The organism is Paenibacillus tritici (assembly GCF_013204885.1).
Lineage (GTDB): Bacteria > Bacillota > Bacilli > Paenibacillales > Paenibacillaceae > Paenibacillus_AQ > Paenibacillus_AQ tritici.
On the sequence record NZ_JABMKX010000019.1, the window covers coordinates 1 to 115,343 of the forward strand.

Below are 115,343 nucleotides of genomic sequence, written 5' to 3' on the forward strand. Positions count from 1 at the left end.
TGTAGTGTTGACGACTACAGCATCTTTTAGAATGGATGCGACGGATGCCACCCACTTATTTTCATTCCTGGGGGTGACAAGGCCTCTGTCTTGTCATGCCTGTTTTTCGATTACATTTGGCTTACGTGGCGTACCAGTCCAATTGTGTTCGGTTTTCCGTTAAAATTTGCTAAATAGATGAACAGACGACGTTCTGTTTTTAGCCGCGCTGCTCATTTTCATGCTGGGGTTGTGCCTTGAAAGACATGTTTGTTTTCGCATACAGTCGACCCGCTACCGCCACCCCAGGCCGTTGTACTCGGTTTTTCGCATACACTTGAAACTTGTACTTCGCTTCCGGTGTCCAAAGAAAATAAAATATTAAACTGGATTGGTTGGTTTGACGCTGTTTCAGAGTTTGAAAAAAATCAGGTATTGAAAAATAAGTTTTAGACTGCCGCCGCTTTGTTGAACTAAAGTTCCCGTTAGTTCAATAAACAGTTCATCAAAAATTATCACTTCACTCGTTCGGAAATATTTTTACTTATTTCTTCAGGATTTTCAACACCAATGATCAACTTTGATATTTTGAACTTACCAACCTTAAAGCTATTCAAATCTAAATGAAGAGTTTCAAGCTCATTTTCAAAAAAATGCAGTTGATAACCACCATTTGATCTAAATAACCCATTTCTCATTCCTCCTAATAAAGCACCATATAGTTTAAAAGCATTTGGTATCGGTCTACCTGTTGTTATTCCTGCGATTGAAGAGTATGGAATTTGCAACCCTTTATCTAATTTTAAAAAGGGTGAGTTTCCAAATTCGATATTTACGTAGGTTTCCATTAGTTGAATTTTACGTTCCATATTTTGATTCCCCCATTTTCAAATAATCCATTTATTTCATAACCCATAATTACATATAATACCACAAACATATCTTTTCTTCATAAAGGTCTTGAGTGGTCGATGCCTTCTCATGACCGAGCATTCCTTGAATGAAGTCTAAGGGAGCACCATTATCAAGGAGTTGGCATGCATATGTATGTCGAAAGCGATGCGGGTACACAATCGTAGGTATAGCCATTCGTTTTGTTGGCGTTCCCAGTTAACTCAATGATTCATGTCAGCATTTAAATATCGAAATCCCAATTCATTTATCCGATAAAGGGTCGCTTTCCCCGACCAGCAGCTTCAAATTCTTGTCGATCTCACCGTCAATCGCCGATCCCCAACCGTCAGGAATTTGCGGTTTATTAATGAGGTGGAGCATGGTGGATATGTCGGCAAGCTTGGACAGTGCGTACCACTTCTCGGGTAAAGGCTCTCTCGCCTTACGGTTATAGCCTTCCTCGAAGGCGGCAATGGTGTCTGCGCCGATATAGCGCTCGACTTGCGTCCTTGTCCTGAAGAATTTGCCTATGTCATAAAAGACAGGCGCCGCGAAACAGTACTCGTAGTCGATGAAACAAGGCTCCAATGAAGGCGTGACCATAATATTGGAGAAAATGAAATCGCCATGCGAGAACACATGCTTATCTGCAATCCTCTCTACCAATGCGGTGTGATCCGCCAGGAATTGTATACACTTCTCTTTGGTTGAAGGTTGAATGTGGGTTCCTGCAAGACCGTTTAGCAAGGTGTAATATTGGCTATCGAAGGATTCAAGCTGTTCCGCGATCTGCAAATGCTCGTTTAACAGCGCCATATGCGAATATTCGGTTTGATGCAGCAGGGCAAGCGAGTTTCCGATCCGATGCACAACATGGTCGGGACACCCCTCATTCTCGGCAATAAAGTCTCCTAGTGTCGAGCCTTCAATAAACACCATGATCAAGTACGAAAGAGGAATTATTTGCTTACTATCATCGAAGAAGAAAATCTCAGGGGTGCGAATTTTTGCTTTTGCATACTGATAGGCTGCCGCCTCAATCCCGCTGTGGTCGTTGTTAGCGGGATAAATCCTTAACACATACTTACTACCGCTGTCTGTCCGTAAGGCATAATTGCTGGTGCTCATACCTTTCGTCAAGGGCGAGACTTGGGTAATGCTTGCCTTGGGGTCGAAAGCGGCGAACAGCCTTCTGACCATGTCTCCGTTAACCGCTTGAAAATCAAACAGTCTAGCCGAGTCTTTCACCGTAGTCCGCCTCCTACTTCTGTCTGTATTGAACTTTCGTTTCCCGTTAATTGAATGATCCACGTACTAAACTGATCTGAAAATACCCTTATTTTTTAGTGCATTTTATAATAAATGCAGCAGGTATGAATGCTGCCTTTTGATGTGTATACCATACTGCAGAATCTCCCGACTTTATTTCCTCTGTGAGGACAACATCTTCAATCACCTTTTCAATTTGAAATCCAGACTGAATTAGCTCATTTATATATGTACTGAGTTTTAGTTGATTCATCATAGCTGGCAAGTCCCATGGTTCACACTGTTGAGGGCCTTCCTCATGATAAGATTTTTTAATTACAAACTGCTCGCCTTCCTGTTTAATTCGATTATGTAACGGGTGCTCCCAGCTAAAAATAAAGGTCCCACCAGGTTTCAGGTAGCTGAATACTTGCTGTAATGTCATTGGCAAATCAACGGTCCAACCAATGGCGTAGATGGAATACACGATATCAAAATACTCACTCGGAATACCAGGGTTCTTTTCCATTGGTCCTTGGAAAAGATTCAATTTTGATTTATGAGCCGAAAGCAAATCCCTCGCAGTCTCGATCTGAGTGTCGGATAAGTCAATTCCCCAAAGCTCTGAGGCTCCACGTGAGGCCATGAAATTTAAAGAGTGGCCACTTCCGCAACCAATTTCTAAGACTATTCTATCCTCTACCTCACCAAATAAGTTTAATTCGTTTTCTGTCGGCAAGAATGGACCATAAACTGGAAGTGTAGTCCTTCCAAAAAATCGGGGAGCTACTTCGTCCCAAGTTTTCTTATTCGATAAAATATAGTCTTCCTTTATGGATTCCAGCATATAATTCCATCCTCCCAAGGTTAAATCTCACAACCGTCTTATATTCGATGTGTTTTTTGAATTATCCTGCCTGTTAGACTAACCAACGGGCACCAGTTGCCAGACCCAATCAGGGGCACTCCTGCTCCTCCTGACTCGCCTTCCGCCACGCCCAGCACAAAAAAGGGCAACCCACACCGTAAGTAACGATGCGTGTTGCCCGCCCTGTAATAACACTATAGTATAACCCCGTCCCGCTTAAGCTGCTCCTGCAGCTTCGGGATGTCGAGCGCCTGCGGCTTCACCCCTGCGGCCGTTGCGAGCGCTGCCGCCGTCCCGGCTGCCTGGCCTGTGGCCATACAGCTTGGCGTGAGCCGGGTCGTGGCCAGTGCCTCATGCGAGGTCGAAATGCATCGGCCTGCGGCCAGCAGATTGGACACATTGGCGGATAGCAGACAGCCGTACGGAATGTCATAAGCGCCGTCTCCAGCGATGAAAGAGGCCGTTACTCCCTTGCCGGACGGATCATGAATGTCGATCGGGTAGCCGCTGCGGGCAATGACATCACTGAACTTCCGGCCTTCTACGACATCTTCTTTGGTCAGCAGGTAATATCCTTTAATCCGCCGCGATTCGCGGATGCCGATCTGTGGTGCAACCGCTGAAATAGAGGCCCGTTCAAAGCCCGGAACGTCGCGCTTCAGAAACTCAGCCATTAGCAGCACCTGCTTGCGGCCCTCCTGTTCCGCCAAGGTCAGATCCTCCGCACTCGTTGCATCCAGCCCTTGTACGCGGGTACAGTTGATTAACACTTCGTCATCGGCCGGACCGGTAAAAAACAATACCTGGTCACGGTTAATCGGCACCTCTGCCCGCTTCCATTGCGAGTAGAATCCACTTACCCCGGTGAGCGGCAGGTCTGGCAGCTCGGCGATTGGTGTTTTGCTGTAGAACTCTTCGGGATGGCTGATCATATAAGCTTTGACCTTGTTCAAATCGACACCGCGCATTCTGAACTTCATCGTCATCGGCTGGGAGCGGCTGTCCCCCTCCCGTCCCTGTAACGTTTCGGCCCCGGACAGCTTAGCTACGTCAGCATCTCCGCTGCAATCCACGAAGATGCGCCCCCTTACAGGCGTACGCCCGGATTTGTTGGTCACCACCACATGTCCAATCCCGCCGTCCTGTGTCATCACCTCATCCACGAAGCTGTGCAGAAGCAGTCTCACGCCAGCTTCGCGCAGCATATCCGTGGCCACCACTTGATAGATCTCAGGATGGTAAGGCGTCAGCGTATGCACGAAGCCGACCGTATCCCGCAGATGGCCCGGCGAACCGCCGTTTGCCTGCAGCCGGTCTACGATTTCCTGGGCGATGCCTTTGATGACCTGTTCCCCGCGGTCGGTGTGAAAGGTCATCCACGGATAGACCATAGCAGCAGTGGACATCCCGCCCACGAATCCGTAACGTTCAATGAGCACGGTCTGCGCTCCCAGCCGTCCGGCGGCGATGGCTGCCGCGATACCCGCAGGGCCGCCCCCCACGACAACGACATCTGCTTCAATTGCAGGATTCATATCATCCACTCCTTTTCAGTGTGTGCTATTCCTTCAGACCCGTCATGGCAACACCCTCGATGAACCGCTTCTGAGCCAGGAAGAAGACGATCAGCAGCGGGACGGTTGCCATTACGGTGGCACTCATTAAATAATGCCAGGAAGTGCCCACTTCATCTGTAAACAACGATAATCCAAGCGGTAAGGTCATTAGTTCGCGAGTATTGATGAAAATAAGCGGGTCAAAGAATTCATTCCAGATGGTCACGAACGTGAAGATCGTCAGTGTCGCCATGCCGGGACGGGCAATCGGCAGCATTATTTTCCAGTAAATGCGGAACCGGTTGCAGCCGTCGATCATCGCCGCCTCCTCAAGCTCCGTGGGTATGGTGATGAAGAATTGCCGCATCACGAAGATGCCGAACACGCCGCCTGCGCCAAAGATTGGCAACAAAATAAGCGGCAGATGCGTGTCAATCCAGCCCAGGTCGCGCATGGACAGGAACATGGGGATCGCCGTCACTTCATGCGGGATCATCATGGCGCTGAGCAGCACCAGAAACACGGCATTTCTTCCTGTAAAGGGAATTTTGGCAAACGCATAACCGGCCAGTGAAGCGAAAAATACGGTTCCCGCCACCACGACAAACGAGATATAGACGCTGTTGAAATAGAAGCGGTGAAACGGGATCAGCGTAAATACATCCACATAATTCTGAAACCGGAAGACCGGCGGAATCAGCTGCGGCGGATAGGTGAAAATATCCTGCGGCTGCTTGAAGGAGGTGGACAGCATCCACAGGAACGGAACAAGCATAATCAGCGATACCACCGTTAACGCGGCATACACTCCGGCCACAGACAGTTTTTTGCTGGCGCTAGGCATCGGTTTCATTGAATACCCACCTCTTTCGCAGCTGCCACTGCAGCAGAGTCAAGATCAATACGACAAAGAACAACACAAATGCCAGCGCCGAAGCGTAGCCCATCTGGAACAGCTTAAACGCTTTTTCCCAAATGTAATAGACGAGTACCTTGGTGCTGTTATTCGGCCCGCCCTGGGTCATGACATAAATCTGGCCGAACACCTTCAGCGAGCCGATCACGGTCATCACAACGGTCAGAAATACGGTGGGTGTAATCATAGGCAGAGTAACGTTGAAGAAGGTTTTGGTCTTGCCTGCGCCGTCCAGTTCAGCCGCTTCGTACAGGGAACGCGATACCTGCTGGATGGCAGCGATGAACAACACCATATTGAGACCAACGTTCTTCAGTACGCTCGTCACGATGACAGCCGGCATCGCCAGCTTCTCGTCATACAGCCAGGCGGCCCCTTTAATGTTGAACATCATCAATAGCTGATTGATCAGCCCGGAATCGGTTGCGAACATGTACTTCCATACGATGGACCATACAATCAGCGAAGTCATAACGGGAACGAAGATAGCTGTACGGAAGATGCCGATTCCTTTCAAGCTTTTGGATAACAGCAGCGCCAGCATCAGAGCCAGCACAATATTAAACGGCACCAGACCCAGCGTGAAAGTAGCCGTATTGCCGAAGACCTTCCAGAACAGCGGATCAACCGCGATCTCCGTATAATTATCCAGACCGACATACCGGTGCTCGCCAAGCAGCGGCCAGTCATGTAAGCTCATGTAGAGCGCTTTCCCCATTGGAAATAACAATAATAACGTGAACCCTAGCAGCATTGGCGATATAAAAAGCCATCCGGTCAGCTGTGCCTCGCGGGCAAGCGGACCTTTCTTTCGTTTATTGACCTTTCTGTTCATGCGCGAATTCACCGCCTCTAGCTCAATCTGTCTATTGCACTCCGAAACGAGCTAACCGCACGCCGCAGCTGTTCCTCTGTTGTGCCCGTCACCACCGCACCAAGCATGATCGCCTTCACTCCAGCGAGTTGCAAGGAAGGTACGTCTCCCTCCACCAGCTTGCGCTGGGAAGGCACCAGTACGGGAAGACCGGAATGGTCGGCCAGATACCGGTATTTCAGCAGGTCTGCGAAGCTGAGACCCGTACCGTATTCGTTGCTAGGTACAATCGAGGCTTCAAGCGCCGTGAACCCGAACCGCTTCCCCTCCTGAACCTGACTGAGATCATAGGTATCATTAATGGCAAAGGTCCGGTCCAATCCGTGATCCCCCAGCATAAAGGACGGCAGATGATGGGCATAGATAGAATAAAAATCGAACCCGAGCGGAGCAAGCCGCATAAACTCTTCTTCCGCCACACCTTCCAGACTGCCGGAGGGCACTACGCCAAATGGGCCGTCAAAGGTAGAGCGGATTTGACTGAAAACGTCTTCATAGCTTTCGAGCGGACCGAAATGAGTTCCGCTGGCCCGGTGACCGACATTAAAATGAACTTTTAAAGCATCGGCGCCTTCCTCAAGCGCCGCCTTCGCCAGTCTCACATCATTGGCCGGAAGACTGACGAACAAGGACAGGCCGTTTTGCTCTAATCTCTGTTTCAATTTACCCATGCATTTCGCTCCTCTTATTTCAAAATAGCGTCGACATCCGTCTGCATCTGCGCCATATTGTCCTTGGCGGACGCCGAGCTGCCGAACAGACGGTCAAAGCCTTGCAGCACAGCATTGTCGATATCCTGCCAGCGGATATGGCCCGGAATGATGCGCGCCTTCGGCATTTCATTGATAACGGCTTGCACAATGTGCTCGGCAGGCGGGTTGTTCGGCTGATTCAGGAACGTATCGGAACTCAGCACCGAGGTACGCGGCGGTACGAAATAAGTGGATGTCGCTTCAATGCCCGACTGGCTGGCGAATAGTTTTAGCAGCTTCTTGGCTTCCTCCGGATGCTTGCTGTCCTTGAACAGAGTATAGCCCGCTTGGCCCAGCATCGGAACACTGCCTGCGGAGCCGGCCGGCATCGGCGCAATGCTCCATTCAAATCCTGTAATTTCACGCGCTTTGGAGACGTAGCTGTAGTTGTCAAAAAACATTCCCAGATTCCCTGCATCGAAGCTGATCTGTTCGCCTGCTTTCGGGTGGGATTCGTCCTTAAACATCATCCGCTCCAGCAGCTCCATCGTTTCGACGCCGTACTGGTCATTCCAGGTGAATGCGGTCAGATCTTCATTAAACGGGCCGCTTCCATAAGACCAGGAGTAAGAGGACAGAATGGCCCAGGTCTTCCAGTCGCGGAAGAAATTCGCGCCGTACACCCGGCCTTGCGCTTCTTTGACAGAAATCGCTTTGGCGGATTCCTCAAATGCCTTCCATGTCCATTTCCCTTGGGAGGCTAACGTACTCGGGTCCGTCAGGCCGGCCTTGTCGAACAGAGTCTTGTTGTAGAACATGACCACCGGCGGTGTTGAGAACGGCAGCCCAAGCAATTGATCCCCATCCCGGAACAAATCAAGTGTGCTCGGAATATAATCGTCCAGGTTAAAGGAAGTATCGTCTTTGAAGGAGGAGACGTCCGCCAGAATGCCATTGGCTTTAAACTGCGGGATCATCCGCTCCGATACCCAGGCGATATCCGGGAGCGCTTTCCCGGCGGCCAGCACCGATATTTTCTGCTGATAATCGGTGAATGGAACCGAATCCATGGTTACCTTAATCCCCGGATTGTCTGCTTCAAATTGGCTAATAAGCTTGTTGTACACATCCATATGCCCTTGATTGCCCCACATCAAAAACTTTAACTCAACCTCTTCCTGCTTCCCGGAACTCCCTGCATTACCGCTTGCTTCTGGCTTGGCGCAACCTGCCGTTAAGCCCAGCAGCAAGGCTGAAAGAAGTACTGCTCCCGCTTTCTTCATGAATATCCCCCTTTGACATGTTAGTTTTGATGACTTTTTAAGTATATAGGAGATGTATTCGGTCTATAAATCACCCAAAATACAGGAAAGGTTCGTTTTATTTATATTTTTATGTTAGATTAAATAACATTTCATTCTTGGATATTAAATTGATTACGGTATTCTCCTGCCGTCATCCCCGTCTGCTGCTTGAACACCAGCATGAAATGCTTCGGGCTTTGATGGCCGGAGAGCCGGGCGACATCATAAATTTTGAGCTGCGTATGGCTGAGCAGCCATTTCGCGCGTTCCATCCGGGAATCTGTCACATAGTCCGAATAATTGCTGCCCAACTCCCCTTTAAACAGCTGGCTCAGATACGTGGCGTTCAGATTGACATGCGAAGCTACCGTCTGCAGACGCAAATCACCGTCAATATGCAGTCTGACATATTCCTTAACATCCCGAATGATCTTGCGTGTATCTCCTCCGGATTCAACCCGAAGCGGGCCTGGTGTCTGTTCCAGGGAAGAAATGCCATGACGCTTATCGAGCAGCAGCCGTGCTCTTTCCAGCACGCTTACAAGCTCATGGCGTTCTACCGGCTTTAACAGGTAATGAAGGACACCGTATTCAATTGCTTTTTGGGCATATTCGAATTCGCCGTACCCGCTCACAATGATGACGAGCAGCCCGGGATACATCGACTTCACCTTCTCGGACAGCATCAGTCCGTCCATTTCCTTCATACGGATATCGGTAATCATCACGTCTGGCAGCTCGGACTTTAAGTACATGAGCGCCTCCCGTCCGCCTGGCATTTCTGCTATTACCTCAAAAAAGGGCGCCGACCGGCTAATCAGCTCGCGCATCCCTTGTCTGATCACGATCTCGTCCTCTACCAGCAGCACCTTATACATCTTCTTCTCCCCCTGATTCCGGAATCGTTATCGTAATGGTCACTGCAAGCCCTTGCCCCGGACTTCCGTCAACCGTGAGGCTCCCGCCTTCCCCGTACAGCAGCTTGATCCGCTGGCCGATGTTGCGGAGCCCCAGACTCTCTTCGTCGCTGCGTCTGAGCGAATCCATGGAGGGGTCTTTCTCAATCTCCCGGTTCAGCGCTGCGAGCTCCTCCTCCTCCAATCCATTCCCGTCGTCGCGGACCGTAATCAACAGCTCATTGTCAAAACGCAGCGCTGAAACCCAGATCGTACCGCCTTCTTCGCGCCCGGCTATACCGTGATAGATAGCATTCTCAACCAATGGCTGAATGGTGAGCTTCGGAATGCGCAAATGCTGAACCTCCTCTTCAATGTCGTTATGAACCTTCAGCTTCCCGCCGTAACGAATCTGCTGGATACGGACATAGGAATCGACGAACGCCATTTCCTCCCCCAGCGATACGAGCCGGCCGGCCTTGTCAATCGTATAGCGCAGCAGCTTGCCCAGTGCGGATACCATATCCGATACCTCATCATTCCGGCGCTGGACAGCCATCATGTTGATCGACTCCAGCGTATTATAGATAAAATGCGGGTTGATCTGACTCTGCAGGGCGGACAGCTCTGCCTCCTTCTCCCGGAGTCCAATGACGAGCACCTCATGAAACAGACGGTTGATTTCATCCATCATCCGGTTGAACCCGCGCCCAAGCTGCCCGAATTCATCTCCCCCCAGCGGACTGACCCGCTTGTTGAAATCACCCCGCTCAACCCTGGACATATTGCTCTTCAACTCCACAAGAGGAAGGGTGATGCGATACGACACCGCATAAGCCAGCAGCAGCACCGTCACGAGACAAAAGAGGGCAAGCCATAACGCAAAAACCATCAATGCGCGCGATTCCTTCAGAATAGCTCCGATGGGGGTCAAGCCGATAACGGATAAGCCCGAATATGGGGAGTGATGGCTGACAAACAAATAATCCGTACCTCCCAGCCTTTTCCGCTCCCCGCCATGCAGCTCCTTGAGCAGACCGGAGCCCATAAGCCCGCCATAAGCCGACTGCCCGTTATCCGGCTTCTGCTCATACAGGAGGCGCTGAGCTCCGTCGATGATCATCAGATTGGTGGACTGTTCAATCTTCAGCTTAGAGAAGGCGGAGCCGAAGGCCCCCTGCTTGACGTCTATTAGCATGTAGCCCAGACGCCTCAGCGTTCTGGGTTCTTTGATAACCCTGGCTACCGAAATATAGAATGAGGGGTCGCTCCCGGCATAATAAGACGGATGATGGGGAGGAAGAATGATCCACTCGCCGTCTGATTGGTCCAAGGCGCTGAACCATTCGTCGCGACTGCCATCCCATGAGGTATTGACGGCCAGCGGTTCCACGTTAGAGAACAGGGTACCGCTGTTGCTGAGCAGATGAATGCCCCGGATTTCCGGACGATCATACGCCTGCGCCGAGGTATATAGCTTCATTTTCTGATAATCGTCGGACAGCGCCCAGGTTCCTGAGCCCATAGGACCATCATATTTGGCCAGAATAGATAACACCTGCTCGTCATACAGAGGCATCAGCGACAGCCGCTCCAAATCCTTAAGCAGCCTGTCCAGGTTGGCGTTGACCTGTCCGGCGATATCAACCGTATATTGCTTTGTCTTGTCGTTCAGGGTGGATGAGAAATGACGGTATGTCACCATCGCCTGCACACTTAACGGGAGCAGGGTCAGCATGGTGAACAGGAGCAGCAGCCTGGTGCGCATTTTACTTCTTCTCAAACGGACGATCAGCCCCCGCAGCATTCTTTTGTCCTCCTTTTGTTATGTAATCTGACACGAACCTCTTTACAGCTTATCGTATATTGTTCCGTCAATGAATTCTATCCTCTTATTTTTGGAAAAGGTATGGATCTACAAAGTCAAATAAACCCCAGACCTGCTGGAGAGCCGGGTTTGGGGTGAACTGTATGAGATGCACTTAAGTTTTGAACTTGAAGCTTTGTCGTCACTGCGGTGAACATTTGGACTTCCGGCCGCTGTTGTCCCCAGATTTCTTGATTTTGAACCGCTGTAAGCGGGTGAAATCCGGTGACAAAGGCGGTCGCTACCGCTCCTCCAGTTCCAAATTTCCCCTCCGCTTCTTTTGCTTTTTGTTTATTTCTTTAGTGCCTCTTATCTAACATAATAATAATTATGTTAACCTTTTTTTAATTATACATTGTATTCCACATCATCACCTGATTACTGACGTACTCTCTTAGCTCCGGAGGTTCCATAATTTCAGCATGAACTAACAAGGGCAGCACCTGCTCACAAGCTGTTGTGTAATCGTACATGTTCACCGTAATGAGTTGACATTCCCCGGCTGATGCTGTGTTCATTACTTCTAATCTCTGCACATACTCCTGATAGCTGGCATGAATGCGGATGACTACAGGGTAGAATTCCCGCGCTCTGCTGGTCTGAATGAAGGTCTGCGCCGCTTGTTCCCAGTATTCCTGTAAGGAGAACGGCTCAGGGACAATGAAAGTCTCCTCCAGTATGGTTACCGCTGTAAAACGCTCACATTTGAACGAACGAATCTCCCCGGCCTGCTCGCAATAGGCAGCCAGATACCACTCGCCCTGCTTCACGATAAGCCCATAAGGCTGAAGCTTCCGCAGCGAACTCTCTCCATTCACTTTGCAGTACTCCACCACAATCTTCCTGCCTCTCCATACCGCCCTGCGTAAAGCCTCAAGATATGGGACCACTGTCTGTGCGCTCCACCACGGGGTATCATCGAACAGGAAACGGCTTTGCGCCGTGCGGATATCTTGCTGGTAAGGAGCGGGCAAGCTTGCTTCCAGCTTCAGGAGCGCATTTTTGAGCAGCAGACTGGTTCCGCCTGATCCGCCTGCCGGTATTCCCATCCCTGTCAAAAAAAGCTGTACCACCTCTTCCCCATGCAGCCGCCGCAGGTTCACTGTATAGCCCTCCATGAGCGAAATCCCGCCGTTAGGCCCGGTTGTAGTCACAAGTGGAATTCCGGATTCAGCCAGGACATCAATATCTCTATAAATGGAGCGGACAGACGTTTCCAGAGCCACGGATAGCTCGTTCGCCTTCATTTTGCCCCGGGATTCAATCAGTAACAGAATAGCAATTAAGCGGTGCAGCCGCATGGTCATTCCCCAACCCTTCTATTCCCTATTTTATTCTTGCCACTCAGTTGTCAACAATTGAACGTTATGATGAATGTATCAAACTTAAGGAGCTGCTGTAAATGAATATTGGCATACTCGGCACAGGCTTTGGGGCTTATCACGCCTCTCTGTTGAAGCAAATGGAGTTTGTGAAGCGAATTGTGGTCTTTGGGAGAAAGGAAGCCAAGCTACTGGAGCTGCAGGAAGAGCTGGGGATTGAGATCACAATGTCTATAGAGGATATTATGTCCGATCCTGGGATCGACGTAGTTGATATCTGTCTGCCGTCTGCGCTGCATAAGACTTACGCTGTGGAGGCGATGCGATGCGGGAAAGATGTATTTTGTGAGACACCGGTTGTTCTGGAGCCGGCCGAAGGTCTGGAGATGCTTAAGGCTGAACAGCAATATGGGCGCAGAATCCTCGTCAATCAGTTCATCCAATTCGATTATGCTTATGAATACCTGGACAAGGTGATTCGGGAGGGTACATACGGCAAACTGCTGCATGTCAGCTTACGCAGGGAAACCGCTCCGGTGTGGGGGGATTTAGGGCTGCGCACTATTGCTGCCAATCTGATGATCCATGACCTGGACTTCATAGCCGGGTTGTTGGATGTTACTGTACCTTCTGCGATTTGGGGGACTTCGGGAGGGAAAGACAGTCAGGCGCTGGTTCACGCTTCTTGGGTTGTCGCAGGGATTGGCGCGCAGCTGATGGTCTCTTCGCAGATGCCCGAAGCCTATCCCTTCACGGTTGGTTATGAGGCTTATTTCGGGCAGGCCAAGCTGGTATTTCACGAGAGCAGTTCGGCGAATGGGGATATTGAAGCCAGCCTCACCGCCTACACTTCTGAGGGCAAGATAGAGATACCGCTAATCCCGAACAATCCCTATGAGAAAAGCCTGCGCCATGTGCTCCACTCGCTACAGAATGGAACTGCATCGACCCTGTCATTGCAGTCTGCACTGAAGTCCGTGGAACTGGCAGCGATGCTTACGGATCAGCTTATAGGAAGCAAGTGAACCCTTGCCTTCCTTTAAAAGGACAGACAATAAATTGAAGGTTAAGCCGGTTTGCTTGCAGCTCCCTTTTTCCTTGGGGTTTCTATCTGGGGAGAGCATGTAGTTTGCTTGCGTATATGGTTGATAAGGTAGGTTGGGGTGAATGGGTTTCTATTATGAATTTTTCATATGTTGATATTTTATAATAGTTGGTGCGGCGGCAGCCTTTCAAACGGCATCCTTCCGTATGCTGCCGCTTTGTACTTGAAGCTATCTAATGTGCAAGCATTGTACAGGCAAATCGTTCAAGCTTATCAAGCGATATGCCGCCTCCAGCCCCATGACCCTTACCCTTCACCATCCGCAGCACCCACTTGTCGAATACCGAGAGTTGATCGGGATCAATTTCATCGCCCATTATCTCCTTGGCAACTGCGTTCTTGTACAATGCTTCCGGATAGGCTTGCTGCAATTCCTGTTCTGCCCTCTCCCCTGTCATGCCTGCGCAAATGAACAATCCCAGGCGTTTGCTTAACAGCTCCTGCTCATATTGGGCAATGAACCTGGCCATTTCTTTGCGTATTCTGCCGTAGTAGATCGCGCTCCCCAGAATCACCGCGTCATAGTCATCCAGCGCCGGCACTGCGGTAACCTTCAGATTCACCACCTCGGTGTCCTCCAGCCTGGATTGCAAGAGGCTTGCAGCTTTCTCTGTGCATCCATATTTGCCGGCATACACAATCAGCATTCTGTCCCTCATCACTCTCTACCTCCGCTCTCCTGCACATTCCTTAATAAAAGGTATAAACAAACGAACACACCCACATTAAACGCAGGGAACACTATCAGTTCAACTGTAGATACATGTACTCCCGCCTTCAGCATCCCAACGATCATCATTGTAATGGAGGTAAGTAGAGCGGCGACTTTGACTATAACTACAGAAGCCAGCAGATTCCCAAAAGGCTGCCTGCGAATAAGCAATATCCCGGTAACCGCCAAGAGCGGAAGCAGAATAGCCAAATCAAGCGCCTGAATCACCAGTGTAGTGTAATGCTCCAAGCCTTCGGGTGCCGTCCCCTGCCTTAACGAATCAACGATCCTGCCCAGCCATAACATCAGGATCATGCAGGTGATAAACAGCAGGAATAACCCAATGCTCCGCGACGGCAAACCTGCCTTGAACAGACCTTCGAGCTTCTCCCGCTCCAGAGACCGCAAGGTCAGAATGAAGGCAAATAAGCTGGCCGAGAACAACATTACATAGATTAGAAACAGGTTATTGTACGTAGCCAGGAAGCAATAAGAGGCATAGGTGTACGTAAAATAGCCTAACGCCCCAGCTAACAGCAGGCGTCCTCTGACTCTCCCGCGGAGGCTCATAACCAGTGCAACGAGCAGCAAGGGGACTCCCGCTGCCAGCGTAACTCCATCCTGGGCTATGGCTTGGGTGGCTACGGAGAAGGAATCGTACTGATAGATTCCGCGGCCATATAATTCAACCTTTTCCCCCCGGATAGAGGTGAACCACCCTGCCCTGCCTTTCTCGTCCGCCCCGTGCCCTGACAGCAATCCGTACCCCGAGGCCACCATGGCAAGGAGAATAATTATAACGGTCAAAATACCAACAGATCGTCTACCCACCATCGGCCGTTCCCCCTTTGGCCCGGCTCCCTGCAATAAGAAGCATGGCCGCGATATGCCGTGTAATCAGTGCCTCCTTCTGCTCCTCCGGCAGATTCTTCTCGACCGTCAGTCTCACGATTAGCCCAAAGGCTGCACTCCAGATAATCTGGGCGGTAAGTTCAATCTCCTCCTCGTGGCAGGCTGCCATCCCGCTGAAGTGACGGAGCGAGCTGCAGAGCATACTGATTGCATTCCGCTCAAGAGCAGCCCCTTTATGCAATACTGCAGTGTGGCTTAGCACAGACGGCGAATCATTCAGCATCACATTCCGGTACTGCGAGCCTTCTGCCGTGGTCAACCGGATAAACTGAGACAGTGACCGGCTGAAGCGGATTTCGGCTGATTCTTCACTCAGCGCCATGTCTAATCCGGCTGTAAGTCCACCCATTAGCTCCTGATACCCCTGCTGAAGAAGCTGCTCTACAATATCCTCCTTTCCTTGAAAATAGTGATAAATGATTCCGGCTGAATACCCCATCCGTTCTGCGATCTTGCGGATAGACAACTTCTCTATCCCCTTCTCGGCCACCAGCTCACCGGCCGTTGCCAGAATCAGATTACGCATCGCTTCGCGCTCCTGCTCTTGTCGTTGTTCCTTGCTCATGCTTGCGGGACACCTCCACATATCCTTATACCTGATAATTGAACAATGTAATGTTTGTTGAACAGTGTTCAATGATGATTATATGCCGTATGACGCTGAAGGAATGTGATTATTTTTACATTTATAGAGCCTGAGAAAAAACCCGTGAACCCGGAGCGCCTCTCAAACTCCTCTCTTTAAGTTGACATAATCATTGTTATGTTAACTTAATCGTGAGAGAAGCTGATTTACTTCTCTCCTAACTTAGCACCATACCGCTTAAAGTTGATCAAAACGGCAGAGAAAAACCCACGTTTTAATAAACCGTGGGTTTTTCTCTGCAATCTGTGAAGAAGTTGATTCTTTTTTATCGGGATGCCCTAATCAATATTGGCGATCTTCCACTCCCCCTGCTTGTTCGGAAGCAAGGAAATCTCGTAGGTCCCGTCCGTAATATAGCCCTCGGAGGTCATAGAGGTATAATTGATATAGAAACCGGCCCGTTTGGCTCCCTCAATAGGAATCCCTACAACGGTCAGCTCATTGAAGCGGTAGACCCTCTTATTATCCAGTAAGAACTGCAAAGCTTCATTAAGCTGCGGTGAATACATAGTTGCTGCGAATTTCTCTTTGTCCTTGGCTGCCCAGGCTGCAATACAGTCCAGCGTTTCCTGGAGCGCTTGCTTGTTGCCCGCACTGCTGCCTACATCAGGAGCCTTTAGGAACACGCCCGGAGTAATTGGCGGTTGTTTCGCCATGTATTCAATACCGCCTAGCATAGATACGAAGAGCGGAAGCAGCTTGTCTTGTTGGTCTCCCTGAATATGAATTTCGGCCCGGTAAGTATCCTTTTTGGCGGTGAAAACAAATGCTTCGACCCTTCGGCTCCCCTCCACCCTGCTCCCGGCGTATTCCTTGTACTTCAGCAGCCGCTGGTCCGTACCCGGTACAAATTCACCCTCGGCAGCTGCCGTTGTGGCCGGATCAAGCTTAAGGAAAGTAACATAGTTCTGTTTGTCCGCTGTCCCCCAGGCGGTTCTCCCGTCCTGTTCAAAACGGATCATCGTCTCCGGCAGGAATAATCCGAGCGGCAATGTCTGATCTGCGGAGTAATCCGCTTGGATATTCACCCCATCCAGCTCATAGCCTCTGCCGCTTCCCGAATACTCCGGTACTTCAGGAAGCAGCGCCACTGATTGGACAGCAGGCGCAGCTGTTGCAGTCGGTGAGGGCGCGACTGTTACAGCTGCTGATACTGTGGCCGTTGCTGACGGCTGTGCGGTACCCTCTGTACCGGCAGAATCCTGATTCGCTGCATTGCTGCAGCCTGCGCTGAGTGCTAAAGCAATAGCCATGCAGCCCATTCCAAATAAGCTTGTATGCTTGGACAATAGAATCACCTCAGTTACCAGACGCTGGAAACTGACAGAAGTTGCGCAGAGCTATTTTTTAACCCTATTAATATTTAATGTGTTGAAGTATTGGCTGGGATTGCCTTGCCGGGCGTTGAACCGCTCTTTGAATTCGCCGCCGGTATACGCCCCGATGACCCGGTGCCAGAAGTCCCGCGCAGGGGTATTCGCCCGAATCTGCGACACCTTCCAAGCACCAGGGAACATATCGAATAACCGGTGGGCTGCCCAGGTTCCTACACCGCTGCGGCGGTATTGCTGCATCACGAAAAATTCCGTCATATAGAACTCGCCCTCCGGGTCACGCAAAAGGCGGTCTATTAAGGCAAATCCGGCGATATTGCCGTTTACCGTGAAGAGATAGGCAAATTTGTTTTTGCCGCTGTTCCAGTACGCCTCCAGTCCAGGATACGAAGGAAACAACCCTTCCCGGTCTACTTGCAGCTCAAGATACCGGGTGAAGTCATACAAATAAAACTGCATCAATCTGCTTATGATCTGCTTCTGCTCTTTAGGAACCAGCTCGATTCCAAGTTCCATCAGGTTCACCTCTAGCTTTTTCGTTACTTCACATCATATAACTTTGTTACATGCGGATCAAGGCTTGTCCTCTTCCCGGCCCGATTCCGGTCGTTCACCTGCCCAAAACATGCTAAAATAGAAGACATCCCTCCCCTTGGGAAACAACAAAGAAGGTGAAGCTCATCAGTATTCAAAAGACGACCGACCGTATAAATCTGGATCAGCGGCTGCCGCAGATGCCCTGGTTTGTTCAGCAGTTCATTGATTATAAGCGTCCGGATCTGTCCCCCTCTACTCTGCTGGAGTATATCCGGGACTATGAATCCTTTTTCGGATGGCTGCGGGGTGAAGGTCTGTCCGTGGCGGCCAGCAATGCTGAGATTACCCTGCTCGATCTGGAGACACTCCATATGGACAGCATTGTCGGCTACCGCCTGTATCTGACTACCCGGGCCGAGAAGGCCAATACGCGTGTTACCGTGTCCCGCAAGCTGTCTGCGCTGCGCTCGCTGTTTCATTATCTGAGCCAGATTGCCGAGGATGAGAATTTCTACCCGCTGCTTAAGCGTAATATTATGGCCAAGGTGGAGATCAAGCGGATTCATAAACCGAAGGATACAGCCGCCAAGCTCAAAGGAAAAATTCTGGAGGACGAGGAGCTGCTGGAGTTCGTGGGCTACATTTACGAAGGGTACGGCAAGGATGTGGAAGCCAATAAACAGGCTGCTTATTCCTGGCAGCTCAACCGTGAACGGGATGCCTGTATTGCCAGTCTGATCCTGAACTCCGGCCTGCGCGTGTCCGAGGTGGTCAATCTCAATGCGGATGATCTGGATGTGAATAATAAGCTGCTGTATGTATTCCGCAAGGGTCATAACGACGAGACCTTCAAGACACCGGTCTATTTCCGGGAGCAGGCCAAAGATGATCTCAGCTTATACTTAAGCCTCCGCCAGACCCGGTACAAGACGCCGAAACGGGAAAAAGCCCTCTTCATCGCCCTTCCGAACGGCAGTACTGAAGGCAAACGGATGACCAAACGGGCGATCCAGGAGATGATCATCAAATACGCCAAACGGTTCGGCAAACCTTATCTTACCGTGCATAAGCTGCGGCACTCCTTTGCCACTGACTATTACCTGCAAAATGATATTTACCGGACGAAGGAGCAGCTGGGGCACGCTTCAACGGAAACCACCGAAATCTATGCCCATCTCACGGATAAAACGATGTCCGAGGCGATTGAGCGCCGTCTGGATAATGAGCTTCCGCAGTAACCTCTAGTCCTGCTTTTTTGACTCATACCTATTCTATTTATGGAGGAATCCCTCTTGTTTGATAATCACTTATATGCTGACCCTATTGATAATCCCGGCCAACCGGAGCTGCAATCGGACTGCCTGAGCTGCTTCGGGCTATGCTGCGCGGCGTTGCCGTTCTCTGTCTCCTCAGACTTCGCGATCGACAAGTCCGCCGGACAGCCCTGCCCTAACCTGCGCGGAGACTTCCTCTGCGGCATCCACACGGAGTTAAGAGAACGCGGATTCCGGGGCTGCACCGTGTATGACTGCTTCGGAGCCGGGCAGAAGGTCTCCAATCTGACCTATGGCGGACGCGATTGGCGCCAGGCACCTGAAACGGCAGGACAGATGTTCGAGGTCTTCCCCGTGATGCGCCAGTTGCATGAACTGCTGTGGTACCTCCGTGAGGCCCTAGCCTTGCCGGGTGCAGATACCCTGCATGATCCACTCATGCAGATGCTGAAGAAGATCCTGGAGCTGACCACACTCAGCCCCGAAGAGCTGCTCCAGCTCAATGTGCCTGTTCACCGCGCTGAGGTTAACGAACTGCTGCTGCTTGCCAGTGAGCTTGCGCGTACTGCTGCCCGCAAGCAGCTAACCCCGCCGCCTGGACGCCAAAAGAGCTACAGCCGTGGAGCGGATCTGATCGGCGCCAAGCTGCGCGGGGCCGATCTCCGCTGCCTCAGCTTGCGGGGCGCGTATCTGATCGCCGCCGATCTCAGCGGCGCCGACCTGCGGTATGCCGATCTGACCGGAGCGGACCTCCGCGACACGAATCTCAGCGGCGCTGATCTGAGCAGCAGCCTGTTCCTCACTCAGGCGCAGCTGCAAGCCGCCAAGGGTAACCCGGCTACCAAGCTGCCGGAATCGCTTAGACCTCCTGACCACTGGCTGCCGGCGGACCGTAATTAATCACTTCGGCTTCGCAGGTCGCACTCCTGCTTTTAATTTCAGATCGTCAACAACCCCGGGTGATTTTACTATCCCGGGGTTATTGCGTGTTCGGACGATTAGTTCAACCCTTACCCAATATTCTCAGCAAACCCTTGTTATTCTGAAGCCAATGTTTTATATTGACATTGTAGCAGGTCAAAAACAAAAGAGGTGAACGGTCAACATGACTCCCCGTACGAAGGAACAAAACGAAGATATCCGTCTGCGGCGTCTGGCGCAAATCCGGAAAGCTGCGGCGGATGTATTTTTGAATAAAGGCCCCTTGCTGGAAATCCGTGATGTGGCTGCTGAGGCCGGGCTCGGCTATGGTACGGTCTATCATTATTACAGCAACAAAGGAGATTTACTTCACGACCTGCTGTGGGACGCGCTGGATCGGGCCGGAGAATGGCTCAAGCCCCCGCCGGATGTCCTGCTGGCGGGGCCGCTCAAAGTCGGCCTTAGCCTAAGTCCCGCCGCTGCGGCTGGCATCCGGCTGTTGCAGCTATGGGCGGAGGATCACGCCATGTATCTGCTATATAAGCAGGCCGGCGAAGGCTTTGCTATGCTGCCTGAAGCGCGCTCAGCTCCGCTCTTGGCCGAATTCCGCCGGGAGGTGCTGACTCCGCTGTCTGCGATGCTGGACCCGAGTCTTGCGGCCGACCGGGCTGCCGTTACCGCGGCAAACGCGGCGGAACCGGTGCATCATACGGAGATGCTGCTTGCCGCCTTAGCCGGCTGTGCCTCGCTCTCGCTCCGCCGCGGACAGTTGTTCGACGAAGCCCGGGATATCGTCCGGGTGCTGAAATTATAGAATCGTTAAGGAGCGGGATAATAACAGATGATTATTCTAAAATCACCCAGGGAAATCGAAGAAATGAAGCAAGCCGGCCAAATCGTTGCGGATTGCTACCGTGAGGTGTCCAAAGTGATTGCACCCGGAATCACCACCCTTGAGATCAATGACTTTGTTGCCAGACATATTACGAAGCTGGGCGGCAGGCAGTTCACCAAAGGCTACAATGGCTTCCCGGCCGAAACCTGTATCTCCATTAATGATGTTGTGGCCCACGGTATTCCTTCAAGCCGGGTCGTTATGGACGGTGACCTCCTGAAGCTTGACATCGTCGCCGAATACGGCGGCTGGTTCGGTGATTCGTGTATGAGCTATGCCGTCGGCAATATTGGGCCGGAGGCGCAAAAATTAATGCAGGTAACGAAGGAATGCCTGGATCTGGGAATCGCCCGGGCCATTCCAGGGGCGAGGCTGGGTGATATCACATCGGCCATTCAACAGCACGCGGAAGCGAACGGTTATTCCGTCGTGCGCGATCTGCTGGCGCACGGCATCGGACGGAGCCTGCACGAGGAACCGAGCTACGTGCATATCGGCACCGCCGGCAAAGGTGTCCGCTTAAAGGAAGGCATGGTATTTACGATTGAACCGATGATCAACGAAGGGACGTACCGCATCACGATAGACGATGATGAATGGACGGCAAGAACTGCCGACGGCAAGCTGTCGGCGCAATATGAGCATACGATCGCAGTCACAGCGGACGGACCGCTGATTTTAACAGCCCAGTAATGTATTCTTCAGAAATGTTTCAGGCAGTAACGTATCAGACAGAATAAGCAAGCTAAGTTATCGCCCTCCAGTTCTCTGTAGTCCAGGGAGCTGGAGGGTTTTCTTTTTACCTTTGTGACCGGGTTTTGTAGTAGCGGGGTTGAATGTTAATGCGTCATCAGTTGGTGTTGCTGGTAGAGTGCTAGAATATTTGAGGTTTGGGTTTGAATGTTTTTCTATTGTGAATTTTTCATATGATGAAATTACATAATTAAATGCGAAAATCTGCAAAATGTTGCATCGAGTGCAATTTGTGGGCAACACTTTCTAAGCCTTTAATAGAAATGTTGCACGAAATGCAAGAATGTCACCATTCAGGTGCGAGAACATAGGAGAATGCTGTCATTACTGCAACAATTACAGGAAAGGGCCGATATCGCAGAAGGAATGTTGCATTTCAGGCAGGAATTCAGGCAGGGATGGTTGTGCAACAATAGATCCCCGGAACGGGCGCCTGAAGCCTAAGCGTGCATTATCTATTATGAATTTTTCACATAGTGAAATTGCATAATTCTGTATCGTATCAATTATTCTGTATCGTGCCAAATTCGTGCTCTCCCAATCTGCATGCTATTCCGCCTGACATCCTATTTCAAATCTGCGTGCTATTCCACCTGAGGCCCTATTTCAGTTAACATGCTATTCCAACTAACGTGCTATTCCATCCCAATGATGTGCTTATCAACTCAGGCTCCCTGCTGTTCACCCTCTGATTTCACCCGGCAGCTTAAGCACTGTTACCTTGTCCCCGGCAGACAGTTGACCGCTGTCCGGCGGAATGATGATCAGGCAGTCGCTGTCTTTGATTGTAACTGTAACGGAAGATTCGTCTACGGCGGCTGGGTAAGCATATAGAACACCTTCACGGATCTCCAGACGGGCCCGGACAAACCGGGTGAAACGGTCTACCCGCTTATATTCTGCACCCAGCCGCGCCGTCCATTCCGGCAAAAAGGGCTGTGCCGCTCCCTGCATCCACCCGATCACAGGCCGGGCAAACAGTTGAAATCCGACGAAGCAAGCACCCGGATTGCCTGACAAGGCCAGCAGGAGGGTTCCGCCGCGTACCGCAGCCGTTGTAACACTGCCCGGACGCATAGCTATTTTGTTGAACAGCATGTCACCGGTCTGCTCACGGACCAAATCCCCCATAATATCATAATCTCCAACGGATACGCCGCCTGTGGTAAGGACTAGATCATAGCTCTCCAGCGCCATCTGCACTCTGCTCCGGGCCAGCTCCAGATCATCCATTATCGCTCCCAGCCTAACCGGTTCTCCGCCCGCCTCACGTATGAGCGCTTCCAGCATGGGGGAGTTGCTGTTGCGGATTTTACCCGGGGCTAAGGGCTCGTCCACCTCCAGCAGCTCGCTGCCGGTTGCGAACACCGCCACCTTCGGTCTGCGGCGAACCGGGACGTCCGGCACCCCCAAGGCTGCCAATACGGCAATGTCGCCGGCGCCGATTAATTTCCCTTCAGGCAATACCGGATCACCTGTACTAAGCTCCAGCCCGCAAGGAGTAATATGCTTCCCCGCCTCCAGCGGCCTGCGGATACCCACATAGGTGACTCCGTCCTCGATCCGGCTCTCTGTTGCCTCCAGCATGATCACCGTGTCTGCACCCCCGGGAACCTGCGCTCCCGTCATAATCCGTGCCGCGGTTCCTCGAGTAATCTCTCTTGACGCTACGGCACCGCAGGGAATCACTTCAACAACTTCAAGCCACACCGTGTTAAGCTCTCCAGCTGCTGAGGTGTCTGCCGCAATAACGGCAAAACCGTCCATACTGGAACGGTCAAACGCCGGAAAAGGATGCGGGGCATAGACCGGCTGAGCCAGATAACGCCCGCTGCTGCAAGTTAACGGAACCTCTTCATGGGTAAGCAGTGCAGCATAGGGCTTCAGCCGGGCCTGCGCCTCGGCAACCTGAAGCGCTGAGCGCTGAAATTTATCATTGATGTATTCCTTGTTATTGTTCTCTGGATTGGTCACTTACACAGTCACTCCTTCTACTTCTGGTGGTTGTTTCCTGGTACTGCTCATTACGCCCTATTCTAGCACGGGACCCGGCAAAGTAAAATGAACTTCAGGTCCATTCATTCCGCTTAACCGCACAGCAAAAAGGATGCACCCGCCTGTTACAGGCAAATGCACCCTTAGTTCAATCCTGCTTCCGTTAACCTCAGGAGGCGCGGATTACTCTTACATCAGCCGAAATAACTGCTTCACCCTCATAGAGCATGAATCGTCCATTCTGCCACTCCACGCGCAGCAGCCGCGAATCATCCGACTGGTATTGCCAGACATGCTGCTCCCCGCCGTTCATATAAGGAGTCTGCCCGGTAACGGCTGCATATCCTTCATACTCTTCCTCCAGATAAAAGGTCCGGTCATCCAGCTCCAGTGTAGCCGGAACCTCGGAAGGACTATCCAGACGCCCGTCGATCGGATGATACAATCGGTATTGCAGCTCCTCGCGCTCTTCGATATACAGATAGGCAATCCGGCTTCCGTCGCGCAGCGTCAGCACGGCGGCATTGCGGCCGCTGGTCTTCGTCCGGCCCGTTACTTCATAGGTTACCAGGGAGACTTCACAGATATCTCCGGGAGACAGGTCCAGCATGCTTTTGGGTGCTGCTGGCGCCTCCGGCTTCGAGAACAGATTACCGATTCTTTTCCAAAGACCCAAAACCATCAATCCTCCTTATCCACGAATAAATGCAGCAATAATCAAAGCTCCCGTCACATGCAACGACCCGGCGAGCAAGCCGTAGCCGACCTTGCCTAGCTGGGTGCCATGATCAAGCTCAAGCTTCCCCCATCTGGCCAATAGCTGCTCCGCTGTCTTCTCCAGCACGAATAACAGGATAAACGATACAACGGAGACTATAAGTGCGGTCCCGAGCCGGTTCGCCGCAGCAATGGATGCCGATAAAATATAGCCTTGAGCCAGCAGCTTCATCACCAGCCGGGTAGTAACGGCCATATTCCCTGCCTTCAGCTCTTCCATATCATTGTAACGGGTAAACAGCGAATCCGCGAGCATCAGCACGCACAGCAGCACTGTGCCGCTAACCGTCCATACTACCATGGACACCAGGGTATCGAAATCCATTGCCATAACCCCCGCCTCTTCATATTTCCTTCCAGATAAGACAAACATAAAGCGAAGGAGAAACTGTTAGCTCCGTCTCCCCTTCGCCTGTGGACAACCGCCTGAAGTCCGGCTTATGCCAATATGTTATTGTTTATCGTATTGCTTCATCAGTGCCGCCAGCTCATCTTCGACCGCCTGGTCTTTGCCCAGCTTCTCGAATTCATCATCCAGCGATTTGTTGCCCGAGCTCATCTCGTTGCTGGCTTCGGCCTGAGCTTCCGCCTGCAGCATTTTGTCTTCCATCCGTTTGAGTCCGGCAGAAGCCGAGTCGGAGCTGAAACCGCTCATCGCTTTGTTGATTTCGGTCTGGGCCTTCGCTGCGTTGTAGCGGGCAACGAGTGTCTCCCGTTTGTTCTTCATCTGGGTAAGCTGTTTGCGCATTTCTTCAAGCTTGCCGCGGAGATTGTCCGCTGAAGCCTTATTCTGATCGAAGCTGGCCTTGTATTCTACAAGCTTGGCCTCTGCCGATTTCTTCTCTTCAAGTGCACGGCGGGCCAGATCGGCATTACCAGCTTGGGCGGCAGCGTGTGCTTGTTGATTGCGCTTGTTCACCAGAGCTTCCTGCTCTTCGTACAATTGTTTGAATTTCTTCTCAATAGCGATCTGGGCAGCTACTGCTTTCTCGGCATCTTCCAGATCCTCTGTCATGTCACGGATGTACTGGTCGGTCATTTTGACCGGATCTTCCGCTTTATCAATAATCGCATTCACATTGGACATCGTCAGGTCGCGCAATCTTTTAAATATAGACATTGGTTCATTCCTCCAAAATAATAGTTAGTTGCTCATTTGTTATCTTTTACGCAGGGAGTTCGATATCGTTTCAAAAATTGTTTAAACTTTCTGCAATAAATATTGATCCACTTTGTCATTCACAATATTTACGACTTCCAGAATGCCCTCTTTGCTCAAATTGTCGTAATGGATGCCCATCACAACCGTTACTGTCCGGTTCAGCGCAGCAGCAGCCTTCAGCGCAATAGCCTCACTGATCGTATGCTCTTTGTGATGAGGGACTGCAGCGGTCATAACCCGGGGCGTGTCTCCGTCCATGTAAGCTGTACTTGCCGCACCGATATGGCGCACACCTCCCGTAATCAGCAGCAGCAGGTCCCGGCCCACCCCGGTTTCGGACAGCACAATATCATCAGGATGCCATTGATCGGATGTCAAGATGGAATTCCCCCTACCCCTTATATTAACCATGGTATGTGAAGATCTCTCATTCAGCGGCAAAATCATTGTTACAGCCGTTCTGTACCGCTATACAATACCCCGGATTTCGTCCAGCGAGGCGATGTTCTCTTCCCTCATAAATTGCTGCAATTCTTCGACCAGCGTACTGCCCGCCCGCAAATTCATGAAGTTGTAGGTGCCAACCTGTACCACCGTCGCTCCAGCCATAATAAATTCGATAATATCGGTTGCCGATGTGATGCCGCCCATCCCGATCACAGGAATGGTTACCCGCTGTGATACCTGATGCACCATGCGCAGAGCCACCGGCTTAACCGCAGGTCCGGACAATCCGGCATAGAGATTATTGAATACACTGCGGCGGCGGCGGACATCAATCTTCATGCCCGAGATCGTGTTGATCAGCGAGACGGCATCCGCCCCCTCTGCTTCGCACATCACTGCCATCTCTGCAATATCCTCGGCATTCGGCGACAGCTTCACAGCCAGCGGCAGACGGGTGGCCGCCCGTACTGCACGGACCACTTCCCGGGCAGCCGGAGTCTTCACGCCAAAAGCGATCCCGCCCTCCTTCACATTCGGACAGGAGATATTCAGCTCGATCATATCCACTGCCGGCTTCCCGCTTAGCAGACGGGCATCGGCATCCCGCTGGATCAGCTCGGCACCAAGCACATAATCAGGCAGGGTATTGCCGCCCAGGTTCACGATACGTGCGGTATCCAGCGTCTCCCAGTAAGGAAGCTCCTTGGCCAGGAAGGCCTCTACTCCGGGATTCTCAAGCCCTACGCTGTTCAGCATGCCTGAAGCGGTCTCGTATACCCGGACTCCAGGATTTCCGGCCTTGGCATGGAGGGTAAGCCCCTTACCCGAGATTCCGCCAAGCAGGGACACATCATATAACTTGCCGTATTCACGGCCGAAGCCAAAGGTACCGGAAGCCATAACAATCGGGTTCTTGAAGGACACCCCGGCAATGGTGGCAGAGGTATTAATCATGGAACAACACCTCCTCAGCCAGGAAGACGGGACCGTCCGTGCAGGCTTTGCGTTGCCCGTCCTTGCAGGATACGCTGCAGACCAGGCAGGCGCCAATTCCGCAGGCCATCCGGTTCTCCAGCGATAAATACACGTTAGGACGCTTGCCCGAAGTCTCTGCGGCAATCCCCTGAAGCTGTGCAGCCTTCAGCATCGGATGCGGGCCACAGACAAAGATATGATCGTATTCAGAGAAATCCACGCTGTCCAGAATCAGGCCGCCTATATCGACAGTCAGCTCGGCAGCCAGGGGACGGAAGGCTTCGGTACGGAAAGGGGCGCGGCTGAAGCCAAGGTAGATATCACTCTGCGGAAGCTTCTGGGCGCAGTAGTACAGCGGAGCAACTCCGATGCCACCGCCCACTAATGCAACCTTGCCTTCTACCTGCGGAAAGCCGGTGCCAAACGGCCCTTCCAGCTCCAGTCGGTCGCCCGGGTTCAGCCCGGCAAAGATCTCCGTGCCTTCTCCCACCACATGATATAAGAATTCAACCCCATTGTCATTCAACTGATGTATGCTAAGCGGTCTGGACAGCAGCGGATAGGCTCCCCATGCCCGCAGCATGTAGAATTGACCCATCTCCCCGCCGTCACCTCCTTCAACAACCAGGTGGTAGACCCCTTCTGCCAGCCGCTCATTACTAATCACCGTCGCCACATTATCAAGCTCCTTCAAATTTAATCTTATTAACCATGCCTTAGAAGGAACTTAAAATCTGTGACATTGTTCACATATACAGCCTTCTATTTCAGTTTCCAGATTCCGCGCTCATAGGGCTTGGGCACCGCTGCGGAATCTACCCCGCCAAGTGCCTCTGCAGCGTGAAGCACCCAGTAAGGATCACTGAGCATACCTCTGCCTACAGCCACCAGCTCAGCCTTTGCTTCAGAGATCACTGCCTGTGCCTCCTCATACGATTCCAGGCGCCCTACAGCGATAACGGGAACCTGCAATCCGCTGCGTATGTATTCGGCAAGCTTCACCTGGTAAGCCGGTCCGGCACCCGGTCCGCCGTTTGACCCTATCGGTCCTTCACCGCCGGAGGATACGTGGAACATATCAACGCCCGCCTCTTTGTAGCGGCGGCAGAATTCAAGCGCATAGCCCTCGTCGTATCCGCCTTCCACATACTCCTTGGCGGAGACCCGCATGATAAGCGGCATCTCAGCCGGCAGCACCTCACGCACCGCCTCCACAACTTGTTCTCCGAACAAGATCGGATCTTGGCCGTACTCATCGCTTCTTACGTTGGAGAGCGGCGAATGGAACTGGTGGATCAGGTATCCGTGGGCTCCGTGCAGTTCGACGGTATCGAATCCGGCTTCTACAGCACGGCGTGCCGCTTCCCGGTAGGCTGTGATCAGCTCCGCTATCTCTTCACGGCTAAGCGCCTTAGGCATCGCGTAACCGGCGCCAAACGGAATCGCTGAAGGTGCCACCGGGGGTGAAGCGTCAACGGCCTTGCGGCCCGCATGTCCGAGCTGGATGGCGATTTTGGCTCCATGGGCATGAACAGCACTTGTCAGCTGCTTGTATGCAGGGATCTGCGCGTCATCCCATATCCCGGTGTCCTGGTTCGTGATCCGGCCATCCGGATGAACCCCGCTCATCTCTACAATAATGAAGCCTGTACCGCCGACTGCCCGGCTGACATAATGCACGAAATGCCAGTCCGTCGGAATACCGTCCTGCTTCTCAACAGCATACTGGCACATGGGCGGCATGACCACCCGGTTCTTCAAAGTCAGTGCCTTCAATTCATAAGGTGCAAACAAATCGGTCATTCTGGTGTTCATCCTCCCCATTTCTATAATCCACTTAAGTATACAACGATTTACGGTGTGATACATCTCTGAATGCGCCATAGTCTGCACGGCATAAATTCGCGGCTCTTGGGACATAACAACCCTTATATTCCAAAATAACGGACTCTTGGCTTGAGGAGGCGTAACCCGATGAAGCTGGTAAAATCCCGCCGCATACTGCTGATTATATTCATCATTGCCCTGGCTCTGCCCTGCCCTTCACCGGCTGCGGAGCTTGCGTCAGCCTCCACCGCACCCGCAGGTTCACCCTTGCCACTGGAGCAGCTCCTGACACCTGCTCAGCCCAATACCTCTATGGAAGAAGAACCGGCGGTCCCTGCCGGATCAGGAGCCTCCCGCTCTTCGGCACAGCGGCGTAAAAAAAACAAAGGCCTGTCCCTCAGCCAATTGGTGCGCAAATATCCTGAGACTCTCAAGACCCAGGGTCCCCGGCGCAAAATCATCGCCCTGACCTTCGATGATGTGCCTGATCCGCGCTATACGCCGCAGCTTCTGAATGTCCTTCATAAATATAAGGTCAAAGCTACTTTTTTTGTGGTCGGCAGCCGTGCGGAGAAGCATCCCGCTCTGGTAGCCCGGATGATCCGCGAAGGCCATGCCGTCGGCAATCACTCCTATAATCATCCCGAGTTCAGTAAAGTGAGCATGAATGAATTCCGCACTCAGATTATCCGGACCGAGAATATCATTCAGCTGCTAGCCGGATACAAGCCCAAGCTGATCCGCCCGCCTTACGGTGATATCAGTGAACCCCAGCTGAAATGGGCCAAGTCCCACGGCTATAAGCTGGTGAACTGGAATGTGGACTCCCTCGACTGGAGAGGCTTGTCCAAGGCCCAGGTGAAGAACAATATCCTCTCCCGGGCCGGCAGGGGGGCAATTATCCTCCAGCACGGGGGCGGGGGCAGAGGCAGCAATCTCCAGGGCTCGCTGCAGGCGCTGCCGGAGATTATCAGCAGCCTCCGCAAACGCGGGTACAGCTTCGTGACGGTCCCCCAGATGCTACAGGTCAGCAAGAGCAAATGACTGCCGCCTGAGCAGGTTCTCATTCAAAAAAAGGAAACAAAACCGGCGGAACAGCCTGGTTTTGTTTCCTTTTAATTAGTGGGATATACGCTTCCCATGGTGCAGCTTAGGATTATCCGTTTATTGAATAATATATAAATGTACATACTGATAGCCGAAGTCGGCTACAAAGCTCTGACTTCCCGGAATAAAGATATCAATCCGGTTGCCCTTGATCGCACTCCCCATATCGGTTGCGGTAGCCACGAAGGCTTCCTTCGGAAGGCCCGGATGAGTATAACCGGTTACCAGTACCTTCGTGCCCAGCGGAATCACGCTCGGGTCAACGGCAATGGTTCCAAGCTTAAGCGAATTGCCGAAGTAATCAACCGCCCCCCACTTGCCATTCTCACTGGCAGCCGAGGAATAGGCCGAAGCCTTGACCTGCAGCACTTTGTCATAATTGAATTCCTTGCCCCAGGCTTGAACGGTGTTGCTTGCAGATTGCACCTTGAAGCTCGGGGCAGCTGCATCTGCAGTCTCCACTGCTGCTGCTGTAGTGTTGGCTACGGCCGCAGTCTTGGCTTGAACATCACCCGGAATCGTAAATTTCAGTCCCGGATAGATATTAAGCGCCGAGATTTGCGGATTTGCATTCATAAGCTCCTCAACGCTTAACCCATAATGAGTGGATAGAGTATAATAGGTTGTAGTCTCTCCAGCGATATGTACGCTGTCGGCGTGAACGGGAGCGGCGTGGAGCAAGGTGCCGAGTCCGAGTACAGCCGCCAGGGCTGTGATAGCTCTGAACTTGATGGTCATGAATAGCCTCCTTCATTAGTGGGCGTCAGGGATAACTGGGCAGAATCTCTGTCCTGTGACGCCAAGATAACGCTGGACCTATTGTCCTGTCTTGCTGTCAGGTCTCTTGTACATGTAACGGTTTGTAAACTAACAGTTATGAATATATCACAACTTTGTAACCATTGGCTATGTTTTTGTTACGATTGGAAATAATTATCCGTTTTGTAACGTTTTCAAGGATATAAATATTACATATTCTTAATAATTATAAGATATGCCGAAAATTTTACACAGTTTTAACATTTCTCGCTTTCGCAAATAGTAGAATGATAGAATACGATAATCTCAAAAGACTTGAAGCAACCTTGGAGGGTCAACGAACGTGAACACAGAAGAGAAAAAAAACAGCTACATTAGTCCTGCAACAGCCTATCTTAACCGTGATTTGAGTTGGATTGAGTTCAACCGCCGGGTTCTCGGCGAAGCACAGGACCCGGAGAACCCGCTGATCGAGCGGGCTAAGTTCCTGGCCATTGTGTCCAGTAATCTGGATGAGTTCATCAGTGTCCGGGTAGCGGGCATCCAGGACCAGATCCGGGCAGGCTATACCAAAAAGGATTTCACCGGATACACCCCCTCCGGCCTGTATAAACGCCTGAGCAAGCGGGTCAGCAAAATTGTCGCCGACCAGTACCGCACATTCAAGGATATCTCCCGCAGCCTGCACAAGGAGGGTATCGTCTTCGTTGATTATGAGGACTTGACGCCAGCGCAGGAGCAGTCAATAGAGGAATATTACCGTGATATTATTTTCCCTGTCCTGACCCCGATGGCCGTGGACCAGAGCCGTCCGTTCCCGCTTGTTCACAGCCAGTTCATCTATCTGGCGGTTGTACTGACCCGCAAGAACAGCCAGGAGGATGAGCCTTACTTCGCGATCCTGCAGATTCCATCCAATCTGCCGCGCTGTATTCCATTGCCCCACCGCTCCAACAGCAAGAAACGGCAGTTCGTATTCATTGAAGATGTCATCCGCCATCATATCCAGACCTTATTCAGCGGTTATGATCCTGTAGCCGTCAATGAATTCCGCCTGACCCGCAATTCCGATCTGACGATAGATGAGGAAGGTGCGGAGGATCTGCTGGAGGAGATTGAGAAGGAACTCCGCAAACGCCGGCGCGGCATACCTGCCCGCCTGGAAGTCCAAAAAGGCATTCACCCTTATGCGCTGGAGCAGCTGCAGGCTGAATTCGAGCTTGAGGATTTCATGTTTGAAATAGAAGGCCCGCTGGATCTCGGTTTCCTGCGCAACTTTGCCAGCAGTCTGAAGGGATTCAGCTATCTACATTATCCACCGGTTGAGCCGCTCTATCCTGCGGAATTCGAGGAGAATGAGGATTTCTTCGAGGTGCTCCGTGAACGCGATGTACTGGTCTACCATCCGTATGAGTCCTTCGATGCCATGGCGGATTTCATTACCCAGGCTTCCGAGGATGAGCAGGTCATGGCGATCAAGATGACGCTGTACCGGGTCAGCGGCAAGTCTCCGCTGATTGCGGCGCTGGCCAACGCTGCCGAATCAGGTAAGCAGGTTACCGTTGTGGTGGAGCTGAAGGCCCGCTTCGATGAAGAACGCAATATTGCCTGGGCGCGCAAGCTGGAGCAATCCGGCTGTCATGTGGTCTACGGCCTGGTGGGCCTCAAAACCCATGCCAAGGTCACGCTGATCGTCCGCCAGGAAGGCACCGAGCTGCGCCGCTATGTTCATGTAGGAACAGGCAATTACAATGACAGTACAGCCAAAGCCTATACCGACCTAAGCTTGTTCACTGCCAATCATGAGATTGGCCTGGATGCGTCAGAGCTGTTCAATCAAATGACGGGGTACTCTGCCAATTACAACTGGAATTCCTTCATCGTAGCACCGACCAATATGAGCCTGTCGCTCCAGAAGCTGATTCTTCGTGAAGCCGAGCATGCCGCAGCCGGCAGACCCGCACGGATTATTGCCAAGATGAACTCCCTGTCGAACCAGGAGGTTATTGATTATCTCTATAGCGCTGCCCAGGCGGGGGTATCTATAGATCTGATCGTCAGAGGGGTCTGCTGCCTGCGGCCGGGGATTGAAGGCCTTAGTGAGCGGATCACGGTCCGCAGCATTGTTGACCGCTTCCTGGAGCATTCACGGATCTATTATTTCGAGAACGGCGGCCAGCCGGAGGTCTATCTCTCCAGCGCCGACTGGATGACCCGTAACCTGACCCGGCGGATTGAATTGATGTGTCCGGTGAAGGACAGCGGTATCCGCGATCAGATTGTCAAGATTCTGGAGCTGTCGCTGATGGACAATGTCAAATCCAGCTTCCTTCAGCCGAACGGATATTATGAACGGATAGACGACAAAAAGGCCCCTCTACGGAGCCAGTTCGCTGCTATGGATGTTACCCGCTGGAAGGGAAGCCGAGCTTTACCTTCACCGACCAAGCATTCTTGAAGGCCTTGAGCGCATTCTCAATGTCCTCCAGGCCGATAAGCACCTGTCCGCCCCGCAGCTCCAGATCCAGCGTATTATTGTGCAGCCGGGCCTTGACTCCGCTGACAATGCCGATCTCGGTGCTGTCCAGTGCAATGCTTAACTGCACTAATGTACCCAGCTTATGAATCCACTCTTCGTCGGAAGCCAGCAGAATGTCCTTATGCATCAGGGACATTTTCTGCTTCCGGCTTTTTGTGCTGTAGGAGGCAATATATGCGCTAAGAATCAGCTGGCGGTGCGTCAGTCCGCGGATGGGTGAATTCATGAGCCAATAGTGCGTATGCCGCTTGGATTGATAATAGTTAATATTAGAGCCTGTCCGGTGCAGCATAATCGCCACGTAGACGAGCATCTCATGCTCCTCCCGGTCCCCTTCCCGCTCAAAGGCTCCCAGCAGGCTCAGCGCCAGCTTATTGATATGATCCAGGTGACGCTTCGAGGTGCGGATATCAAAGCGGATAATGGTGTCCAGGCTGTATTCCAGCGCACTGTCACGTACCGGCTGCTCCGGCTCCAGCAGATCATGCAGCATCCCCTCGCGCAGACCTTCTCCGCTGATCAGCGCACGGCTGGCACCAATGTAGTGGAATACTGTATGGAATATAATCAGCCCGGATACAATGATATCCGCCCGGCTCTTGGACAGCCCGTCCAGCTCCTTGCGCTTCTCGAACGGGGTAGCAGGCAGAACCTCCATGAACCGCTCTATCGTGTCACTCTCCAGCACATAACCGTGGGAATTCGGCAGCGAATAATCCCGGCTCTTCTGGTCCAGCTTGGCCAGTGAACGCAGCGTTCCCCCCAGCCCGTAGAGCGGCAGCCCTGTGCCTGTTGTGAGCCAGTCATGCTCTACCAGTCTGCCGGTTACGTATAACTGCAGCTTGCGGATCTGTTCCGCGTTCCAGTTGCCGCTATGGCTGAACATCAGATTCGTATTGACCGCACCGAACGGGAAGGAGATGCTCTGCTGATAACGCCGTCCGCGGAACATAGTAACCTCTGTACTGCCGCCCCCGATATCAATGACGAAGCCATCCTGGACATCAAACGCATTGATGACTCCAAGGAAGCCGAAATACGCCTCCTGATGCCCGCTCACTACTTCAATCCGGATGGATGAAGCTTCGGACAGATAGGTGATGATCTCGGCGGAGTTCGCTGCATTACGGATCGCGGCGGTGGCTCCGGCACGGATTTTGTCCACTTCAAAATCATCACAAATCTCCTTGAACTGGTGAAGAACAGGAATAATCGTGTCCATATCCTTCTTCTCCAGCCTGCCTTCCTTCGTAATCTTCTCACTCAAACGGGCAGAGTACTTACATTCCTTGATGATTTTGTAGCCGCCTGCCTGTGTCGTATCATAAATTACAAGCCGTATGGAGTTGGAACCAATATCAATAATGCCGATCCGGCAAAGATCATCTCTCATCTGTATGTACTCCCTTTCATGTAAAATTGACCATTTGTATACTATATCACCCATTGTGCGCCCCGCCAAAATAAAATAACCCCACAGCCATGGGGTTATTCGCTATAAATTCTATATACAGCTAAAAAAGATGGCGTCCAGCACCTACAAGACCTTGCTTAAAAAATCGCGCGTACGGGCGTGCTTGGGATTACCGAACACCTCTGCCGGTGTTCCCTGCTCCACGATCACTCCGCCGTCCATGAAGAGGATGCGGTCCCCTACTTCGCGGGCGAAGCCCATCTCGTGTGTTACAATCACCATGGTCATTCCGCCCACAGCCAACTGCTTCATAACCTCCAGCACTTCCCCGACCATCTCCGGGTCAAGCGCCGAGGTCGGCTCATCGAACAGCATGACATGCGGCTGCATTGCCAGCGCCCGGGCGATTGCGATCCGCTGCTTCTGCCCGCCCGAGAGCTGGGCCGGATAAGCGTCGCGTTTGTCTTCAAGACCTACAGTACGCAGCAGCTCCATAGCATACTTCTCCGCTTCAGCAGACTGCTGCTTCCGCACCTTCAGCGGGGCGAGCATGATGTTCTGAAGCACGGATTTGTGCGGGAACAGGTTGAACTGCTGGAACACCATCCCCATTTTTTCACGGGTCACATTGATATCATGCCGCTTCGCGGTGATGGATTGTCCTTCAAAATTAATCTCGCCGCCCGTAGGCTGCTCCAGCAGGTTCAGACAGCGCAGAAAGGTGCTTTTGCCCGAACCGCTGGGACCGATCACCACCACGACCTCACCCTTATGAATATTGAGATCAATACCTTTCAGGATCTCCAGCTTGCCAAAGCTTTTCTGCAGGTTCTTAACCTCGATCATCCGTATTCAGCCTCCGTTCCAATATGCCCAGCAGCTTAGATAGTGTGAATGTCAGTACAAAATACATGGCAGCAATCACGATCAGCGGGTTAAGTCCTTCATAAGTGATCGAAGTAACAGATCTGGCTTCAAACAACAGATCAGCCACACCAATCATGGAAACGATCGAGGACTCCTTGATAATCGTAATGAACTCATTCCCGATGGCGGGCAGCACGTTCTTCAGCGCCTGCGGCAGAATGATGTAACGCATCGTCATCCCCTGCTTCATCCCAAGCGACCTTGCCGCCTCCATCTGACCGCGGTCCACCCCTTGGATGCCGGCACGGAAAATCTCTGCCAAATACGCCGAGCTGTTAATGGTCAGTGTAATCGCACCCGACTGAATCGGGGACAGCGAAATCCCAAACTCCGGCAAACCATAATGAATCAGGAACAACTGCACCAGCATCGGCGTACCACGCAGAAATTCCACCCATGCGGTGGCAATAAAGCGCAGTATTCTCCATTTGGACATCCGCAGCAGCGAGACCACGATACCGAGCACGAAACCGAAGAATACCCCCAGCACCGCGAGCAGCAGTGTGTACTTCAGACCGGATAAGAAAAAATTGCGGTATTCATAAGCCATATCCAATACACTCATCGCTTTTAACCCCTCCTGTTCTCAAAAAAATAGAAAACAGCGGATCACCGCTATTTTCTGCATAATAGAGCATTGCCCCGCATTCAACTGCGGGTCTATCTTAAACTCAGCTAACCGTATTCACGGCCACACGTTCTATTTGCTCTCTGCAAGCTCGTTTGCAGCCGTTACAAATTCATCAATTTTGCCTTCGGTATTCAGACGGGTTAATGTTGTATTCACTTGATTAAGCAGCTCTGTGTTGCCTTTCTTCACCCCGATGACATAGCCGTCATCTTCAACCTCCGGCTTGGCATCGGTGATCACCAGTCCCTTCACATTCTTCACGAAGGACTTGGCCACTGGACCTTCCATAATAGAAGCATCCACACGGTTCGACTGCAGCTGCAATACGATTTCGGAAATTTTGCCGAGGGAAGTCAGCTGTGCGCCCTCAATGCCCTTAGCGATATCCTCCTGAATCGAACCGGTCTGAATCCCGATCTTGGCACCCTTCAGCGCGTCCATTGTTGCAAATTTGTCCTTGTCTGCTTCACGTACTACGACTGCCTGCTCCGCTTTGTAGTAGATATCCGAGAGTCCAACCGCTTCTGCACGTTCCGGTGTCGGACTAAGTCCGGAGATGACCATATCAATCCGTCCGCTTGCCAGCTCATTCAGCAGGGAATCAAACGGAAGATCCTTGACCTCCAGCTCCTGTCCCAGATCAGCGGCAATCTCCTTGGCGATCTCGATATCAAAACCGACAATGGTATCCTTGCCGTCGATCATCTTGTGGAATTCATACGGAGGGAAGTCTGCGCTTGTGCCCATAATCAGCTTCTTGGCAGGTGCCTCCGTGCTGGCAGCTCCGCTATTTCCGCTTGCTGCGGTATTGTTCTTATCGTTATTGGAGCCGCATCCGGCCAGCAGTCCTGCTGCCAGCAGCAGTCCCATAGAAAGTTTACCCCATTTGTTCATTTGTCCAGTCTCCCCTGTTCTATTTATAGTCTCTATTCCTATCCATCCCATTGACCGATTTATTATAAATCACATCGTATGAATATGCAAAGACAATTTTGTGAATTTTGCACATCCTATAACAGGAGGGTTATAATACTATCTACTATAGATTATCTCCATTTACCGCCGGAATAATTACACTCACAACCTGTAGGAGGTGCACTTATGCTGCTGGAAGCGATGTACCATGTTCCCCGTGACAAATGGGCGTATGCCTATGATACCGACACCATTCATCTGCGGGTGCGCACCAAACGTGATGATGTGGACTATGTAGTTGCCCTTACGGGTGACAAATATGATTGGCAGCATACCGCTTATGACATCGTGATGGAAAAAGCTGCCTCCGACGATAAATTCGACTACTGGGAAGCGGCGGTCCGTCCCAAGTATAAGCGGCTCAGCTATACTTTTCGCGTCAGCAAAGGCATGGAGACGGTGTATCTGCTGGATAACGGCATCCGCTCTGAATGTCCTCAGCCGCCCAATCACTTCTATGAGTTCCCTTATATTCACGGGGTGGACTTGTTCCGAGTCCCGACCTGGGCCAAGGATGCGGTGTTCTATCAGATTATGACCGAGCGGTTCGCGAACGGTGACCCTTCGAATGATCCTGAGGGTACTGAAGCCTGGGGCGGCACACCGAAGCTGGATAATTACTTCGGCGGTGACCTGCAGGGGGTGCTCGATCATCTGGAGGATCTGCAGGAGCTGGGCATCAATGCTCTCTACTTCACGCCGCTGTTCGTCTCCCCTTCCAACCATAAATATGACATCGTGGATTATAAAAGAGTGGACCCGCATTTCGGCGATAATCTGCTGCTCAAACAGGTTGTGGAGGAATGCCACAGGCGGGGCATGCGGGTTATGCTCGACGCTGTGTTCAACCACTGCAGCGATCAGTTCCCCCCGTTCCAGGATGTTCTGGAAAAAGGCGAATACTCTGTGTACCGCGACTGGTTCCATATCAATTCTTTTCCCGCTGAGATTGTGGACGGTATTCCGACCTACGACACATTCGGCTTCTACGGCAATATGCCGAAGTTCAATACCGCCAACCATGAAGTCAAGTCCTATCTGCTGGAGGTCGCGGAATACTGGATCAAGGAGATCAAGGTAGATGGCTGGCGGCTGGATGTGGCCAATGAGGTGGACCATCACTTCTGGCGCGATTTCCGCAAAGTAGTCAAAGCCGCTAACCCGGATGCCTATATCGTTGGCGAGGTGTGGAGCGACTCTCTGACCTGGCTGCTCGGCGACCAGTTCGATTCGGTGATGAATTACCCCTTCTCGGGCACGGTGCTGGAATTCTTCAACGGCGGGATGGACGGCATCACGTTCGGACACCGGATCGGCGGCCTGCTCATGCGGTATCCGCAGCAGACGAACGAGGTGGTCTTCAATCTGCTCGGCAGCCATGACACGCCCCGCCTGCTCACTGTTCTGGGTGAAGATAAACGGAAATTGAAGCTGACGGTCGTCTTCCTGTTCACCTTCATGGGCACGCCCTGTATCTATTATGGAGACGAGATCGGATTGACCGGACATGAAGACCCGGACTGCCGCAAATGTATGGAGTGGGACAAGGCGAAGCAGGACCGTGAGCTGTATGACTTTTATCGGATGATGATTGGCCTGCGCAAGGAGAACAAGGCACTGCGTGAGGGCCGGTTCCGGATTCTTCTGGCCTGCGAGAACGATCCGTGCATCGTCTACGAGCGCGCAGATGAGCGGATTCACTTCACCGTCTGGATGAACAATTCACCGCAGCCGCGCACGCTCAGCCACCCGATGGAGACCAGTGACTGGCTGGACGCGCTGACCGGAGAAGCGGTGGTCCCTGAGCGCGGGATGATGAATGTGGCGCTGGAGCCGTACGGGTACCGGATTCTGTTCCGCCATATTGTGGAGGTGGGATCTAATGATTGAACGTGAGCAGAGGATTGAACACTATTTCCACTCCTGGATCAACAAGGACAAGTCCGTATTAAGAACAATTTTCAGCCCAAATATAGTGTATTCAGAATGCTACGGTCCAGAATATCACGGATTAGATATAATCCTAAAATGGTTTGATGACTGGAATACGCGGGGTACAGTATTAACCTGGACGGTCAAACAATTCATTCATCAGGGCCGTATGACTGTGGTTGAATGGTACTTCCAATATGAGGTTGACTCAGAAATTGCTGACTTTGACGGGGTCTCGTTAATTGAATTCAATACGGAGAATCAGATCGTGAGCCTAAAAGAATTTCAATCTAAAGCCCAACATTATGATCCATACACCTAAGCTTTGAACTTGAAGCTTCATCGTCACTGTGGTGAACATTTGGACTTCCGGCCGCTCCTACAGTTCCAAATTTCCCCTCCGCTTCTTTTGCTTTTGTTTATTCTTTTATGCTTCTTAAGTAGTTGGATAAACGTACCTTAATTCTTCCACATTTGAGCTTTTGCGGTAATTAATTGGATAAACGTCATTTAAATTTCGCGAATTTCCTCTTAGCGGGCTGATTGCACTCCATTAAGTGCTGTTTATCCAACTGATGTTGCCGCAGGGCTGTATTCTCTATAAGCAAGTGTAGAAAATCCAACTACTCCCACTATTCCCATCGCCCCTCACAACCGCCGTCTGCCGACACTGCCATAGCGGAGCCAATACGGTTGCGGGGCGCATTCACCGGTTGACCGGAGTCCACTACATTCACGCTTTAGTAGGAACGGCTTGCCGTCCTTTTAAAGGACGTTACCGTTTCAATGAAGCCTATAAATTCCATCACAAAAGACACTCCTCAAATCATCCATTGAGGAGTGTCTTTGCGTATGCGATCAAATATGCTACTCCGTAACCGGAGCTGTAATCTTATTATAGATGTCAATATACTGCTGCGCGGATACATTCCAGCTGTAATCGCCGGAGAATGCGTTTTTCGCCACTTTTTTCCAGTGCTCCGGCTTGTGGTAGAGCGATACGGCGCGGCGGAGGGTGAACATCATATCATGGGCGTTGTAGTCCTTGAAGGTGAAGCCGTTGCCCTCTCCGGTCTCTTCGTTGTACGCCTGAACGGTATCGTTAAGCCCGCCGGTCTCACGGACCACCGGAATACTGCCGTAACGCAGCGCCAACAGCTGGCTGATGCCGCAGGGCTCGAATTTGGACGGCATCAGGAAGATGTCGCTGGCGGCATAGATTTTGCGGGACAAGGCATCATTGAACAGAATCTGTGAAGAGAGCTTGGTAGGGTAACGCCACTGCGCCTCGCGGAACCAGCGTTCGTAGACCTCATCTCCCGTTCCGAGCAGGACAAATTGAATGTCATCGTAATACAGCAGCTCATCCAGGACACGGGTCAGCAGATCCAGACCTTTGGAATCCACCAGACGGGTAACCATCGCTACCATCGGAATATATGGCGCTACCGGCAATCCAAGCTCCTGCTGAAGACCCAGCTTATTCTCGGCCTTCTTCGTCAGATTGGAGCGGTAGCGGGTGAAGATCGACGAATCGCTGGACGGATTGTAGCTCTTGGTATCAATGCCGTTGACAATCCCGCTCAGGGCATCCGAACGCGAAGCCAGCAGCCCGTCGAGACCGTATCCGTAATACGGGGTGCGGATCTCATCCGCATAGGTCGGGCTGACCGTCGTGACATGATCACTGTAGACAATCCCGCCTTTCATATAATTCACGTTCCCGTAGTATTCGACGCCCAGGAAATAGCTGTCGTCCAGTCCCAGCAGCTCACCGAGCACCGAATAAGGGAATACGCCCTGGTACAGGAGATTATGTATGGTGAACACCGTACGCATCTCACTGTAGAACGGATTATGGCGGTAATGCGCCTGTAGTAACAGCGGGATTACCGCCGCATGCCAGTCGTGGCAATGTACGACGTCCGGCTGGAAAGAAATCGCCGGCAGACATTCCAGCACCGCCCGGTTGAAGAAAGCGAACCGTTCCCCGTCATCCATATAGCCGTAGATCCCATCACGCCCGAAGTAGTACTCATTATCTATGAAATAGACAGGAATCCCTTCAAAGACAATCCGTTCTATCCCGCAGTATTGGTTACGCCAGCCAATCGGCACATCAAGAGCTGTGATATGCTCCATCTGAGCAGTGTATTTCTCAGGAATCCCCTTGTATTTGGGCAAGATAACCCGTACATCCACTCCGGCGGCTTTGAGAGCCTTCGGCAGGGCGCCGATCACATCGGCCAGGCCGCCTGTTTTGATAAATGGATGGGCTTCGGCCGCAGCAAATAAGACTTTCATCCAGTTTCCCCCTTCTGATCGAACTTAATTTATGGTTCCAACATTCATTTGCCCTTGCGTCCTGACTTCTTGAGCACCACGAACGCAAGCGGCGGCAGGGTCAGCTCGATACTGTTCACCTGATTATGCCACTCTGTCTTCGTGCTCGTAAGAGGCTCATTGTGGATGCCTGATCCGCCATATTCGATGTTCTCCGAGCTGAATAACTCCTCATATACGCCCGGACGCGGCACCCCGATGCGGTAGTTCCGGCGCTCCACCGGCTGGAAGTTGATGATGATCAGCAGCGTATCAACCGGCCGCTTCCCTCTGCGGATATAGGATACAACGCTTTGGCCGTTGTCGTCCGCATCAATCCACTGATAACCCTCCATCTCATGATCCAGCTCCCACAGGGCTTTTTCGGCAAGGTACAGCTTATTGAGCGCAGCCGTATAGGCCAGCATCCGCCGGTGGCTCTCATAATCCAGCAGCAGCCAGTCGAGCTGATCCTGATCCTTCCATTCGATGAATTGTCCGAATTCTCCGCCCATGAACAGCAGTTTTTTACCCGGATGACTGATCTGATACCCAAGCAGAATCCGCAGACCGGCAAATTTCTGCTCATAGGAGCCGGGCATTTTGTCCAGCAGCGACTTCTTGCCGTGAACCACTTCATCATGGGACAACGGCAGCGTGTAGTTCTCGGCATACGCATAGCATATCGGAAAGGTCAACAAATTATGATGGTAAGGGCGTGATCCGAAATCACGTTCTATGTAGCCCAAGGTGTCATTCATCCAGCCCATATTCCACTTGTAGTTGAAGCCAAGGCCTCCTTCATGCACCGGTGAAGTGACACCCGGCCAGGCACTGGATTCTTCGGCCATCATGAGCGCCTTCGGATAATACTGGAAGATCGTCTGGTTCAGTTGCTGAATGAAACGGATCGCCTCCAGATTCTCGAGCCCGCCGTTCTCGTTCGTTCTGTACTGATGATGATCCTTCTCGAAATCAAGCCGCAGCATACTGGTAACTGCATCGACGCGCATACCGTCAATATGATATTTCTCAAACCAGAATAAGGCATTAGAAATCAGGAAGGACCAAATCTCCGGCTTGCTGAAGTCGAAGGACAAGGTGCCCCAGCCCGGCTTCTCAGCCAGCATCGGATCAGCATACTCATACAACGGTGAACCGTCGAACAAGCGCAGGCCATGGGCATCCTTCGCGAAATGAGCCGGAACCCAGTCCAGGATAACTCCAATGCCCGCCTGATGCAGCTGATCAATCAGATACATCAGATCCTGCGGTTCCCCGAAGCGGCTGGTGGCCGCAAAGTAACCTGTCCCCTGATATCCCCAGGATAGATCATAAGGATGTTCAGCGAGCGGCATAAACTCCACATGGGTATAGCTCATCTCTGTCAGGTAAGGGATCAGCAGGCTGCTTATCTCTCTATAAGTATAGAGCTCTCCGTCTTCCTTCTGCCGCCAGGTGCCCAGGTGCATCTCATAAATGTTCATCGGTGCCTGGTAAGGCCCCTTGCTCTTCCGGCGCCAGGCGGCATCCCCCCATTTGTAGCCTTCAAGATCTGCCACGACGGATGCTGTAGCGGGACGTACTTCTGCCTTAAATGCGTAAGGGTCGGCCTTGAGGAAGCTTGTCCCATCCGCTCCTATAATCCTGTATTTGTAAAAAGTTCCCGGCTCTATACCCGGGAAAAAACGACTCCAAAATCCTGAATCGGGTATCTTATATAACGTATCAAGATCGGATGTTCCATCCCAGCTGTTATGATCACCAGCCAGTCCTACATATGCCGCATGAGGAGCCCACACGGTAAAGCGAACACCGGCTTGCCCTTCTTGGACGGCAATGTGCGCGCCAAGCATCGTATAGCTGCGATAATTCGTGCCTTCATGGAACAGATAAATATCTTCAGCTGACGGGAGGTTTACTGTTTTTGATAAATCGGCCAAATCATCACCACCTTTGTATATAGGATGCACCTTTTACATTACCCGAATATGCTGCATTTGAAAATGATTTTGCGAGTAAATCCGCTGATTTCTGAATAAAGAAAATGTTTATGTAATTTTTCTTGATTCACAGCAATATAATTCCCCTATGCCGTTTCAAGCGCCCACAGAGCGTGTATATTACAAGCATTGACAAAAAAATGGGAGGGATAACAAATGAGTAAAAAAGAATGTATCGCCATGCTTCTGGCAGGCGGAGAAGGCCGCAGACTGGCCCCCTTGACTACCAGCATGGCTAAGCCTGCAGTCCCTTTCGGCGGACAGTACAGAATTATTGATTTTCCCCTCAGCAATTGTGTGAATTCCAAGATTGATACGATCGGAGTATTGACTCAATACGAAGCAGAATCCTTGCATCAGCATATCGGTGAAGGCGAGCCCTGGGGGCTGCACAGCAGCAGTGACCGGGGTGTAAAACTGCTCCCTTCAGGTGTTGAAGGCAGAGACAGCTATACAGGCACCGCCGATGCTATTTATAAGAATATAGAATATATTGACAGTCAAAATCCGGAGCATGTTCTGATCCTGTCGGGAGACCATATCTATCACATGGATTACCGCAAAATGCTCGATTATCACATCGCCAAGTCCGCAAAGGCCACCATTTCGGTAATGGAGGTACCTTGGGAGGAAGCGAGCCGCTTCGGTGTGATGAACGTGGATGAGGAGTTCAAAATCTCCGAGTTTGCCGAGAAACCAAAGGCTCCGAAGAGCAATCTGGCCTCCATGGGCATCTATCTGTTCGAGTGGGCATACCTCAAGGCTCATTTGGTGCGCGATGCGGCAAATCCAGACTCCGGTCATGATTTCGGTAAAGATGTGATTCCGTCCATGCTGGATGCAAGCGATGAGCTGTTCGCCTACCGCTTCAAGGGCTATTGGAGAGATGTCGGCACGGTCAGCAGCCTCTGGGAAGCACATATGGATCTTCTGCAGACAGAGGATGGCTTCCAGCTCGATAACTCCCGCTGGCCGATGTACAGCCGTGCCATGCGCACCAAGCTGACCGCCGTCAGACCACGGGTTCAGATTCCCGCAGCGGATTGCCTGGTTCACGACAGCTGCCTGCTCGAAGGTACCCCGCAGCGTTCTGTAATCTTCGGCGGCGTAGAGATCGGCAAGCAGAGCAGAATCAATCAGAGTGTGGTTATGCCGGGTGCCCGCATCGGCCGTGGTGTTCTGATTGAGAATGCGATTATCGGTGAAGGTGCAGTCATCAAGGACGGTGCTGTGATTAAAGGCAGTACGGATAACATCGTAGTTGTCGGTCCGCACGAGATTGTAGCTGCCAAACCGCTGGTCCGTACGCAGCCTTCCCGTCTGCTCCAGGAGGTCTATGAGAAGTCCGGCCGTCTTCGCGCAGAGGGTATGCCTTCATAATCTAATTTTTCAGCCCGCAGGGCTGTTACATACAAAGGGATACAACCCGGTCCGCTTGGACTATGCTGTATCCCTTTTGTGTGTGTTCTCTTATTGAATTATCCGTTATATGTTGCCATTTCGATCAGGACTTCTCCTGCTCTACCTCAACAAGCGGCAGAATGACGGTAACCTGAGTCCCCTTGCCAAGCTCGCTGTCCATCTCCAGCTTGCCGTGATGAAGCTCCACAATCTGCTGGGAGATAGCCAGCCCGAGACCGGTTCCGCCGTTCAGGGCATCGACCTGGAAGAAGCGGTCCCGCACTCTGGACAGATGCGCTTCACTGATCCCGATGCCGCTGTCGCGGACGGTGACAGCCATCTCCGTAGATGACAGGCGCTCCGCCGACAATACGATACTGGAATCCTCCGGCGAGAACTTCACCGCATTGTCCACCAGATTGAGGAAGACCTGCTTCAAGCGGTTCGCATCCCCTCTGGTGAAGATCGTCTCCTCACATTCCAGCAGCAGATGAATCCGCTTCTTCTCAGCCTTGGCCCAGATATTGAGCAGCGTCTCCTGCAGGAGAACCTTGATATCCACCTGTCCCATGGACAGCTTCATTTCGTTCTGCTGCAGCTTGGAGAAATCGAGAATCTCTTCCACCAGCCCGATCAGCCGGTCGCTCTCCCGCGAGATAATCCCTACGCCAAGCTTGGTCTCTTCAGGATCATAGCCGCCGGAGACCAGCGTCTCACTCCAGCCCTTGATGCTGGTCAATGGGGTGCGCAGCTCATGGGAGATCGAAGAAATGAAATCATCCTTGATCTGGTTGCTGCGGACAATCTCATCCGCCATATAATTCAGCGTTGAAGCCAGCTCTCCGATCTCGTACCGGTAATCGCCCTTAATCCGGGTGGTGAACTTGCCCTTGGCCATCTGCGCCGACACTGCCGTAATATTATTCAGCGGACGCACAATGGAATTGGCCAGACCGAAGCTGAACACTAATACGATGGACACAACTGCCATCCCGATGCCGATGGAGAGCAAGGTCAGATTAAGCAGATTTTTGTTGACACCTTCCATGGAGGTCAGATACCGCAGCACATATGTATCATGAGCGTTGATCTGCACCATCTTGGATACCGCCATGACATTCTCATTGGTGCCTGCCTGGCGGCCCACCCAGCGGCCGATATTGCCGCCAACCGCCTCGGGGACATCACTGGTGGTGATCGTCCGGTCCGGCTGGAACCCGGTGGAGCTGGTGATGATGTCCCCCTTAAGGGTCAGAACCTCCAGCTCGGTAAACTCCATATTGAATAATTCAAGCAGCTGCTCCAGCTGGTTCGGCGACCTTTCGTCGATTCCATACTTCACATAAGTCTCAGCCACACTGATATGAGTGGTGATTTTGCTGTAGATGCTGTTGTAATAATACGTGCGGATCGCCAGCAGAAAGATCGTCTCAACGAGGAGAAGCGCCACAAAGACTACCAGAATATAGTGCAGTACGATCTGTCTGCGCATCCCCTTCTTGATCATTGTACCTGACCTTTCCATTTATAGCCGTGCCCCCACACCGTCTGCAGGTATTCAGGCTCCGACGGATTATTTTCGATTTTTTGACGCAAGCGGCGGATGTTGACATCAACGATCTTAGGGTCACCCATATACTCCTTGCCCCACACATGATCCAGCAGGGAGTCACGGCTAAGCGGTGTATTCTCCTTCTCCAGGAAGAACTGCACCAGTGAGAATTCCGTTGGCGTCAGCTCAATCGCTTCTCCGCTCCGCTTGAACTGCTTGGAGATCAGATCCAGGGTGAACGGACCCGAGTGGAACGATACCTTGGCCGACTGCTCCCGGTGAACATTGACCCGGCGCAACAGCGACTGGATACGGGCGATCAGCTCGGTTGGACTGAACGGCTTACTGACATGGTCATCTGCCCCTACGGACAGCGCATAGACCTTGTCCTGCTCCTGAACCTTGGCGGTCAGGAAAATAATTCCCAGCCGTTCATTGGTCTCCCGGATGCGTCTGCAGACTTCAAAGCCGTCGATGCCGGGAACCATGACATCCAGCAAAGCGATATCAATATCATGTATGGTAGTCAGCTTATGCAGCGCTTCATTGCCGTCTGCCGCCTCCAGTACTTCAAAGCCGTTGCGCTTCAGGTTAATGACAATAAAACTGCGGATGGATTCTTCATCCTCCAGAATCAGTACTTTACTCATCGATTCCCTTCCTTTCGATAGAGGATTTGACCCTTCCCTCTTCTCCTCCGATTGTATTCTGTTCCAGTTCTCCACGGTACCCGATCATCTTGTCCAGATCGCGTCCGAGCAGCTTCCAGCCGGTATTCTTCACCCGGTCCCATTCCGCCGGTGAGAAGAATGAGACCTCGGCGACAGTCTCTCCGGTATCCGTCATAATGAATTTGAGCGATTTGTTCTGAACCGACTTGGTGTCAATGGTCACCCGCTCCTGCCATTCGGGAGCGAAATTAATGGTGAACCGGTCCAGCGGATCATTATAGAGCTGGGTGCTGAAGGTCAGGCCTTCTTTGCCGTCCCATTTGTAATAAGAATTGAAATACGGAATAGTCTCCGGGTCGAAATACTCCCAGCCCTTGGGAGGAACCAGGATTCCGATCTCAATAACTCCGTCCATATCAATATCCTCGCTGACGATTTTGCGGTCCTTGAAGGTGCGGGCATCTCCCGGAATCACCACACGAAGCTTATTATTATCCATTACAACCACCGTTGTGTAGGCAGAGCGCGAATCCACGGCAGAATCCAGGACGATCCCCTCTTTGTTCGCAGCCACTTTTCCTGAGACAATATTGTAATAGCTATTGAAATACGGGTCCAGGTCGTCGAGTTCATCCAGCAGCTTGAAGCTGTCGTTATACTGGTAGGTAGCTATTGTAGCGAATTCATTACGCTTGAAGTATACCACGGTGATATCCGGAATCCCGTCTTCGTTCAGATCGCCGATGATATATTTGGTGTACGGCTTGGTCAGAATCTCTTCCAGCTCCCCGCCGGAATAGCTGTAGACGACCATCCCCTTCACGCCCTTCTCTTCCCCGCGGGAATAGCCGGTGACAATATTGAGCTTCCCGTCACCCGTGACATCCTTAAGCTCCACAGAATCCAGCACGGTGCCGTCGCCGTCAAAAACAAGCTTCTTCACCCAGGTATCCTCATGCTTCTCCAGAATCATCCCGTGGATCACCACCGCTTCGTTCTTCGTCTCGTAGAACACAAGCGTCTCCATAATTCCATCGTTGTCCAGATCCTCGGTGAAAATCGAGCTGTTATCATCATTGGCCGGACGAAGCAGCGTGGCATCCAGTGTCTTCAATGAAGAGTTAATGGCTGCCATCAGCGAAGCCTTGTCACCGGACAGCTGAGGTACCTTCATCTGGGAGACCGGATCACTGATAAAGGTGCAGCCCGATAGGGCGAACAGGGACAGAGCGGCTGCGGCAAGCCCTCCCAGTAGGCGCATATTGAGTTTCATTTCACAGATGCAGCCTTTCCTGCGAGGTCAGCCGGCGTCCTTTGACATCATGTTTGATTCTTCCATCCTCCAGCACCCACAGACGGCTGGCAAAGCGTTCGGCCAGCTCGATCGGCAGAACGGTCAGAACGGTCAGCCCCGTCTCCTTGCACAGATTACGGAGCGTTTCAAGGACATTCTCCGCAGTTTTGGGGTCCAGGCCCGTAACCGGCTCATCGGCAAGGATTACCTTGGCGCCGTGAACGAGTGCCCGGGCAATCGCTACCCGCTGCTTCTCACCGCCGCTGAGCTGGCTGGTCTTCAGCTTGGCCTTATCCAGCAGGCCGAGCAGATCCAGCTGGTCCATAGCCCCCATATAATCATCCGAACGGACCATTCCTGTAGCCATCCGCCAGAGCGGTGTCTGTGAGGCCTGTCCGATCAGCACATTCTTCAGTGCAGTGCGGTTCGGATTCAGCTCCGCGTTCTGCTCCAGATACGCCCATTCCCGGCGGATCTTACGTTTGCCGGCAAACGGGCTCTTCATAATATCGGTCCCGTCTACCCTGAAATTCCCTCTGTCCCACTTCTCGCGCAGTGCCAGACACCGCAGAAGTGTCGATTTACCGCTTCCGCTGGGTCCCAGCAGCGCCACAAATTCTCCCGGCTCTAATTGAAATCCGATATCCTGCAGAACCGGTGCTTTATCTTCCCCGACCGCTTTGGCCAAATGTTCAACTGTAATCATAGGTCAGCCTCTCCTGTCTTCGACTCTACTCTATAGTGTACTCTGAAAGCGGGATCAAATTCCATGCGAGCATTCGTTCTTATCTTACCTCAAATACTCTTCCGTGGCGAGAATAATAACCCTGCCAGTCCAAACATCATGTACAGGCCGCCCATTAGCGCAAATACACTTCCGCCCCAGCCGGTTTGCAGCAGGACTCCGCCGATGCCCGGACCCGCTATGCTTCCGAGACTATAATGAAACGAGGACACTACATTTGCAGCCGGAAGCAGCTTGCGCGGCAGGATATCGGCGGCATAACTTAATCCAAGCGAGAAGAAAGAGCCTACAAGTCCCCCGGCCACCATCAGCAGCAGCAGTGTCAGCAGGAAATGCTCACCCGCCAGCGGAAGCAGCGTGAAGGCCAGGCCTCCTCCTGTGCCTGCCGCAATCAGGATGGCTTTGCGGCCGTAGCGGTCGCTCCATATGCCAAGCGGCAGCTGCAAGAGAAGGCCCCCGATGCCTGCGAACGGCAGCAGGGCGGCAATCTGATCGGTGCTGAAGCCGATGCGCAGTCCGTATACCGGGAAGTTGCTGTTCAGGCTGGCTTCCATGTAGCCGTATAACAGCGCCGGAATCAGCGCATACCAAGCCAGACGGTAGCTTCGCCCAAACCGGCTGGCCTGGCCTTCGCTGTGCGCCATGGCTTCCGGGCGGGAGTCCTTCAGCTTGAGCCCTACGAGCAGCAGCACCAGCACGAACAGCAGTGCAGTAATCAGGAACGGAGCAGACTGGCCGAACCGCAGCAGGCTGATGCCAAGCGGCCCCAGGCTGAAGCCCAGGCCGTAGGACATTCCGTACAGCGAAAGGTTCCGTCCACGGTGCTCCGCTGGTGTCATCAGCAGCACCCAGAGCTGTGCGGCATAGTTGACCGCTGAATCGCCGATTCCGACAAGCAGGCGGAGCACGAACCATATCTTCACTCCGGTAAGCAGCGGGAACAGCAGCAGCGCCGCCAGCACCAGAGCGAGCCCGGCAGCGATCAGCTTTTTGAAGCCTATAGCGCCAAGCACCCGTTCCGCGACCAGCGTCATGGCAAACGATCCCACATAAAGGGCGGCCGCATTGAGTCCGTTCAGCGAGGACGAGACGCCTTTTTGCTCCAGCAGAATGGATAAGACCGGCAGCAGCATCCCTTGGCTCATTCCTGCCAGTATAATGACGGCAATCAAAATCAAATAATTCATTCTGCCGCTGCGTGCAAGCGATAACGACTTTGAATCTGGCACGAATAAATCCTCCTGTATCATTCAGTGGTATTAGAAACCGGCCTCATCAGGCAAACACGGAACATTATAGTAGACAACCTTCTTCAAAACAAGAGATAATATATAGAAGTGACTGATTTTTTGGAGGTGACCCCGGCTTGAAGAAGTATGAACTCAAAATTGATGTTTCTCCCGTATATGAACTGCTGGACAGTTTCATGTTATATGTAACTAAGAAATGGACCTCCAATCTGGAGATCGGCACGGACTGGATCCGGGAGGTAGACGGCCGCTTCACACCTATGCAGCTGACTGCCCTGAAGCAGGCCGCCGAGTGGCCGTTCGAAGATTATGATGTCCTCTATGCCTGGGCTTACAGCCGGGGCGAGGCTTCCAAGGTGCTGCAGTTCCTGGATGAGCTGGAGAGCTCCTCCCTGGAAGAATGCCTCTTGCGTACAGGACCCTTTTTCCATAGCTTAACGCCGGAAGAATGCACGCGGATCAAGAACGGGTATACGCCTCTCTTGCGGATATGGTATGAGCATTATTTCCGCCATGTGGAGCATACGCTGCTGCCGCTGCTGATTGAAGACGCGTCTGAGAAAAAAATGCTGGAGAGCAAAATGGACATGGTCCCGCTGATTGAATATGCTTCCGGCGGTATTGTCATCGAGGACATCCCGGAGCTGGAGACCATTGTGCTGCTGCCTACGGTCCATAACCGGCCGATTAACACCTATTGCTTCTATAAGAACCTTATGCTAGTTCAATATCCGGTAGATGTCCCTTCAGACAATGAGGAGGAGCCGCCTACGGTACTGCTTCGCTTAACACAGGCTCTCTCTGATCCAACCCGGCTGAGACTGCTGCGCTTCGTGGCGATTGAACCGAAGACGCTGTGGGAAATGCAGGCGGAGCTGAACCTGTCCCGTGAAATGCTGATGCATCATCTGCTCAGTCTGCGGGTCGCCGGACTTCTGCGCGTACATCTGCGCGGCGAAGGCACCGAACGCTACAGCATCCGGCCTGACGGGGCTTCGGAGCTGCAGATGTTCCTGGAGTCCTACATCCGTATATAATAGAACACACATTTAGGAGTGAGCCGTATGAAATATTTGACCCAACAAGTAATCTTCGATCTGGACGACACCCTGGTGCATTGCAACAAATATTTCGACCTCATTCTTGGGCGGTATTTCGAGCTGATGTCCGACTGGTTCAGCGATGCCGGACCAACAATCAGCGAATTCCGCAGCAAGCAGGTAGAGATTGATGTCGAGACAGTCAGCACCAGCGGACTTGCCAGCGACAATTTCCCGAAATCCCTGATTGCCACCTACCGGTATTTTTGCAGCAAATATAACCGCAAAGCTGACTCCTTCGAGGAGCAGCAGCTCATGAAGCTGGGGCTGAGCGTATACGACCAGGAGGTGGAAGCCTATCCCGGAATGGTGGAGACACTGGACACCCTCAAGCAGGACGGTCATTCCCTCTACCTCTACACTGGCGGCGACGACTCCATTCAGCAGCGCAAAATCGCCCAAATGAAGCTGGACGCCTATTTTGATGACCGGATCTATATCCGCCAGCACAAAAATGTGGAGGCGCTTGAGCATATCCTGACGACCCATCATTTCGACCGCAAAATCACCTGGATGATCGGCAACTCCCTGCGTACCGATGTGCTTCCCGCTCTGACTGCCGGCATCAACAGCATCTATCTGAAGCAGCCCAATGAATGGCTCTACAATCTGATTGAGCTTCAGCGGGAGATGCAGCAGTCCGTGCTGACGATCTCTGCCATTCACGAGGTTCCTCCGGTCATCCGTACGGCTGCCCTGCGTGAGCATCACGGCTGATGGCCCGCTTCCCTTAGCGGGTGTTACAAATGGCATAGGCAGCCTGCTGCCGGTATGATTATACTATTTGGGTAGATTGTCATATCGTGCAGGAGGCTGGTCATGAACAAACCCAAACCGAACCATTCCAGGAATACCCGGGGCAACGGGCGAATCCTCCCTATGTTGCTTGCTGTCATTGCAGTGCTGCTGATCGCAATCTTTGTCTTCATCCTTACGAACGGCAAATCGTCCGGCACGGCCGGGCTGGATAATCTCCCTAATTACACCGATGTGAAGGGAAAGATCGTTGTCGACGGGCTGAAGTATGAGAAACAGCCGCATCTGGGCAAGGAAGACGCCAGGGTGAAGGTGATTGAGTTCGCGGATTTCAAATGCCCGGCCTGCAAAAATTGGACCGCCTCTTATCTGGATACCTTCATCAAGGACTACGTGGATACCGGCAAGGTCCAGTTCTACTTCATGAACTTTGCCTTCATCGACCGGGACTCCTACCTGGCCGCCAGTGCCGGGGAAGCCATCCACCGGCAGAGCAATGAGAAGTTCTGGGAATATCTCCACAAGCTCTATGCCAATCAGGGCGATGAGAGCGAGATCTGGGCAACCCAGAAGTTCATCCTGGGGTTCGTGAAGGACAATATTGAAGGCATTGATTATGGGCAATTCGAGCAGGACCTGAAGAACCATACTTATATGTACGATGTAAAAGAAGACTTCAAAATCGCCGGCGCTTACGGCGTGAACGGCACGCCGAAGTTCATGGTGAACGGCGTGCTGCTGCCGGATTCCTCTTATGAGGGCTTGAGCGCCGCCATTGAAGCGGCTTTGAACAAATAACAAAGCGCCCCGGCCGGGAAGAACAGGCCGGGGCGCTTTTGTATGCAGGAATTAGGATTCCACGGCCAGCTGGCCGGTATCCATATTGTTCAGCACCAGCTTGCCTTCAAGCGGCGCGCCATCCTCACCGGTCAGCTTGAGCTTCCCGGTTCTGCCCTTCTCGATCAAGGCCTTGACCTGGGTGTCGGTCAGCGTGCGGCCGTGATTTTCCTTCCAGATTACGAACTTGCAGCCTTCCTTGTAATGGGAGCAGCCGTAGCCCTTCCGTCCCATGAAGATCATACCGCCGCAGCCGGGACGCGGACAGGCTCCAATAATCTTCGGCCCTGTATCCTCACTCTTCACGGCAACCGCAGAGGACCCGCTGCGCTTTCTTGCTGCTGCGGGCTTGTCGGCTGCTTTGCGTTCAGCAGCCTTGCGCGGCGCAGCAGCAGAGCTGCGGCCTTTGGCACTTCCGTTCAAGGAAGGGGTATCTCCTTCAAAGGAGGTCTTGGCGGCCCGGGACTGCGCCCGGACCTTGTCCACAATCATCGAGGCGAACCGTTTGACGTTCTCCATGAATTGTCCGTCGGCCGCGGTGCCGCGCGCGATTTCATTCAGGCGGCGCTCCCACTGCCCGGTCATTTCCGGGGAGGTCAGCAGCTCCACGCCAGCCCCGCGGATCAGCTCAATCGCCGTCCTGCCCTTTTGGGTGATGGCGATTTTTTTACCCTGCATCTCCACATAGCCGACATTCTTCAGCCGCTCAATCGTGGCCGCCCGGGTCGCCGGAGTGCCCAGCCCTGAATCCTTCATGGCATCACGCAGCTCTTCGTCTTCGATCTGCTTGCCGGCGCTCTCCATCGCCTTCAGCAACGTCCCCTCCGTGTAGTGCTTCGGCGGCTGGGTATCCTTCTCCTTCACGATAGCATCGCTGCAGTATACTTCACCGTCCGCAGCAATCGAGAACGGCTCGTTCACCTCAAGCTCCTCTTCCTCCTCGTCCTCCTTGCCTTTGCCCTTAGCCGGTCTGGACTTGTCCTTCTTCTGATCCCCGTAGATCACCTTCCAGCCGAGGCTGAGCAGCTCCTTGACCGTAGTCTTGAACTTCTCATTCTCCACCTCGGTGATCACCGTATGAACCTTGTATTCAGCAGCCGGATAGAACTGGGAGAGGAACCGGCGGACGATCAGATCGTACAGCTTGGCCTCATCTGTGCTTAACCCGTTCGCTTTACGGTTCGTCGGCAGAATCGCATGGTGATCCTCAACCTTGGAGGGATTACAGATAAACTTGTTGCCTTTGTGGACCAGATTGCGGTTGGCCCCCTTCACCCACTCATCGTACTGCGTACCCTGAAGGGCCGACAGCGTCTTGTGCATCTCCGGAATATTCTGCTCCGTAACATAGTTGGAGTTGGTACGCGGGTATGAGATCACTTTATGCTTCTCGTATAACGCCTGGGCGATATCCAGTGTTTTTTTGGCGGAGAAAGCGTACTTCCCGTTCGCCTCACGCTGCAGCAGCGTCAAATCGTACAGCTTGTTCGGGTATTCCTTGGTTTCCTTCACCTCATAGGAGTTAATCCTGGCGGGCTTCCCCTTGACCTTGGCTGCAAGCGCCTCCGCCTTGGCACCGTCCGTCAGCCGCTCCCCCTGCCACATTCCCTTGTAGGCCAGCTCATTCTGGCTGAAATGTCCCTCCACTTCAAAGAACTTCAGCGAAGAGAAGGCCTCAATGGTCTTCTGGCGGTCATAGATCAGGGCCAGCACGGGTGTCTGCACCCGGCCTACAGAGAGCAGAACATTATGCTTGGTCGTAAAAGCGCGCGAGCCGTTCATCCCGATCAGCCAGTCCGCCTCGCTGCGCGCTCTGGCCGCTTTGGTCAGATTCTCGTATTCCGCACCGTCCTTCAGCTCCTGGAAGCCTTTGCGGATCGTCTCCGGCGTCAGGTCGGAGATCCACAGCCGCTTCACCGGCTGGTTCAGCTCCAGATAGCGCTGGATCAGGGAGAAGATATGCTGGCCTTCACGCCCGGCATCGCAGGAATTCACCAGCAGATCGCTGCGCTTCGCCAGCTCCCCGATCACCTTCAGCTGGTCCAGCGTGCGTGCATTCGGCAACAGCTTGAACTCTTCGGGGATGATAGGCAGATCGTGAATGTTCCACTTTTTATATTTGTTGTCGTAAGCCTCGGGCTCTGCCAGGCCGATCAGATGCCCGATGGCCCAGGTGATAATGTATTGCTCCCCTTCCAGATAGGAACGGTAATTTTTGGCCTTCGGTTCTATTGCGGCGGCGATATTCCGCCCCATGTCCGGTTTCTCCGCAATAATGAGTGTCTTCAAAAATAATCGCTCCTTACCCTTGGTTCTACCAAAATACGTCCAGTTGTCTATTATACCATTAATGGGCGGTGAACGGCTCCCCTCTTTAAGAGGACGGCTACCTGTTACGGAAAACGGTCATCAAAAGAACAAGCGCCGCACTCAGCAGCCCGAACAGCTCAAGTGCAAATTCCCTGGAGCGCTTCTTCCGGAAAAAAACGATAGCGGGATGAGCGAGCCCCGCCCCCAGAAACAGGACCGACAGCAGCAGGCCAAAGCTAAGCAGTGTGAACACCGGGGTATTAGACTGCGGTCCCCCGATGAAGGCAATCAGTACAATCAGCATCGCCAGAATGTACAGCACCACGCGGAAGAAAAGAATATAGGGCCCGGACTTTACGGGTGCAGGTTCTACTTCGGCCTGCTGTTCCCTGGCCCGCTCTTCCAGCAGGCGGCGGATTTCCTCCGGATGCTCATTACGCATTCTCTGCATCTGTCTGGCATTGTCAAGCCGGCGTCTTAAGCTTCCAAACATGTATCTCCCTCCTCTCCCAGGCGGCGAATTCATGCAGCATTTCCCCTATTTTACCAGACCGGTTCATCACATAAAAGCTGCATCCGGAGCGGTACGCAGAGCGCTTACCCGCAGCACGGCCTCGCCAATATCTACGATCTCCTTGCTGCCGGCTCGGCGGTCCATATATTCAACCTTCTGCTCTGCGGCTGACTTGCCGACAACCAGCGCCACCGGGATACCGATTAGCCCGGCATCCTTGAATTTGACGCCTGCCCGCTCATCCCGGTCATCCAGCAGCGTATCAATGCCTAGAGAGGTGAGCTGTACATACATGGCTTCGGCCAGCTCACGCTGCTCTGTATCTTTGGCAGACATCAGCAGGATATGAACCGTATATGGAGCCAGGGCCAGCGGCCAGCTCAGCCCTTGCTCATCATTGTTCTGCTCTGCCACCGCGGACAGCAGCCGGGAGATGCCGATGCCATAACAGCCCATAACCACCGGCTGGCTGCGGCCGTCAGTATCCAGGTAGCCCGCCCCCAGCTTCTCACTGTAGACCGTACCAAGCTTGAAGACATGCCCCACCTCAATGCCCTGATGGAATTCAAGCCCGCCTCCGCCGCAGTGCGGGCAGACATCGCCAGGAGCGGCGCTGCGGAAATCTCCTACATGTGTAAGCGGGAAGTCCCGGCCGGGCACAACTCCGCGCAGATGGTAATCCTTCTCTCCCGCACCTGTGACGGCCGCTGCCATATCTGCAATGGCAGCATCCACCAGGATTTGTACAGACAATCCGGCCGGTCCGACATAACCGGCTCCGACTCCAGCCACTTCCTGCACACGGTCATGCTCAGCCAGCGCGATCTCTCCGCAGCCCAGGTATTGCTGCACCTTCAGCTCGTTGACCTCATGATCTCCCCGGACCAGCACGGCAAAAGCACTGCTGCCGCTTGTATAAATGATCGTCTTGATGATCTCCTCCGTCCTGATCCCACTCTCCTGCTCCAGCTGCTGAATGGTCTTTTGATCCGGGGTGTGGAATTTCTCAGGTGCAGGCATTCCGCTACAATCCTGTGCTGAACGGGCGGTACCGCGCCGCACTTCAGCCTGCTCCAGATTCGCAGCATACCCGCAAAGGGTGCAGACGGCAAGCGTATCCTCGCCGATCTCTGACAAGGCCATGAATTCATGATTTTGACCCTTACCGCCAATCGCACCGGCATTCGCCTGCACTGCCCGGTACTTCAAGCCGCAGCGGTCAAAGATCCGTTCATAAGCGCTGTACATCGTCTGATAGGTCAGATCCAGCCCCTCCCAGCCTGCATCGAACGAGTAGGCATCCTTCATGAGGAACTCCCTGCCCCGCAGAAGCCCGGAGCGCGGACGGCGTTCATCCCGGAACTTCGTCTGGATCTGATAGACCGTAACCGGAAGCCTCCGGTAAGAGTTAATCTCTCCGCGTACAAGCTCCGTTACTACCTCTTCATGAGTAGGGCCAAGCACGAACTCACGTTCATGACGGTCCTGAAGCTTCATCAGCTCTTTGCCGTACACCTCATAACGTTCGGATTGTCTCCATAGCTCCGCAGGCTGCAGGGAAGGCATCAGGACCTCCTGTGCGCCGGATGCCTCCATTTCCTGACGGACGATAGTCTCGATGTTGCGCAGTACCTTCCGTCCCAGGGGCATATAGGTATATACCCCGGCAGCCAGCTGCCGGATATATCCGGCACGAAGCAGCAGCTGATGGCTCCTGGTCTCTGCTTCAGCAGGGGCTTCGCGTAGAGTGGTAACGAATAGATGACTTTGGCGCATACAGATCAGCCTCTTTCTCAATAGAATATGAAAACGCAAAAAAAGACGCATCCGTCAGGGACGAATGCGCCGTGTTACCACCCTGGTTCAACCGCAGAAATAACCTGCGATCCTCAAATCCGGGTAACGGCCGGGGCCGGCAGTCTGATGCACAACTCTACATAAGATTGCAGCTTCCAAGGCAGGATGGTCTCTCACGCTCTTCAGGGGATCTTTCAGCCGGTGAATCCCCTCTCTGTTTCTGGCGGTTACGGATACCAGGTCCTTGGTCAACGCTTTTTCCGTTATAATATGGTTCTTAATCTATACGATATTCATTCCTCCGTCAAGCCAGTGATAATGGATTGTAAATGCAATTAAATATTTTCATCAAATGGCTTAAGATATGAAAAAAATGTGTCGATAAACCGAATATATGAGTAGAGTCATTCAGAGAGAAACGGCTACCGATGCTACCAGCCGATTTCCATGTACCAGAGGGGGAACCATTCCAATGTTCAAGTCAGTCAACCGCTTCATCCAACACAAGCTAAGATCACGATCGCTGCAACGAAAAATGATGATGCTGTTCACCATTATGCTGGTGATCCCGATCCTCCTGGTCAGTTATTTTTCTTATTCCAGTGCTAAACAGGAATTGGAAACCAAAATGCAAAAAGCCACACATTCCAGTGTCGATCTGGTCGCCGGCACCATCCATGAATATGTCTCCGCCGCTATGCGGAATGTTGATTTGCTCAGCCGCCAGATTGAGTCCTCCGCAGTCGATGCTCATGCTCCCGAAACCCGCACACTGATCGAAGAGTTCATGAAGGCACATCCCGAGCTTGAGCTTGTTACAGTGGGCAACCAGCAGGGAGCGTGGATGAAAGCCCCGGACCCCGGCAAGCAGGATTATGATCCGCGCACGCGGGACTGGTATAAGGCGTCCATGCAGAATGCCGGTGCCACTACAATCATCGATCCTTTTGTCTCGGCAACCACAGGCAACTATACGCTGTTTATCTCCCATTCGCTGCAGGATGGCAAAGGAGCTGTCACCACCAGCCTCAATCTGAAGGCCATGAGTGAAAGAATCCATAAAACCAGACCGGGTGAAACCGGCTACTTCTACATTGTGGACCGGAATCATAAATTCGTCTCCCATCCCGACAAGGCCGCAGGTGAGGATGTAGCAGACTATGTAGTGAAGATGCTGGTTAACGACAGTGGTGAGCTGCACTACACCAATCCGGACACTGAGATGGACATGCAGGGTTATTATACAACCGACCCGAACACCGGCTTCAAAATTGTCGGCATTCTGCCTACCCAAGAATTCTCGGATGCCTCAAAGCCGATTATCTATACCGGACTTATGGTTCTGGCCGTTGCCCTGATTGTCGCCCTGACCCTGATGTACCTGATTGTCCGTTCCATTACGAAGCCGATCCGCAGTCTGAACCGTTCCGCACAGCGGGTAAGCGAAGGCTATCTGAATGAGCAGATCCAAATCAACCGGGTGGATGAAATCGGTCAGCTGGCACAGAATTACAACCAGATGGTTGGCTCCCTGCGCAGTATCGTATCGGATATTTCGGACACCTCGGGACAACTCGCAGCCTCCAGCCAGCAATTGAATGCCACCACAGAAGAGAACTCCAAAGCTACCGCTTACGTGGCTGAAATGGTGCAGGAGTCCTCCGAAGGTGCGCAGACGCAGACCTCGGCCATGGCAGAAACCTCGCGTGCGATGGAGGAAATGTCATCCGGTATCCAAAAGATCGCCGAAGCCGCCGCCTCTATCGTCGATTCTTCCGCGAATACTGAAGCTGACGTTCGCAGCGGCAGCCGGAGGATGGAACAGGTCAGCCAGCAAATGGATGCCATCCGCACCTCTACGCACCACTCTTCGGAGCTGATCGGGCAATTAAACGGCCTGAACAATGAGGTGTCCGCTATGAGCAGTGCCATCACGGCGATTGCCGTACAGACGAATCTCCTGTCGCTGAACGCCGGCATTGAAGCTGCCCGTGCCGGGGAGCAGGGCCGGGGCTTCGCAGTCGTGGCTTCAGAAGTTCGGAAGCTGGCCGATCAATCGAAGAATACTGCCGGAGATATTCAGGATACGCTGCAGCAGATGACCAGGTTGATTGACCAGACCTATGAAGCCATCCGGCATACCGTTGCAGCCGATGTGGAACTGGGCATTCAGGTGACCGCCGAAGCCAAAGAAGCCTTCATCAGCATCGAACATTCCACGGCCGCCATCAACAACCAGCTGCATGACATCTCGGCCATTACCGAGCAGATGTCAGCCGGAGCGCAGGAGGTCGCTGCTTCTGTGCACGAGATCTCGGCCATCTCCCGTTCCACCTCAGACGCCTTCCAGAGCGTCACGGCAGCTACAGAAGAACAGCTCGCCTCCATGGAAGAGATCTCTGCCTCCTCTACTGAGCTGTCCAGGATGGCTGGCGATCTGCAGCATAAGATTGAACGGTTCAAGCTGGAGGACTAACCTTTGATTCAATGACATAGCAGTCCTTTGTTTTTGAGCAGGATCTACGTGAGCGCCTCGGTGGACGCTGCACGAACGGACCGTTGTTTGAGCGGGTTACGAGAACACTAGGAGGATAAGTTATCAGGTGAAACTATGATTTTGGCGTAATATTATAAAAGGGGCTGTCCCAAATGTAGGTTTTCTACTGCTGAAGACAGTTCTCTTCCTTCTTATTGCTACAAAAAGTGAGCAGAGCAGCGATTCTCCCGTTATTAGAGGATCGCTGCTCTGCGTTTTTGGTCATTGGTGGCTTGCTCACTCCGTAGAATTTCCCGAGCCTGTTTCTGGTATCGCAGCCGTTCCAGACTGACGCCCCCCGATTTCCTACCGCTTTCGTGCAACGCTCCTTTAGGCACAAGAGCTGCTTCGGTAATGACGTCTACGAATTTCATAGCCGCTCTCTAAGGTCTCTGGGCTTTCCCTATGAACACGTGCACTCCACAAAGTAATGCTCATGGGAAATGTATTTTTCGTCCGCAAGAAACTGAAGCACGGCGGTAAATACCGTTTCAAGGACACTCCTCATTCACTGGGAACGGAAGCGATTCAGCGTACGAAAGTTGGGAGCTTGCCGTCCGGCTAGCTACATGAAGGGAATGTTCTCCCGTACCGCTTTGTCGATTTGGCAAGATGAATAGATTCGCTGAGTGTAAGCGTGATAATGACCTTTGGTGAGCATTTTAGGGTGGTAGCTGTCAAGCCCGCAGCCGGGATAAGCAGCGTCAAAAACGGCCTTGTCCAGCCGATTGACGGCGGCATTCACAAGTGCGTTCGAGGTGATTTTTCGGGATATCTTCTTCCAGATCCATTGGCAAGCAAAGTGGGTCCATGGAATTGAATGTACAAAGAAATCGCTCCTTTTGAAATGGTTGGGCGGTACCTCCATTTTACCAAAAAGGCGATTTCTTTTTTTGTGTTTGTTGAAAAAGTGTTTTCGTATACTGCTTAAACAGCGGAGTCGACGGACTGACCCGCGGAAAAGCGGCAGCGGTCGCCTTGGTCTCCGGATTTTCACTGCTAAGGGGAATGAAAAAAATCTGGAGAGCACAGCGACCCAAACAACGGTCCGTTCGCGCAGCGTCCACCCAAGTGCTCACGTTAATCTTACTCCAAAACAAAGGGCTGTCCCAAGTAGCCATTTCATGGCTTTTGGGACAGCCCCTTTTGATGGATATTCAATTAAGCAAGTACAGTCGAACCCATCAGGTATTTATCCACTTCACGTGCCGCTTCACGGCCCTCGTTAATGGCCCAGACCACCAGGCTCTGTCCGCGGCGCATATCTCCGGCTGCAAATACTTTATCCACATTCGTATTGAACTTGCCGTAACGGGCCTTCACATTGGTGCGGCGGTCCGTATCCAGCTTCAGCTCCTCAATGATATCCTGCTCCGGTCCGTCGAAGCCGATCGCGATCAGCGCAAGCTGAGCAGGATAGACAGCCTCGGTTCCCGGCACCGGCTGGTAGATCTTTCGTCCGGTCTCGTCCACCATCCGGCGGATTTGCACCGTGTGCAGCTCCTTAAGGTTGCCTTCTTCATCCCCGACGAACTTAGTGGTCATGATAGAGAATTCACGCGGATCTTCGCCGAAGACGGCTTTGGCTTCCTGCTGGGCATAATCCAGAGTATAGACGTTAGGGAACTGCGGCCAAGGGTTGGCAATCGGGTCACGCGTAAGCGGAGCTTTGTCATGCGTACCGAACTGTGTAATGCTGCTGCAGCCATGACGCAAGGAGGTTGCCACACAGTCGGAACCTGTGTCACCACCGCCAAGCACGATTACATCTTTCCCTGCGGCGGAGACGTAATTGCCATCCTCGAGGTTGGAATTCAGATAGCTCTTGATCGTTCCGTTCAGGTAATCCATGGCGTACATTACACCCTTGAGATCATTACCTTCCACATTGAAGCGTCTCGCTTTGGTAGCTCCGCCGCAGAGGACAACGGCATCATATTCATCAACCAGCTGCTGCGCCGGAATGTCTTTGCCAATCTCCGTATTCACTACGAACTCCACGCCTTCAGCAGCCAGCAGATCCACCCGGCGCTGTACGACACGTTTGTCCAGCTTCATCGTCGGAATGCCGTACATCAGAAGGCCGCCGATCCGGTCACTGCGCTCAAAGACCGTTACTGTGTGGCCCGCTTTGTTCAGCTGGGCAGCCGCCGCCAGACCTGCCGGGCCGGAGCCGACAATGGCGATCCGTTTGCCTGTACGCTTCTCCGGCGGGCTTGGAACGACCCATCCCTCTTCGAAGCCCTTATCTACGATAGCCAGCTCGATAGTCTTGATCGTAACAGGCTGTCCAATCAGACCGACGGTGCAGGAGCCCTCGCAAGGTGCAGGACAAATGCTGCCGGTAAATTCAGGGAAATTATTGGTCTTGTGCAGGCGTTCCAGCGCTTCCTTCCACAAGCCCCGGTAGACCAGATTGTTCCACTCCGGGATCAGGTTATGCACGGGACAGCCTGAAGTACCGCCGCTCATATCCACACCGGTGTGGCAATACGGTGTCCCGCAATCCATACAACGGGCACCCTGGGTCCGAAGCTCGTCCTCGCTCAGATGCTCGTGGAACTCCTCCCAATCCTTCACGCGCTGCTCCGGGTCCCGGTCTCCTGGGAGCTGGCGCTTATACTCCATAAATCCTGTAGGTGTAGACATATATACGTTTCCCCCATCCGTTCTCTTCATGTTGATGTATAGTACACCATTTCTAATTTTAATTATATTAGCATTCAATACTTTCGCACTGTAATGGACTAATCTGCTGATTATTTGTACTATTTCACATCTTATGTCAGAGAAAACGCTTCATCATTATTCCTTGCGCTCATAAACAAAAAAACGGTAATCATAAGGGTTCTGTTCATTCTTGATCCCCGCAGTACTGGAGACTTCATTCCACTGGCTCCAGTCCACCTCGGGGAACCTCGTGTCGCCTTCAATCTCTGCTTCGATCCGTGTAACACGCAGCTTATCGGCATACGGCAGCATCAGGCTGTAGATCTCGGCTCCGCCGATCACCATCAGTTCATCCTCCCTGCGGCCCTCCGCAAGCGCAGCCTCCAGCGAATGCACCACCTCGGCCCCTTCGGGTGCGAAGCTCCGGTCCCGCGTCAGAATCAGGCTGGTGCGCCCCTTAAGCGGCTTGCTGCCAAGAGACTCCCACGTTTTACGGCCCATCAGCATCCTTTTACCGAGGGTCTCTGCTTTGAAATAAGCGAAATCCAGCGGCAAATGCCAGGGCATATCATTATTTTTACCAATTACGCCATTCGCGGCCATCGCCCAAATCATGGTAATACTCATATAGCAACCGGTGCCTTGATCCCCGGATGATGGACATAGTCGATGAACTCGAAATCCTCATAGGTATAATCAAAAATGCTGTCAGGTACTCTGCGAATCTTAAGCTCCGGCAACGCATATGGCTCGCGCGCGAGCTGGGTGGCTACTTGCTCCATGTGATTTGTATATATGTGCACATCTCCGCCTGACCAGATGAATTCTCCGACCGCAAGCCCCGTCTGCTGGGCAACCATATGGGTAAGCAGCGCGTAGCTGGCAATGTTAAAGGGAAGCCCCAGGAAGGTGTCTACCGAACGCATGGTAAGCATACAGGACAGCTTGCCGTCCGCTACATAGAACTGAAACACAAAATGACATGGCGGAAGCTTCATCTGCTCAATCTCGCCTACATTCCAGGCACTGACAATATGACGCCGTGAATCCGGATTATGCTTAATTGCCTCAATCACATTTGCAATCTGATCAATATGCTGCCCGTCCTTACTCTCCCAGGCCCGCCACTGCGAACCGTACACCGGCCCCAGTTCACCGTTCTCGTCCGCCCATTCGTCCCAGATGGAGACTCCATTCTCCTTCAAATAGGAAGTATTGGTATCCCCTTTGAGGAACCAGAGCAGCTCATGCACCACCGACTTCAGATGGATGCGCTTGGTGGTCATCAGCGGGAAGCCCTTCGACAGATCGAAGCGGAGCTGACGCCCGAATACAGACACTGTACCTGTACCGGTCCGGTCACCTTTGGCTGTACCGTTATCCAGAATATCCTGCAATAAATCCAAGTAATTGCGCAAGAAGTATCGCACCCCACTCTCTTTTTTTCTTCTATTAGTTTACCATGAGCAGACTATCCTTGTAACTTGTTCGCGCACAGAAAATACAATTTCCTACAGCAGGAAAATACTAACACAAGCTGTTAATCCTAAATGACTGATAATAAAGGAAATAACTATATATAAGATTGACTTAAATTTTGAACTTGAAGCTTCGTCGTCACTGCGGTGAACATTTGGACTTCCGGCCGCTGTTGTCACCAGATTTCTTGATCTAATCCGCTGCCGCGGGTGAAATCCGGTGACAAAGGCGGTCGCTACCGCTCCTACAGTTCCAAATTCCCCCTCCGCTTCTTTTGCTTTTTGTTTATTTCTTTAGTGCTTATATAGAATGAACTTGTAAGTTTTCATTCACTCTTGAGACTTCAATTCATCGTATAGGCGCTTTGCCAGGTGTATTACCTGCTCCTCATATAAATCCAGTTTCTTAAGCTTAGCGAGCAATGCCTCTTGATTCCACATCAGGTACTGATCAGGTAAAGGAATGTCTGCTAACAAGCTATAATACTCGTCAAAATCACTCCAGACCCATTCGTTTCCATTATGCAACATCGCCGTTAAGAGCTGACAGCCAACATGTACAGGAATCTGTTTGGCAACTATTTGCTCAAGCACCCTCTGCACTTCCAGCACCTGCTCTGGCCCTTCGTTCCTCATGCTCTGTCCTCCCCTACTCCCAAATCATTAAGCTCCACTTTCAGCAATCACAGGTAGCTCTCATTCCTCCAGCTGCCGATTGAAAAGAGGATGTCCCCTTAACCATTCTACATGGCTTCGGGAACATCCTCTTATATTCTTACCGCATAAGCTTAAGCGTTATTATTTCATTACGTGAATCGGGTGGCCTTCTACCAGCTCAGCCGCTTCCATGACGATCTCGCCAAGGGTTGGGTGCGCATGGATAGTCAGTGCGATATCCTCAAGCGTTGCGCCCATCTCAATCGCCAGACCCAGCTCAGCGATCAGGTTGGAGGCTTCGATACCGACGATTTGCGCGCCAAGCACCTGATTGTTGTCGCTCTTGGCTACAATCTTGATGAAGCCTTCAGGAGCATTCAGGGAAACGGCGCGGCCGTTGCCTGCGAACGGGAACTTGCCGCTCTTCACTGCATATCCCTTATCCTTCGCTTCTTTCTCAGTCAGACCTACGCTGGAGCATTCCGGATCTGTGAACACTACAGCCGGCATCACCTTGTAGTCAACAACCGATTTGTGTCCGGCGATTGCTTCAGCAGCAATCTTGCCTTCGTAAGAAGCTTTGTGCGCCAGGGCAAGACCAGGAACGATGTCGCCGATAGCGAAAATATTAGGAATATTAGTACGTCCCTGATGGTCAACTTTGACCAGACCACGGTCGTCCAGCTCAACGCCGATCAGATCCAGGCCCAGCTCGCCGTCAGTGTTAGGACGACGGCCGACAGTAACCAGCAGGTACTCAGCAGTTACTTCCTTGGACTCGCCGCCAACAGAATACTTCACTGTAACTTCCTTGTCGTTCTGAACTGCACTTTCCGCCTTAGCGTTCGTTACAATTTCAATACCGGTCTTCGCCATATTCTTGGCAACTAGACGGGTCATGTCTTTGTCGAAGCCAGGCAGGACCGTGTCCAGACCTTCAATGATCGTTACTTTGGTGCCGAATTTGGAGTACATCTGGCCAAGCTCTGCACCAATGTAGCCGCCGCCGATTACGATCATGCTCTTTGGAATTTCAGGCAGATCCAGCGCTTCCGTGGAGGACAGAATACGTCCGCCGAACGGGAATGGCTTCAGCTCAATCGGACGGGAACCAGTCGCGATGATGCAGTTATTGAATTTGTAGCGCGGGGATTCATGATCATTGAACAAACGGGCTTCGTTTGCGCTGATGAACATAGCTTCACCGCTGAATACTTCAATTTTGTTGCCTTTCATCAGGCTGGTTACGCCAGAAGTCATTTTTTTGACTACGCCGTTTTTGAAGGCCTGGGTTTTGGACCAGTCCACTTTGACGTTCTCGGCAGTAACACCGAATACTTCACCGTGCTGGGCCGCCTCGAACTGATGAGCAGCCGAGATCAGGGCCTTGGAAGGAATACAGCCGCGGTTCAGACATACGCCGCCGAGTTCCGATTTATCTACAATGATGACCTTCTGGCCGAGCTGGGCGGCACGAATTGCCGCCACATACCCGCCGGGACCTGCACCAATTACCAATGTGTCGATTTCGATTGAAGCGTCTCCGACTACCATTAATTACACCTCCATAACTAACATATCAGGATTTGCAAGCAGGGTCTTAATGTAATTCATGAAATTCTGTGCAGTTGCGCCGTCAATAATACGATGGTCGAAGCTCAGGGACAGGGCCATTACAGGTGCTGCTACGATTTCGCCATTCTTCACAACAGGCTTCTCAGTGATACGTCCGGTTCCGAGAATTGCAACTTCAGGGAAGTTGATAATCGGTGTGAAGAACATACCGCCAGCGGAACCGATGTTGCTGATCGAGATCGTGCTGCCTTTCATTTCATGCGGAGCCAGCTTGCCGTCGCGTCCGCGGACAGCCAGATCTGAAATCGCACTAGCGATCATCCAGATACTCTTACGGTCAGCATCCTTAATGACAGGAACGATCAGACCGTTGTCTGTATCTGTAGCGATACCGATGTTGTAATATTTCTTGTAGACAATTTCGTTCGTAGCTTCGTCAATCATTGCGTTAAGCGCAGGGAACTGGCGGGAAGCTGCAACGAGTGCCTTCACGATGAACGGAAGGTAAGTAACCTTCACGCCCTTCTTCTCGGCAACAGGCTTCATACGGGCGCGGAAGGCTACAAGCTCAGTAACATCCACTTCGTCCATAATGGTAACATGCGGTGCAGTGTATGCCGATTTAACCATAGCATTGGCAATGGCTTTACGGATACCCTTGAATGGTACGCGTTCTTCTTCCAGGTTGGCATTGCCGGACGCTGCCGGTGCTGCTGCCTTAGCTTTTGGCGCTTCCGATGCCGCTGCAGGTGCAGATGCTGCCGGAGCCGCTGCCGCAGGGGCTGCTGATCCGCCCTTCAGGAAGGCTTCCACATCTTCAAGGGTAATCTTGCCGTTCTTCCCGGAGCCGTTCACCTTGGAGATATCAACGCTCTGGTCGCGGGCAAACTTGCGTACGCTTGGTGTTGCCAATACTTCACGGTCAGGAGCTGGTGCTCCTGCCGCCACTGCCGGGGCTGCGCCTTGAGAAGGAGCTGCTGCCTGTGTACCGGATGCTTCAGCGTGGCCGCCTTCCTGCTGCGGAACATCACCTTCTGCTGCAATGATAGCCACAACTTCACCTACGCGGCATACCTGGCCGTCTTTGGTGAACACTTCTACAACCGTACCGTTGACAGGAGAAGGAACCTCCACGACAGCTTTGTCATTCTGAACTTCCATGATGATATCATCATCGGTAATCTTGTCGCCGACCTTGATATGCATCTTGATAATTTCACCTTCATGCAGGCCTTCGCCCAGTTCAGGGAATTTATATTCGAAGTTCGTAGCTCCGCCGGTTGCAGGGCTGCTAGCTGCTGGAGAAGAGGTTGTATCTGCTCCGCCTTTGGCTGCATCTGCTTCCTGGGTAGCCTGTTCTGCCGGATGGCCGCCTTCCTGCTCAGGAACGTCGCCTTCTGCATCAATAATGGCTACAACTTCGCCAACACGGCATACTTGGCCATCCTTGGTGAAGACTTCAAGCACTGTGCCGTTGACCGGACAAGGAACCTCTACTACCGCCTTGTCGTTCTGAACTTCCATTACGATATCATCATCGGTTACTTTGTCGCCGGCTTTGATATGCATTTTGATAATTTCACCTTCATGCAGACCTTCGCCCAGCTCAGGGAACCGGTATTCGAATTTTGCCACCTTGATAACCTCCTAAAAGTTATGTTGAGCTCTTCCAGCTAATCAGTCAATCGCAGAAACGGCTGCCGCCCTTTTACAAGGACGGCAAGGTCGTTACTTCCTAGAATTCCATCACTTTCTTAACTGCCGCAATTACACGTGCAGGTGTAGGAATCCAGGTATCTTCGATTTGTGCGAACGGGTAGATCGTATCAGGACCTGCTACACGAAGCACCGGGGCTTCCAGGTGCAGCAGAGCTTTTTCGTTAATCTGAGCGATGACCTCTGCGGCTACACCGGAGCTCTTCTGCGCTTCTTGTACAACAATTGCACGGTTGGTCTTCTTAATAGAAGCAACAATAGTGTCGATGTCAATCGGGCTAACGGTACGCAGGTCGATAATTTCAACTTTGATGCCGTCCTTCTCAAGCTGATCAGCCGCTTTGGCAGCAGTATGCACCATTAGACCGTAGGTAATAATGGAGACATCCGTACCTTCGCGTACTACATTGGCTTTGCCAAGTTCAACGGTATATTCACCTTCAGGCACTTCTGCACGGAAAGCATGGTACAGATTCAAGTGTTCCATGAAGAATACAGGGTCATTATCGCGGATCGAAGCGATCAGCAGTCCTTTGGCATCGTAAGGGTTGGAAGGAATAACCACCTTGATCCCCGGACTCTGGGCAATCAGGCCTTCCAGGGAATCGGTATGAAGTTCAGCAGCTTTAACGCCGCCGCCGAATGGAGTGCGGAAGACTACAGGAGCATTATATCTGCCCCCGGAACGCCAGCGCAGGCGAGCCGCCTGAATAACGATCTGATCAAGAGCTTCAAAGATGAAGCCCACGAACTGGATTTCGGCAATCGGACGGAAGCCCTGTACGCCGAGACCGAAGGCCAAACCGCCAATAGCGGACTCTGCCAGCGGTGTATCGAATACGCGTTCTTCGCCAAATTCCTTCTGCAGCCCTTCCGTTACACGGAATACGCCGCCAACATTACCAACGTCTTCTCCGAAGATAAGAACATTAGGGTCACGATTCAGTTCAACGCGCATTGCGTCACGGATTGCTTCTTTCATATTCATCTGTGCCATTGCCTGATATCCCCCTTATTCAAAATCGGCTTTTTGTTCTTCAAGATGTTTCGGAGTTACCTCGAACATGCTGTCGATCAAGCCGGGAATGGTCATTTTTTCGGTCTGTTCTGCTTTTTTAATCTGCTCGTTAACAGTAGCTTTCGCTTCTTCTCTTACGCGCAGAGTGTCTTCTTCGGTCCAGAGGCCTTTTTTCTCCAGGTACTTGGCAAGACGGGCAATCGGATCTTTCTCATTCCATTGTCCTTCTTCTTCCTTCGTACGGTACTTACTGGCATCGTCGGACAGGGAATGCGGACGGAAACGGTAAGTTACCGCTTCGATCAGCGTTGCACCTTCACCCTTACGGGCACGTTCAGCAGCCTGCTGTACCGCGGAGATTACGGCGAATACGTCCATACCATCAATCTTGATTCCCGGAATCCCTGCTGCAACCGCTTTGTGGGCGATGGATTTAGCAGCCGTCTGCTTCGAGAACGGAGTTGTAATGGCATAACCGTTGTTCTGAACGAAGAAGATAACCGGCAGTTTGAATACTCCTGCATAGTTAAGGCCTTCATAGAAGTCGCCTTCTGAGGAACCGCCGTCACCAGTGTATGTGATCGCAACGTTCTGCTGTTTCTTCAATTTGAAGCCCATAGCAATACCGGTAGCATGCAGGATCTGTGCTCCGATAATGATCTGCGGCATAAGTACATTAACGCCTTCAGGAATCTGTCCGCCATGCTGATGTCCGCGGGAATACAGGAAAGCCTGATATAATGGAAGTCCATGCCATACGAGCTGCGGAATATCGCGGTAGCCCGGGCAGACGAAGTCTTCCTTCTGCAGAGCGAACTCGCTGCCGATCATTGTCGCTTCCTGTCCGGATACCGGCGCATAGAAGCCCAGACGGCCTTGACGGCCCAGGTTGACAGCACGGTCATCCCAGGTACGGGTAAATACCATACGGTACATAATTTCTTTCAGTTGGTCGTCGGTAAGATCAGGCATCATTTCCTTGTTGATAATTTCTCCATCCGGGGAAAGAACCGAAAGGGCCTCAACGTCCTCTGTATACACTTCATAGGGAACCTTAGTCATTATCTTCACCTCAATAAAAAAATTTGAATATCAGTGGTCTCTGTTATAGAATTATTATACACCTGTTGTATCTGTTTCGTCAAAGAAATACGCATAAAATTTATGTTTCCATAAATTTTGTATGTATAACAGACGTTTGAAAATCCTATAACAGATCAAAGGATATTTATCAAGTAAATGATATATCCCACATTGGCGGCCTGGTAATTGAAACGAAACACTAAGTCTTATGCAAAATTCGACATGAAAGGTGACGATTTGACAATGAGCGAACCTGTTTTTCTGAAACGTACAATAGTGAAACAAACCCTGTGGAGCGAACATCTGCAGGAAGAGCGCAAGCTGCGCATCTATCTTCCCCCCGGCTATAATGAAGTACTCAGCTATCCCGTTGTCTACTGCCAGGACGGAGAAGAATTCTTCAACTTCGGCCGGATTGCTACACTTGCCGGCCAGCTGATTCTGGAGCAGGATGTGGAACCCTTCATTATAGTGGGCGTTGAAGTGAACGTGGCTGTCCGCACCGCAGAATACGCTCCGTTCGGCAGCCGCTTCAAGCAGTACCTTTCATGCTTCGCCGAAGAGATTATTCCCTTCATTGAACATAATTATCCTGTCCGGCGTACACCCGGCGAACGGATTATAGCCGGAGATTCCCTGGGCGGCAGTGTCTCATTGCACCTCGCACTGGCTTACCCTGGATTATTCAGCCGAGTTCTCAGCCTGTCGGGTGCTTATTATCCGGAGACCCGCGATCTGCTCGCCCGCGAAGAGGATCTCTCCTGGCTGCAGATCAATATGGTTGTAGGTCTTCAGGAGAGAGATTACAAGACCGATACGGGAGTCTATGATTTCGTTGAAATGAACCGGGAGACCAAGGCGATGCTGGAATCCAAAGGAGCTACAGTCTCCTACCGCGAGAAGGATGGCCAACATCTCTGGGGATTTTGGCAAAAAGAGCTCCCGGAATCATTACTCTATTTCTTCCGCCCCTGAAACAGCTAAAAGAACCCGAAAAGTGAACATCTTACGAACTTATGTATGTGACATGCCTGACTACGCTTTCATTCAAAAGCGGACCCACGGTGCCGATCCTTAGAAGATAAGGACGGCAACCGGTCCGGCTGCAGCGTTATGCCTGCTGAAGCTTCTCATGAATGATCCGTTCCAGCAGCACGTCACAACCGGCATTGATTAAATCATACACCTGCTCGAAATTTCCGGTGAAATACGGGTCAGGCACTTCACGAAGCTCCTCGTCAGGCAGCAGGTCCATGAAGAACAGCAGCTCTGACTTCTCGCCTCCGGGAAGCTTGCGCACATTCTCTCCATTGGACTTGTCCATGCAGATGATATATTCAAACCGCCCGAAATCCTCACCGCTGACCAGCCGGGCTCTCATATTCTCATAGCTGATTCTGTGCAGATCAAGAATTCGCCGGGTCCCTTCATGCGGCGCTTTGCCGACATGCCAATCCCCGGTTCCCGCGGAATCCACTGAGATTTGACCCTCCAGCTGACGCTGCTCAATCTTATTACGCAGCACGGCCTCTGCCATCGGAGACCGGCAAATATTCCCCAGACATACAAATAACACGTTTACGATCCCTCTCACCTCCAATGATCAAGCATACTTACAAACTGTGACAGAATGGTGCAGATAACCGCACTGTCTTTATTTTAACGTTAGCGCGGCAATTGTACAACTTTTCAAACTGCTATATACTGTTCAGGATGATGAACTTAAGTGAACATTAAGGAGGGGGACCCATTGCCATCCGGGCGTATCGTTATTGTTGCAGGCGGTGAGCTGACAGCAGAATGCCTGCACCTATTAGATGAAGAAGATTATATTATCGGCGCTGACCGGGGTGCGCTTTTCCTGATTGATCACGGATACACCCCCCAGCTTGCAGTCGGGGATTTCGATTCCGTAGCTCCTGAGGCGCTGCAGCGGATTCAGGCGGGAAGCAAAGAAACGATCAGCTGTGATCCGGTGAATAAAGACTTAACCGACAGCGAAATGGCTCTTGATCTTGCCTTGAATCTCCAGCCGCAGTCCATTCTGCTTATCGGAGTAACCGGAACCCGTATGGATCATACCCTGGCCAGTATTCAGATGATGACAAGGGCGCTCCAGCGTCAGGTTGCCTGCTCTATTATGGATGCGAATAATTACATTACGCTAACCGGCTCGCAGGCGGTTGTGGAGGATCGCGGGTATACTTATGTCTCCCTGCTGCCCCTGACTCCCGAAGTTACGGGAATTACACTTAAGGGCTTCCAGTACCCCCTGGAGAATGCCACTCTCAAGCTGGGCCAATCTCTGGCTGTAAGCAACGTGCTGCTGGAGCGCAGCGGAACCGTTACGATTGAGAGTGGACTTCTGCTGATTATTCAGAGCAAGGACTGAATACATAGATCTATGGAGACATCGCTGTAACCTTTGTTTCAAAAGTGTAAAACCGGGAATTCCCTTGAATGATAAGGGTTTCCCGGTTTTTTTTGATCTGCTGCAGCGCTAAATATTAATATTTTGTAACTTTTAATGAGATTTTAATAAAACGCTTTCATTGTATATCCCGCCTGCATTTAGGGGGACTCTGCCATAATTTAGGACGTCTATAACCTGCTATACTACGAATCAGAGAAAGAAACTACCAAATAGATTACAAACTTGGAGGTAACACAACATGAATAAGCAACAATGGATCAAACAAGCAATTACCATCGGATTGTGCACAACAATCGGGTTCAGCACATTACTCGCCACCGGAGCGGGAACAGCACCTGCTGCTGCCTCAGCGGTATCCGCTGATTCGGTATCGGCCGACTCTGTATCCGCATCCGCTTCCGGTTCAAAGGTGGTCAGCTTCGGCAAAAAATACCTGGGTACGCGTTACAAGTTCGGAGCATCCACTTCGACTACCCGTTATTTTGACTGCTCTTCCTTTACTCAATTTATTTTCAAAAAATATGGCGTGAATCTGCCGCGTACATCCGTAGCCCAATCCAAAGTCGGATCATCCGTCAGCAAAGCTAATCTGCGTGTCGGCGATCTGGTGTTCTTCTCTAGCGGAAGCCGGGCAAACGGAAGAAACGTAACCCATGTGGCTGTCTATGCAGGCAATGGCAAGATCCTTCATACTTATGGCTCACCAGGTGTCACCATCTCCGATCTCAACTCGGGCAACTGGAAAAAGACTTACCTGAAGTCCCGCCGCGTACTTTAAGGACAAGTCTTCCAACCGGAGAGCTACGCTTCATCCGTTGGCCGTCAGCTTGTGGCCCCGCTCTCCGGTGCCCGCAGTACATATCCGGTTCCGCGCACCGTATGAATCAGTTTATTCCGGCGTCCTTTGTCCACCTTGAGCCGAAGATGCCGGATATAGACATCCACTACATTCGTATCCGCATGAAAATGATACCCCCATACCTGCCGTAATATTTCGTCTCTGGGACACACTTCACCCAGATTCACCGCCAGATAGTGCAGCAGATCGAATTCCTTGGGGGTCATCATCAGCTCTGTTCCGTCCCGGCTGACCTGACGGCGGCCGGGATCGAGAAGCAGTCCATCCACTTTAAGCAGCGAGGCCGTTTCTTTCCTGCGGCCTGTCAGCTGAAGTAAATTCAATATTCTGCGTTTGAACTCACCGGTATGTACAGGCTTCCCCATATATTCATTACCTCCGGCTTCAAAGGCCGAGACTGCCGCCTCCCCCCTCACTTCTTGCAGTCCCCCAGAGAGGGATATCACCATCACCGGCAGAATCATCCCCTCATTCCTGGCCTCCGAGACGGCTTCCCAGCCAGCCCAGCCTCCGGGTTCATCCAGTTCGGCGAGCAGGAGTACAGGCTCACCGCCTGACAGCAATAAGCGAAGGCTTTCCAAGTCTTCGCTTATTGCTGTTTTCATACCGAGACTGTGGATTGCCTCCTCAAGCTCTATTTGGCCGGATTCACTAGAATCTCCGTCTGCTGCTGCCTTCCGCTCATCCGGGACCGGGCCGGGCCTATACCATGCGATCAGTTCATTCATCCGGGTACTCCCCCTGAAGCAGTCTTGCACCGGCTGTGCCGCAGCAGATGAGCTTAGCATCTCCGATTAGCAAAGAGACCATTCCGCCGGAATGGTCTCTTTGCTAATCATTGCCGCTTCTCGGTTACACCATGAAGTCGATCTCCTGGAATGCAGCAACCTGGGTGTCCCAGCGCTCCGCTACAAAAGCCTGGTGATCCGGATGATTATTGTAGGCATCATAAGCCGCCTGATCCGCGAATTCCATCGAGAATCCGTACTGATAGTCACATTTGACACTGACCTGCCGCAGCACCTCGAAATGGTTCACTCCTGGAATGGCACTGAGAATCTCTGCACCGTCCCGCAGAAAGGCGCGTGTCTCTTCAGTGTCCGGGGCCGATTTCAGTGTAAAAACAGCCATATGCCTGATAGCTCCCTTGTTCATGCGTATCTCCTCCGTTACCCGAAATACCGGTGATAATAGCTGCGGGCAGCAGCGATATCACTGGTTCCATGTATCAATGCTCTTCCGTCTGCGAACACAACCATACGGTATGGCTCCTCCGTAAAAGAAACCAGGTACGGATTGCTCTCCACCTTGCCGCTGTTCAGCCTGGAGAGCCGGGCGGCAGTCTCCTGCAGATTCAGGCTTCTGCGGTTCGCCGGACGGATCTGGACCGTATCCCTGCCGCACAGCACATCGCTGCGCTCTGTATTGGATGCCGACAGATAAGGATAGACCGGTGATTCGCCGCAGGAAGGGCAGTCTATTTTCTTCGCCCCCCTCACGCCGATCTCCTGCTGCTCATTCCGCCAGACATCGAACGTCAGCAGCTTGCCGCGCAGCTTCTCCTTATATCCGCCGAGCAGCTTCAGCGCTTCCGCTGTACCGTTGGCTGTAACCATCTGCACCGCTTGCGGAAGGATACCAGCTGTATCACAGGTATCCCCGCCCAGCGGAATACTCCCCAGCATACAATTCAGACACGGCGTCTCGCCTGGCAGGATGGTGTAGGTGATGCCGTAACTTCCGACACAAGCCCCATAGATCCAGGGGATACCGTGTTTCTGTGCCAGGTCATTCATGATCAGCCGGGTATCGAAGTTATCCGTTCCGTCCATGATAAGGTCCACTCCTGCCAGCAGGCCTTCCAGCTCCTCGGCACGTACATCCAGCACATGGGCCTCCACCGTAATTTCCGAATTGACCGCCATTAGTCTGGATTGGGCTGCCGCCGCTTTGGGCATCCGCACATGGGCATCCTCTTCCGTATAGAGCTGCTGGCGCTGCAGATTGCTCCATTCCACATAATCGCGGTCCACCAGAATAAGCCGCCCTACCCCGCAGCGGGCCAGCGTCTCGGCGATGCCTGTCCCAAGCGCTCCCATTCCGACGATCAGCACACATGAATGTGCCAGTCCCTGCTGCCCTGCTGCGCCGAATGGCGTGAAGCGGACCTGTCTTGAATATCTGCCGTCTCTACCGGCCGAAGAAGCCGGTGCCGGTATATTGTTGTCAGGACCCATCTCTGAACAGCCCCCTATGTAAGTAATTAGTAAAAAATCCGGGAAGAGCGCCGTTACCTGCTCTATCCCGGACTCTATTTCAAAATATTAATTTCTCGCTGAAACGATACCGTCCTTTAAAAGGACGGCAAAGCCGTTTCCACTGGTTATACTGTCTGCGCAGACCACTGTTCCACATTCCATACCTTCGTAACCCAATCCTCGTAGAATTCCGGTTCATGGGAGACCAGCAGAATGGTTCCTTTGTATTCCTGCAGCGCCCGCTTAAGCTCCGCCTTGGCAACAATATCAAGGTGATTCGTAGGCTCATCGAACAGAATCCAGTTGCTCTCCCGCATCAGCAGCTTGCACAGGCGTACCTTAGCCTGCTCGCCGCCGCTCAGCATGCTGAGCGGGCGGGTAATATGTTCATTCTTCAGCCCGCAGCGCGCCAGATGACCACGCACCTCATTCTGGGTGAGACTGGAGAACTCATTCCACACATCCTCAATCGGAGTGATGTTCTCCGCCTTCATCTCCTGCTGGAAATACGCTGAACTCAGGTAGTCTCCCAGATAGGTTTTTCCGCTATAGGTAGGAATTACACCCAGGATGGTTTTGAGCAGAGTAGATTTGCCGACACCGTTGTAACCGACAATCGCAATCTTTTCTCCGCGTTCAATCATCATATTAAGCTTGCTCGGAAGCAGCGGACGATCATACCCGATTTCAAAATCAACACCCTCGAACACGGTTTTCCCGCTGGCCCGGCTCTCCTTGAACTGGAAGGTAGGCTTCATCGCCTCTTCCGGTCGGTCAATCCGCTCCAGACGCCCAAGCTGCTTCTCACGGCTCTTGGCCCGGCCTGAAGTGGAGGCTCGCGCTTTGTTGCGCTGGATGAAGTCCTCCTGCTTTTTGATGAAATCCTGCTGCTTCTCGTACGCATCAATATGCTGAGCCTTGTTCATACCCGCCATTTCAAGGAACTTCTCATAGTTGGCCGCATAGCGGGTCAGCTTCGAGAACTCCAGATGATAGATCACGTCGACCACTTTATTCATGAATTCCGTATCATGGGAGATCAGCATGAAGGCATAAGGATATTGCTTCAGATAATTCGTCAGCCAGTCAATATGCTCCACATCGAGATAGTTGGTAGGCTCATCGAGCAGCAGTACATTCGGTTTCTCCAGCAGCAGCTTCGCCAGCAGAACCTTGGTCCGCTGTCCCCCGCTCAGGGAGGTTACATCCCGGTCCAGACCGATAGCCGAGAGGCCCAGGCCATTGGCCATCTCTTCGACCTTCACATCAATAAGATAGAAGTCGCCGATATCCAGCTGCTCCTGAATTTCGCCCATTTGCTCCAGCAGCAGGTCCAGCTCCTCGGGAGTGGCTTCACCCATCCGGTCCGTGATCGCCAGCATCTCATTCTCCAGCTCCAGCAGCGGCAGGAACGCATCCTTTAGCACATCGCGGACAGTTTTGCCTGCCGTAAGCAGAGTATGCTGATCCAGATATCCGTAACGGACACGCGGCGTCCACTCTACCTTGCCGCTGTCCTTCAATAATTTGCCGGTCAAAATATTCATCAGCGTCGATTTGCCTACGCCGTTCGCCCCAACAATTCCTACATGCTCTCCATCCAGCAGACGGAAAGACACCTCTTTGAACAACATCCGGTCCCCAAAATTATGGGAAACGTCTTCTACAGTAAGTAAACTCATAAATTCTCCGCAAGCTCCTGTCTATATTGTAAATATAACGAGGTTCAAAATAAATATATATCACTCCATTCTAGCACAAGTACATACCTCACTGAAATAGAAAATAAGCCTAATTTCAGAAAACCAGTCAGAAAACAGTAACACCTCAGCTTTTTTTCTGAAAAATCCCACTTGAAAGTCGGGGTGCCGAGGTCAAGCCAAGCCAGCCCCTGATCGCCCGAACCAGCTTCCCCTTGCTCTGAAAAGGGTCCTGTTGAAGCGGCAGCGGGCATACTCCGCCAGATCCCAGTGCGGAAGCCAGTAGAGCGGCGTTATGTTCCCCCGCCAGCGGCAGGCCAATCCGCCATTCCGGCCGGGGAACGAGACCTCTGCGGCGCAGCCAATGGAGGAGGTCTGCCAGCCGCCAGTCTGCGCCAGATGCAATGAGAAGCGGCACCGTACTGCCGGTGAATACATCCAGCGCCCCCTCGCCGCCGCCTGTCCCAAGGTCCAGGACAATGAAAGAGTAGGATTGATCCGGCCGCTGAGGGAGTCCATCCGCAGGGGCAAGCTTCCAAAAGTCCACATGGTTCCAGGTAAAGGGACGCTCCGGCATATCCTGAACACTGCCGCATTCGGGGGCGTCAGCCATTTCCTTCATGCGGTTAAATACCTGTGAATCCGGGCTGCAGTCCACCCATGCAGTCAAGCCTGACTGCGACAGGCAGCTGCTTACGGCCAGAGAGGTATGGGTTGTCCCAAGCCCGGAGGACACTCCCATGACTGCTACTACTATGGCCTGCCGGGGTTGTGCATCAACCGCAGGAATACGCCTGTGCAGCAGATAAGAGGGCGCCTTCTCTGCCCCGCCCGCTTCCAGCGCCTCCAGGGCGATTCTTACCTCTTCCGCGCTGGCATACCTTTCCTCCGGATGATGCCGCAGCAAACGTCTGATCACCGGAATCAGCCGGTCCGGAATATGGCCCTGCAGCTTCCTCTCCATCCCGGACTGCCAGGCGCTGAATTGGCCGCCTGAGGCCATGTACAGCAGCAGCGCGCCAAGACCGTATAAGTCCGACTGCGGGCTGCTCTGCCCGCCTCCATACTGCTCCGGGGCGGCAAATCCGGCCGTTCCGAGCTTCTCCGTATCCTCACCGGAGCCGCTTCTCAGCCTGCGCGCGATCCCGAAGTCAATCACCTTCAGCGAATACTCTCCGGTCAGCATGAGATTCGAGGGCTTCAGGTCACGGTAGATGATCGGCGGCTGATGACTATGCAGATAATGCAGTACCTCCAGGAGCTGCCGGGCATAACTGATGATTCTCGCTCCCTTCAGCGGAGCCCGCTGCTCCGCCATACTTTGGTGCAGGGTGATCCCCTCGATATAGTCCATTACCAGATAGGTGTAGCCGTCAGGATCAGGAGGGAAAAAATCCGCAATCCGCGGCAGCAGCGGGTGGTGCAGGGAGATTAGGAGCTCCGCTTCCGCCTGAATAGCCCCTGCCCCATAGCTTCCCTCCCGGATCACGCTCTCTTTCACCGCCCGCAGCATGCCCTGCAGCCGTACATCCTCAGCCAGATAGACCCGGCTCATTCCACCTGTCCCTATGAGTCTTGTGATGCGGTAACGCTCCCCCAGCACCTGTCCAGGGCTAAGTTTCCCGGCAAACTCCATAGTATCCCCGCCTATTCTCATTATGAAAAATAAAAAAAGAAAGCCCCCGCTGGTTGCACAAGCTGCCGGTGTGTAACCGGCGTGCAGATCGCGGGATGCTTTCCCTTGGTAATCCAATATAGATTAGTATTTAATCATATAAAGTGTAATTTCATCACGGTTGTGGAACAGCTGCTTTGCGCGCTGCACTTGCATCCGCTCGCCTTCAAACATGGCGATAATCTCCTTGATCATGGCCAGCGGCTTCTTATGCATCAGCTTCACTGTAACGATAGCCGTCCCGCCCGGTGTAAGGCTATGCAGCAGTCCTGTGACCAGCTTGGCCATCAGCTTGGGGCTCCAGCTCATATCGCAGACCAGCAGATCGAATTCGTTGTCGCGGAATTTGACCTCTCCGGCATTTTTGCGCAGAATCTTCAGCCCCGGATGCTTACGCAAGGATTCATGCATGAGCGCCGGATCAACGGCGGTGACCTTCAGGCCGCGCTCCAGCAGGAATGACGTCCAGCCGCCTGGAGAGGCGCCGATATCCACTGCGTTCTTGAAGCTGTAGAACGGAATGGCGAATTCCTTCTCCGCCTCCATCAGCTTGAACTTGGCCCGTGAGATTTGCCCGTCCTCCTTGCGGAAGCGGATCATTCCGCCATTCCAGCCGGACAGGTTCTCCTCCGGCCGGGAGACCCCGGCATAGAGTGCTTCACCGTCCGCATAGACGGAGATGACCCACGCCGGGTCCTGGACGGTGAACTCGGCGCCCAGGCTGTCGAGCCTGTCCTGCAGCCATTCGCGCAGTTCGCCCGGGCTCTCTTCCCAGAAGGAGGTTGCCCCTTTGCGGACATGCAGCGCCACCCTCCTGCCTACCAGCTCCGTGCGCCGGCTTAAATACACGGCCAGCCGTTCCAGAGCCGGCCGGTCGCCCGTGTCCTGGAAGTCTACAGGCTGAATGTGGCGCAGGAAGATCGGCAGGTTCCCGGCCAGCCTCTGCGCCACCTCCTCAGGCTCAGCCTCAAGCGTAGCCAGGAAGACTTCTCCGGGCAGCAGCAGGGTGCTTTTCACCGCACCGAACAGGCGGCGAAGCTCCTCCTGGGCATAAGGGGCGAAGCCATGGTTCGCCGTGCAGATGTATCTTGAGATGATCTTGTCGTGCGGAGCAGAATCCTGCTCCAGAGTATCTTCTGTGAAATCGTTCAAGTCGATGAGCCTCCAGGTCTTATTTTAATCCAGGGACGGCCGTTATCCCACTCCACAGTTACAGGAATATCAAAGGTAGCCATTAACATCTCCTGGGTCAGCACCTCATTCTTGGCGCCGGCTCCCGCCAGCTTCCCGTCACGGATCAGGGCCACATGGGTGAAGAGCGGTACAATCTCCTCCACATGATGGGTAACATATACCACCGACACATTGTGCTGCCTGAGCTTGTCAATCTCGGCCAGCATCTTCTCCCGTTCATAGAGATCCAGACCGGCGCAAGGCTCGTCCATGATAAGCAGCTTGGGCTCTGCGATCAGGCAGCGTGCCAGCATGGCCTTCTTGCGTTCTCCTTGGGATAACGAGCCGAACGGATGATACGCAAGCTCGCCGAGATTCATATCCTCCAGCAGCTTCAGCGCCTGCTCCCGGACACTTGGCGGAATCGCCTCGTAGAAGCGTAAGTACGCGTAGGCGCCCGTTGCCACGACCTCCCAGACAGGGTCGGTAAGCGAGAGCTTTTCCATCAGGGAAGGGCCGATATATCCAATCTCCTTGCGCACCTCGCGCAGATCACATTGACCATATTTGTAACCCAGCACTTCAACAGAACCCTTGCTGGGGAACAGATAGCCGGTCATCATTTCCAGCAGGGTCGTCTTGCCGGAGCCGTTGCGCCCGAGAATTACCCAGTTCTCCCCTTGCTTCATTTCCAGGGATACATCGTCAAGAATCTGGCTTTGCTCCCTGCGCAGGGACAGATGTTGTAAAGATATCATTATGAGGTCACTCTCCTTATGTATGCCAGCACCCGTTCAACAGAGCTAATAGAATAAATGATTTCCGGTTCAGTGCTGCGGTCAGCAGACACTGCCAATAATGCAGGCACACTTGAGATTTGATAGGTATTCACAAGCTGCGGCAGCAGGTTCACATTCCCCTCGGCAATGAGAAGGCCGGGCGGCAGCAGATGCTCAGCCACCTCAAGCATCCGCCGCGCAGCTTTGCAGGTTCCGCATAACGGGGCATGCAGAAACAGGACAAGCGGCTCACCCTTCGTTGAGAGCAGCTCCAGCAGCTCCGGCTGATTCATTTCCTTCATCTTCAATCATCCCCCGCCTCAAACCAGGTCCTCACAGCAGCAATTTCCGCTCTGTGCGTGCCATCCGGCCCCTTTTCTGTTTCCATAACGATCACTTTATCAGCCAGGGGCTCCATCTTCAAAAGCTGACTAAGTGCCGATGCCCCGATACACCCCTTACCGATTGCAGCATGCCGGTCCCGCCGCGAGCCGAATGGATACCGGGAGTCGTTCAGATGCACAGCATCCAGATTGGCCCAGTAACCCAGGTTCTCTCCGCGTCTAACGAATGCCTCCGTCTGCTGCGGATTCCAGGTCCCGGCAGCGAATGCATGGCAGGTATCGAAGCAGAAGCCGATCTTCTCCGGATAGCGGCTGAGCTCGCGGACCTTGACCAGTTCTTCCAGCGTCATGCCTTCATGCCCATGATTACCTGCCATGTTCTCAATCAGCAGCTTCGTCTGTCCATTCCAGTCAGCCAGGGTATCGTTCATACATTGTATAATATTTTGATACCCCTGTAACGGCTCCATTCCGGCAAAATGTCCAAAATGCACCACAATGCCCACCGATCCGCAGGCCTCCGCAATCTCCAGATCGTTACGCAAGGAGGCAGCCATCACCGCTCTGCCGCTCGGATCAGCAGCCAGATTCGTCGGATACGGGGTATGGGCAATTGAGACCATTCCCTGTTCCCGGCAATAGTCTGCACAGCTTCCTGCGTCGCGGTAGTCCACCGGCTTCAGCTTCAAACTGCGCGGATTCTTCGGAAAATATTGAAAACATGCTGCACCGCTCTCCCTGGCGGACCGGGCAGCCTGCCCGTAACCGCCGCGTATGCTGACATGTGCCCCTATGAAGGGCTTAGGCGTCATGCTGGCAATCCGGGCAATAGAACACCTTGCGTCCGGACAGCTCTGTCTTGATTATCGTTCCCCCGCCGCGCAGGCAGGGTTCGCCTTCGCGGTCGTATACCTTGCACGCATCATTATATGAACCGGTCACAGTATCGCCGGTCATGAATGGCATCTCCATATAACCGCCGATTTCGGTGGCTTCCGTTAATACTTTACGAATACTGTCGTAGAGCCGGTTCACCGCTTCCGGCGACAGGTTCTGGACGAGTGTGGAGGGAAGCAGCCGTGCTTCAAAAGCAATTTCGTCAGCATAGCAATTGCCGATTCCGGCCATCACCTGCTGATTGACCAGCAGACTCTTCAGTGCACCGCGGCGGCCCTTGAGTATTCCGGCGAAACGTTCGGCAGTCATCCGCCGGTCCAGCAGTTCGGGGCCGAGCTTACCCATTGCCGCTTCGCCCTCCTTGACGGACAGCAGATGCAGATACCCCAGGCGCAGCCCCATGAAGTAGAGGATGTGCTCACCGAAAGCCAGCTCCACCTGAGTCGTGCGGTCCGGACGTTCTTCCTCCGTGCCATAGAACAGGAGTCCGCCAAGCATCAGATGAAGCAGCAGTCTTCTGCCGTCATGCAGGTGGAAGAGGATATGCTTGGCGCGGCGTTCCACGAACACAATTCTTGCGTCCAGCAGGCCATTCACGAAATCCGCAGTCTCCATGTTGATGGTTTTTTCTCTATTTACGGTTACCCCCGTAATGGGGACATTTATTAGATGCTGGCTGAGCAGCTTTCTGTAATTCTCCATTTCCGGCAATTCCGGCATATTGTCATCTTCCCTTCTAGGTTGGTAAAAAGGTCATACCTTTGTCATTATACACTGAGCAGTACCATAAGTTCAGCTAAATCAGCACAAATTTCATCAGGCTTAACTCCGGTCAGCTTCTGGTAGTCCTCCAGGTTCTCCCAAGTTGTAAGACCTGTAAGCACCAGCACCGTCCGGCAGCCCGCATTTGCCCCCGCCGCTATATCGGTACGCATGTTGTCGCCGATCATCACAGCCTCCTCCGGTTTGATGCCGAGCAGCGATGTCGCATAAGTAACAAGATGCGTCTCCGGCTTGCCGATGACGACGGGCGGAACACCGCTGGCAGCTTCAATTGCCGCACCTATCGTACCGGCACCGGGCATCACTCCATCGTCAGAGGGAAGCATCAGATCCGGGTTGGTCAGTACAAACCTGGCCCCTTCCCGAATCCAGCGTGAGGCCCGTGCCAGTGCCTCATATGTAAAAGACCGATCAATCCCCTGCACCACATATTGCGGATTCTCCGTGACCAGGGTTAGTCCCGCCTCTTCACAGGCTTGCACCAGCCCCTCTTCTCCAAGTATCGCCACGGATGCGCCCGGAGATTCCCCGGCAATATAACGTGCAGCAGCAAGCGACGAGGTACAGACCTCTTCCGGCTTTGCTTCAATGCCCATTGCGCGTAAATGTCCTGCTACACTGGCTGGTGTCCTTGAAGAATTGTTCGTAACAAACAGAAACGGGATGCCGGCTGTCCGCAGTGCTTCTATAAGCCTGTCGGCCCCGGGAATCATTCTTCCGCCATGATACAGGGTTCCATCCAGATCAATTAATAAGCCTCCGATATTGTTCATAACTCCCCCTAGTAGATTGGAAATTTTCAATTCATCTCATTTATTATTAATACTATGAATTATATTTCAAAGCAGCGTGAGATCTTCCGGGAAATCGCGCTGCCAGGGGCATTATTGCCCGTCTCCCGCTGCTCATCACCGCTTAGTTTCGGCATTTTCTCTACTGCTTCGTCCGCATAACTCTTCCCGTTTAATTTAAATTTAACATTCTTCGTCGAACGGTAGCGAACACCTGCAGCACCGGGCTTTTTTTGACATCACCCTGTCATTTCCTGCGCTTTCCCGGAAAATAATTCATGCTTCAGGGTCATTTCCCTAGCTTCTCCGGTGGACCGGGAAGGTGCAAAACTCCTCTGCCAGCAGGGTATCCGGGAAGATCTCCTGCGCCTCTTTCAAGAGCGGAGCAAGCTCTTCCTGTGAGCTATAACGCGAGCTGAAGTGAGTCAGCAGCAGCTCCCGCCCTCCGGCATCCCGTGCCAATTCCGCCGCTTGCCGTGCTGTACTGTGATGATACTGATGAGCCATATCCGCCAGTTCATGGGCAAAGGTCGCCTCATGAATAATGAGATCTGCATCCTGAGCCAGCGGCAATGAGCCTGGGCAGGGCCGGGTATCTCCCAGTATCACAACAATACGGCCGCGTTTGGGAGCATGAATAACCTCTGCGGCCCTGATTATAGTTCCATCCTCAGTAGTGATGTCTTCCCCTTTCTTCAATCGGCCATACAGCGGTCCCGGCTTCAGTCCATAGCTCTTGAGCAGCTCGGCATTGAGATTCCCCGGACTGTCCTTCTCCGTGATCCGGTAGCCATAGCTGTCAATCCGGTGCTCCAGCAATCCCGCCTCCACCTTAAATGTCTCATCCTCAAAAACCAGCCCTCCGCTATGCTCCACGATCTCCAGCTTATAAGGAATACGGGACTGGCTGACCGCAAGTGTCGTCTCCAGGTACGCTTTGAGTCCCGGAGGCCCATACACTGTGAGCGGTGATGTGCCTCCCTGGTACCCCCGGCTGGAGATAAGCCCCGGAAGGCCAAACAGATGGTCACCGTGCAGATGGGTTATGAACAGCTTCTCCAGCTTGCCCAGCCGCAGCGGGGAGCGGAGAACCTGATGCTGCGTCCCTTCCCCGCAGTCGAACATCCAGAAGGTGCGCCGTTCTTCAAGCAGTCTAAGTGCAATCGAGGTTACGTTGCGCTGGAGTGTCGGTACCCCGGCATTCGTTCCCAAAAAATAAATTTCCATCATGCCCCTCCTCTCTCTTAACTAATATCCTCAGGCAGCCCATTTCTATTATCTTGCCGATTCTTATGAAAAGAATTCTACTCTGTTTTGGCTCCAAAAGCATCTTTTGCATGTATCATGTGCAGCATATAAATTCTTCTATCTTCAGCAAAAAACCTCCCGTTACCGGGAGGTTCCGAAAAGACGGGGCATAGCCCCGTCTGGCCGGTGTTCACATGGCAGAGCGATTATAGCTTCTCCACATTAAAGTACTGCGCTTCCGGATGGGCAAATACCATTGCCGAGACCGAAGCCTCCGGCTCCATCATGAAGCCCTCCGTAAGATGCACTCCGATATCCTCGGGAGACAGGAGCTTGAATAACGGCCCCTGATCCTCCAGATCCGGGCAGGCCGGATAGCCGAAGGATACCCGAATGCCCTGGTACCGTGCACCGTGTCTCTGCTTCATCGTCATGTCTGCCGGGTCCGGGAAGCCCCAGGTATCCCGCATCATATGATGGACACGTTCAGCCAGCCCTTCTGCTACCTCAAGAGCCACAGCCTGCAGAGCATGGGAACGGAGATAATCCCCTTTATCCTTAAGCTCAGTGGACAATTCACGGACCCCGTGACCTGCAGTGACTACCAGGAACCCGACATAATCCATAATCCCGCTCTCTGCCGGCTTCAGGAAGTCTGCAAGACAGAGATAAGGCTCTACGTTCTGCCGCGGGAAGGTGAAGGTATGCAGGACGTTGGCATGGTTCTGCGGATCATAGATCAGGATGTCATTCCCGCGTGACTGGGCCGGGAAGAACTGATACATCGCATGCGGAACAATGGTCCCTTCCAGCATCGCCTGATGCAGAATATCATCCACCGTCTCTTTCAGTTCTACCGTCCGCGGATCTCTGGCTGCCAGCTGAGCCTCTACAGAACCGCGCAGGCCCAGATGATGACCGAGCAGCATCTGCATATTCACATAGGGAATAATATGCCCCAGCGGATAACTCCGCAGGACATGACGTTCGAGATCCGGCGGAGTGAACACAGGAGCGTCCGCTGATATCTTGGAACGCACTGCACGAGTAAGCTCAGGAAGCGGCTGCGCCGGAGCTACAGCTACGGCTGCCTCGGCTTCCTGGCGGACCTCTTCCTCAATCTTCACCCGCTCCAGCGGATTCATCAGCCGGTTGGCGATATCCAGACCGTCCATGGCGTCCTTGGCGTATAATACAAGCCCGTCATATTCCGGCCGGATACGGGTCTTGGTGAATTTGCGGGTCAATGCGGCACCGCCGACCATAATCGGCACATCAATACCGGCCGAGCGCAGATCCTGCGCAGTCAGCACCATCTGCTGGGCAGATTTCACCAGCAGACCGGACAAGCCGATGGCGTCTGCTTTTTCCTTGCGGAAGGCTTCAATAATATTCTCCGGCGGAACCTTTATACCCAGATTAACGATCTCATAACCGTTGTTGGAGAGGATAATCTCCACAAGGTTCTTCCCGATATCATGCACATCGCCCTTGACGGTAGCCAGCATAATTCTCCCTTTAACCGAAGTCTCATCCTTCTTCATGAACTGTTCCAGATGGCTCACAGAAGCCTTCATCACCTCTGCGCTCTGCAGCACCTCTGCAACGATTAATTCGTTGTTATTGAACAGACGCCCGACCTCAGACATCCCCGCCATCAGCGGTCCGTTAATGATCTCCAGCGGAGCAGAGGTCTTCAGCGCTTCATCCAGATCCGGAATCAATCCTTCTTTGGTTCCTTCCACTACATAGGAAGCAAGGCGTTCCTCCAAGGAGAGATTGGAGATCTTCTCTTTCTTCTCGACCTTCTTGCCGCGGAAAGCCGCCACGAATGCAGACAAGGTATCGTCATTGGTGTTATAGATCAGTTGTTCAGCCAGCTTGCGCTCTTCCTCCGGAATCGACGCATAACGCTCCACCTTCTCCGTGTTCACAATCGCATAGTCCAGTCCCGCCTTGGTGCACTCATACAGGAACACGGAGTTCAGCACCTCGCGGCCGGCTTCCGGCAGACCGAAGGAGACATTGCTGATGCCGAGAATTGTATGAACAGCAGGCATCGCTTCCTTGATCAGACGGATGCCGTCTATCGTCTCCTTGGCGGAGCCGATATACTGCTCATCCCCTGTCCCTACAGGAAATACCAGCGTGTCGAAGATCAGATCTTCCGGGGCCAGACCATATTTGTTCACCAGCAGATCATAAGAACGTCTGGCAACCTCCAGTTTGTCCTTGGCCAGTATGGCCTGACCCGTCTCGTCAATGGTACCTACTACAATCGCTGCGCCATATTTATGAATCAAAGGTGTGACAAGCTCGAATTTCTCTTCACCATCTTCAAGGTTAATGGAGTTAATAATCGCCTTACCCTGACAATATTGCAGCGCCAGATCAATGACCTTCGGGTCTGTAGTATCGATCATTAACGGTACTTTGACCTTCTTCACCACCAGCTCCAGAAAGCGCATAATATCTTCCGTCTCATCCCGGTCCGGGTCCTGGACGCAGACATCAATGACCTGTGCGCCGCTCTTCACCTGGGCACGGGCGATCTCCGAAGCCTCCTCGTACTTCCCTTCGACGATCAGACGTTTGAACTTGCGGGAGCCGAGGACATTGGTCCGCTCACCGACCATATAGGGACGGTTCTCACTCTCCACATACACAGGCTCGATCCCGGACAACGCCGGAGGATGCTCGCCTTCAAGCTTACGCGGCGGGTAGGCCGCCATAACTTCTGCCATCGCCCGGATATGATCCGGTGTCGTTCCGCAGCAGCCGCCGGCAATATTCAGCCAGCCCTTTTCGGCGAAGCCGCCCAGCTTACGGGCAAGTGAATCCGGTGATTCGTGATAATTCCCGTTCTCATCGGGAAGCCCGGCATTCGGGTAACAGCTGACAGCAGCAGAGGAGATCGCCGAGAGCGAACGGATATGGTCACGCATGAACTCCGGGCCGGTGGCACAGTTGAGTCCGATGGAGACCGGCTTCAGATGCTCCAGTGAAATATAGAAAGCTTCAATGTTCTGCCCGGCCAGCGTAGTCCCCATCGGTTCGATGGTTCCCGAGATCATCACCGGCAGCGTAATTCCGCTCTTCTCGAACGCATTGCGGATACCAATACTGCCTGCCTTCACGTTCAGCGTATCCTGGGATGTCTCCAGCAGCAGCGCATCCACCTTGCCGTCGATCAGGGCAACCGCCTGCTCCTCATAACTATCAATCAGCTCCTGGAACGTTACCCCTCCGGTTACGGAGAGCGTCTTCGTTGTCGGTCCCATAGCGCCTACAACATAACGCGGACGATCCGGTGTATCATATTTATCTGCGGCACTCCTGGCCAGCCTGGCAGCTTCCAGGTTAATCTGGCGGGCAAGCTGCGGAATATCGTATTCGGCAAGCACCACCGAGGTCGCGCCGAAGGTATTGGTCTCGATCAGATCCGCTCCGGCTTCCAGGTATTTCTCATGAATATCCTGAATTACATCCGGCCGGGTCAGCACCAGCATTTCATTACAGCCATCCAGCTCATCTCCGCCGAAATCTTCGCCGGTCAGCGGTACCTGCTGAATCATTGTACCCATGGCTCCATCCAGAATCAGTATGCGTTGCTGCAAGCTCTCAGCAAGTGTGTATTTGGACACTTTCAATCCCCCCAGTAAAACATTAGAGTAAGTTTAGCAGAATAAAGGGATTTCGGAAAGCCTTCCTTTCCACTCTGCATTATTTGTATTACCGACTGCGATAATCCTATTACGGCTTCACCACAAGCTTTTTACTTGGCATAGAATGCTGTGTCCGGGCAGTCACATGAGAAGTGACCGTGAACTCGCCTGCCTGTTCAAACGTATTATCGCCAACATAAGCTCCGTCTCCATCACTTTTACCTTTAATTTCAACCTTCTTGCTCTTATCCGCTGCATCGGCGATTTCAAACATAACTTCTCTCGCGTCATCTACCGGTTCACCGTCCTGTGTAACTACAGCCTTGAAGCTAACCTCGCTGCCTGCGGTTACATCCTCCGGACTCCAGCTTAGCTCTACCTTAATCGGCGTCATTGAGGAATCGCCTGCAGCATACATCTGCATGTCCCCCTCTTTGTCCTCCGAGCATCCGGCAAGTGCCAGCCCCAACATTATGCACATAAGTCCTCTGCGTATCTTTGGCTTCATCATCTGAAGTCCTCCCAATGAAAGTCAGATAGGTTTTATCCCTATTATACACATTATATTGAATTTGTCGGGAAGAAGCTGCAGCAATCCCCCTGTAACATGAGAATAGTCATATACATGAACTGTACTGATGCCATCTATCCCTTAATATATATACCAAAAAAGCCAATATCCTCTGACGGGATACCGGCTTCTTCTGATTTCATTATAGGGAGTGTACCAGCGGCAGAAGCTCCGAAAGATGGCTAATCTGATAATCAGGAGTGATCTCCGGGTCAGAGGCCTTGGCATTGCGGTTGATCCAGACTGTCGTCAACCCTGCAGCTAGTCCTCCAAGAATATCCGTAGTGAGCTTATCTCCAACCATTACACCTTGTTCCGGAGCAATATCAAGCAATCCGAGCGCATGCTCGAAGATTCCCTTATCCGGTTTCCCTTTGCCGAAGCTACCCGAAATAACAATATGGTCAAAATACGGAACAAGCTCCGGTACACCGTCAAGCTTCTCCTGCTGAAGCGCCGGGCAGCCGTTCGTCAGAAGCAGCAGCTTCACCTTGCCGCGCAGCTCATTCAGTACCTGAAGTGTCTCCTCATATATATAAGGACGGCTACGGCGTTCCGCAGCGAATTTGTCGGCCAGTTGTGCAGCCAGCGCTTCATCCTCCACCCCTAGTGAAGCCAAGCCGCGCCGCCAGGATTCCGTACGGTAGACGGGGGCAAGCTGCTGCAGCTTACGGAATTCCGGCTGTTCCCCGGCTGTGAAGTTGGCCCAGAGTGCTTCATAAGGATTAATACCGATCAGCTTCGTGAACGGAAAAGTCTCATAGGATTCGTATAGCGCACGCGCTTCCCTGCGCACAGCAGCCTCCAGCTCCTGCGGATCAACGGAATCTCCAGCAGCCTCAGCAGCATAGCGGAATGCTTCTTCCACACTCCGGTCATCCCACAGCAGTGTATCGTCAAGGTCAAATAGTACGGCGGTAATCGGCATTTCGTTATTCCACTCCCTATATGCTGGTCTGTCTTACTATTCGTGTACTAACTCAATGTTGTTGTTCTTGGCGAATTGCTCCAGGCGTTCACCCATAGCAGCGGTGTCATAACGGTTAATCAGCTTGGAGAAAATCCACTGTTTGCGTTTTCCCTTATACTTAATCGTGACCACACTGCGCGATAACGTGATCTTCTCAATGTCCGCTGCAGGCAAAAAGCGTTCACGGTTGTATTTAATCGTAGAGAGACGGGCACGTTCAACCTTAAGGAACGGACGACGGAAGAATAGCAGGGCGGCAAGCAGGAAGTACAGTACTACACCCAGCCAGTTGGCCAGAATACCGCTTCCTTTCGCTTCGTCAATCGACCCGACGACCCAGAACATAATGCCAAGCAGCATCAGTACGACGGGGAATACAATATTCCGCCCTTTGAAAATGTCGATGCTTTTGGCGGCAGCCTTAGAGCCTGTAGCATAAATCGAATCCTTGCCCTGCTTCTTTCTTTGCTGGTTAATTTGCTTGGTGTTGCGTTGAACCATTCTTTCCCAAGAACGGGCCATGTAAGTTCCCCCTAGTCATCCTGTATTATCTATGAAAAGGCAACAGGCTAATGCTTAAGCCCGTTATTGCCTTCTTCATGCTCCGGATTATCCACGATTTCAATCGTATCCAGCTGGGCCCGAAAGTTGCTGCGGATGTTCCCCAGGTAAATCTCGCGGAGTTTGGCCCGTTCAGCCACTTCCTCCTGATTCAGGCCGCCATTCTTATGTTTGCGTGCCAATTCATTGATGCGTGCGACCAATTCGTCAATATTCAATACGTTCCCCTCCCTTAACATTCATTTTAACTTTGCCATGAGAAAAAGAGCTTGTCAAGGTCTACCCCCTGAAAGCTCTTTCGAGTCTGTCACCCGTCTGCTGCGTTCTGTCAGTATACAGGTATAATCAGTATATCTCCGGCCTTAATTGCGCTGTTCTCCAGATGATTGGTCTTCATTATTCCTTCTATATATACGGCGGTCTTCATATCCTCCGGCTTATGACTAAGTGCAATGCTCCATAAGGTATCCCCTCGTTCAACGACGATCCGTTTGTCCTGCTTCATTAAAGAGACAGATCCGGCAAAGACATTACCCACTACTGTGAATCCTGAAATCACAAGTAACAGAACCAGGGCAAGCTTGATGATGCTGACCTGACGGGATAGGGATGCGAACTTAGTCAGCCTTCCAAGGATCTGATCCTTGAGCTTGGTCACCTGAATATGAGCAGTTGGATTACCGGGAGTGGACACCTTGACATCCTCATTGTAGATACTGTTGTATGTACTGTACTTTAACATTACTATCATCCTCCAAACACATGTTCTTGCTTTCGAAAATAATATAACACGAACATGTGTTTCAATCAACAGTTTTTTCAGAACATCCGTTCCCTTCATTCCCCATCTTTTTATTTCCTCATTTTAGAACTTATGTTTGTACGAACGGAAGTTCTATGTTATAATTTTCCCAAACATAGTATATGGGGTTGATACCGATGTCAAAGATTTCAAGTCGTCAGCTGGCGATCCTGGAATTTATACGTAACGAAGTCCGCAGCAAGGGTTATCCTCCGTCTGTCCGCGAGATTGGCGAAGCTGTCGGGCTGGCCTCCAGTTCCACAGTGCACGGTCACTTGGACCGGCTTGAGAAGAAAGGCCTGATCCGGCGCGATCCAACGAAACCGCGTGCGATTGAATTGCTTGGCCAGGAAGATTCAGAGAATGTACATCAATTTGTCCAGACGGTTACTCGCATCCCTATAGTGGGCAAGGTTACGGCCGGCGTTCCTATTACTGCTACAGAGAATATTGAGGATTATTTCCCGTTGCCTACTCATTACGTAGGGGATAACAAGGTGTTTATGCTGTCTGTACTTGGTGACAGTATGGTGGATGCCGGGATTATGAATGGCGATTATGTCATCGTCCGCCAGCAGCAGACTGCCGACAACGGCGATATTGTTGTAGCGATGACCGAAGAAGATGAAGCAACCGTTAAGACCTTCTACAAGGAACGTGATCATATCAGGCTACAGCCGGAGAATCCGGCCTACGAGCCTCTCCGCCTCAACCGTGTTACGATTTTGGGCAGAGTCATCGGATTATTCCGTGATATCCACTAATCCCCTCCCCGCAATATGAACAGGCTGCTCCGCACCAAGCGGAAGCAGCCTGTTTTCTGTTCCATAAGGTATCCTGTGGAACAGATCATTCGCTTATATTTCAAAAAAGCCCAGTGCGAACATTTGTTCTCATCGGGCTTTTTCGCCACTTTTTCCGGGAACCGCTGTACCTCTCCGCACATATCCTGATTACAAAGGAGTGCTGATCTTTATGCCTAATTATCGGATCATCGTGGATCTCTCACAGCGAATGCTGTACCTGCTGGACAATAACGTTGTTACCAGAGGATTCCCAGTCGGTATTGGCAAGATGCTAACCGTCTCCCCCGTAGGCGAATACACCATTATCAACAAGCAGCCTAATCCGGGTGGACCCTTCGGTGCATTCTGGATGGGTCTGTCCAAGCCGCATTATGGTATTCACGGAACCAACAACCCTTCATCCATCGGTCACATGGTCTCGCATGGCTGTATCCGTATGTATAATGCAGATGTTCTGGTTCTGGCCGCCCTCATCCCCATAGGCACCCGTGTCACTATCAGGGAGTAGACCGACGCTGCAAAAGACTGCTCCAGTATTGCATTCCGCTGGTTATGTTCTTCCCCAACCATAAGAACCCCTATGACGCTGTAAACGTCACAAGGGTTCTTGATCCTACGGATAACGGCTACAGCACACTTCGCAACAAGCGGATGGCAGCTGTATTCAGGCGAAGAGCTTCACGGATGGAGGCTCTGGCAGCCAAAAGCTCTCTTCTGGCACGCGAGCCTCTAGGCGTTCTGCGCAGATTCTCGTTGATTTCTTCCAGTCTCTCCAGCAGGACCGCTCTCTGGGTGAGCAGTACATTAATAGCTCTGCGGATTCTGTTTCGTTCTCTTTGGGTCATCATTACACCTCTTTTACCTTTGATAGTATAAGAGATGCAAAGATCTACTCCGAAGATTGTGTGATTCGGCATTAATCTTACAAACTGATGTTACTTGGGCAGCTACTCCATTTACTTCTTGTTCACCCGTACTCTGAACTCAAATTCGTCGCGTCTATAAGTCATTCCGGCCAGCAAAATGTAATCCGCTGTCCATTTCTGTACAGGTCCGGCATAATCGGCAATCACATGCGGTTTACCATCAACCAGCTGAACTACATAGACCTGTACCTGGGCCAGTGCGGCAGCGAATAGATCAGCATCACTGGTCAGAATTTTATAAGCCGTATTCAACTTCGTTCCTCCTCATTCCACACCCAAAATTGATAAGGATTCCTTCACAAATCAATTTAATTATACCGGGTTCTGGAACAATATGTATACCCAATTTACAGTTTGATAAAAATGATTTTGAACAATCCAAGATATTTGCGGTTTGCCGAACGATCCCCGATTAAGCTCTTTCCATTCTGAATATCCGGTATGCTGAACATAGAGAATAGGATGTAATTATCCCTCAGGGTAAAAGATTCGACCAGCGGCTGGGCTACTAATTCGGTAATCCCTCCAGCTAATTCTGTACCCAGGGTCTCCTTCAGATCCTTCACTGCATACTCACTGAATTCTTCCTTCCCCGGATTTAGCACTGCCATCACAACCAGTATCACGATAAGAACAATAGCCCATTTCCATCCTGTTCTCTTGCGGACTCTACGCTCAGGCTGTGGCATGTTAGCACGCGGATGCATTCTTTTCCCCCTCGTCTACACAATTTCGCGGATTATAAAAACTAACGGATTGACCATAAACCGGCAGACCCTAAGAACAAACTCATCCATCCCGCTGATCCCGACATCTATATTGCCCCAGTCTACTCCTGCCGGTGCCGGAACATCCAATCCATACTGCTCCATGATTCTATCCTTAGTCTCGTCGGCAGGTACACCGCCCCTTCCTACCGCACCAGCCTGGGAACAGGCCAATACCAGGACGAGCATAATGGTGATTATAACCTTATATCTATTCTTCATCGCACGCTCCTATGATAAATGTTCATGCAAATACCATAGTTCCCTCCCTCCTGAGTCTCTATTATGGTTAAGTATATATGAGATGGAACAAGTTGTAAAATGGGACCAGGATCAGCCGCCTTATGGAAGTTTTGCACCTTTTAAACAAATTTGTACCTTTTAAGTGATGATTCATTCCAGCGCAAGTTACTGCCAGGAAAATTGTTAACATAAGTATGTTAAAAATATCCTACCAGTATTAGCAGGACATAAAAAAGAGCATCCCATATAAATCGAGATGCTCATATCTATGAAATATTAGAGAGGAAGAGCAAAAAATACAAAATGGTATTGAGACATATTCGGGTTATTAGGTGAATCAACTCTTACGTATACAGTAGATCCCGGAGCAATGACTAAGTTAGCAAAATTTTGTCTTTCAGATGTATTTGCTTGATCAACATAAATTGGACCAGTGTCACCATAGCCATCCTTTTTAATTATGACTGCTGCCCTAGTAGGTCCATTGCCTGGAAATCCTCCAATTAAAGCATTGGCTCGCACATAGCCCGTCGTAGTATTGGTCCATTTAAACCAGTCCTGTTCTGTTCCATTTTGAATAAAAAGATCATAGGTAACTCCCCCTAAGACCCCGCCCTCGCCATTCAATATTAGACTTATTGCAGTAGACTCAGAATCACCAACTCCAACCGATGCAGGAGAAAACTCAGATAATTGTACATTTTCTTCGGCAAACGCGGAAGCCGATGGAATCATAACTACAGCAGAGATAAGAAGAACAGAGAGAAACTTTTTAATTTTCACAAATCTTCCGCCTTTCCAAGCTATTGTTAATCGGCCGATTACACTTAAATAATACATCTTATCCTTTTATTATTATATAGTCCGTAAGTTGTCAAACTTCGAGGTTGTATCCTATATTATTTGTCTATAAATGGCATATTATATATATTAATATCACTTTCTGTCACATTTATTTTTCTCATGCATAGTAATGTAGGAATAAAGCCTGACATCCGAGGGGAAGATGAAACCCAGAGTCTGAAGTTGCAGGCATAATGGATGACTGTACTTTTCCACGAAGACACCCACATATCAAACACCTTCGTATTTGTCACATTGTCTGATTCCAGGAAATCATACGGATGAAGTGCCCTTCTATTCAACAACTTCAGATCATGCTATAATCCCCAACAAGAGGTGATACCGCTGAAATTTATAATCGTTGTGTTAATAATCTTGTTTGTCTTTGGCTTTTTTAAAAAGAAGAAGTTATGACATAACCCCGTATTTCAATATATTTCTTAGGAGGACGGCCAGTAATGATTCAGTCCATTGTACATATTGCTTTGGTTGTAAAGGATTATGATGAGGCGATAGAATTCTATACGAAAAAATTGCATTTCACGTTAGTTGAAGATATTTATCAACCAGAGCAAGATAAACGATGGGTAGTAATTTCTCCTCCTGGCTCTATTGGTACGACAATTCTACTAGCCAGAGCCTCTAAGCCCGAACAAGAGCAGTTTGTTGGTAACCAGACTGGTGGCCGGGTATTTCTCTTTCTAAACACCGACGACTTTTGGAGAGATTATAATGAAATGGTCTCCAGGGGAATAGAATTTGTTAGAGATCCCCAAGAACAATCTTACGGAATAGTAGCTGTTTTCAAAGATTTATATGGTAATCAGTGGGATCTGCTGCAAATGAATGAAGATCATCCCATTTCTAAACGCATGAAGTGATTCGACATGAGTGTGTCTCGAATTAATCTAACTGGTCATGTTTGTTCAATAAATGATTTCTTATACATTCAATGCTATGCTAATGGCTTATCAGCTTCTTTAAAGGAGAGCGTGCGGTTAACCCGCCCCTTTATTGAAGTGTAGTAATTACGTCCACTCCATATTGATTTGAGCAACATATTCTGTTGTATGTCAAATTATAAGGAGGCAGCTACTATGTCGTGCCCACATCATAAAAAAGTAATTGTCGTAAAACTGCGCCCGGGTCAAAAAGCGATTATCGTTTGTAAGCATAAAAAACGCCGGCGCCATTGTTAAGGTGAACTAAAAAGAACGCTCATATGAGCGTTCTTTTTTCATTTCCATTTCACTGATCAATATTTTCTTTCCGGCATTGGGCTGGTAACGAGTTATGGTTGGATGGTTAAGGGAGACGCCCGCGCCCGCTGAATTCAGGTGCACTAATGCTCCTCATTGGCTCTTTTTGGCCCATCCAAGCTCTCCCGCCACCGCCACCGCCACGCCACACACAAAAAAACCCCCGGCGCTTAGAGCGCCAAGGGCTGCTGTATCCTAGTAAAGCGTCATGTACTGATCTCTTTCCCATTCGTGAACCTGGGTCCGGTAGATGTCCCATTCAATTTCCTTAAGCTCATAGAAGTGGGCCAGCGCATGTTCGCCGAGAGCTTCGGTGATGACATGGCTGCGGACCATTTCGTTCAGGGCTTCCTTCAGATCGGACGGCAGGCTTGGGATGCCTTCTTCAATCCGCTCTTCTTCGGACATCACATAGATGTTACGGTCGATTGGAGCCGGAAGATCCATCTTACGTTTGATTCCATCGAGACCTGCCTTCAGCATTACAGCCAGTGCAAGGTAAGGGTTAGCCGCCGGGTCCGGATTACGAACCTCAACGCGTGTGCTGAGCCCTCTCGAAGCCGGAATACGGATCATCGGGCTACGGTTACTTGCAGACCAGGCAACGTAGCAAGGTGCTTCATAACCAGGTACCAGACGTTTGTAAGAGTTAACGGTAGGGTTGGTAATTGCAGCAAAAGCACGTGCGTGCTTCAGAATCCCTGCCATGTAATAACGGGCCGTCTTGCTAAGACCGAGTGTGTCGCTCTCATCATAGAACATATTCTCGCTGCCATTGAACAGGGATTGGTGAGCGTGCATACCAGATCCGTTCATACCGAACAGTGGCTTAGGCATAAAGGTTGCATGCAGGCCGTGATGACGGGCTATCGTCTTCACGACAAGCTTGAAGGTCTGAATCTGATCCGCTGCCTTGATGGCATCGGCGTATTTGAAGTCAATCTCATGCTGGCCGGAAGCCACTTCATGGTGGGAGGCTTCAACCTCAAAGCCCATTTCCTCCAGGGTCAATACGATTTCACGGCGGCAGTTCTCCCCAAGATCCATCGGTGCCAAGTCGAAATATCCGCCCTGGTCGTTCAGTTCTGTGGTCGGGTTGCCCTTCTCATCGGTTCTGAACAGGAAGAATTCTGGCTCGGGTCCAACGTTCATAGCTGTGAAGCCCATTTCTTCCGCTTCCTGCAGACAACGCTTCAGGATGCCGCGCGGGTCTCCGGCAAACGGTGTTCCGTCCGGCATGTACACATCACAAATCAAACGTGCTACACGGCTGTCCGTCACCCAAGGGAAGATTACCCAGGTGCTGAGGTCCGGGTACAGATACATGTCAGATTCTTCAATCCGCACATACCCTTCAATGGAAGAGCCATCGAACATCATTTTATTGTCGAGTGCCTTTTCAAGCTGGCTTACAGGAATTTCTACATTCTTGATCGTTCCTAACAGATCGGTAAATTGCAGGCGAATAAACCGGACGTTTTCGTCCTTGGCGATGCGCAGAATATCCTCTTTAGAAAAGCTCACTTTACCCTCTCCCTTTCAAAATCTCTATATTATTTATTAAAAAACCGGGATAGCTCACCTTGGATTAGAGACACTTGTCCCGGTCTTTTACCGGAAACCAGCTCCTGCTTAAGCAGACGGTGAAGCTGTGAATCAGACAACTCTCTACGTCTCACCTCTGTGTCAGGCGTAATAACCGTAGCTTCTTCAGATTCCTTCGAGACAGGATTCATCACCTGCTTGATGCCGGCAATATTTACACCCTTCTCAATCAACGCCTTGATCTCGAGCAGCCGTTCGACATCATTAAAGGAGAACAACCGCTGGTTGCCGGATGTACGCGCAGGTACGATCAGGCTATGCTGCTCATAATAACGAATTTGTCTGGCGGACAGATCCGTTAACTTCATTACGATTCCGATAGGGAATAATGCCATATTTCTGCGGATTTCATCACCCATGACTCATCCAACCTTCCAATGATCTTTTTCTCATCTCATTGTACATTTCCTTATATGGCGTGTCAATGGTATGTGAGTTTTTCTCACAAGATTTCTTGCGATCCTTGTGATACCCTTGTGAGATTAGCTGATCATTGTGGTGGATTTAGTAGATTTAGTTTCCCGAAGTATATCATATACACTAATCTTCAAGCAAAAATAACGTGGAACCCCGCCATCTTCCACATTCCTCCAGCCATTTATATATAGACGCACTTAAGATTTGAACTTCAATCTTCATCGTCACTGCGGTGAACATTTGGACTTCCGGCCGCTGCCCATCCCCAGATTTCTTGATTTAATCCGCTCTTCGCGGGTGAAATCCGGGGACAATGGCGGTCGCTACCGCTCCTCCAGTTCCAAATTTCCCCTCCGCTTCTTTTGCTTTTTGTTTATTTCTTTAGTGCCTCTTATATAGCTTGTATAGTAGACCTCATGTCATGTCCGCTTCGATGACCCATTCGCCTTCTCCGTCCGGAGTCTCGAATCCATTCAAAAACCGGGTCAGGATCTCCCCGGTAATCGGAAATGCCGCATTGGCGTCCATCCGTACGCTCCTCAGAAGCAGCCTCTGCCGCAACTCATCAGGCTGCACCTTGAGATGAATCAAAGCCCACTCCCCACCGTACTGCCCGATCAGCTGCTTGTATTCTTCCCGTCTCTGGCGCTGCCAAAAGCTGAAATCAACCACAACATGGCGTCCAACCTGAATCAGCCGCACAAGCTCACCCCGCAGCTTCACCTCTGCCTGCTCCTTGAAGGATTCATAATCCGCTTCAGGATAATCCACGCCAAACCTGCCATGGGTACTCCAGATCTCCTCATCAATGGACAGCCGGGCAAACCCCTCATGCTCAAGTTTGAGTGCAAAGGTAGTTTTGCCCGAGCCTGCCACACCGCACATCAATACGACAAACGGAGCTTTATCTGCAACCGCCCGCTGCAAGCACTGTTCCACTGCTGCTGATTCACGCAATCGGCTCTACCTCCTATAAGCTTATATCTCTCTTAAGGTTTCTTTGTGCCCAGCTATAACAAGTTGCGCTCCCTCATACTCTGCAGGGCCATCAACACTCCGTATTTCACATGGGAGTAAGTTAATCCTCCCTGCATATATCCGATATAGGGTGCCCGGATAGGCGCATCCGCTGACAGCTCCAGACTGCCGCCCTGGATGAACGTCCCCGCCGCCATGATAACAGGATGCTCATACCCCGGCATATCCCAAGGCTCCGGCACGACATGACTGTCTACCGCCGCTGCGCGCTGGATCCCCTGAACGAAGGCAATCAGATGCTCGGGCCCGTCAAAAGCTACCGCCTGGATCAGATCCGTACGCGGTTCATCCCAGGCCGGCTTGGTAGTGAAGCCGCAACGCTGAAACACGGCAGAAGCAAATATACTGCCCTTCACAGCCTGTCCCACCGTATGCGGGGCCATGAACAGCCCCTGATACAAGCCGCGTGTTGTACCCAGCATGGCTCCCACTTCCCCGCCAATCCCCGGCGCAGTCAGGCGGTAAGCCGCCAGCTCCACCAGGTCTGCACGGCCGCAGATATAACCGCCTGTCTCGGCGATGCCCCCGCCGGGATTCTTGATCAGCGAACCGGCCACAAGATCAGCGCCGACCTGCGGCGGCTCCAGCGTCTCGGTGAACTCTCCGTAACAGTTGTCCACGAATACGATGACATCCGGCTTAATGGCTTTTACCCTTGCTGTCATCTCACCAATCTCGGCAACAGTGAAGGATGAACGCCAGTCATAGCCGCGCGAACGCTGGATTCCGATCACCCTCGTCTTCCCGTTAACCGCTAAAGAGACCGCATCCCAGTCAATTGTGCCATCCTCTGTCAGTGCAGTCTCACGGTAGCCGATGCCGAAATCGGCCAAGGAGCCTGTCCCGTCGCCCGGCTTGCCGACTACTTTGTGCAGGGTGTCATAGGGGCGGCCTGTAATGTATAATAGCTCATCTCCGGGTCTTAGCACGCCGAAGAGTGCTGTTGAGATTGTATGAGTGCCCGAAGCAAAATGCGGCCGTACCAAGGCGGCTTCCGCACCAAATACCTCGGCATAGACCAGATCCAGCACTTCACGCCCCCGGTCATTATAGGCGTATCCGGTGGAGCCTGCGAAGTGGAAATCACTCACATGCTGACGCTGAAAGGCTTCGATTACCTTCCATTGATTATGATCCACAATTCGGTCCAATGCCTTAACGGCACCTTCGATTTCAAGCTCTGCAGCTTCCGCTGCCTGTAATAGATCCTCTGCAAATACTGCCATTTCCCGTTGATCTCTCCTAACATGCTATATAATATTGACCCGATTCCGCGAGAAACCCCGCACAGCAAAGTGTGCCTGGATCGCGTCCGGGCACACTGATGTTTATGCGGGGATATGGAATCCTTATTGCGGCTCCACGAATTCGGCCAGCTTGTAGCTCCACTTATCATAGTCTTCCTTGTTCAGCCGGACGTTATAGAGCACATCATTCTCCTCGTAATTCTGCTCAAGGACCTCTCCTACCCGGTAGAGCAGAGATGACAGATCCCCGCGGTCTCCGGGAATGCGGAAGATAAGCGTATCCCCGGCCAGCTGGCCAGTGATCATCTCAGTAATCCTCAGAAGGTCGTCCTCATTAAAAGCACTGATCTTCAAGAAGCCCTCACCTGCGGGTAGCATCTCAAGCTGTTCCGGCTGGCACAGGTCAGTTTTGTTGAACAATACGATCTGCGGCTTCCCGGCCGCCCCCAGATCCTGCAGAATCGACTGGACGACGTCCATCTGCTCCTCACGCATCGGAGAAGACGAATCAACTACATGCAGCACCAGATTGGCCTCATTCACTTCCTCCAGCGTAGCGCGGAAAGAGGCTACCAGATCATGCGGCAGATTCTGAATGAACCCGACGGTATCTGTTAGGACAACTTCCTTACCGCCTGGAAGCTGTAGCACCCGTGAGGTCGGGTCAAGGGTCGCAAACAACTGGTTCTCAATATACACATCAGCGTCGGTAAGCTGCTTGAGCAGCGTGGACTTGCCGGCATTGGTATAACCCACCAGCGCCACCTGAACCGCGCCGCTCTTGCGGCGGCGTTCACGGTGCAGCTCACGTGTCTTCACAACCTCATCCAGCTGGCGCTTCAGCTCGGTAATCCGGTCGCGGATATGCCGGCGGTCGGTCTCCAGCTTGCTCTCCCCCGGACCTCTCGTACCGATCCCGCCGCCGAGCCGGGACAGATTCTTGCCGTGCCCCGACAGGCGCGGCAGAAGATAGGACAGCTGGGCCAGCTCCACCTGGATGATCCCTTCACGGGTTTTCGCCCGTCCGGCAAAGATGTCCAGAATCAGCTGGGTGCGGTCAATAATCTTAAGATCCAGGGCTTCCTCCAGATTGCGTACCTGTGCCCCGGACAGCTCCTGGTCGAAGATAGCGGTATTCGCGCCAAACCCGTCAGCAGCCATTCTCAGCTCCTCTACCTTGCCTTTACCGATAAACCATTTGGAATCCGGGGTTTCTTTATTCTGCCGGAGAACATCCAGCACCTCGACCCCGGCAGTCTCTGCCAATTGGACCAGCTCCTGAAGAGACAGCTCCGGATCTATCCCTGTGCGTTTGATTTTGTCTGTCACCAGGCTGACGAGGATTGCCCGGTCCTGTACATCGGTCTCTGTGTCATGTGTTGTCGTTGCCATTCATTCCATGCTCCTTATCTGTTCTTCATCTACAGCAGTCTAATTCTTAGAGCAGCCCTACCACCTGAAATCCTCCGTCCGCAGCGTCATCAGCTCCTGCTTGCCCGGACTTGTGCTCTCATACTGGTTCAGTAGCCTTACAGCCTGAGCCCGTACAGCCTTCTCAATACTGTTGCGTACATATCTTGCATTGCTGAATGCATGCAGGCTCTCTGTTTTTTCTATAAGCAAATGCTGCTTGAGTTTGAGTATGGCCTGCGGCATCAGAATATAATCACGCTCTTTGGACATCAGCTCGGCAATCTGCAGCAGCTGGTCGATGGTATAGTCGGGAAATTCGACCTGAATCGGAAACCGCGAAGGCAGTCCCGGATTGCTCATCAGAAAATAGTCGATCTCGCCGGAATACCCGGCCAGAATCAGCACAAACTGACTGCGGTGGTCCTCCATGGATTTGACCAGTGTGTCGATGGCCTCCTTGCCGAAATCCTTGTCTCCGCCCCGGGCCAGACTATAGGCTTCATCAATGAACAGAATGCCGCCGAGCGCTTTTTTGACCAGATCCCGCGTCTTCTGGGCTGTATGTCCGATGTACTCACCTACCAGATCAGCCCGCTCAACTTCAATTAAATGCCCCTTACTGAGGACACCCATCCGCTGGAACAGCTTCGCTATAATCCGTGCAACGGTTGTTTTGCCTGTGCCCGGATTCCCCTTGAACACCATATGATAGGCCTGGCTTCCGCTGGCAAGTCCGGCTTCACTGCGCATCTGGGCCACCTGCAACAGGGCATATATCTCGAATACCAGCTCTTTGATGTTATCCAGACCTACAAGTGCATCCAGCTCCCTGCTCAGCTCCTGGAACAGTCCGCTATGGCTGCCGGTTTTGGGAGGAACCGAGCCCCCGGTGCTATCAGCCGGCAGACTGGTCACCGGAGCCGGAGCCTGATTATTCAGCACAATGTTAATCTGCCTGGACGGTCTGCGTTCATCCCGTCCGCTGCTTGCCGCCGCTACATGTCCGTTCACCTAGTTCACCTCATTATACAGGTCTGACTTGCTCTAACCAGTCTATTCCAGTGGCTAAGGTGATATTAGCAGTTTCGGAAATTAGCAGATTTACAAAGACAGCTGCTGGAATTTCCATTTGGTATAAGCCAGGATCTCACGGGACTTGTATTTAAGCATCGACATGACCTTAGACTCCGTAACGCCCAGTTGCGGGTTCTTATACCCAAGCTCACGCGCGGTCTCCAGAGCACGGCGTCCGTGGAAATCATGTGTAATAATTACTGTAGAGGACAGCCCCTTTTCCTGCAAAACCTTCTTACTGAACAGCAGGTTCTCGTAAGTACTGGTAGACTGGCTCTCCAGGTAGATCACCTTCTCCGGCACGCCATGGGCCACCAGATACCTCTTCATTCCTTCGGCTTCCGTATACTTATAATCCGGCTGATCCAGACCCCCGGAGACGACGAAGTGGCTGAATGATCCCGAGCGATACAGCTCAAGCCCGTAATCCAGCCGTTCCTTCAGCCCGGGACTGGGTTCATCCCCCCACATCGACATGCCCAGAATTACACCCGCATCCGCCTTCACCATAGGTGAGGTGGTTACGGCACTGTTAATTCTGTTGAACACCAGTCCGCACCAGAACAATCCGGCTATAACCAGGACCAGAAGCGTAACCAGCAACACCCGTTTCCGGCGGGGGTGATGGCGCTTCCGTGAGACTTTGCGGATAGGGGATGATCCCCGTTTATAGACATACCATTCCATGATTATTTCCTCCTGAATTCTCCATGATGAAACAATTCGGCCCGATGCTTGAGTGAAAGGGAGAAATACGGAAAGGCATGAGCGTCTATAGCGCGCAGGATCGAATGGGCTGTCGACCAAGCTAAATTATAATCACTGTCTGTGATATCTTCCCGCTCCAGCGCCTCCTCCAGTTCATCCTCGTCCAGCAAAAACACTTCACCATTCCACAGCACCACAACGTCCAGATACAAATCGTCGAACCAGGGCACCCCCTGATCCGTTACTCCCTGGACCTTGCAGGTGTCAATATACCACTGCACGATATTTTGCCGTTCATCAAACATGGCCGTCACAATATAGTGGCCGTCCTTGGGAAAATACTGCAGCCATGAATATCCCTTGTCCGCTATGCGGTATGTATGCCTGCCATAACTCTTCCATAGCGGCTCTTTCAGCCCGTAAATGGTGTAGAGTGTGATATAACCGCTGAATTCCCGGGTTTCCACATAGCGGCAGGCAAAATGGCGGCGCGTAATTCTGCGCCAGTTGGCCCGGTCTCCGAATTTACGTTTCATATGAATAACCCTCTTCTGATAATGGTGCATACAGCTTAACACATTTCGCATAGACACTCAAAGCAAGCAAATAGAAAAACCCGGCAGCCGGGAATTCTGCCTGTTGCAGAGCTCCCGGAGCTGCCGGGGGAAAAGTTGCTTATTGTGAACATCCGCCTTACAGCACTTCTATTACGGTGTGCCGGTTCCTTCTACGAAGCCGCTGCCCGGATCACCGGCCGGATCTGTCCCGGCATCGGGGATAATTCCCGGATCCACAGTGTTGCTTGTAGCCTCCGGTGTCGGCAAAGGCTCCTCCGTGGCCACAGGAGGCGGAGTAATCTCAGGCGGCGATGTTGCTGCTCCGCTGCCGTTGTCTCCTCCTTCGCCATTCCCGTGATTGCCCGGGCCATTATTGCCAGGTCCAGGATCTACCGGATTGCCGCCGTTCTCCCCGTTGCCGGGGTTACCTCCGTTGTCCGGATTGTCCGGATTGTCGGGATTATCCGTAGGCATAGCCGGATCAAGGGTCGGTTCCGGCTCCGGTGTCTGCAGTTCGTCCTGCACAGATACCGTCACCGTCTCCGAAGGCTCACTCTCCACACTAAGCTCCTGATAATACGCAGTAACATAATACTCATAGGACAGCCCCGGCATGGCGCTGATATCCCCAATATTCGTTGCCATAGTATTCATTAACAGAGTGAAGTCCGCTTCAGAGGTCTCCCGGCGGTAAATACGGTATTCCACCCCGCTAGTCGCCGACGCATTCCAGCTCATATTGACTGTCATTGTGGCAGCATCGTATGCCGCCTGGAAGCCTGTCACCGCAGATACCGCTTCAGGTGTCGGCGTAGCCTCAACCTCAACCTGATCCGAACCCTTCGGTACAGGGAACTCCTTGGCTGGGACGCCTTCCAGCGCCTTCTCCATGACCTTGCCCCAGAATGCGGCAGCCAGCGGACTGCTGTTCTTCAGCAGACGGGTTTTGCTCGGTTTGTCATACCCCATCCATACGGCGGCCGTCCATTCCGGGGTGTAGCCGACGAACCAGACGTCACGGTTAGAGCTAATGCCCTTATATCCGCTCTGGGTGGTTCCGGTCTTACCGGCTACCGGACGGTTGATTTTGGCTTTTTTACCCGTACCGTCCTGTACGACCTTCTGCATCATCTCCGTCATCTGATAAGCAGTGTCTTCACTCATCACACGGTCTGCCTTAGTGTTGGCCTTGTAGACGGTCTTCCCGTCGCTGTCAGCAATCGACTTCACGGAGTACGCCTTCCGCAGCTCTCCGCCATTGGCAAAAGCGCTGTAGGCCTGAGCCATCTCCATAGTATTCGTACCTTCACTCATCCCGCCGAGAGCGAGCGACAGGTTCTTGTCTTCATCCTTCAGATTAATGCCGAGCTTCTTGGCGAACTGGAAGCCGGTATTCACACCGATCTCATTCAGCAGCCATACTGCCGGAATATTCTCTGATTTGGTCAGCGCAACGCTCATGCTGATGGACTTCGAGTATCCGTGCAGGTTATTCGGACAATAATTGCCGAAGCACTGCTTCTCATTACTGAGCATGGAATCATTCGTGAATTTGCCGGATTCCAGAGCCGGTGCATAAGCAACCAGCGGTTTGAAGGCTGAACCCGGTGAGCGGCGGCTGCCGTCGATCCGGCTATAGCCTTTTTTCTCATAATTGCGTCCGCCCATCAGAGCGACTACGCTGCCGTTCTCCTGATTGATGATGGTCATCGAGCCTTGCACCAGCTCATCGTCCACACTTTTCTCAAAGTTATCACTGTCGGCAAAAGCATCCTCAATGGTCTCCTGGGCGTGCTTATCCATGGTGGTGTAGATTTTGTATCCGCCGATGTTCAGGTCATCTTCGGTCAGCCCGAATCTGTCCTCGGCTTCGCCAATCGCATAATCAATGAACGCCTGGTAACGCTGCTTGCCTTTCTCTGGTGGCGTATAGTTATAATCAACAGCCTTGGCCTCGTCCATCTGCTCCTTGGTAATCTTTTTCTGATCATACATGAGCTGAAGAACAACCGCACGGCGTTCTTTGGACAGCTCCGGATTACGCAGCGGATTATAACGGGAAGGCCCCTTAGGCATTGCAGCCAGCGTAGCCATTTCCCAGAGCTCTAGATCGTTCAGATTCTCCTTACCGAAGTATCGGATAGAAGCAGCCTTGATCCCGTAGATTGTCCCGCCGAACGGAATCCGGTTCAGGTACATGGTGATAATATCTTCTTTGGTTTCTGTTTTCTCCAGTGCGACGGCAATCGAAACCTCTGTCGCTTTGCGGAAGAAGGTCTTATCCCGATTCAGGAAGATATTCTTCGCAAGCTGCTGAGTAATGGTGCTGCCGCCCTCAACCATACTGCGTGCCGCAATATCCTTGACTGCCGCGCGTCCGATGGACCAGAGATCCACACCGTTGTGCTCGAAGAAACGTTTATCCTCGGTGGCTACGAAGGCGGTAATCAGCATCTTGGGAAGATCCTCATAATCTACCGGATCACTTTTCTCCAGAGACAGCTCCCCGATCAGATTCGCATTCCGGTCAAAAATCTGCGTAGGCGGATACAAGGTTAGCTTATCCCTATTCGCATCCAGCAGCTTCTGGCCGTTCAGCATAATGAACAAATATCCGCCCAGCGCACAAAAAATAGCTAAGGCAATTGAAAAAAACAAACTCCACAGCACACGCTTTTTAGTTAAAAATTTCTTTTTCTTCTTCGGCTTTCCTTTGGAACTCGGCGGCTGGCTTCCTCTGTTTCTATTCCCGCCGTTCCTGGTTAGTTGGTCTCTGGACATATTGCCTCCTGACTCCCTTAACGGAAAAAACAAAAATGATGTTCACGAATGAAAAGAACAACCTTCACAGGTTGCTCTCTGCACTCTCTATTCAAACGATTTATAAACAAAAAGGTTTCGCTTCAAGGCTGTAAAATCTTAAACTTCGCTATTATTGTCCTGCATGAGCGATACGCTGCGCTGTGGTGTAAAGGTGGAAATCGCATGCTTGTACACCATCTGCTGGCGCCCGTCACTGTCGATGACAATGGTGAAGTTGTCGAAGGCTTTGATAATTCCCCGGATTTGAAAGCCGTTGGTCAAATATACTGTAGCAGGGATATTCTCTTTGCGCAGCTGGTTCAAGAACGTATCTTGAATGTTAATGGACTTGTTCATATGACGTACCCCCAATGGTTCAATTAGATTGTTCAGAAGTATATTCAAGACCTGTGAGAAACTTTCCTGCTATTATACCATTTATTTTTGAAAAATTCTCAGAAAAGTTTTGACTCTCCAGGGTGTCGACCCACTGAATCTCCTTCATGTGGCGAAACCATGACAACTGCCGCTTGGCGAACCGGCGGGTATCGCGCTTCAGCAGCACCACAGCTTCCTCAAGCGTCGTCTCGCCCTCCAGATAAGCGGCAATCTCTTTGTAGCCCAGGCCCTGCATAGATACAAGGCTCCTGCCGTAGCCATGTTCGAGCAGCCTCTGCACCTCGGCAACAAGCCCCTCCGCCAGCATCTGATCAATTCGGTCTTCAATACGTTTATATAGTATTTTCCGGTCCATTGTCAAACCGATGAGGCATAAATCGTACGGAGACTCTTTGTTCTGGGCGGCTAGCGAGGCCGACAGCGGAACGTTCGTCTGGTGCTGAATCTCCAGCGCACGGATGATCCGCCGGCGGTCATTGGGATGCAGCCGCTCTGCGCTGGCCGGATCTACCGCCGCCAGACGGGCGTGCAGAGCCTCAGCCCCGTGCTCTTCCGCGTAGGCTTCCTGCTCGCTGCGGAAGGCCTCGTCGGCCACCGCTTCAGAGAAGCGGAAGCCGTAGCACAGCGATTCAATATAGAGGCCTGTTCCGCCTACGATAAAAGGCAGCTTGCCTCTGCTGCTGATCTCTTCGATCAGTCGCGCTCCCTGCTCCTGAAATTCAGCGGTGGAATACGCATCCTGCGGATCATGAATATCAATCAGATGATGGGGAATGCCCTTCATCTCAGCAGGCGTAATCTTCGCTGTTCCGATATCCATGCCACGGTAGACCTGCATCGAATCCCCGGAGATGATCTCGGCCCCGTGTGCCTCGGCCAGCTCCAGACTCAGCCGGGTCTTCCCGACTGCCGTCGGCCCCAGCAGCACAAGCACCTTACGTTTAGTCTCAGTTGTCAATGGTAATCACCCCGTACGATGTTTTGGCATTGGCCCTCAGCAGCTCCGTGAAGCCCAGCCGGGCGAATTCGCTGCTCAGCGCCTTCTCCTTCAGAAGCACCGTCTTACGCGCAACTCTCAGCGCCTCGGCTACGCTTGCAGCCGACAATGCAGCAGGATTGGCAAATTGCCGCAGCGGTGAGATCGCGGCCGAATCGGTCAGCGGCACCCGGAACATCGGATCGAAATAGATGATATCAATACTGTTGTCCGGCTGGGCCTTCAGATACTCCAGATGATCGCCGAGCTGCACATTGATGCGGCGCAGCGCTTCATTCACCTTAATCTGGCCGGAAACATACTGGCTCATCCCCTCCAGCAGCAGCGCATACAGCGGCAGCGAGCTCTCCAGCGCGGTAACCCTGGAGTGTTCACCTCCGGTGACGGCAAACAGCAGCGAGTCCGCTCCGAGTCCCGCCGTGCAGTCCAGCACACTGTCGCCGGGTACCATGCCTGCGGCATCAATCATGGGATCGGGCTCTCCCCGCAGCATCCGCTTGGCGCGGACGAAGCCCATGCTGGGATGGAACTCCATAGGCGGCATTCCCGGCGTGATCAGCCGGACGGCCTCCTGCAGAACAACCAGAATCTGCTCGTCCCCGTAGTGCTCCATAAGCCTCGGCATGGAGAATTTGTCCCGGGGAGCATAGGCACAGCCCGTGCGGTCCGCGAGCTTTCGGGCCCGTGTAACCACTTCCGGTATCGGGTCAAAGCCCGTAGTTATAATCATGTTGCCTCCGTTCCGCACTCTTCAAATGTACAATATAGCCATTACATAACGCGCTTAAACAGTTTTTCCAGATCATAGGCCGAGAAAGATACAACGATCGGGCGTCCATGCGGGCAGGTATAAGGCTGACGGCAGGCAGCGAGTCTTGTCAGCAGCGACTCCACTTCCAGCTCTGTAAGCTTCTGGTTAGCCTTAATTGAAGCCTTGCAGGAGCATAGAATGGAAGATTTCTCGCGCAGCTTGGCGAGGTCAATCGACCGTTCGCTCAGCACCCACTCCGCCATCTCCTCAATCACCGCCTTCTCATCGCCTTCCGGGAACCAGTACGGCAAGGAACGGACCAGGAAGGTCTGCCCGCCGAAATGCTCTAGGATAACCCCGGCCTGCTCGAACCAGTGCAGCCGTTCGCTGAGCTGCCTGCTCTCCGAAGGTGTAAACTCCAGCGTGATCGGCAATAGCAGCTCCTGCGAGGCATCCTCGGGCTTGCCGAACTTCTCGTAATAAAATTCATAATTCACCCGCTCATGTGCAGCGTGCTGGTCAATCAGGTACAGGCCGCTGTCATTCTGGGCGATAATATACGTTCCGTGATGCTGGCCGATATAATTCAGCTCCGGGAACTGCGGAAGGCCGGAGCCGTCCGGGTCCACAGGAGCGTACAGCTCCCCGGCTGCCGGCTGCTGCCCGCGCCCGGCCATCGCCGCCTGGGGGCGGTAGCTATTCTCACGCGGACCGGAGGACGGCTGTGCAGCACCACTCCGGTAAGGAGCAGGCGCCGGAGCCCCTCCGCTATAAGCCGCTGCCGTCTCCCTGGCCTGAAGCTGCTGCGGATTCCCGGATGCCGGGGCAGCGTAGGGGCTGGCGGCAGGTGAGTAGGCAGATCCCAACAGCGGACCTCCGCTCTCAGCGGATGGAGACCCGCTCCGTCCGCCGGAAGACAGCGGATGGCTGCCTCCGCCGTCAGGAATTCCCTGGCCGGAACTATACTGGCCGGAAGCATTCTCTGTACCGGCTGCTCCGGCACCTTGCTGTATCGCCCCGGGTACATTCCCTTTGGAGAAGGCGAATTGTTCCTGAATGAACGAGCTGCTGTTCTTCCCGCCGATGATCTCTTTGGTTGGACGCGGAATCAGGCTCTGCCCCATGAGCAGCGAGCGGAGCTGCTGTTCCACGAATCCGTACAGCTCAGGTTCTTTGCTGAAGCGGACCTCCAGCTTGGCCGGATGCACATTGACGTCAACAAGGGACGGGTGCATCTCCAGCTTCAGCACCAGCAGCGGATAACGGTTAATTGGCAATAGCGTATGGTAGGCGCGCATGATTGCAGCGTTCAGTCCATTGCTGCGGACATACCGTCCGCCGACCAGCGTCGTAACCGCATTACGGTTCGAGCGTGTCCACTCCGGGCGGCTGATATAGCCGGAGATCCGGAAGTCCGGGTCTTCCGCCGATACCGGCAGCATGGCTTTGGCGGCAGAGGTGCCGTATACGGCGGCAATCACCTGCAGCAGGTCGCCGTTGCCCAGCGTATGCAGCAATTGGTTACTATTATGCTGCAAGGTGAAGGAGATATCAGGATGAGCCAGAGCCATCCGGTACATCGCATCCGAAATATGGCCCAGCTCAGTCTGGATACTCTTCATATACTTGAGCCGTGCCGGAGTATTGTAGAAGAGCTCCCGTACGCTGAGATCACTGCCCTTGCCGCAAGCAGCATCTTCATTGCGGATCAATCTGCCGCCTTCTATGTCCAGCACCCGCCCCTTACCGTCGTCCTCGCTTGCGGTCAGCAGAGTCAGCTTCGAGACCGCCGCGATACTCGCCAGCGCTTCCCCACGGAAGCCGAGGCTGGTGATCAGGAACAGATCACGGCCGCTTGCAATTTTGCTGGTGGCATGGCGGTAGAAGGCAGTCTCGCAATCCTCCGGCTCAATCCCGGACCCATTATCCTTAACTCGGATGCTCTGCAGTCCGCCCTCTTCCACCGAGACTTCAATACGGGTGCTGCCTGCATCAATTGCATTCTCCACAAGCTCCTTCACTACGGAGGCCGGGCGCTCTACTACCTCCCCGGCAGCAATCTGGTTGGCAATATGCTCGTCCAGCACATGAATTTTAGCCATATTCGTTCACCTCGCATTGGTTTATTTTATAGACAGTGTTGAACATTAACGGACTGTAAAAGCCTTATTTGGATCAAAACAGCCCCTCTCGGGGACCGAACGGACTAGAGTGCGACTTATGTCCTCTCCAGCAACTAACATGGGGTGAAATAACCTGACATAAGCGTCACTGTGTCCGCAAGCTTGCAAAAAGCATACTTCTATAAGGAATAAGGGCATCTCAGTCCGCACCGTGCTATACGTTTAACAGATTGCTGTCAGCAATTTCGCTGAATTACAGCTCCCGGGCCTTCATCTTCAGCTCATTCAGCAGGCCCATCGCCTGCAGCGGGGTCATGTTCATCAGATCCGCTCCCTGAACGGCCGAGATCAGCTCTTTCAGCAGCGGATTTTCTTTGACTGCCGGTGCTGCTGACCCGCCTTTGCGGTTCTTGCGCGGCTCTTCCCCGCCAAAAATAGACAGCTGCACAACCTCATTGTCCTCTTCCTCCACAGGAGAAGCAAGCGTAACGGCGGCTTCCCGCTGACCGGCAGCCACTAGAGCGGCTGCTTCAGATGTAGGTGCTGAATGGACTGGGGCAGCCTGTTGTTCCTGAATAACCGGCCCGCTCCGGTCTTTGTAGTCTGTACCATAATTCAGCGGAGCGCTGCCCGGCGGAGATGCCTGCTCGATGCTCTGGAGCAATCCGTAGGCACGGTCAATAATCCCCTCCGGCAGTCCCGCCAGCCGCGCACAGTAGATTCCGTAGCTGCTGTCCGCCGCTCCCGGCACAAGCTTGCGCAGGAAGTTGACCTTGTCTCCGCTCTCCTGCACCGCCATCGAATAGTTCCGCAGACCGCTGAGGCTCTGCTCCAGATGGGCCAGCTCATGGAAATGCGTGGAGACCAGTGCTTTGCAGGCAATGGTGTCATGCACATATTCGATCACAGCCTGGGCAATTGCCATCCCCTCGCTGGTTGAGGTCCCCCGGCCCAGCTCATCTATGATGATCAGACTGCGGGCTGTGGCTTTTTCGGTCATGACCTGAATGTCGGCCATCTCCACCATGAAGGTGCTCTGGCCGCCGATCAGGTCATCCGCTGCACCGATCCGGGTGAAGATGCGGTCGATCAGAGCCACCTCGGCGCTGCCCGCAGGCACGAAGCAGCCGATCTGGGCCATGATGCAGATGAGCGCAACCTGGCGCATATACGTGCTTTTGCCGGCCATGTTCGGCCCTGTAATCAGCAGAATATTGCCTTCGTCCTTGCTGAGGGTGCTGCCGTTCGCAATAAAAGCCGAATCCTTCAGCACCGCCTCGACCACGGGATGGCGTCCCCCTTCGATCCGCAGATCATAGCTGTCGGACAGCTTCGGCTTCACGAACCGGTGCTCGGCACTGACCGCTGCGAGGCATTGGTACACATCAATCTCGGCCACCTTCTCGGCAAGCGCCTGCAGGCGCGGAACCTGACTGCTGATCCGCTCGCGCAGTTCGGTGAACAGGCTGTATTCCAGATCTGTCATCTTATCCTGGGCTTCCAGGATCAGTGCTTCCTTCTCCTTCAGTTCCGGGGTCACATAACGCTCGGCATTCGCGAGCGTCTGCTTGCGCTCATAGCGGCCTTCCGGCAGCGAAGAGAGATTGGAGCGGGTAATTTCTATATAGTATCCGAAAATTTTGTTATAGCCGATCTTGAGGGATTTGATCCCGGTCACCTGGCGTTCCTTCGCTTCAAGCTCTGCAATCCAGCGCTTGCCGCTGCTGCTGGCTTCCCGCAGCTCGTCCAGCCGTTCATGGTAACCCCCGCGGATGATTCCTCCGTCACGGACAGATACCGGTGCTTCCTCCACAATCGCCCGTTCGATATCCTCTCGAAGCTCCGCGCATTCATCCATAGCTGCCCCAATCTCCCTTAAGGTAGCCGAGCCGGAGGTCAGGCACATCTCTTTGAGCGCCGGAATCTGTGCCAGAGACAGCTTCAAGGCATTCATATCCCGGCCGTTGGCGCTGCCGAAGGCAATACGCCCAACCAGCCGCTCCAGATCGTAGATTTCCTTCAGCGCCCCGCGCAGATCCTCGCGGACAATGAACTGGTTATACAGATAGTCGACAGCTTCCAGACGGCGCTCAATCGGCGCGCGCTGCAAGAGCGGCTTATCAATCCGGCGGCGCAGCAGACGGCCCCCCATCGAAGTCTCGGTGCGGTCGAGCAGCCAGAGGAGCGAGCCTTTTTTGGAGCGTTCCCTCACCGTTTCGGTCAGCTCCAGATTACGCCGGGTGAACGGATCGAGAATCATAAAATTCCCGGGCTCGTAAGGTGAAATCTGGGTGAGCTGTCCAAGGGAACGGCGCTGGGTCTCGCTGAAATAGGAGATCAGCAGCGCCAGACACCGTCCGCGCTCCTTCTCCAGCCGGACCCAGGCCGCTTCGCCGAACTGGCGGCGGGCCAGTGCTTCCTCCTGCTTGTCCCACGGCGTATAGACCACAGGCTTAGCCAGCAGGGAAGCTTCACTGCGCAGCTGCTCAAGCAAGGCAGAATCGCCAATAATCTCCGCCGGCTCGTAGATTCCAATCTCGTCGCGCAGCCATTCGGTGCTGGAGAGAACCGATGTGACATACAGCTCACCTGTCGTCAAATCACAGGCAGCCAGTGCCATCATCCCGTCCTCCTCCGTGACGCAGACGAGGTAGTTGTTGCTTTTGTCGGTAATGATTTTGCCATCCATCACCGTGCCCGGTGTAACGACCCGGACGATATCGCGGCGGACCATCCCCTTGGTCACCGCAGGATCATCCAGCTGCTCGCAGATCGCAACCTTGTAGCCCTTCTCGATCAGTCGCTGTATGTACCCTTCGGCGGCATGATACGGCACCCCGCACATTGGAATCTTCTCACCAATTCCGCCATCGCGGCCTGTTAATGTAATCTCAAGCTCTTTGGATGCAAGCAAGGCATCCTCGAAGAACATTTCATAGAAATCGCCCAGACGAAAGAAAAGGAAAGCGTCTTTAGCCCCTTCCTTCACTCTCAGATACTGCTGAATCATCGGCGTATAGTTTGCCATCGTCTACCTCCATGCCTACTTCATACTGTTCTCTATTATAGCAGAAACTCCGCGCTCAGGGTTACCCTCCGCCGGCCCACAGCTTCTGCCAAAATGAGATTACTTGAAAGACGGATAGATTGGAGCAGGGGGAGCTTTCGATTTCTATTGCACTTTGTACATCCGTTGACCGGTAAATTCCTCGATTACTTGAATCTGCTGCACTCTGTACAACAGAATTCTGCGAAAGAGCCGTGAATCGGCAAAATTCCGGAATTCAGTTGTACGAACTGCAACAGAATGAGCTTTTGGGGCGGGAAGATGACCATTCTAATGTATGAATTACAATCACTCGACTATCTGTTGCTATTAATGGCGCAATTATAAATCTTAGGTAACCGTTGAAAAATACAGCCGCCTATTACAAGGGACGCGCACCTGAAGGCGCGGGTCCCCGTAACCGGCGGCTGTCTGTTGTAACCTTAGGCAGGCTACTGTATAGTATCCTGCCGGGAGTGAGGCGCCCTCGCAGCTGCACGGGCGCTGCTCTGCCATGAGCCGCGGATATCCCGCGTCTCATCCCAGCTCTGCTGC

107 protein-coding genes and 1 pseudogene (1 of these 108 running past the window's edge) are annotated in these 115,343 nt (G+C 52.3%); 20 read left to right on the plus strand and 88 right to left on the minus strand.

Annotated features, from left to right (window positions below; all coding sequences use genetic code 11):
• Window positions 1–494: 494 nt before the first annotated feature.
• The 12 genes from HQN87_RS26380 to HQN87_RS26435 form a co-directional block, all read right to left on the minus strand.
• Window positions 495–848 (minus strand): hypothetical protein, encoded by a 354-nt coding sequence (locus tag HQN87_RS26380; RefSeq protein WP_173139415.1) that lies wholly within the window; start codon window positions 846–848, stop codon window positions 495–497.
• A gap of 49 nt (window positions 849–897) precedes the next feature.
• The gene (locus HQN87_RS26385; RefSeq protein WP_254075684.1) at window positions 898–1,068 is read right to left on the minus strand and encodes a tyrosine-type recombinase/integrase; all 171 of its coding nucleotides are present in this window, start codon (window positions 1,066–1,068) and stop codon (window positions 898–900) included.
• A gap of 66 nt (window positions 1,069–1,134) precedes the next feature.
• Window positions 1,135–2,121, minus strand: coding sequence for a phosphotransferase family protein (locus tag HQN87_RS26390; protein ID WP_173139416.1), 987 nt, complete (start codon window positions 2,119–2,121; stop codon window positions 1,135–1,137).
• Window positions 2,122–2,209: 88 nt separating this feature from the next.
• Window positions 2,210–2,968 carry a class I SAM-dependent methyltransferase gene (locus HQN87_RS26395; RefSeq protein WP_173139418.1) on the minus strand — a complete coding sequence of 253 codons (759 nt, stop codon included), beginning with the start codon at window positions 2,966–2,968 and terminating at the stop codon, window positions 2,210–2,212.
• Between the two features lie 215 nt (window positions 2,969–3,183).
• On the minus strand, window positions 3,184–4,524 hold the full coding sequence (locus HQN87_RS26400; protein ID WP_173139420.1) for an FAD-dependent oxidoreductase: 1,341 nt from the start codon (window positions 4,522–4,524) through the stop codon (window positions 3,184–3,186).
• A 25-nt stretch (window positions 4,525–4,549) separates the two neighbouring features.
• Window positions 4,550–5,398, minus strand: a complete 849-nt coding sequence (locus HQN87_RS26405) for a carbohydrate ABC transporter permease (RefSeq protein WP_173139422.1) — start codon at window positions 5,396–5,398, stop codon at window positions 4,550–4,552.
• Entirely contained in the window at window positions 5,382–6,296 is a 915-nt protein-coding gene (locus tag HQN87_RS26410) for a carbohydrate ABC transporter permease (RefSeq protein WP_173139424.1), read from the minus strand. Before HQN87_RS26410 ends, HQN87_RS26405 begins: the two co-directional genes overlap by 17 nt.
• Before the next feature lie 17 nt (window positions 6,297–6,313).
• Window positions 6,314–7,006, minus strand: coding sequence for a hypothetical protein (locus HQN87_RS26415; RefSeq protein WP_173139426.1), 693 nt, complete (start codon window positions 7,004–7,006; stop codon window positions 6,314–6,316).
• A 14-nt stretch (window positions 7,007–7,020) separates the two neighbouring features.
• Window positions 7,021–8,310, minus strand: a complete 1,290-nt coding sequence (locus tag HQN87_RS26420) for an ABC transporter substrate-binding protein (protein ID WP_173139428.1) — start codon at window positions 8,308–8,310, stop codon at window positions 7,021–7,023.
• A 131-nt stretch (window positions 8,311–8,441) separates the two neighbouring features.
• The gene (locus tag HQN87_RS26425) at window positions 8,442–9,209 is read right to left on the minus strand and encodes a response regulator transcription factor (protein WP_173139430.1); all 768 of its coding nucleotides are present in this window, start codon (window positions 9,207–9,209) and stop codon (window positions 8,442–8,444) included.
• Entirely contained in the window at window positions 9,202–11,034 is a 1,833-nt protein-coding gene (locus HQN87_RS26430) for a cache domain-containing sensor histidine kinase (protein WP_173139432.1), read from the minus strand. Before HQN87_RS26430 ends, HQN87_RS26425 begins: the two co-directional genes overlap by 8 nt.
• A 404-nt stretch (window positions 11,035–11,438) precedes the next feature.
• Complete coding sequence (locus HQN87_RS26435; RefSeq protein ID WP_367272814.1) at window positions 11,439–12,401, minus strand: helix-turn-helix transcriptional regulator; 963 nt, start codon at window positions 12,399–12,401, stop codon at window positions 11,439–11,441.
• A gap of 95 nt (window positions 12,402–12,496) precedes the next feature.
• Here HQN87_RS26435 and HQN87_RS26440 point away from each other — a divergent pair, with 95 nt between their 5' ends.
• Window positions 12,497–13,441, plus strand: a complete 945-nt coding sequence (locus HQN87_RS26440) for a Gfo/Idh/MocA family protein (protein ID WP_173139434.1) — start codon at window positions 12,497–12,499, stop codon at window positions 13,439–13,441.
• A 253-nt stretch (window positions 13,442–13,694) separates the two neighbouring features.
• Here HQN87_RS26440 and HQN87_RS26445 read toward each other — a convergent pair whose 3' ends face one another.
• The 5 genes from HQN87_RS26445 to HQN87_RS26465 form a co-directional block, all read right to left on the minus strand.
• Window positions 13,695–14,180 (minus strand): flavodoxin domain-containing protein, encoded by a 486-nt coding sequence (locus HQN87_RS26445; RefSeq protein WP_173139436.1) that lies wholly within the window; start codon window positions 14,178–14,180, stop codon window positions 13,695–13,697.
• Complete coding sequence (locus HQN87_RS26450; protein WP_173139438.1) at window positions 14,180–15,040, minus strand: hypothetical protein; 861 nt, start codon at window positions 15,038–15,040, stop codon at window positions 14,180–14,182. The genes HQN87_RS26445 and HQN87_RS26450 overlap by 1 nt, the downstream gene beginning before the upstream one ends.
• 16 nt (window positions 15,041–15,056) lie before the next feature.
• Window positions 15,057–15,710, minus strand: a complete 654-nt coding sequence (locus HQN87_RS26455) for a TetR/AcrR family transcriptional regulator (protein ID WP_173139440.1) — start codon at window positions 15,708–15,710, stop codon at window positions 15,057–15,059.
• A gap of 359 nt (window positions 15,711–16,069) precedes the next feature.
• Window positions 16,070–17,044 carry a hypothetical protein gene (locus tag HQN87_RS26460; RefSeq protein ID WP_173139442.1) on the minus strand — a complete coding sequence of 325 codons (975 nt, stop codon included), beginning with the start codon at window positions 17,042–17,044 and terminating at the stop codon, window positions 16,070–16,072.
• Between the two features lie 87 nt (window positions 17,045–17,131).
• Complete coding sequence (locus HQN87_RS26465; protein WP_173139444.1) at window positions 17,132–17,641, minus strand: GNAT family N-acetyltransferase; 510 nt, start codon at window positions 17,639–17,641, stop codon at window positions 17,132–17,134.
• 164 nt (window positions 17,642–17,805) lie between these two features.
• Between HQN87_RS26465 and xerS the strand changes: the two genes are divergently transcribed.
• The 4 genes from xerS to map all read left to right on the plus strand — a co-directional run bounded on the left by xerS (window position 17,806) and on the right by map (window position 21,445).
• Entirely contained in the window at window positions 17,806–18,900 is a 1,095-nt protein-coding gene (gene xerS, locus HQN87_RS26470; RefSeq protein WP_173139623.1) for a tyrosine recombinase XerS, read from the plus strand.
• Window positions 18,901–18,954: 54 nt separating this feature from the next.
• Window positions 18,955–19,836 carry a pentapeptide repeat-containing protein gene (locus tag HQN87_RS26475; RefSeq protein ID WP_254075685.1) on the plus strand — a complete coding sequence of 294 codons (882 nt, stop codon included), beginning with the start codon at window positions 18,955–18,957 and terminating at the stop codon, window positions 19,834–19,836.
• 205 nt (window positions 19,837–20,041) lie between these two features.
• Window positions 20,042–20,671, plus strand: coding sequence for a TetR/AcrR family transcriptional regulator (locus HQN87_RS26480; protein WP_173139448.1), 630 nt, complete (start codon window positions 20,042–20,044; stop codon window positions 20,669–20,671).
• 27 nt (window positions 20,672–20,698) lie between these two features.
• The gene (gene map / locus HQN87_RS26485) at window positions 20,699–21,445 is read left to right on the plus strand and encodes a type I methionyl aminopeptidase (RefSeq protein ID WP_173139450.1); all 747 of its coding nucleotides are present in this window, start codon (window positions 20,699–20,701) and stop codon (window positions 21,443–21,445) included.
• 741 nt (window positions 21,446–22,186) lie between these two features.
• Here the strand turns inward: map and HQN87_RS26490 are convergent.
• The 8 genes from HQN87_RS26490 to HQN87_RS26525 form a co-directional block, all read right to left on the minus strand.
• On the minus strand, window positions 22,187–23,479 hold the full coding sequence (locus HQN87_RS26490) for a molybdopterin molybdotransferase MoeA (RefSeq protein WP_173139452.1): 1,293 nt from the start codon (window positions 23,477–23,479) through the stop codon (window positions 22,187–22,189).
• A gap of 190 nt (window positions 23,480–23,669) precedes the next feature.
• Complete coding sequence (locus tag HQN87_RS26495) at window positions 23,670–24,176, minus strand: DUF4178 domain-containing protein (protein WP_173139454.1); 507 nt, start codon at window positions 24,174–24,176, stop codon at window positions 23,670–23,672.
• A gap of 15 nt (window positions 24,177–24,191) precedes the next feature.
• Window positions 24,192–24,602, minus strand: a complete 411-nt coding sequence (locus HQN87_RS26500; RefSeq protein ID WP_173139624.1) for a DUF350 domain-containing protein — start codon at window positions 24,600–24,602, stop codon at window positions 24,192–24,194.
• 126 nt (window positions 24,603–24,728) lie between these two features.
• A complete protein-coding gene (locus HQN87_RS26505; protein ID WP_173139456.1) occupies window positions 24,729–25,397 on the minus strand; it encodes a PspA/IM30 family protein in 669 nt (222 codons plus the stop codon).
• Between the two features lie 81 nt (window positions 25,398–25,478).
• The gene (lpdD, locus tag HQN87_RS26510; RefSeq protein WP_173139458.1) at window positions 25,479–25,817 is read right to left on the minus strand and encodes a prenylated flavin chaperone LpdD; all 339 of its coding nucleotides are present in this window, start codon (window positions 25,815–25,817) and stop codon (window positions 25,479–25,481) included.
• Between the two features lie 90 nt (window positions 25,818–25,907).
• Window positions 25,908–26,840 carry a dihydroorotate dehydrogenase gene (locus HQN87_RS26515; RefSeq protein ID WP_173139468.1) on the minus strand — a complete coding sequence of 311 codons (933 nt, stop codon included), beginning with the start codon at window positions 26,838–26,840 and terminating at the stop codon, window positions 25,908–25,910.
• On the minus strand, window positions 26,833–27,537 hold the full coding sequence (locus tag HQN87_RS26520) for a dihydroorotate dehydrogenase electron transfer subunit (protein WP_173139470.1): 705 nt from the start codon (window positions 27,535–27,537) through the stop codon (window positions 26,833–26,835). Before HQN87_RS26520 ends, HQN87_RS26515 begins: the two co-directional genes overlap by 8 nt.
• Window positions 27,538–27,623: 86 nt before the next feature.
• The gene (locus HQN87_RS26525; RefSeq protein WP_173139625.1) at window positions 27,624–28,664 is read right to left on the minus strand and encodes an NADH:flavin oxidoreductase/NADH oxidase; all 1,041 of its coding nucleotides are present in this window, start codon (window positions 28,662–28,664) and stop codon (window positions 27,624–27,626) included.
• A gap of 171 nt (window positions 28,665–28,835) precedes the next feature.
• On the opposite strand from HQN87_RS26525, the gene HQN87_RS26530 reads away from it, so the two are divergent.
• The gene (locus HQN87_RS26530) at window positions 28,836–29,732 is read left to right on the plus strand and encodes a polysaccharide deacetylase family protein (protein WP_173139472.1); all 897 of its coding nucleotides are present in this window, start codon (window positions 28,836–28,838) and stop codon (window positions 29,730–29,732) included.
• Between the two features lie 120 nt (window positions 29,733–29,852).
• Here the strand turns inward: HQN87_RS26530 and HQN87_RS26535 are convergent, their stop codons facing one another.
• Entirely contained in the window at window positions 29,853–30,533 is a 681-nt protein-coding gene (locus tag HQN87_RS26535) for a 3D domain-containing protein (protein ID WP_173139474.1), read from the minus strand.
• Window positions 30,534–30,897: 364 nt separating this feature from the next.
• Between HQN87_RS26535 and ppk1 the strand changes: the two genes are divergently transcribed.
• The gene (gene ppk1, locus HQN87_RS26540) at window positions 30,898–33,012 is read left to right on the plus strand and encodes a polyphosphate kinase 1 (RefSeq protein WP_173139476.1); all 2,115 of its coding nucleotides are present in this window, start codon (window positions 30,898–30,900) and stop codon (window positions 33,010–33,012) included.
• On the opposite strand, the gene HQN87_RS26545 is transcribed toward ppk1, so the two are convergent.
• The 4 genes from HQN87_RS26545 to HQN87_RS26560 all read right to left on the minus strand — a co-directional run bounded on the left by HQN87_RS26545 (window position 32,960) and on the right by HQN87_RS26560 (window position 36,959).
• Window positions 32,960–34,486: a Ppx/GppA phosphatase family protein gene (locus HQN87_RS26545; protein WP_173139478.1), complete on the minus strand. Its 1,527-nt coding sequence runs from the start codon at window positions 34,484–34,486 to the stop codon at window positions 32,960–32,962. The genes ppk1 and HQN87_RS26545 overlap by 53 nt on opposite strands.
• Window positions 34,487–34,630: 144 nt before the next feature.
• The gene (locus HQN87_RS26550) at window positions 34,631–35,353 is read right to left on the minus strand and encodes an amino acid ABC transporter ATP-binding protein (protein ID WP_173139480.1); all 723 of its coding nucleotides are present in this window, start codon (window positions 35,351–35,353) and stop codon (window positions 34,631–34,633) included.
• Window positions 35,340–35,999, minus strand: a complete 660-nt coding sequence (locus HQN87_RS26555; protein WP_173139482.1) for an amino acid ABC transporter permease — start codon at window positions 35,997–35,999, stop codon at window positions 35,340–35,342. Before HQN87_RS26555 ends, HQN87_RS26550 begins: the two co-directional genes overlap by 14 nt.
• A 135-nt stretch (window positions 36,000–36,134) precedes the next feature.
• On the minus strand, window positions 36,135–36,959 hold the full coding sequence (locus tag HQN87_RS26560) for a transporter substrate-binding domain-containing protein (protein ID WP_173139484.1): 825 nt from the start codon (window positions 36,957–36,959) through the stop codon (window positions 36,135–36,137).
• Between the two features lie 207 nt (window positions 36,960–37,166).
• On the opposite strand from HQN87_RS26560, the gene HQN87_RS26565 reads away from it, so the two are divergent.
• Window positions 37,167–38,930 (plus strand): alpha-glycosidase, encoded by a 1,764-nt coding sequence (locus HQN87_RS26565; protein WP_173139486.1) that lies wholly within the window; start codon window positions 37,167–37,169, stop codon window positions 38,928–38,930.
• Window positions 38,923–39,294, plus strand: a complete 372-nt coding sequence (locus HQN87_RS26570; protein WP_173139488.1) for a nuclear transport factor 2 family protein — start codon at window positions 38,923–38,925, stop codon at window positions 39,292–39,294. Before HQN87_RS26565 ends, HQN87_RS26570 begins: the two co-directional genes overlap by 8 nt.
• Before the next feature lie 545 nt (window positions 39,295–39,839).
• Here the strand turns inward: HQN87_RS26570 and glgA are convergent.
• Together glgA and glgB are read right to left on the minus strand one after the other, a co-directional pair.
• The gene (glgA, locus tag HQN87_RS26575) at window positions 39,840–41,276 is read right to left on the minus strand and encodes a glycogen synthase GlgA (RefSeq protein ID WP_173139490.1); all 1,437 of its coding nucleotides are present in this window, start codon (window positions 41,274–41,276) and stop codon (window positions 39,840–39,842) included.
• A 44-nt stretch (window positions 41,277–41,320) separates the two neighbouring features.
• On the minus strand, window positions 41,321–43,237 hold the full coding sequence (gene glgB / locus HQN87_RS26580; protein ID WP_173139492.1) for a 1,4-alpha-glucan branching protein GlgB: 1,917 nt from the start codon (window positions 43,235–43,237) through the stop codon (window positions 41,321–41,323).
• 216 nt (window positions 43,238–43,453) lie between these two features.
• On the opposite strand from glgB, the gene HQN87_RS26585 reads away from it, so the two are divergent.
• Window positions 43,454–44,677 carry a glucose-1-phosphate adenylyltransferase gene (locus tag HQN87_RS26585; protein ID WP_173139494.1) on the plus strand — a complete coding sequence of 408 codons (1,224 nt, stop codon included), beginning with the start codon at window positions 43,454–43,456 and terminating at the stop codon, window positions 44,675–44,677.
• 124 nt (window positions 44,678–44,801) lie between these two features.
• Here HQN87_RS26585 and HQN87_RS26590 read toward each other — a convergent pair whose 3' ends face one another.
• The 5 genes from HQN87_RS26590 to HQN87_RS26610 form a co-directional block, all read right to left on the minus strand.
• Window positions 44,802–46,205, minus strand: a complete 1,404-nt coding sequence (locus tag HQN87_RS26590; RefSeq protein WP_173139496.1) for a sensor histidine kinase — start codon at window positions 46,203–46,205, stop codon at window positions 44,802–44,804.
• Window positions 46,202–46,900 carry a response regulator transcription factor gene (locus HQN87_RS26595; protein ID WP_173139498.1) on the minus strand — a complete coding sequence of 233 codons (699 nt, stop codon included), beginning with the start codon at window positions 46,898–46,900 and terminating at the stop codon, window positions 46,202–46,204. The genes HQN87_RS26590 and HQN87_RS26595 overlap by 4 nt, the downstream gene beginning before the upstream one ends.
• Entirely contained in the window at window positions 46,893–48,182 is a 1,290-nt protein-coding gene (locus HQN87_RS26600; protein ID WP_216857464.1) for a hypothetical protein, read from the minus strand. Before HQN87_RS26600 ends, HQN87_RS26595 begins: the two co-directional genes overlap by 8 nt.
• Before the next feature lie 13 nt (window positions 48,183–48,195).
• The gene (locus HQN87_RS26605) at window positions 48,196–48,921 is read right to left on the minus strand and encodes a phosphonate ABC transporter ATP-binding protein (RefSeq protein WP_173139500.1); all 726 of its coding nucleotides are present in this window, start codon (window positions 48,919–48,921) and stop codon (window positions 48,196–48,198) included.
• An 89-nt stretch (window positions 48,922–49,010) separates the two neighbouring features.
• Window positions 49,011–50,147, minus strand: a complete 1,137-nt coding sequence (locus HQN87_RS26610; protein WP_254075690.1) for an MFS transporter — start codon at window positions 50,145–50,147, stop codon at window positions 49,011–49,013.
• 239 nt (window positions 50,148–50,386) lie between these two features.
• Here HQN87_RS26610 and HQN87_RS26615 point away from each other — a divergent pair, with 239 nt between their 5' ends.
• The 3 genes from HQN87_RS26615 to HQN87_RS26625 all read left to right on the plus strand — a co-directional run bounded on the left by HQN87_RS26615 (window position 50,387) and on the right by HQN87_RS26625 (window position 52,864).
• Entirely contained in the window at window positions 50,387–51,247 is an 861-nt protein-coding gene (locus HQN87_RS26615) for an ArsR/SmtB family transcription factor (protein WP_173139627.1), read from the plus strand.
• A 27-nt stretch (window positions 51,248–51,274) separates the two neighbouring features.
• Window positions 51,275–52,027 (plus strand): HAD family hydrolase, encoded by a 753-nt coding sequence (locus HQN87_RS26620; protein ID WP_173139504.1) that lies wholly within the window; start codon window positions 51,275–51,277, stop codon window positions 52,025–52,027.
• A 102-nt stretch (window positions 52,028–52,129) separates the two neighbouring features.
• The gene (locus tag HQN87_RS26625) at window positions 52,130–52,864 is read left to right on the plus strand and encodes a DsbA family protein (RefSeq protein WP_173139506.1); all 735 of its coding nucleotides are present in this window, start codon (window positions 52,130–52,132) and stop codon (window positions 52,862–52,864) included.
• 51 nt (window positions 52,865–52,915) lie between these two features.
• Here HQN87_RS26625 and HQN87_RS26630 read toward each other — a convergent pair whose 3' ends face one another.
• From HQN87_RS26630 to HQN87_RS26640, 3 genes are all read right to left on the minus strand, one after another.
• On the minus strand, window positions 52,916–55,192 hold the full coding sequence (locus HQN87_RS26630) for a type IA DNA topoisomerase (protein ID WP_173139507.1): 2,277 nt from the start codon (window positions 55,190–55,192) through the stop codon (window positions 52,916–52,918).
• Between the two features lie 97 nt (window positions 55,193–55,289).
• Complete coding sequence (locus tag HQN87_RS26635) at window positions 55,290–55,706, minus strand: hypothetical protein (protein WP_173139509.1); 417 nt, start codon at window positions 55,704–55,706, stop codon at window positions 55,290–55,292.
• Window positions 55,707–55,772: 66 nt separating this feature from the next.
• Window positions 55,773–57,503 (minus strand): proline--tRNA ligase, encoded by a 1,731-nt coding sequence (locus HQN87_RS26640; protein WP_173139511.1) that lies wholly within the window; start codon window positions 57,501–57,503, stop codon window positions 55,773–55,775.
• A gap of 493 nt (window positions 57,504–57,996) precedes the next feature.
• On the opposite strand from HQN87_RS26640, the gene HQN87_RS26645 reads away from it, so the two are divergent.
• The gene (locus HQN87_RS26645; protein WP_173139513.1) at window positions 57,997–60,000 is read left to right on the plus strand and encodes a methyl-accepting chemotaxis protein; all 2,004 of its coding nucleotides are present in this window, start codon (window positions 57,997–57,999) and stop codon (window positions 59,998–60,000) included.
• A 472-nt stretch (window positions 60,001–60,472) separates the two neighbouring features.
• On the opposite strand, the pseudogene HQN87_RS33265 reads toward HQN87_RS26645, so the two are convergent.
• The 9 genes and pseudogenes from HQN87_RS33265 to pdhA all read right to left on the minus strand — a co-directional run.
• Window positions 60,473–60,888, minus strand: a pseudogene (locus HQN87_RS33265) (transposase); the annotation flags it as partial.
• 333 nt (window positions 60,889–61,221) lie between these two features.
• Complete coding sequence (locus tag HQN87_RS26650; RefSeq protein WP_173139515.1) at window positions 61,222–62,709, minus strand: glutamate synthase subunit beta; 1,488 nt, start codon at window positions 62,707–62,709, stop codon at window positions 61,222–61,224.
• 156 nt (window positions 62,710–62,865) lie between these two features.
• Window positions 62,866–63,357 carry a dihydrofolate reductase gene (locus HQN87_RS26655; protein WP_173139517.1) on the minus strand — a complete coding sequence of 164 codons (492 nt, stop codon included), beginning with the start codon at window positions 63,355–63,357 and terminating at the stop codon, window positions 62,866–62,868.
• Window positions 63,354–64,148, minus strand: coding sequence for a thymidylate synthase (locus tag HQN87_RS26660; protein ID WP_173139519.1), 795 nt, complete (start codon window positions 64,146–64,148; stop codon window positions 63,354–63,356). The genes HQN87_RS26655 and HQN87_RS26660 overlap by 4 nt, the downstream gene beginning before the upstream one ends.
• Before the next feature lie 390 nt (window positions 64,149–64,538).
• A complete protein-coding gene (locus HQN87_RS26665; protein ID WP_173139521.1) occupies window positions 64,539–64,844 on the minus strand; it encodes a hypothetical protein in 306 nt (101 codons plus the stop codon).
• Between the two features lie 162 nt (window positions 64,845–65,006).
• Window positions 65,007–66,419: a dihydrolipoyl dehydrogenase gene (gene lpdA, locus HQN87_RS26670; protein WP_173139523.1), complete on the minus strand. Its 1,413-nt coding sequence runs from the start codon at window positions 66,417–66,419 to the stop codon at window positions 65,007–65,009.
• A gap of 3 nt (window positions 66,420–66,422) precedes the next feature.
• Window positions 66,423–68,075 (minus strand): 2-oxo acid dehydrogenase subunit E2, encoded by a 1,653-nt coding sequence (locus HQN87_RS26675; RefSeq protein ID WP_173139525.1) that lies wholly within the window; start codon window positions 68,073–68,075, stop codon window positions 66,423–66,425.
• Window positions 68,076–68,175: 100 nt separating this feature from the next.
• Entirely contained in the window at window positions 68,176–69,153 is a 978-nt protein-coding gene (locus tag HQN87_RS26680) for an alpha-ketoacid dehydrogenase subunit beta (RefSeq protein ID WP_173139527.1), read from the minus strand.
• A 15-nt stretch (window positions 69,154–69,168) separates the two neighbouring features.
• Window positions 69,169–70,236: a pyruvate dehydrogenase (acetyl-transferring) E1 component subunit alpha gene (gene pdhA / locus HQN87_RS26685; RefSeq protein WP_173139529.1), complete on the minus strand. Its 1,068-nt coding sequence runs from the start codon at window positions 70,234–70,236 to the stop codon at window positions 69,169–69,171.
• Window positions 70,237–70,500: 264 nt separating this feature from the next.
• Between pdhA and HQN87_RS26690 the strand changes: the two genes are divergently transcribed.
• Complete coding sequence (locus tag HQN87_RS26690) at window positions 70,501–71,232, plus strand: alpha/beta hydrolase (protein WP_173139531.1); 732 nt, start codon at window positions 70,501–70,503, stop codon at window positions 71,230–71,232.
• Between the two features lie 136 nt (window positions 71,233–71,368).
• Here HQN87_RS26690 and HQN87_RS26695 read toward each other — a convergent pair whose 3' ends face one another.
• Entirely contained in the window at window positions 71,369–71,842 is a 474-nt protein-coding gene (locus HQN87_RS26695; protein WP_173139629.1) for a low molecular weight protein-tyrosine-phosphatase, read from the minus strand.
• Window positions 71,843–72,007: 165 nt separating this feature from the next.
• Here HQN87_RS26695 and HQN87_RS26700 point away from each other — a divergent pair, with 165 nt between their 5' ends.
• Complete coding sequence (locus tag HQN87_RS26700; protein ID WP_173139533.1) at window positions 72,008–72,649, plus strand: thiamine diphosphokinase; 642 nt, start codon at window positions 72,008–72,010, stop codon at window positions 72,647–72,649.
• 280 nt (window positions 72,650–72,929) lie between these two features.
• On the plus strand, window positions 72,930–73,469 hold the full coding sequence (locus HQN87_RS26705; protein WP_173139535.1) for a C40 family peptidase: 540 nt from the start codon (window positions 72,930–72,932) through the stop codon (window positions 73,467–73,469).
• A gap of 44 nt (window positions 73,470–73,513) precedes the next feature.
• On the opposite strand, the gene HQN87_RS26710 is transcribed toward HQN87_RS26705, so the two are convergent.
• From HQN87_RS26710 to HQN87_RS26795, 18 genes are all read right to left on the minus strand, one after another.
• Window positions 73,514–74,278 (minus strand): winged helix-turn-helix domain-containing protein, encoded by a 765-nt coding sequence (locus HQN87_RS26710; RefSeq protein ID WP_173139537.1) that lies wholly within the window; start codon window positions 74,276–74,278, stop codon window positions 73,514–73,516.
• A 124-nt stretch (window positions 74,279–74,402) separates the two neighbouring features.
• Window positions 74,403–74,705, minus strand: a complete 303-nt coding sequence (locus HQN87_RS26715; protein ID WP_173139539.1) for a Dabb family protein — start codon at window positions 74,703–74,705, stop codon at window positions 74,403–74,405.
• A gap of 14 nt (window positions 74,706–74,719) precedes the next feature.
• Window positions 74,720–75,787 carry a ThiF family adenylyltransferase gene (locus HQN87_RS26720; protein WP_173139540.1) on the minus strand — a complete coding sequence of 356 codons (1,068 nt, stop codon included), beginning with the start codon at window positions 75,785–75,787 and terminating at the stop codon, window positions 74,720–74,722.
• A gap of 146 nt (window positions 75,788–75,933) precedes the next feature.
• Window positions 75,934–77,490 (minus strand): ABC-F family ATP-binding cassette domain-containing protein, encoded by a 1,557-nt coding sequence (locus HQN87_RS26725; RefSeq protein ID WP_173139541.1) that lies wholly within the window; start codon window positions 77,488–77,490, stop codon window positions 75,934–75,936.
• Window positions 77,491–77,635: 145 nt separating this feature from the next.
• Complete coding sequence (locus HQN87_RS26730) at window positions 77,636–79,144, minus strand: serine/threonine-protein kinase (protein ID WP_173139542.1); 1,509 nt, start codon at window positions 79,142–79,144, stop codon at window positions 77,636–77,638.
• Between the two features lie 123 nt (window positions 79,145–79,267).
• Window positions 79,268–80,335: an SAM-dependent methyltransferase gene (locus HQN87_RS26735; protein WP_173139543.1), complete on the minus strand. Its 1,068-nt coding sequence runs from the start codon at window positions 80,333–80,335 to the stop codon at window positions 79,268–79,270.
• On the minus strand, window positions 80,332–81,114 hold the full coding sequence (locus HQN87_RS26740; RefSeq protein WP_173139544.1) for an ABC transporter ATP-binding protein: 783 nt from the start codon (window positions 81,112–81,114) through the stop codon (window positions 80,332–80,334). The genes HQN87_RS26735 and HQN87_RS26740 overlap by 4 nt, the downstream gene beginning before the upstream one ends.
• The gene (locus HQN87_RS26745) at window positions 81,114–81,437 is read right to left on the minus strand and encodes a thioredoxin family protein (RefSeq protein WP_173139631.1); all 324 of its coding nucleotides are present in this window, start codon (window positions 81,435–81,437) and stop codon (window positions 81,114–81,116) included. Before HQN87_RS26745 ends, HQN87_RS26740 begins: the two co-directional genes overlap by 1 nt.
• Window positions 81,438–81,439: 2 nt before the next feature.
• Window positions 81,440–82,291: a deoxyribonuclease IV gene (locus HQN87_RS26750; protein WP_173139545.1), complete on the minus strand. Its 852-nt coding sequence runs from the start codon at window positions 82,289–82,291 to the stop codon at window positions 81,440–81,442.
• Window positions 82,281–83,096, minus strand: a complete 816-nt coding sequence (locus HQN87_RS26755; protein ID WP_173139547.1) for an Fpg/Nei family DNA glycosylase — start codon at window positions 83,094–83,096, stop codon at window positions 82,281–82,283. The genes HQN87_RS26750 and HQN87_RS26755 overlap by 11 nt, the downstream gene beginning before the upstream one ends.
• 47 nt (window positions 83,097–83,143) lie before the next feature.
• Window positions 83,144–83,932 carry a TIGR01457 family HAD-type hydrolase gene (locus HQN87_RS26760; protein WP_173139549.1) on the minus strand — a complete coding sequence of 263 codons (789 nt, stop codon included), beginning with the start codon at window positions 83,930–83,932 and terminating at the stop codon, window positions 83,144–83,146.
• 315 nt (window positions 83,933–84,247) lie between these two features.
• Window positions 84,248–85,177: a ribonuclease Z gene (gene rnz, locus HQN87_RS26765; RefSeq protein WP_173139551.1), complete on the minus strand. Its 930-nt coding sequence runs from the start codon at window positions 85,175–85,177 to the stop codon at window positions 84,248–84,250.
• A 227-nt stretch (window positions 85,178–85,404) separates the two neighbouring features.
• The gene (gene metH, locus HQN87_RS26770; RefSeq protein ID WP_216857469.1) at window positions 85,405–88,782 is read right to left on the minus strand and encodes a methionine synthase; all 3,378 of its coding nucleotides are present in this window, start codon (window positions 88,780–88,782) and stop codon (window positions 85,405–85,407) included.
• 169 nt (window positions 88,783–88,951) lie between these two features.
• Window positions 88,952–89,374, minus strand: coding sequence for a FixH family protein (locus HQN87_RS26775; RefSeq protein WP_173139555.1), 423 nt, complete (start codon window positions 89,372–89,374; stop codon window positions 88,952–88,954).
• A gap of 202 nt (window positions 89,375–89,576) precedes the next feature.
• On the minus strand, window positions 89,577–90,362 hold the full coding sequence (locus HQN87_RS26780) for an HAD family hydrolase (protein ID WP_173139557.1): 786 nt from the start codon (window positions 90,360–90,362) through the stop codon (window positions 89,577–89,579).
• 36 nt (window positions 90,363–90,398) lie between these two features.
• Window positions 90,399–90,926, minus strand: coding sequence for a hypothetical protein (locus HQN87_RS26785; protein ID WP_173139559.1), 528 nt, complete (start codon window positions 90,924–90,926; stop codon window positions 90,399–90,401).
• A gap of 47 nt (window positions 90,927–90,973) precedes the next feature.
• Entirely contained in the window at window positions 90,974–91,183 is a 210-nt protein-coding gene (locus HQN87_RS26790; RefSeq protein WP_173139561.1) for a DUF896 domain-containing protein, read from the minus strand.
• A gap of 110 nt (window positions 91,184–91,293) precedes the next feature.
• Window positions 91,294–91,707 (minus strand): LysM peptidoglycan-binding domain-containing protein, encoded by a 414-nt coding sequence (locus HQN87_RS26795; protein WP_173139563.1) that lies wholly within the window; start codon window positions 91,705–91,707, stop codon window positions 91,294–91,296.
• Window positions 91,708–91,904: 197 nt separating this feature from the next.
• Between HQN87_RS26795 and lexA the strand changes: the two genes are divergently transcribed.
• Both lexA and HQN87_RS26805 read left to right on the plus strand, forming a co-directional pair.
• Window positions 91,905–92,531, plus strand: a complete 627-nt coding sequence (gene lexA / locus HQN87_RS26800; protein WP_173139565.1) for a transcriptional repressor LexA — start codon at window positions 91,905–91,907, stop codon at window positions 92,529–92,531.
• A gap of 211 nt (window positions 92,532–92,742) precedes the next feature.
• The gene (locus HQN87_RS26805; protein WP_173139567.1) at window positions 92,743–93,081 is read left to right on the plus strand and encodes a L,D-transpeptidase; all 339 of its coding nucleotides are present in this window, start codon (window positions 92,743–92,745) and stop codon (window positions 93,079–93,081) included.
• Between the two features lie 118 nt (window positions 93,082–93,199).
• Here the strand turns inward: HQN87_RS26805 and HQN87_RS26810 are convergent, their stop codons facing one another.
• From HQN87_RS26810 to HQN87_RS26830, 5 genes are all read right to left on the minus strand, one after another.
• On the minus strand, window positions 93,200–93,418 hold the full coding sequence (locus HQN87_RS26810; protein ID WP_173139569.1) for a hypothetical protein: 219 nt from the start codon (window positions 93,416–93,418) through the stop codon (window positions 93,200–93,202).
• A gap of 111 nt (window positions 93,419–93,529) precedes the next feature.
• Window positions 93,530–93,751 (minus strand): hypothetical protein, encoded by a 222-nt coding sequence (locus HQN87_RS26815; RefSeq protein WP_173139571.1) that lies wholly within the window; start codon window positions 93,749–93,751, stop codon window positions 93,530–93,532.
• Between the two features lie 95 nt (window positions 93,752–93,846).
• Window positions 93,847–94,188, minus strand: a complete 342-nt coding sequence (locus tag HQN87_RS26820) for a hypothetical protein (protein WP_173139573.1) — start codon at window positions 94,186–94,188, stop codon at window positions 93,847–93,849.
• Between the two features lie 33 nt (window positions 94,189–94,221).
• Window positions 94,222–94,488 carry a hypothetical protein gene (locus tag HQN87_RS26825; RefSeq protein WP_173139575.1) on the minus strand — a complete coding sequence of 89 codons (267 nt, stop codon included), beginning with the start codon at window positions 94,486–94,488 and terminating at the stop codon, window positions 94,222–94,224.
• 297 nt (window positions 94,489–94,785) lie between these two features.
• Window positions 94,786–95,292, minus strand: a complete 507-nt coding sequence (locus HQN87_RS26830; protein WP_173139577.1) for a hypothetical protein — start codon at window positions 95,290–95,292, stop codon at window positions 94,786–94,788.
• 518 nt (window positions 95,293–95,810) lie between these two features.
• On the opposite strand from HQN87_RS26830, the gene HQN87_RS26835 reads away from it, so the two are divergent.
• Window positions 95,811–96,233, plus strand: a complete 423-nt coding sequence (locus tag HQN87_RS26835) for a VOC family protein (protein ID WP_173139579.1) — start codon at window positions 95,811–95,813, stop codon at window positions 96,231–96,233.
• Between the two features lie 573 nt (window positions 96,234–96,806).
• Here HQN87_RS26835 and glnA read toward each other — a convergent pair.
• The 15 genes from glnA to HQN87_RS26910 all read right to left on the minus strand — a co-directional run.
• On the minus strand, window positions 96,807–98,135 hold the full coding sequence (gene glnA, locus HQN87_RS26840; protein WP_173139581.1) for a type I glutamate--ammonia ligase: 1,329 nt from the start codon (window positions 98,133–98,135) through the stop codon (window positions 96,807–96,809).
• A 29-nt stretch (window positions 98,136–98,164) separates the two neighbouring features.
• Window positions 98,165–98,575, minus strand: coding sequence for a MerR family transcriptional regulator (locus tag HQN87_RS26845; protein ID WP_019910684.1), 411 nt, complete (start codon window positions 98,573–98,575; stop codon window positions 98,165–98,167).
• Window positions 98,576–99,047: 472 nt separating this feature from the next.
• Window positions 99,048–99,590 carry a P-loop nucleotide/nucleoside kinase family protein gene (locus HQN87_RS26850; RefSeq protein ID WP_367272817.1) on the minus strand — a complete coding sequence of 181 codons (543 nt, stop codon included), beginning with the start codon at window positions 99,588–99,590 and terminating at the stop codon, window positions 99,048–99,050.
• 53 nt (window positions 99,591–99,643) lie between these two features.
• Window positions 99,644–100,897 (minus strand): methionine gamma-lyase family protein, encoded by a 1,254-nt coding sequence (locus HQN87_RS26855; RefSeq protein WP_173139583.1) that lies wholly within the window; start codon window positions 100,895–100,897, stop codon window positions 99,644–99,646.
• Between the two features lie 123 nt (window positions 100,898–101,020).
• Window positions 101,021–102,310 (minus strand): GTPase HflX, encoded by a 1,290-nt coding sequence (gene hflX, locus HQN87_RS26860; protein WP_173139585.1) that lies wholly within the window; start codon window positions 102,308–102,310, stop codon window positions 101,021–101,023.
• A gap of 57 nt (window positions 102,311–102,367) precedes the next feature.
• Window positions 102,368–103,342 (minus strand): AAA family ATPase, encoded by a 975-nt coding sequence (locus HQN87_RS26865; protein ID WP_173139587.1) that lies wholly within the window; start codon window positions 103,340–103,342, stop codon window positions 102,368–102,370.
• Window positions 103,343–103,432: 90 nt separating this feature from the next.
• Window positions 103,433–104,092 (minus strand): YdcF family protein, encoded by a 660-nt coding sequence (locus HQN87_RS26870; RefSeq protein ID WP_173139589.1) that lies wholly within the window; start codon window positions 104,090–104,092, stop codon window positions 103,433–103,435.
• A gap of 2 nt (window positions 104,093–104,094) precedes the next feature.
• Window positions 104,095–104,649 carry a ribonuclease FAU-1 family protein gene (locus tag HQN87_RS26875; protein ID WP_173139591.1) on the minus strand — a complete coding sequence of 185 codons (555 nt, stop codon included), beginning with the start codon at window positions 104,647–104,649 and terminating at the stop codon, window positions 104,095–104,097.
• 171 nt (window positions 104,650–104,820) lie between these two features.
• A complete protein-coding gene (locus HQN87_RS26880; RefSeq protein ID WP_173139593.1) occupies window positions 104,821–107,451 on the minus strand; it encodes a transglycosylase domain-containing protein in 2,631 nt (876 codons plus the stop codon).
• Window positions 107,452–107,589: 138 nt separating this feature from the next.
• Window positions 107,590–107,829, minus strand: coding sequence for an RNA chaperone Hfq (gene hfq / locus HQN87_RS26885; RefSeq protein ID WP_173139595.1), 240 nt, complete (start codon window positions 107,827–107,829; stop codon window positions 107,590–107,592).
• A 19-nt stretch (window positions 107,830–107,848) separates the two neighbouring features.
• Window positions 107,849–108,829: a tRNA (adenosine(37)-N6)-dimethylallyltransferase MiaA gene (gene miaA / locus HQN87_RS26890; RefSeq protein ID WP_173139597.1), complete on the minus strand. Its 981-nt coding sequence runs from the start codon at window positions 108,827–108,829 to the stop codon at window positions 107,849–107,851.
• Window positions 108,819–109,598 (minus strand): class I SAM-dependent methyltransferase, encoded by a 780-nt coding sequence (locus tag HQN87_RS26895; RefSeq protein ID WP_173139599.1) that lies wholly within the window; start codon window positions 109,596–109,598, stop codon window positions 108,819–108,821. Before HQN87_RS26895 ends, miaA begins: the two co-directional genes overlap by 11 nt.
• Before the next feature lie 41 nt (window positions 109,599–109,639).
• Window positions 109,640–111,721: a DNA mismatch repair endonuclease MutL gene (mutL, locus tag HQN87_RS26900; RefSeq protein WP_173139601.1), complete on the minus strand. Its 2,082-nt coding sequence runs from the start codon at window positions 111,719–111,721 to the stop codon at window positions 109,640–109,642.
• Between the two features lie 274 nt (window positions 111,722–111,995).
• A complete protein-coding gene (gene mutS / locus HQN87_RS26905; protein WP_173139603.1) occupies window positions 111,996–114,770 on the minus strand; it encodes a DNA mismatch repair protein MutS in 2,775 nt (924 codons plus the stop codon).
• A gap of 470 nt (window positions 114,771–115,240) precedes the next feature.
• On the minus strand, window positions 115,241–115,343 hold the final stretch of the coding sequence (locus HQN87_RS26910) for a putative amidoligase domain-containing protein (RefSeq protein ID WP_173139606.1). Its footprint extends 1,571 nt past the window's final position; the window shows 103 of its 1,674 coding nt (coding positions 1,572–1,674); the start codon falls outside the window, past its right edge; it ends in the stop codon at window positions 115,241–115,243.

Excerpts from the sequence above, each read along its gene's own strand:
- HQN87_RS26620 (WP_173139504.1), top strand. The coding sequence starts at position 51,275 with ATGAAATATTTGACCCAACAAGTAATCTTCGATCTGGACGACACCCTG.
- HQN87_RS26895 (WP_173139599.1), bottom strand. The coding sequence starts at position 109,598 with ATGATTATAACTACGGGCTTTGACCCGATACCGGAAGTGGTTACACGG.
- HQN87_RS26445 (WP_173139436.1), bottom strand. The coding sequence starts at position 14,180 with ATGAGGGACAGAATGCTGATTGTGTATGCCGGCAAATATGGATGCACA.
- HQN87_RS26750 (WP_173139545.1), bottom strand. The coding sequence starts at position 82,291 with ATGACGCCTAAGCCCTTCATAGGGGCACATGTCAGCATACGCGGCGGT.
- HQN87_RS26740 (WP_173139544.1), bottom strand. The coding sequence starts at position 81,114 with ATGATATCTTTACAACATCTGTCCCTGCGCAGGGAGCAAAGCCAGATT.
- HQN87_RS26380 (WP_173139415.1), bottom strand. The coding sequence starts at position 848 with ATGGAACGTAAAATTCAACTAATGGAAACCTACGTAAATATCGAATTT.
- HQN87_RS26560 (WP_173139484.1), bottom strand. The coding sequence starts at position 36,959 with ATGAACAAATGGGGTAAACTTTCTATGGGACTGCTGCTGGCAGCAGGA.
- metH (WP_216857469.1), bottom strand. The coding sequence starts at position 88,782 with ATGGGTACAATGATTCAGCAGGTACCGCTGACCGGCGAAGATTTCGGC.
- HQN87_RS26665 (WP_173139521.1), bottom strand. The coding sequence starts at position 64,844 with ATGAGGAACGAAGGGCCAGAGCAGGTGCTGGAAGTGCAGAGGGTGCTT.
- HQN87_RS26655 (WP_173139517.1), bottom strand. The coding sequence starts at position 63,357 with ATGAGTATTACCATGATTTGGGCGATGGCCGCGAATGGCGTAATTGGT.
- HQN87_RS26605 (WP_173139500.1), bottom strand. The coding sequence starts at position 48,921 with ATGATTACAGTTGAACATTTGGCCAAAGCGGTCGGGGAAGATAAAGCA.
- HQN87_RS26610 (WP_254075690.1), bottom strand. The coding sequence starts at position 50,147 with ATGAATTATTTGATTTTGATTGCCGTCATTATACTGGCAGGAATGAGC.
- mutS (WP_173139603.1), bottom strand. The coding sequence starts at position 114,770 with ATGGCAAACTATACGCCGATGATTCAGCAGTATCTGAGAGTGAAGGAA.
- rnz (WP_173139551.1), bottom strand. The coding sequence starts at position 85,177 with ATGGAAATTTATTTTTTGGGAACGAATGCCGGGGTACCGACACTCCAG.
- HQN87_RS26415 (WP_173139426.1), bottom strand. The coding sequence starts at position 7,006 with ATGGGTAAATTGAAACAGAGATTAGAGCAAAACGGCCTGTCCTTGTTC.
- HQN87_RS26525 (WP_173139625.1), bottom strand. The coding sequence starts at position 28,664 with ATGACCGATTTGTTTGCACCTTATGAATTGAAGGCACTGACTTTGAAG.
- HQN87_RS26535 (WP_173139474.1), bottom strand. The coding sequence starts at position 30,533 with ATGACCATCAAGTTCAGAGCTATCACAGCCCTGGCGGCTGTACTCGGA.
- HQN87_RS26480 (WP_173139448.1), top strand. The coding sequence starts at position 20,042 with ATGACTCCCCGTACGAAGGAACAAAACGAAGATATCCGTCTGCGGCGT.
- HQN87_RS26705 (WP_173139535.1), top strand. The coding sequence starts at position 72,930 with ATGAATAAGCAACAATGGATCAAACAAGCAATTACCATCGGATTGTGC.
- HQN87_RS26505 (WP_173139456.1), bottom strand. The coding sequence starts at position 25,397 with ATGTCTATATTTAAAAGATTGCGCGACCTGACGATGTCCAATGTGAAT.
- HQN87_RS26395 (WP_173139418.1), bottom strand. The coding sequence starts at position 2,968 with ATGCTGGAATCCATAAAGGAAGACTATATTTTATCGAATAAGAAAACT.
- HQN87_RS26500 (WP_173139624.1), bottom strand. The coding sequence starts at position 24,602 with ATGGATTTCGATACCCTGGTGTCCATGGTAGTATGGACGGTTAGCGGC.
- HQN87_RS26785 (WP_173139559.1), bottom strand. The coding sequence starts at position 90,926 with ATGGCCCGTTCTTGGGAAAGAATGGTTCAACGCAACACCAAGCAAATT.
- HQN87_RS26400 (WP_173139420.1), bottom strand. The coding sequence starts at position 4,524 with ATGAATCCTGCAATTGAAGCAGATGTCGTTGTCGTGGGGGGCGGCCCT.
- HQN87_RS26565 (WP_173139486.1), top strand. The coding sequence starts at position 37,167 with ATGCTGCTGGAAGCGATGTACCATGTTCCCCGTGACAAATGGGCGTAT.
- HQN87_RS26645 (WP_173139513.1), top strand. The coding sequence starts at position 57,997 with ATGTTCAAGTCAGTCAACCGCTTCATCCAACACAAGCTAAGATCACGA.
- HQN87_RS26835 (WP_173139579.1), top strand. The coding sequence starts at position 95,811 with ATGATTCAGTCCATTGTACATATTGCTTTGGTTGTAAAGGATTATGAT.
- hflX (WP_173139585.1), bottom strand. The coding sequence starts at position 102,310 with ATGGCAACGACAACACATGACACAGAGACCGATGTACAGGACCGGGCA.
- HQN87_RS26555 (WP_173139482.1), bottom strand. The coding sequence starts at position 35,999 with ATGAGTGTATTGGATATGGCTTATGAATACCGCAATTTTTTCTTATCC.
- HQN87_RS26615 (WP_173139627.1), top strand. The coding sequence starts at position 50,387 with ATGTTATATGTAACTAAGAAATGGACCTCCAATCTGGAGATCGGCACG.
- HQN87_RS26385 (WP_254075684.1), bottom strand. The coding sequence starts at position 1,068 with ATGGCTATACCTACGATTGTGTACCCGCATCGCTTTCGACATACATAT.
- HQN87_RS26805 (WP_173139567.1), top strand. The coding sequence starts at position 92,743 with ATGCCTAATTATCGGATCATCGTGGATCTCTCACAGCGAATGCTGTAC.
- HQN87_RS26795 (WP_173139563.1), bottom strand. The coding sequence starts at position 91,707 with ATGTTAAAGTACAGTACATACAACAGTATCTACAATGAGGATGTCAAG.
- HQN87_RS26855 (WP_173139583.1), bottom strand. The coding sequence starts at position 100,897 with ATGGCAGTATTTGCAGAGGATCTATTACAGGCAGCGGAAGCTGCAGAG.
- HQN87_RS26775 (WP_173139555.1), bottom strand. The coding sequence starts at position 89,374 with ATGATGAAGCCAAAGATACGCAGAGGACTTATGTGCATAATGTTGGGG.
- HQN87_RS26875 (WP_173139591.1), bottom strand. The coding sequence starts at position 104,649 with ATGAAACGTAAATTCGGAGACCGGGCCAACTGGCGCAGAATTACGCGC.
- HQN87_RS26780 (WP_173139557.1), bottom strand. The coding sequence starts at position 90,362 with ATGCCGATTACCGCCGTACTATTTGACCTTGACGATACACTGCTGTGG.
- HQN87_RS26590 (WP_173139496.1), bottom strand. The coding sequence starts at position 46,205 with ATGATCAAGAAGGGGATGCGCAGACAGATCGTACTGCACTATATTCTG.
- hfq (WP_173139595.1), bottom strand. The coding sequence starts at position 107,829 with ATGAACAAGTCCATTAACATTCAAGATACGTTCTTGAACCAGCTGCGC.
- lexA (WP_173139565.1), top strand. The coding sequence starts at position 91,905 with ATGTCAAAGATTTCAAGTCGTCAGCTGGCGATCCTGGAATTTATACGT.
- HQN87_RS26680 (WP_173139527.1), bottom strand. The coding sequence starts at position 69,153 with ATGGCACAGATGAATATGAAAGAAGCAATCCGTGACGCAATGCGCGTT.
- HQN87_RS26515 (WP_173139468.1), bottom strand. The coding sequence starts at position 26,840 with ATGATTAATACCTCTGCCACCATTGCCGGGGTGTCCTTCAAGAACCCG.
- HQN87_RS26745 (WP_173139631.1), bottom strand. The coding sequence starts at position 81,437 with ATGAAGGAAATGAATCAGCCGGAGCTGCTGGAGCTGCTCTCAACGAAG.
- pdhA (WP_173139529.1), bottom strand. The coding sequence starts at position 70,236 with ATGACTAAGGTTCCCTATGAAGTGTATACAGAGGACGTTGAGGCCCTT.
- HQN87_RS26810 (WP_173139569.1), bottom strand. The coding sequence starts at position 93,418 with ATGACCCAAAGAGAACGAAACAGAATCCGCAGAGCTATTAATGTACTG.
- HQN87_RS26880 (WP_173139593.1), bottom strand. The coding sequence starts at position 107,451 with ATGTCCAGAGACCAACTAACCAGGAACGGCGGGAATAGAAACAGAGGA.
- HQN87_RS26545 (WP_173139478.1), bottom strand. The coding sequence starts at position 34,486 with ATGAGAGATGATCTTTGCCGGATCGGCATTATTGATATTGGTTCCAAC.
- HQN87_RS26650 (WP_173139515.1), bottom strand. The coding sequence starts at position 62,709 with ATGTCTACACCTACAGGATTTATGGAGTATAAGCGCCAGCTCCCAGGA.
- HQN87_RS26710 (WP_173139537.1), bottom strand. The coding sequence starts at position 74,278 with ATGAATGAACTGATCGCATGGTATAGGCCCGGCCCGGTCCCGGATGAG.
- HQN87_RS26820 (WP_173139573.1), bottom strand. The coding sequence starts at position 94,188 with ATGCCACAGCCTGAGCGTAGAGTCCGCAAGAGAACAGGATGGAAATGG.
- HQN87_RS26725 (WP_173139541.1), bottom strand. The coding sequence starts at position 77,490 with ATGAGTTTACTTACTGTAGAAGACGTTTCCCATAATTTTGGGGACCGG.
- HQN87_RS26440 (WP_173139434.1), top strand. The coding sequence starts at position 12,497 with ATGAATATTGGCATACTCGGCACAGGCTTTGGGGCTTATCACGCCTCT.
- HQN87_RS26625 (WP_173139506.1), top strand. The coding sequence starts at position 52,130 with ATGAACAAACCCAAACCGAACCATTCCAGGAATACCCGGGGCAACGGG.
- HQN87_RS26550 (WP_173139480.1), bottom strand. The coding sequence starts at position 35,353 with ATGATCGAGGTTAAGAACCTGCAGAAAAGCTTTGGCAAGCTGGAGATC.
- HQN87_RS26640 (WP_173139511.1), bottom strand. The coding sequence starts at position 57,503 with ATGCGCCAAAGTCATCTATTCGTTACCACTCTACGCGAAGCCCCTGCT.
- HQN87_RS26870 (WP_173139589.1), bottom strand. The coding sequence starts at position 104,092 with ATGGAATGGTATGTCTATAAACGGGGATCATCCCCTATCCGCAAAGTC.
- HQN87_RS26730 (WP_173139542.1), bottom strand. The coding sequence starts at position 79,144 with ATGGAGTTTGCCGGGAAACTTAGCCCTGGACAGGTGCTGGGGGAGCGT.
- HQN87_RS26430 (WP_173139432.1), bottom strand. The coding sequence starts at position 11,034 with ATGCTGCGGGGGCTGATCGTCCGTTTGAGAAGAAGTAAAATGCGCACC.
- HQN87_RS26715 (WP_173139539.1), bottom strand. The coding sequence starts at position 74,705 with ATGAACAAGGGAGCTATCAGGCATATGGCTGTTTTTACACTGAAATCG.
- HQN87_RS26420 (WP_173139428.1), bottom strand. The coding sequence starts at position 8,310 with ATGAAGAAAGCGGGAGCAGTACTTCTTTCAGCCTTGCTGCTGGGCTTA.
- HQN87_RS26760 (WP_173139549.1), bottom strand. The coding sequence starts at position 83,932 with ATGAACAATATCGGAGGCTTATTAATTGATCTGGATGGAACCCTGTAT.
- HQN87_RS26570 (WP_173139488.1), top strand. The coding sequence starts at position 38,923 with ATGATTGAACGTGAGCAGAGGATTGAACACTATTTCCACTCCTGGATC.
- HQN87_RS26690 (WP_173139531.1), top strand. The coding sequence starts at position 70,501 with ATGAGCGAACCTGTTTTTCTGAAACGTACAATAGTGAAACAAACCCTG.
- HQN87_RS26595 (WP_173139498.1), bottom strand. The coding sequence starts at position 46,900 with ATGAGTAAAGTACTGATTCTGGAGGATGAAGAATCCATCCGCAGTTTT.
- HQN87_RS26600 (WP_216857464.1), bottom strand. The coding sequence starts at position 48,182 with ATGCGCCTACTGGGAGGGCTTGCCGCAGCCGCTCTGTCCCTGTTCGCC.
- HQN87_RS26845 (WP_019910684.1), bottom strand. The coding sequence starts at position 98,575 with ATGGGTGATGAAATCCGCAGAAATATGGCATTATTCCCTATCGGAATC.
- HQN87_RS26465 (WP_173139444.1), bottom strand. The coding sequence starts at position 17,641 with ATGGAACTTGGAATCGAGCTGGTTCCTAAAGAGCAGAAGCAGATCATA.
- lpdA (WP_173139523.1), bottom strand. The coding sequence starts at position 66,419 with ATGGTAGTCGGAGACGCTTCAATCGAAATCGACACATTGGTAATTGGT.
- HQN87_RS26425 (WP_173139430.1), bottom strand. The coding sequence starts at position 9,209 with ATGTATAAGGTGCTGCTGGTAGAGGACGAGATCGTGATCAGACAAGGG.
- glgA (WP_173139490.1), bottom strand. The coding sequence starts at position 41,276 with ATGAAAGTCTTATTTGCTGCGGCCGAAGCCCATCCATTTATCAAAACA.
- HQN87_RS26460 (WP_173139442.1), bottom strand. The coding sequence starts at position 17,044 with ATGGCTATTGCTTTAGCACTCAGCGCAGGCTGCAGCAATGCAGCGAAT.
- HQN87_RS26720 (WP_173139540.1), bottom strand. The coding sequence starts at position 75,787 with ATGGGTCCTGACAACAATATACCGGCACCGGCTTCTTCGGCCGGTAGA.
- HQN87_RS26405 (WP_173139422.1), bottom strand. The coding sequence starts at position 5,398 with ATGAAACCGATGCCTAGCGCCAGCAAAAAACTGTCTGTGGCCGGAGTG.
- HQN87_RS26755 (WP_173139547.1), bottom strand. The coding sequence starts at position 83,096 with ATGCCGGAATTGCCGGAAATGGAGAATTACAGAAAGCTGCTCAGCCAG.
- HQN87_RS26585 (WP_173139494.1), top strand. The coding sequence starts at position 43,454 with ATGAGTAAAAAAGAATGTATCGCCATGCTTCTGGCAGGCGGAGAAGGC.
- mutL (WP_173139601.1), bottom strand. The coding sequence starts at position 111,721 with ATGGCTAAAATTCATGTGCTGGACGAGCATATTGCCAACCAGATTGCT.
- HQN87_RS26530 (WP_173139472.1), top strand. The coding sequence starts at position 28,836 with ATGAAGCTGGTAAAATCCCGCCGCATACTGCTGATTATATTCATCATT.
- HQN87_RS26455 (WP_173139440.1), bottom strand. The coding sequence starts at position 15,710 with ATGAGCAAGGAACAACGACAAGAGCAGGAGCGCGAAGCGATGCGTAAT.
- HQN87_RS26410 (WP_173139424.1), bottom strand. The coding sequence starts at position 6,296 with ATGAACAGAAAGGTCAATAAACGAAAGAAAGGTCCGCTTGCCCGCGAG.
- map (WP_173139450.1), top strand. The coding sequence starts at position 20,699 with ATGATTATTCTAAAATCACCCAGGGAAATCGAAGAAATGAAGCAAGCC.
- HQN87_RS26435 (WP_367272814.1), bottom strand. The coding sequence starts at position 12,401 with ATGACCATGCGGCTGCACCGCTTAATTGCTATTCTGTTACTGATTGAA.
- HQN87_RS26635 (WP_173139509.1), bottom strand. The coding sequence starts at position 55,706 with ATGTTTGGAAGCTTAAGACGCCGGCTTGACAATGCCAGACAGATGCAG.
- HQN87_RS26825 (WP_173139575.1), bottom strand. The coding sequence starts at position 94,488 with ATGAAGAATAGATATAAGGTTATAATCACCATTATGCTCGTCCTGGTA.